Origin of the sequence: Methanosarcina sp. MSH10X1, assembly GCF_004099695.1 — an archaeon.
Classification (GTDB): Archaea; Halobacteriota; Methanosarcinia; order Methanosarcinales; family Methanosarcinaceae; genus Methanosarcina.
Genome location: NZ_SCHL01000006.1, coordinates 1 through 115,343 on the forward strand (window position 1 = coordinate 1; position 115,343 = coordinate 115,343).

General features: G+C 42.7%; 88 protein-coding genes, 1 tRNA gene and 1 pseudogene (1 of these 90 running past the window's edge). 45 read left to right on the plus strand and 45 right to left on the minus strand.

Annotated elements, in window-relative coordinates; genetic code table 11:
• Nucleotides 1–62: 62 nt before the first annotated feature.
• The 9 genes from rrp4 to EQO05_RS06750 form a co-directional block, all read right to left on the minus strand.
• Nucleotides 63–767 carry an exosome complex RNA-binding protein Rrp4 gene (gene rrp4 / locus EQO05_RS06710; RefSeq protein ID WP_128504970.1) on the minus strand — a complete coding sequence of 235 codons (705 nt, stop codon included), beginning with the start codon at nucleotides 765–767 and terminating at the stop codon, nucleotides 63–65.
• 11 nt (nucleotides 768–778) lie between these two features.
• On the minus strand, nucleotides 779–1,471 hold the full coding sequence (locus EQO05_RS06715; protein ID WP_128504972.1) for a ribosome assembly factor SBDS: 693 nt from the start codon (nucleotides 1,469–1,471) through the stop codon (nucleotides 779–781).
• Nucleotides 1,472–1,549: 78 nt separating this feature from the next.
• Nucleotides 1,550–2,299, minus strand: coding sequence for an archaeal proteasome endopeptidase complex subunit alpha (gene psmA, locus EQO05_RS06720; RefSeq protein WP_128504974.1), 750 nt, complete (start codon nucleotides 2,297–2,299; stop codon nucleotides 1,550–1,552).
• Between the two features lie 882 nt (nucleotides 2,300–3,181).
• Nucleotides 3,182–3,565: an Rpp14/Pop5 family protein gene (locus tag EQO05_RS06725; RefSeq protein WP_128504976.1), complete on the minus strand. Its 384-nt coding sequence runs from the start codon at nucleotides 3,563–3,565 to the stop codon at nucleotides 3,182–3,184.
• On the minus strand, nucleotides 3,562–4,281 hold the full coding sequence (rnp3, locus tag EQO05_RS06730) for a ribonuclease P protein component 3 (protein WP_128504978.1): 720 nt from the start codon (nucleotides 4,279–4,281) through the stop codon (nucleotides 3,562–3,564). Before rnp3 ends, EQO05_RS06725 begins: the two co-directional genes overlap by 4 nt.
• Entirely contained in the window at nucleotides 4,274–4,717 is a 444-nt protein-coding gene (locus EQO05_RS06735) for an RNA-binding protein (protein ID WP_128504980.1), read from the minus strand. Before EQO05_RS06735 ends, rnp3 begins: the two co-directional genes overlap by 8 nt.
• Nucleotides 4,714–5,304, minus strand: a complete 591-nt coding sequence (locus EQO05_RS06740; RefSeq protein WP_128504982.1) for a 50S ribosomal protein L15e — start codon at nucleotides 5,302–5,304, stop codon at nucleotides 4,714–4,716. The genes EQO05_RS06735 and EQO05_RS06740 overlap by 4 nt, the downstream gene beginning before the upstream one ends.
• Nucleotides 5,305–5,521: 217 nt before the next feature.
• Nucleotides 5,522–6,115 (minus strand): UPF0228 family protein, encoded by a 594-nt coding sequence (locus EQO05_RS06745; RefSeq protein WP_128504984.1) that lies wholly within the window; start codon nucleotides 6,113–6,115, stop codon nucleotides 5,522–5,524.
• A 117-nt stretch (nucleotides 6,116–6,232) separates the two neighbouring features.
• Nucleotides 6,233–7,603, minus strand: coding sequence for a YncE family protein (locus EQO05_RS06750; protein WP_128504986.1), 1,371 nt, complete (start codon nucleotides 7,601–7,603; stop codon nucleotides 6,233–6,235).
• A gap of 378 nt (nucleotides 7,604–7,981) precedes the next feature.
• Here EQO05_RS06750 and EQO05_RS06755 point away from each other — a divergent pair, with 378 nt between their 5' ends.
• Entirely contained in the window at nucleotides 7,982–9,148 is a 1,167-nt protein-coding gene (locus EQO05_RS06755) for an acyltransferase family protein (protein ID WP_128504987.1), read from the plus strand.
• 128 nt (nucleotides 9,149–9,276) lie between these two features.
• On the opposite strand, the gene EQO05_RS06760 is transcribed toward EQO05_RS06755, so the two are convergent.
• The 3 genes from EQO05_RS06760 to EQO05_RS06770 all read right to left on the minus strand — a co-directional run bounded on the left by EQO05_RS06760 (nucleotide 9,277) and on the right by EQO05_RS06770 (nucleotide 19,267).
• Complete coding sequence (locus EQO05_RS06760) at nucleotides 9,277–13,326, minus strand: PAS domain S-box protein (RefSeq protein ID WP_128504989.1); 4,050 nt, start codon at nucleotides 13,324–13,326, stop codon at nucleotides 9,277–9,279.
• A 764-nt stretch (nucleotides 13,327–14,090) separates the two neighbouring features.
• On the minus strand, nucleotides 14,091–17,000 hold the full coding sequence (locus EQO05_RS06765) for a PAS domain S-box protein (protein WP_128504991.1): 2,910 nt from the start codon (nucleotides 16,998–17,000) through the stop codon (nucleotides 14,091–14,093).
• 1,571 nt (nucleotides 17,001–18,571) lie between these two features.
• Nucleotides 18,572–19,267: a class I SAM-dependent methyltransferase gene (locus EQO05_RS06770; protein ID WP_128504992.1), complete on the minus strand. Its 696-nt coding sequence runs from the start codon at nucleotides 19,265–19,267 to the stop codon at nucleotides 18,572–18,574.
• A gap of 273 nt (nucleotides 19,268–19,540) precedes the next feature.
• On the opposite strand from EQO05_RS06770, the gene EQO05_RS06775 reads away from it, so the two are divergent.
• Nucleotides 19,541–21,382 carry a DUF2207 domain-containing protein gene (locus EQO05_RS06775; protein ID WP_240664415.1) on the plus strand — a complete coding sequence of 614 codons (1,842 nt, stop codon included), beginning with the start codon at nucleotides 19,541–19,543 and terminating at the stop codon, nucleotides 21,380–21,382.
• Between the two features lie 198 nt (nucleotides 21,383–21,580).
• On the opposite strand, the gene EQO05_RS06780 is transcribed toward EQO05_RS06775, so the two are convergent.
• A complete protein-coding gene (locus EQO05_RS06780; RefSeq protein ID WP_128504994.1) occupies nucleotides 21,581–21,850 on the minus strand; it encodes a hypothetical protein in 270 nt (89 codons plus the stop codon).
• A 234-nt stretch (nucleotides 21,851–22,084) separates the two neighbouring features.
• On the opposite strand from EQO05_RS06780, the gene EQO05_RS06785 reads away from it, so the two are divergent.
• Nucleotides 22,085–23,236, plus strand: a complete 1,152-nt coding sequence (locus EQO05_RS06785; RefSeq protein WP_128504996.1) for an acyltransferase family protein — start codon at nucleotides 22,085–22,087, stop codon at nucleotides 23,234–23,236.
• 195 nt (nucleotides 23,237–23,431) lie between these two features.
• Nucleotides 23,432–26,182 (plus strand): DEAD/DEAH box helicase, encoded by a 2,751-nt coding sequence (locus EQO05_RS06790; protein WP_240664416.1) that lies wholly within the window; start codon nucleotides 23,432–23,434, stop codon nucleotides 26,180–26,182.
• Between the two features lie 159 nt (nucleotides 26,183–26,341).
• On the opposite strand, the gene EQO05_RS06795 is transcribed toward EQO05_RS06790, so the two are convergent.
• Nucleotides 26,342–29,236 (minus strand): NosD domain-containing protein, encoded by a 2,895-nt coding sequence (locus EQO05_RS06795; protein ID WP_240664417.1) that lies wholly within the window; start codon nucleotides 29,234–29,236, stop codon nucleotides 26,342–26,344.
• A gap of 755 nt (nucleotides 29,237–29,991) precedes the next feature.
• Between EQO05_RS06795 and EQO05_RS06800 the strand changes: the two genes are divergently transcribed.
• The 4 genes from EQO05_RS06800 (at nucleotide 29,992) to EQO05_RS06810 (ending at nucleotide 33,796) form a co-directional block, all read left to right on the plus strand.
• A complete protein-coding gene (locus tag EQO05_RS06800) occupies nucleotides 29,992–31,449 on the plus strand; it encodes an NAD(P)/FAD-dependent oxidoreductase (protein WP_128504998.1) in 1,458 nt (485 codons plus the stop codon).
• A 1,234-nt stretch (nucleotides 31,450–32,683) separates the two neighbouring features.
• Nucleotides 32,684–32,755: transfer RNA gene (locus EQO05_RS06805), tRNA-Cys, on the plus strand.
• A 99-nt stretch (nucleotides 32,756–32,854) separates the two neighbouring features.
• Nucleotides 32,855–32,977 carry a hypothetical protein gene (locus EQO05_RS16090; RefSeq protein WP_255420837.1) on the plus strand — a complete coding sequence of 41 codons (123 nt, stop codon included), beginning with the start codon at nucleotides 32,855–32,857 and terminating at the stop codon, nucleotides 32,975–32,977.
• 81 nt (nucleotides 32,978–33,058) lie between these two features.
• Entirely contained in the window at nucleotides 33,059–33,796 is a 738-nt protein-coding gene (locus EQO05_RS06810) for a hypothetical protein (protein ID WP_128505000.1), read from the plus strand.
• 141 nt (nucleotides 33,797–33,937) lie between these two features.
• Here the strand turns inward: EQO05_RS06810 and hcp are convergent, their stop codons facing one another.
• Complete coding sequence (gene hcp / locus EQO05_RS06815) at nucleotides 33,938–35,566, minus strand: hydroxylamine reductase (RefSeq protein ID WP_128505002.1); 1,629 nt, start codon at nucleotides 35,564–35,566, stop codon at nucleotides 33,938–33,940.
• Between the two features lie 488 nt (nucleotides 35,567–36,054).
• On the opposite strand from hcp, the pseudogene ppcA reads away from it, so the two are divergent.
• Nucleotides 36,055–37,605 (plus strand): annotated as a pseudogene (ppcA, locus tag EQO05_RS06820) (phosphoenolpyruvate carboxylase).
• 79 nt (nucleotides 37,606–37,684) lie between these two features.
• On the opposite strand, the gene EQO05_RS06825 reads toward ppcA, so the two are convergent.
• Complete coding sequence (locus EQO05_RS06825; RefSeq protein ID WP_128505004.1) at nucleotides 37,685–40,219, minus strand: DUF3656 domain-containing protein; 2,535 nt, start codon at nucleotides 40,217–40,219, stop codon at nucleotides 37,685–37,687.
• A 731-nt stretch (nucleotides 40,220–40,950) separates the two neighbouring features.
• On the opposite strand from EQO05_RS06825, the gene EQO05_RS06830 reads away from it, so the two are divergent.
• Together EQO05_RS06830 and EQO05_RS06835 are read left to right on the plus strand one after the other, a co-directional pair.
• Nucleotides 40,951–41,190 (plus strand): hypothetical protein, encoded by a 240-nt coding sequence (locus EQO05_RS06830; protein WP_128505006.1) that lies wholly within the window; start codon nucleotides 40,951–40,953, stop codon nucleotides 41,188–41,190.
• A complete protein-coding gene (locus EQO05_RS06835) occupies nucleotides 41,184–42,656 on the plus strand; it encodes an MATE family efflux transporter (RefSeq protein WP_128505007.1) in 1,473 nt (490 codons plus the stop codon). Before EQO05_RS06830 ends, EQO05_RS06835 begins: the two co-directional genes overlap by 7 nt.
• A gap of 312 nt (nucleotides 42,657–42,968) precedes the next feature.
• Here EQO05_RS06835 and EQO05_RS06840 read toward each other — a convergent pair whose 3' ends face one another.
• Nucleotides 42,969–43,589, minus strand: a complete 621-nt coding sequence (locus EQO05_RS06840; RefSeq protein WP_128505009.1) for a sarcinarray family MAST domain-containing protein — start codon at nucleotides 43,587–43,589, stop codon at nucleotides 42,969–42,971.
• 1 nt (nucleotide 43,590) lies between these two features.
• Entirely contained in the window at nucleotides 43,591–43,893 is a 303-nt protein-coding gene (locus EQO05_RS06845; RefSeq protein WP_205793724.1) for a hypothetical protein, read from the minus strand.
• Nucleotides 43,894–44,391: 498 nt separating this feature from the next.
• On the opposite strand from EQO05_RS06845, the gene mprF reads away from it, so the two are divergent.
• Entirely contained in the window at nucleotides 44,392–47,028 is a 2,637-nt protein-coding gene (mprF, locus tag EQO05_RS06850) for a bifunctional lysylphosphatidylglycerol flippase/synthetase MprF (protein ID WP_128505011.1), read from the plus strand.
• Nucleotides 47,029–47,031: 3 nt separating this feature from the next.
• Here the strand turns inward: mprF and EQO05_RS06855 are convergent, their stop codons facing one another.
• Complete coding sequence (locus tag EQO05_RS06855) at nucleotides 47,032–47,727, minus strand: type 1 glutamine amidotransferase (RefSeq protein ID WP_128505013.1); 696 nt, start codon at nucleotides 47,725–47,727, stop codon at nucleotides 47,032–47,034.
• 276 nt (nucleotides 47,728–48,003) lie between these two features.
• Between EQO05_RS06855 and EQO05_RS06860 the strand changes: the two genes are divergently transcribed.
• Nucleotides 48,004–48,303: a hypothetical protein gene (locus EQO05_RS06860; protein ID WP_240664418.1), complete on the plus strand. Its 300-nt coding sequence runs from the start codon at nucleotides 48,004–48,006 to the stop codon at nucleotides 48,301–48,303.
• Between the two features lie 367 nt (nucleotides 48,304–48,670).
• On the opposite strand, the gene EQO05_RS06865 is transcribed toward EQO05_RS06860, so the two are convergent.
• The 5 genes from EQO05_RS06865 to nifS all read right to left on the minus strand — a co-directional run bounded on the left by EQO05_RS06865 (nucleotide 48,671) and on the right by nifS (nucleotide 54,607).
• A complete protein-coding gene (locus EQO05_RS06865; protein ID WP_128505014.1) occupies nucleotides 48,671–50,218 on the minus strand; it encodes a homoserine O-acetyltransferase in 1,548 nt (515 codons plus the stop codon).
• A gap of 2 nt (nucleotides 50,219–50,220) precedes the next feature.
• On the minus strand, nucleotides 50,221–51,531 hold the full coding sequence (locus tag EQO05_RS06870; protein WP_164888499.1) for an O-acetylhomoserine aminocarboxypropyltransferase/cysteine synthase family protein: 1,311 nt from the start codon (nucleotides 51,529–51,531) through the stop codon (nucleotides 50,221–50,223).
• A gap of 397 nt (nucleotides 51,532–51,928) precedes the next feature.
• Nucleotides 51,929–52,843 (minus strand): quinolinate synthase NadA, encoded by a 915-nt coding sequence (nadA, locus tag EQO05_RS06875; protein WP_128505018.1) that lies wholly within the window; start codon nucleotides 52,841–52,843, stop codon nucleotides 51,929–51,931.
• 89 nt (nucleotides 52,844–52,932) lie between these two features.
• Nucleotides 52,933–53,328 carry a Fe-S cluster assembly scaffold protein NifU gene (gene nifU, locus EQO05_RS06880; protein WP_128505020.1) on the minus strand — a complete coding sequence of 132 codons (396 nt, stop codon included), beginning with the start codon at nucleotides 53,326–53,328 and terminating at the stop codon, nucleotides 52,933–52,935.
• Between the two features lie 121 nt (nucleotides 53,329–53,449).
• Nucleotides 53,450–54,607 (minus strand): cysteine desulfurase NifS, encoded by a 1,158-nt coding sequence (gene nifS, locus EQO05_RS06885; RefSeq protein ID WP_128505244.1) that lies wholly within the window; start codon nucleotides 54,605–54,607, stop codon nucleotides 53,450–53,452.
• A 297-nt stretch (nucleotides 54,608–54,904) separates the two neighbouring features.
• On the opposite strand from nifS, the gene EQO05_RS06890 reads away from it, so the two are divergent.
• The 4 genes from EQO05_RS06890 to EQO05_RS06905 all read left to right on the plus strand — a co-directional run bounded on the left by EQO05_RS06890 (nucleotide 54,905) and on the right by EQO05_RS06905 (nucleotide 58,639).
• On the plus strand, nucleotides 54,905–55,309 hold the full coding sequence (locus tag EQO05_RS06890; RefSeq protein WP_128505022.1) for a transcriptional regulator: 405 nt from the start codon (nucleotides 54,905–54,907) through the stop codon (nucleotides 55,307–55,309).
• Between the two features lie 367 nt (nucleotides 55,310–55,676).
• A complete protein-coding gene (gene cysK / locus EQO05_RS06895; RefSeq protein ID WP_128505023.1) occupies nucleotides 55,677–56,603 on the plus strand; it encodes a cysteine synthase A in 927 nt (308 codons plus the stop codon).
• A 90-nt stretch (nucleotides 56,604–56,693) separates the two neighbouring features.
• Nucleotides 56,694–57,653: a serine O-acetyltransferase gene (cysE, locus tag EQO05_RS06900; protein WP_240664419.1), complete on the plus strand. Its 960-nt coding sequence runs from the start codon at nucleotides 56,694–56,696 to the stop codon at nucleotides 57,651–57,653.
• Nucleotides 57,654–57,967: 314 nt separating this feature from the next.
• The gene (locus EQO05_RS06905) at nucleotides 57,968–58,639 is read left to right on the plus strand and encodes a hypothetical protein (protein WP_128505025.1); all 672 of its coding nucleotides are present in this window, start codon (nucleotides 57,968–57,970) and stop codon (nucleotides 58,637–58,639) included.
• A 407-nt stretch (nucleotides 58,640–59,046) separates the two neighbouring features.
• Here EQO05_RS06905 and EQO05_RS06910 read toward each other — a convergent pair whose 3' ends face one another.
• Complete coding sequence (locus EQO05_RS06910; RefSeq protein WP_128505027.1) at nucleotides 59,047–60,519, minus strand: right-handed parallel beta-helix repeat-containing protein; 1,473 nt, start codon at nucleotides 60,517–60,519, stop codon at nucleotides 59,047–59,049.
• A gap of 614 nt (nucleotides 60,520–61,133) precedes the next feature.
• Between EQO05_RS06910 and EQO05_RS06915 the strand changes: the two genes are divergently transcribed.
• Complete coding sequence (locus EQO05_RS06915; protein ID WP_128505029.1) at nucleotides 61,134–62,003, plus strand: cation diffusion facilitator family transporter; 870 nt, start codon at nucleotides 61,134–61,136, stop codon at nucleotides 62,001–62,003.
• 272 nt (nucleotides 62,004–62,275) lie between these two features.
• Here EQO05_RS06915 and EQO05_RS06920 read toward each other — a convergent pair whose 3' ends face one another.
• The 5 genes from EQO05_RS06920 to EQO05_RS06940 all read right to left on the minus strand — a co-directional run bounded on the left by EQO05_RS06920 (nucleotide 62,276) and on the right by EQO05_RS06940 (nucleotide 67,007).
• Nucleotides 62,276–62,911: a DUF2284 domain-containing protein gene (locus tag EQO05_RS06920; protein WP_128505031.1), complete on the minus strand. Its 636-nt coding sequence runs from the start codon at nucleotides 62,909–62,911 to the stop codon at nucleotides 62,276–62,278.
• Nucleotides 62,912–63,263: 352 nt separating this feature from the next.
• A complete protein-coding gene (gene thiE, locus EQO05_RS06925; RefSeq protein ID WP_128505033.1) occupies nucleotides 63,264–63,926 on the minus strand; it encodes a thiamine phosphate synthase in 663 nt (220 codons plus the stop codon).
• A 144-nt stretch (nucleotides 63,927–64,070) separates the two neighbouring features.
• Complete coding sequence (gene thiM, locus EQO05_RS06930) at nucleotides 64,071–64,856, minus strand: hydroxyethylthiazole kinase (RefSeq protein ID WP_128505035.1); 786 nt, start codon at nucleotides 64,854–64,856, stop codon at nucleotides 64,071–64,073.
• A 51-nt stretch (nucleotides 64,857–64,907) separates the two neighbouring features.
• Nucleotides 64,908–65,822: a formate dehydrogenase accessory sulfurtransferase FdhD gene (fdhD, locus tag EQO05_RS06935; protein WP_240664422.1), complete on the minus strand. Its 915-nt coding sequence runs from the start codon at nucleotides 65,820–65,822 to the stop codon at nucleotides 64,908–64,910.
• 3 nt (nucleotides 65,823–65,825) lie between these two features.
• Nucleotides 65,826–67,007 carry a cysteine desulfurase gene (locus tag EQO05_RS06940; protein ID WP_128505037.1) on the minus strand — a complete coding sequence of 394 codons (1,182 nt, stop codon included), beginning with the start codon at nucleotides 67,005–67,007 and terminating at the stop codon, nucleotides 65,826–65,828.
• A gap of 321 nt (nucleotides 67,008–67,328) precedes the next feature.
• Here EQO05_RS06940 and EQO05_RS06945 point away from each other — a divergent pair, with 321 nt between their 5' ends.
• The 11 genes from EQO05_RS06945 (at nucleotide 67,329) to EQO05_RS06995 (ending at nucleotide 78,115) form a co-directional block, all read left to right on the plus strand.
• Nucleotides 67,329–67,709 (plus strand): response regulator, encoded by a 381-nt coding sequence (locus EQO05_RS06945; protein WP_128505039.1) that lies wholly within the window; start codon nucleotides 67,329–67,331, stop codon nucleotides 67,707–67,709.
• A 366-nt stretch (nucleotides 67,710–68,075) separates the two neighbouring features.
• The gene (locus EQO05_RS06950) at nucleotides 68,076–69,053 is read left to right on the plus strand and encodes an NADH:flavin oxidoreductase (protein ID WP_128505041.1); all 978 of its coding nucleotides are present in this window, start codon (nucleotides 68,076–68,078) and stop codon (nucleotides 69,051–69,053) included.
• A 261-nt stretch (nucleotides 69,054–69,314) separates the two neighbouring features.
• A complete protein-coding gene (locus EQO05_RS06955; RefSeq protein WP_128505043.1) occupies nucleotides 69,315–69,881 on the plus strand; it encodes an HdeD family acid-resistance protein in 567 nt (188 codons plus the stop codon).
• A gap of 379 nt (nucleotides 69,882–70,260) precedes the next feature.
• Complete coding sequence (locus tag EQO05_RS06960; RefSeq protein ID WP_128505045.1) at nucleotides 70,261–70,623, plus strand: hypothetical protein; 363 nt, start codon at nucleotides 70,261–70,263, stop codon at nucleotides 70,621–70,623.
• Nucleotides 70,620–71,984 carry a radical SAM/SPASM domain-containing protein gene (locus EQO05_RS06965; RefSeq protein ID WP_128505047.1) on the plus strand — a complete coding sequence of 455 codons (1,365 nt, stop codon included), beginning with the start codon at nucleotides 70,620–70,622 and terminating at the stop codon, nucleotides 71,982–71,984. The genes EQO05_RS06960 and EQO05_RS06965 overlap by 4 nt, the downstream gene beginning before the upstream one ends.
• A 45-nt stretch (nucleotides 71,985–72,029) precedes the next feature.
• A complete protein-coding gene (locus EQO05_RS06970) occupies nucleotides 72,030–72,764 on the plus strand; it encodes a phospholipase D family protein (protein WP_128505049.1) in 735 nt (244 codons plus the stop codon).
• Between the two features lie 405 nt (nucleotides 72,765–73,169).
• Nucleotides 73,170–75,017 carry a tetratricopeptide repeat protein gene (locus EQO05_RS06975; protein ID WP_128505051.1) on the plus strand — a complete coding sequence of 616 codons (1,848 nt, stop codon included), beginning with the start codon at nucleotides 73,170–73,172 and terminating at the stop codon, nucleotides 75,015–75,017.
• Nucleotides 75,018–75,071: 54 nt separating this feature from the next.
• Nucleotides 75,072–75,821 (plus strand): restriction endonuclease, encoded by a 750-nt coding sequence (locus tag EQO05_RS06980; RefSeq protein WP_128505052.1) that lies wholly within the window; start codon nucleotides 75,072–75,074, stop codon nucleotides 75,819–75,821.
• 741 nt (nucleotides 75,822–76,562) lie between these two features.
• Nucleotides 76,563–77,309, plus strand: coding sequence for a TIGR04255 family protein (locus tag EQO05_RS06985; RefSeq protein WP_164888492.1), 747 nt, complete (start codon nucleotides 76,563–76,565; stop codon nucleotides 77,307–77,309).
• A complete protein-coding gene (locus EQO05_RS06990) occupies nucleotides 77,302–77,502 on the plus strand; it encodes a hypothetical protein (protein WP_128505056.1) in 201 nt (66 codons plus the stop codon). Before EQO05_RS06985 ends, EQO05_RS06990 begins: the two co-directional genes overlap by 8 nt.
• Nucleotides 77,495–78,115, plus strand: a complete 621-nt coding sequence (locus tag EQO05_RS06995) for a hypothetical protein (RefSeq protein WP_128505058.1) — start codon at nucleotides 77,495–77,497, stop codon at nucleotides 78,113–78,115. The genes EQO05_RS06990 and EQO05_RS06995 overlap by 8 nt, the downstream gene beginning before the upstream one ends.
• 57 nt (nucleotides 78,116–78,172) lie before the next feature.
• On the opposite strand, the gene EQO05_RS07000 is transcribed toward EQO05_RS06995, so the two are convergent.
• The 3 genes from EQO05_RS07000 to splB all read right to left on the minus strand — a co-directional run bounded on the left by EQO05_RS07000 (nucleotide 78,173) and on the right by splB (nucleotide 85,794).
• Nucleotides 78,173–79,933 carry a hypothetical protein gene (locus tag EQO05_RS07000; protein ID WP_128505060.1) on the minus strand — a complete coding sequence of 587 codons (1,761 nt, stop codon included), beginning with the start codon at nucleotides 79,931–79,933 and terminating at the stop codon, nucleotides 78,173–78,175.
• Between the two features lie 514 nt (nucleotides 79,934–80,447).
• Nucleotides 80,448–84,149 carry a PGF-pre-PGF domain-containing protein gene (locus EQO05_RS15765; protein ID WP_205793726.1) on the minus strand — a complete coding sequence of 1,234 codons (3,702 nt, stop codon included), beginning with the start codon at nucleotides 84,147–84,149 and terminating at the stop codon, nucleotides 80,448–80,450.
• A gap of 616 nt (nucleotides 84,150–84,765) precedes the next feature.
• Nucleotides 84,766–85,794, minus strand: a complete 1,029-nt coding sequence (splB, locus tag EQO05_RS07020) for a spore photoproduct lyase (protein ID WP_128505062.1) — start codon at nucleotides 85,792–85,794, stop codon at nucleotides 84,766–84,768.
• Between the two features lie 330 nt (nucleotides 85,795–86,124).
• Here splB and EQO05_RS07025 point away from each other — a divergent pair, with 330 nt between their 5' ends.
• The 3 genes from EQO05_RS07025 to EQO05_RS07035 all read left to right on the plus strand — a co-directional run bounded on the left by EQO05_RS07025 (nucleotide 86,125) and on the right by EQO05_RS07035 (nucleotide 89,371).
• Nucleotides 86,125–87,348, plus strand: coding sequence for a hypothetical protein (locus tag EQO05_RS07025; RefSeq protein WP_128505064.1), 1,224 nt, complete (start codon nucleotides 86,125–86,127; stop codon nucleotides 87,346–87,348).
• A gap of 160 nt (nucleotides 87,349–87,508) precedes the next feature.
• Nucleotides 87,509–88,108, plus strand: coding sequence for a thiamine-phosphate synthase family protein (locus tag EQO05_RS07030; protein ID WP_128505066.1), 600 nt, complete (start codon nucleotides 87,509–87,511; stop codon nucleotides 88,106–88,108).
• A gap of 822 nt (nucleotides 88,109–88,930) precedes the next feature.
• Nucleotides 88,931–89,371, plus strand: a complete 441-nt coding sequence (locus EQO05_RS07035) for a universal stress protein (RefSeq protein WP_205793728.1) — start codon at nucleotides 88,931–88,933, stop codon at nucleotides 89,369–89,371.
• A 64-nt stretch (nucleotides 89,372–89,435) separates the two neighbouring features.
• Here EQO05_RS07035 and EQO05_RS07040 read toward each other — a convergent pair whose 3' ends face one another.
• Together EQO05_RS07040 and EQO05_RS07045 are read right to left on the minus strand one after the other, a co-directional pair.
• Nucleotides 89,436–89,714 carry a hypothetical protein gene (locus tag EQO05_RS07040; RefSeq protein ID WP_128505070.1) on the minus strand — a complete coding sequence of 93 codons (279 nt, stop codon included), beginning with the start codon at nucleotides 89,712–89,714 and terminating at the stop codon, nucleotides 89,436–89,438.
• Between the two features lie 3 nt (nucleotides 89,715–89,717).
• Entirely contained in the window at nucleotides 89,718–90,470 is a 753-nt protein-coding gene (locus tag EQO05_RS07045) for a PspA/IM30 family protein (protein ID WP_128505072.1), read from the minus strand.
• Nucleotides 90,471–90,828: 358 nt separating this feature from the next.
• Here EQO05_RS07045 and EQO05_RS07050 point away from each other — a divergent pair, with 358 nt between their 5' ends.
• Complete coding sequence (locus EQO05_RS07050) at nucleotides 90,829–91,566, plus strand: V4R domain-containing protein (protein ID WP_128505074.1); 738 nt, start codon at nucleotides 90,829–90,831, stop codon at nucleotides 91,564–91,566.
• Between the two features lie 157 nt (nucleotides 91,567–91,723).
• Here EQO05_RS07050 and EQO05_RS07055 read toward each other — a convergent pair whose 3' ends face one another.
• The 7 genes from EQO05_RS07055 to EQO05_RS07085 all read right to left on the minus strand — a co-directional run bounded on the left by EQO05_RS07055 (nucleotide 91,724) and on the right by EQO05_RS07085 (nucleotide 99,092).
• Entirely contained in the window at nucleotides 91,724–92,419 is a 696-nt protein-coding gene (locus tag EQO05_RS07055) for a DUF2110 family protein (RefSeq protein ID WP_128505076.1), read from the minus strand.
• A 51-nt stretch (nucleotides 92,420–92,470) separates the two neighbouring features.
• Entirely contained in the window at nucleotides 92,471–93,091 is a 621-nt protein-coding gene (locus EQO05_RS07060) for a MarR family winged helix-turn-helix transcriptional regulator (RefSeq protein WP_128505078.1), read from the minus strand.
• 134 nt (nucleotides 93,092–93,225) lie between these two features.
• Nucleotides 93,226–94,392, minus strand: a complete 1,167-nt coding sequence (locus EQO05_RS07065) for a tRNA (guanine(10)-N(2))-dimethyltransferase (protein ID WP_128505080.1) — start codon at nucleotides 94,390–94,392, stop codon at nucleotides 93,226–93,228.
• A gap of 24 nt (nucleotides 94,393–94,416) precedes the next feature.
• Entirely contained in the window at nucleotides 94,417–95,124 is a 708-nt protein-coding gene (locus EQO05_RS07070) for a cupredoxin domain-containing protein (RefSeq protein WP_128505082.1), read from the minus strand.
• Nucleotides 95,125–95,571: 447 nt separating this feature from the next.
• On the minus strand, nucleotides 95,572–96,147 hold the full coding sequence (locus tag EQO05_RS07075) for a hypothetical protein (RefSeq protein WP_128505084.1): 576 nt from the start codon (nucleotides 96,145–96,147) through the stop codon (nucleotides 95,572–95,574).
• Between the two features lie 539 nt (nucleotides 96,148–96,686).
• On the minus strand, nucleotides 96,687–97,919 hold the full coding sequence (locus EQO05_RS07080) for an MgtC/SapB family protein (protein WP_240664423.1): 1,233 nt from the start codon (nucleotides 97,917–97,919) through the stop codon (nucleotides 96,687–96,689).
• Nucleotides 97,920–98,435: 516 nt separating this feature from the next.
• Complete coding sequence (locus tag EQO05_RS07085; protein WP_128505087.1) at nucleotides 98,436–99,092, minus strand: metallophosphoesterase; 657 nt, start codon at nucleotides 99,090–99,092, stop codon at nucleotides 98,436–98,438.
• A 391-nt stretch (nucleotides 99,093–99,483) separates the two neighbouring features.
• Between EQO05_RS07085 and trmY the strand changes: the two genes are divergently transcribed.
• From trmY to nudC, 11 genes are all read left to right on the plus strand, one after another.
• The gene (trmY, locus tag EQO05_RS07090) at nucleotides 99,484–100,119 is read left to right on the plus strand and encodes a tRNA (pseudouridine(54)-N(1))-methyltransferase TrmY (RefSeq protein ID WP_128505089.1); all 636 of its coding nucleotides are present in this window, start codon (nucleotides 99,484–99,486) and stop codon (nucleotides 100,117–100,119) included.
• A gap of 324 nt (nucleotides 100,120–100,443) precedes the next feature.
• A complete protein-coding gene (locus EQO05_RS07095; RefSeq protein ID WP_128505091.1) occupies nucleotides 100,444–101,739 on the plus strand; it encodes a tRNA pseudouridine(54/55) synthase Pus10 in 1,296 nt (431 codons plus the stop codon).
• 147 nt (nucleotides 101,740–101,886) lie between these two features.
• A complete protein-coding gene (locus EQO05_RS07100) occupies nucleotides 101,887–102,180 on the plus strand; it encodes a 50S ribosomal protein L21e (protein ID WP_128505093.1) in 294 nt (97 codons plus the stop codon).
• A 251-nt stretch (nucleotides 102,181–102,431) separates the two neighbouring features.
• A complete protein-coding gene (locus EQO05_RS07105) occupies nucleotides 102,432–102,719 on the plus strand; it encodes a hypothetical protein (protein WP_128505095.1) in 288 nt (95 codons plus the stop codon).
• Nucleotides 102,709–103,062, plus strand: coding sequence for an RNA polymerase Rpb4 family protein (locus EQO05_RS07110; protein WP_128505097.1), 354 nt, complete (start codon nucleotides 102,709–102,711; stop codon nucleotides 103,060–103,062). Before EQO05_RS07105 ends, EQO05_RS07110 begins: the two co-directional genes overlap by 11 nt.
• Before the next feature lie 338 nt (nucleotides 103,063–103,400).
• Entirely contained in the window at nucleotides 103,401–104,132 is a 732-nt protein-coding gene (locus EQO05_RS07115) for a DUF655 domain-containing protein (RefSeq protein WP_128505098.1), read from the plus strand.
• Nucleotides 104,133–104,267: 135 nt separating this feature from the next.
• Nucleotides 104,268–105,104, plus strand: a complete 837-nt coding sequence (rsmA, locus tag EQO05_RS07120) for a 16S rRNA (adenine(1518)-N(6)/adenine(1519)-N(6))-dimethyltransferase RsmA (RefSeq protein ID WP_205793732.1) — start codon at nucleotides 104,268–104,270, stop codon at nucleotides 105,102–105,104.
• A 13-nt stretch (nucleotides 105,105–105,117) separates the two neighbouring features.
• Complete coding sequence (locus tag EQO05_RS07125; protein ID WP_128505102.1) at nucleotides 105,118–105,726, plus strand: HemK2/MTQ2 family protein methyltransferase; 609 nt, start codon at nucleotides 105,118–105,120, stop codon at nucleotides 105,724–105,726.
• Nucleotides 105,727–106,382: 656 nt separating this feature from the next.
• Nucleotides 106,383–107,447, plus strand: a complete 1,065-nt coding sequence (locus EQO05_RS07130) for a DUF4352 domain-containing protein (RefSeq protein ID WP_128505104.1) — start codon at nucleotides 106,383–106,385, stop codon at nucleotides 107,445–107,447.
• A gap of 506 nt (nucleotides 107,448–107,953) precedes the next feature.
• Entirely contained in the window at nucleotides 107,954–110,611 is a 2,658-nt protein-coding gene (locus tag EQO05_RS07135) for a calcium-transporting P-type ATPase, PMR1-type (RefSeq protein ID WP_128505106.1), read from the plus strand.
• A 278-nt stretch (nucleotides 110,612–110,889) separates the two neighbouring features.
• Complete coding sequence (nudC, locus tag EQO05_RS07140) at nucleotides 110,890–111,759, plus strand: NAD(+) diphosphatase (RefSeq protein WP_128505107.1); 870 nt, start codon at nucleotides 110,890–110,892, stop codon at nucleotides 111,757–111,759.
• Nucleotides 111,760–112,130: 371 nt separating this feature from the next.
• Here nudC and EQO05_RS07150 read toward each other — a convergent pair whose 3' ends face one another.
• From EQO05_RS07150 to EQO05_RS07160, 3 genes are all read right to left on the minus strand, one after another.
• Nucleotides 112,131–112,370: a DUF2683 family protein gene (locus EQO05_RS07150; RefSeq protein WP_128505109.1), complete on the minus strand. Its 240-nt coding sequence runs from the start codon at nucleotides 112,368–112,370 to the stop codon at nucleotides 112,131–112,133.
• A 172-nt stretch (nucleotides 112,371–112,542) separates the two neighbouring features.
• Complete coding sequence (locus tag EQO05_RS07155) at nucleotides 112,543–113,268, minus strand: TetR/AcrR family transcriptional regulator (protein WP_128505111.1); 726 nt, start codon at nucleotides 113,266–113,268, stop codon at nucleotides 112,543–112,545.
• 150 nt (nucleotides 113,269–113,418) lie between these two features.
• A complete protein-coding gene (locus tag EQO05_RS07160) occupies nucleotides 113,419–114,219 on the minus strand; it encodes an EFR1 family ferrodoxin (protein ID WP_128505113.1) in 801 nt (266 codons plus the stop codon).
• Nucleotides 114,220–114,646: 427 nt separating this feature from the next.
• On the opposite strand from EQO05_RS07160, the gene EQO05_RS07165 reads away from it, so the two are divergent.
• Nucleotides 114,647–115,343 carry the 5' portion of a PEGA domain-containing protein gene (locus EQO05_RS07165; protein ID WP_128505115.1) on the plus strand. 392 nt of this gene lie beyond the right edge of the window, so 697 of the gene's 1,089 nt are visible here — the first part of the coding sequence; the start codon lies at nucleotides 114,647–114,649; its stop codon lies off the right edge, out of view.

Genomic DNA, 115,343 nt, shown 5'->3' on the forward strand with positions numbered 1-115,343 from the left:
ATACTTGTTGTGTTTGCGCACCATAAATTGCCGGTAGCGCTCGATACTTACATTTTTTCCTTTCATATGCCGCTTTTAAAAAACTTGGCGGGCTTTGGTTCTTTCTGCCTGCTCCGCTCATTTTTCAAAAAGTTATAGATCCTGTCTGTCAATCCGGAACGCTGGGCTTCGGCTTCGATCTTACGGAGAGCCTTGCTTAAAAGCTCCACATCATCGTCCTTTCCGTCGATCCATATTCTGCCATTCTGGCCAACAAAAATGCTGCAGTTTGTTTCTTTCTTCAGCATTGAGATCATGGAACCGCCGTGTCCTATCACACGTGGGACTTTAACAGGCTCAATTTCGACAATATGGCCTGTTTTAAGTTTATGGAAGTTCGAATCCCTGAGGGCAAGCTCGACTTTCATGGAACTGTCTACATCCTTTACTCTAAGAATTATAGAGTCGCCTATGTCCATAACTTCGGACATCTCACGGGATTCTATTCTTCTGGGATATTCGGATACATGGAACAGGCCGTCATAAGGAGAGGCAATGTCCATTATCCAGTTGGATGGCGTAACCACAATAACGACCCCGATCACCACATCATTTACGGAAGGAATATAGGCTCCCGCAAGAGGGATCACTCCAACTTTATCCTCTTTGAGATTTTCAATACCACAAAACAAAGAATAGATCTTGTCGTTCTTGACATAAGTCCCGTATCCGGCTTTTCTCGAATTCTCGGATAGCAGGTCACCAGGGATCACTATTTTTTTATCCATCCAACATCCTCTTATAAAAGTTTAGTTTGAGCCTCTCCCTTTGTAAGATGATTTATAAGAGCGTAAAAATCAGTCTGGACTCCTGCAGGAATTCTTACCACCGCAATCCAGGAGCCGTCACGCTGCCATTCTTCTTTCGTAATGCTTCCGATCTTGGAAATATCTCCGTATGCTTTGGGAGCATACTCGGGAGGGATTTTTACAGCAATACTGATCTCTTCAAAGCGTATAGGTATAAGCGGGCGAATGGCTTTCATTGTAATATTGACCAGCTGATCCACGCTTTTTAAGGGGTCTATATGCACCTTTGCCTCTTCCATAGCCTTCTCGATCCTTGCGGGAGGATGCGGTGCTTTTGTCTGGGGGTTTATTGCATTTCTGGAAATGGTATAGATAACTTTTCTCTTTTTTTCCTCAAGCATGCGTTTTCTCTGTTCAGCAGTGAGCTGGAGCTCTCCGCTTTTCAGAATCACGGCAGCAATCTTGAAGGGATCCGTTGTCTCAAAAGCATTGACAATATCGGACTCTGCTGCTCGGTCCCCTCGGTTTGCATCCTCGAAGATAGTTTCAACCGCCAGAACATCTTCAAGGCTTATGTCTTCTCCTCGCTTGTAGGCCAGAGCCCCTTCGGGCTCGACCAGGACTTCGAAGTGTTTGCTGCCTCTCTTGAGCCGTGCAGTCACTGCCTCGTCCAGGGACACCATTTTCGAATACCTTCTCCAAAACGTTATTTGAGAATCCGAAGATTCTCTGAGTACTCACTCTCAAATCTTATATAGATTTTATTCTTTGTTCTCAGTTCCCCTGTGTTTCGCGAGGATCTGCTGAACATAATTCTCAACTTCTTCAGGAACTAATTTCCTGAATTTCTTATCCTGAAGCGACACAACACCGACTTCAAGGGTAGACGAATCAAACTTGCCTTCGGCAGCTCTGTAGAGGGCATCCATTCCGAGAAGGATAGCCGCATTAATATTCATGTCTTCCCTGTATTCCGCTTCAAAAACCTCAACGACCGCATTTCTGCCTGCTCCGATAGCCGTCGCCTTGTATTCAAGGAGAGCGCCGCTCGGGTCAGTCTCAAAGAGCCTGGGCAGGTTGTCGTCCACGCCTGCGATCAGAAGTGCAGTCCCGTATGGGCGAACTCCGCCGTACTGAGTGTAAGTTTGCTTGTGGTCGCAGATCTTCTTGGAGATAACCTCCACACCTATGAGTTCGTCATAAGAAACCCTGTTAACCTGCGCTTCCACACGGGCCCTGTCAACAAGGGAGCGGGCATCCGCCACAAGCCCTGAAGTTGCGGCTCCTATATGGTCGTCAATCTGGAATATTTTCTCGATCGACTCGGCTTCCACAAGCCTGCTTGTTATTCGCTTGTCAACCAGCAGCACTACCCCGTCAGCTGCCTTGATTCCCACGGCTGTTGTTCCCCTTTTGACCGCTTCGCGGGCATACTCTACCTGAAAAAGTCTTCCATCAGGGCTGAAAACCGTGATTGCCCTGTCATAGCCCATTTGTGGTGCCATCTGCATATTCCGTATCTCCCTTAATTTCGATTATATATTGTTTCCATCTTCCCGGCAGAAAACCGGTCTTTCTTCCTTTAAGGATCTCTGTCCGCAGGCTCGTCAGCTAAATCACCGCCTTCCCCAAAAAGGCTTTGGTCAGTGATCATAAACTGCTGCGCGGATATCCCGAAAATTCAGGACTGAAAGTCCCCGACCCAGCATTCAGGTAAGGAAACCGACTTTTGATTTCCTATAACGTATTTCTTCCTTATTAGAGTTTTTAACCTTTTATTCGAAACTTTCAGTCCTGACAGATTTTTTCGGGCGAAACTCGCGGAAAATACCCCGATAACAGGAGTTCAAAGGCACTTTTACCCTGCAAAGTACGTTTCCAGGATCTGGATTCGCGCACTTGAAGAACCTTTTTAACAGTTTTTAAGGTCCCATTCCAATGTTAACTAAGTCCGCTAATAAAGTGTATTTACTCAGTTATAATGCTTGTGAAACCCGGAGGTTTTCGGCGCTTAAAGCCGTTTTTTTGAGATCTTTAAAGAAAGATTCGAATTTCCGCAGTTTCACCCTATCCGGGTTTCAATCTGCTTTCCGATTATACCTTCAATCATCCGGATTTAATTTCCGGACCGCCTGTTATTCTGTCAATCAATCCTGCCAATCGATATTATACCTGTTAAACTAATATACCTGTTAATATAGTCATTCATAATAGTATATATTAGACAGCATCCTGACAGTTTGTTAAATAGCTTCCTGACGATCTCAGGGCTGGAACTTTTCAAGCCTAGCACAAAAGTCAGTAACTCCCAAAAAGCTGCTTAATCCGGCTTTCCTGAGCCCTGAGAATCTGACTTTCCAGGAAGTAAGTATTCCTGAACCCTGCCCTGCCTGTTATTCCTCAGCTGTTTCGGATTTCATGCTGATTTCGGGCTCAAAGACCGTCTGATTCTGAAGAAACTTCTCGGTTGCCCTTTTAACCGTACCCGAAGTTCCAAGTACGTGCAAAGTCGCCCTTTTTCCGCTGACCCGGGTGAGAGTAGCAAGGGAAGCCCTTGTTTCCTTTACTTTCGTGTGAGAGCACTGGATAATACCTTTCCAGTCTTCGAACCCGAGTACCTTGATATCACATTCACTTGCGGTGACATCTCCAAGCAGGGAAGAAGCCGCGTACATAACTTCTTTAACCAGGTCACTCCTGCCGACCGGTCCCTCGGAAATCAGTTCAAAAGCCAGATAGCGTTTTTTCGCCCGAAGCGAAGGAAGCAAGCGTTTCAAAAATAATCCCCCTCCTCAAGCACTTCGATGCCTTCCCTGACACGCCCCGGACCGGGACGGTTCCTCGAAATAATATTCTCGGGTGTCGTAGTCATGGCTTCAAGCGCTTCCTCTTCTTCAAGCCCGCAGACTTCAGCCAGAGCAAGCGCCTCCATAGGAGAGCGAAGGTCAAAACAGGACATCGCACCGCTTGAAAGGACAAGGGAAACATCGTATTTTCTGGCAAGGTCGAGATTTGCCCTGAGATCCGACAACAGGCGAACGCGTCTGGGACCTCTTGTATGGAGAAGGGGCCTTAATGTCAGGCCGATTGCAACGTTATTTTCAGCTGCAGCTTTTGCAAGCACCTGGTTTAACCCGCTACTCTTATCAAAAGCCGGATGGTTCAGGATATCCACTCTCGGATTTTCCAGTGCAGCCCTGTTGACGTTTTCGGAACCTCCGTGCACTATAAGGACATCCACTGATTTCCGGAATTTTCCAATAAGTCCCTGAAGTTTCGAGGGGTTTTCCTCTACAAGCTCGATTCCCCTGAAAACCTCGAATTCATTACAGGAAGGTAGTACAGGCCGCGATTGAGGAAGTTTATCCGAATGGTTTGCAAGCGCAATCCCGCTATAGCCGAAATATCTGGCAAGGGCGGCAAGTTGCTCCGCAGTATCTTCCCCATCGGGAACCGCATGAACGCAAAAATCGTAAAATTTCGGTTTACCCAAACAACTCCTCCACTATAGCTCCGGCTTTTTCCCGGTTCTTCGGATAGGTCTCGATCTTGAATTTTGCAGTGATCGCATCCGAGGAATCGGTGAGCTTAACCTGCTGCAGGTATGCAGCCTGCTTGTCAAAGCGGAGATGGAAGACCTGATTATCGTCTAGCCTCTCAGGCATCTCTTCCCTGAGCTTTGCTACGTCTTCTTCGGAAAACTTTTCCCGGACAAAGCGGGCAAAATTCAGGCAGTCTGCTTTTCTTTTAAGCTGTACGCTCAGGATGGTAATAGGATTTCCATGGTGCCCTTCAGCCTGGAGCTCTTCAACAAGTTTGCTCCCTTCCCGGACGCCGGCACCGGATAAAAAAAAGTCCAGAGCCTCATGGACTCTGGATAAGTCTTCGGTTGCGTGGGCGATCACACGCAGTATTATGTGATGAATCACTTGCCTCGACTCTTGTGTGCACGGATACTCGGTCTGGTCTTTTCAGCACCTTTTCCGCGTGTAGACATGCCTCTGCCCTTGCGGCCGGCACTTGTCTTGCCCCTTGCGGCTCTGTCCCTGGTAGACGGGTCGCAGACCCAGTTCAGGTTCTTGTCGCTCTTTATTACGGGGTGGTGGGGGTCTACAAGAATGACTTCAAACCACTTGTGCTTTCCATCCTCCCCTACCCAGTAGGAGTTCAGGACTTCGAGGTTCGGGTATTTGCGGTCTGCACGGGATTCGGCAATCCTCTGAATGCTCATACCGCCTGAGATTTTATTCTTCCCCATTCTCTGGGTTCTTCTTCCACGTTTAGGCCTTACTTGACCGAGCCCTCCGCGGCGTACCTTTACCCTGGCGACTACAATGCCCTGCTTGGCTTTGTATCCAAGGGAGCGTGCCCTGTCAATTCTGGTCGGTCTTTCAATTCTGGTCACGGACCCCTGCTTTCTCCAGACCTGCATACGCTCCCAGCGGAGGTCGTTCACGTAAGTCTCATCAGGGTTTTTCCATGCATCACGTACGTATGTGTAAAAAGATTTTACCAATTTAAACACCAAGTTTCACTTATGTTTCACGGTTCAGCCCTGCTTTGCAGGACCACATTCCAACGGGACCTAATCCCGAAATGAAACATGCGATAAACTGAATCATTTGATTTAAAGCTTTGCCCTTAGGTTATTTGAGCGCAAAGAATTTGCAAAAAAGAAAGAATAGAAAAGACTGGAAAAAGAGAAAAAGAAGGGCTATAAATTTATTAGGATTTTAGTTACTATAAATGTAACTAAGCTGTACAGTAAAGATATCTTCATTTTTTTCAAGCTCATTTTTTATCCTTATGGCGTCTTCCTCTGGAATCCAATGCGTCAGAGGTCCATTATCATAAAGAAAACGAATTTCGCACCAGGTAAACTTTTTCACCCCAATATCATATTTATTCAGTATTGAAAGAAATTTTTTGTCCCAGGCTGCTTGTTCAGAGACCGTAAAAACATAATAATCTCCTTCTCTGATAACGTGAGCAGGAGAAGATACAATCCAATCTTTTTTCTCTTCCTTCATTGCTTTATTAATCTCGTCTCTTATATCCCAATTATCTTTGTCTACCATTATGTAATATATTTCTCCCGTAGTATTAGTATCATATTCCATTCTGTAGTTTCTAGTCATGTTATAGTTTTGAAGAATGGCTTTTACTTCTGACTCAGAAACTCCATCTTTAAATTGAATAAGCAGACCACCTACTTGTGAATCAGGGTATGGAGTTTGTGTATTAACTGCAGTTTCTGTAAATAGTCCAGCAGTTATTACGAGAATAGAAAGTAGCAAAAAAATGATTTCCTTGTTGATTTTGCTCATAACAACACCTTAAGAAAGTGAAGATTTTTAGTCACTCACAATATGTGTAGAGCTTCGATACATCAAATTTCTATACTTCAGTGCCAGACTCAACAAGCAGCAGGTTATCAGTAGCTATCAGGTTGTTTGGTCCAAGCCTGCATTACTTTTCTTGAGCTTCCATCCTCCATATAGGCAGGTCAAGCTCCCCAATAATCCAAAACCAGGAGTAGAGTTAGTTTTACTCGATTCGTTTTCACTTGAGCTATTACCATCATCAGATTCATAATTACTATTACTTGAATTACTGAGTTCGACAGAGTTATTTTCTTCAGATGATAAGTTAGTTTCTTCAACTTCCATACTTTCAGTTAAATTGGAGGCTGCCCTTATGCTTTGATCAGCCTTGTTAAAATCTGTAAGAGGCCCAATGGCGACTCCAGCAGGACAGCTCATTGTATATTTTCCTGTATTTACAGTCGCTGTAACAGTATTTGTGGCTGTGTCAATTACAGAGACATTACCTTCGTTATCGGAGTAAACGGCAGAGTTTGCCACATATACTTTTTCTCCGTCAGGGGTGACTGCAACTCCAAAAGGAGTATATCCTACAGGCACTGTAGCTATAACAGTATTTGCTGCGGCGTTAATTACAGAAACATTGTCACTTCGCCAATTTGTCACATATACTTTTGTACCATCAGGACTGACTGCAGTATCACTGGGTCCGTCTCCTACGGGTATGGTAGCTGTAACAATGTCAGTTGCTGAGTTAATTACAGAAATATCGTTGCTGCCTGTATTAGTCACATATACCTTATTTCCATCAAGACTAACTGCAATATCATCAGGATGGTCTCCTACAGTCACAATAGCTGTAACTTTTTTTGTAGCCGCGTCAATTACAGAAGTGGTGTTGTTTCGATTATTCGTAACATAGATCTTTTTTCCATCTGGTGTGAATGCAACTTTAGAAGAACTTATTCCCACATTAACAGGATCCATTACAGTGTTTGTGGATGTGCCAATTACCGTGTTAATTACAGAGATAGTGGGACTGTCGCGAACAGTCACATAAACCCTTGATCCTTTAGGGTTAACTGCAACTCCCAAAGGATAACCTCCTACATCCACTACAGCATCAACCGTATTTGTCGCTGTGTCAATTATAGAGACCGTGGTGCTGAATCCCGATATATCCGGCACATACACCTTTGTTCCTGCAGGGTTGACTGCAGCTTCTCCAGCCCAGCCTTCTATAGGCACCACAGCCGTAAGATTGTTAGTTGCCGTGTCAATTACAAAGACGTCTCCATCAATTCCTATAGTCGTCACATATGCAAATGGAGCTGCACCTGCGACGCCTGCCAGTGTTAAAATCGCAAGTGCCGTTATTCCCAAGACTTTTGTAAGAATATTTCCACTGCGTGCTTTTTTAAGTTTTGCTACAGATGAGAGTGGAATTGAAAAGGTGGCATTAAGTATTGATGATATAATTTTAGATTTCATCTTTTATCCCCGAACAGCTCTCTCCTTTCGTGCCAGTCCCGTTATTAAGAATGTCCTCTAAAACCAGAGTGTAACGAGATCATCTGATAAGTCTAAACCAATAGTAACCATCTTAGACTACATCAGATATAAATTTAAATTGTATTACATAATATTTTATTGTTTGCATGAACACTTTTGCCTGTTTTTCAATTTTTTGGAGTTAATTTAGAGAGGCTTTCTATAAAACTCAAGCAAACATTTCTCATGGCAGTAAGGAAAGTAGCAAGGAGAATGATAAACTCTGGCGGAAGTTAAGATAATATCACACTTGCATAAACTCGAAGAATAAGAACAACCATTTATATACTGTTAACACGGTTTCCATTTCGGGTTAATATGAGGCTTCACTGGATTGACGCTTTAAAAGGAATGGGGATCATGCTTGTGGTATTTGCACACCACAGCCTGCCTGTCGCGCTTGATACCTATATTTTCTCGTTTCACATGCCGCTTTTCTTTTTTATTTCCGGGTTTCTCTTCGATTTTGGAAAATATGCCGAATCAGGTGCAAACTTTTTAAAAGAAAGATTCAGGTCACTTATCGTGCCTTATTTCAGTTTCGCACTGCTTACCTGCCTGTTTTACTTCTTGCTTGACACGGGATTCCAGCCGGGAGTTACTAATATTGATTTCTTTGCAAATAGTGCATTTTACGGCGTTTATTCCATTCTCTATGCTCTTGGCCCGCTTGTTTCTTACAATCCGCCCCTCTGGTTCCTGACCTGCCTTTTCGTAACCGAACTTCTCTTTTACGGATTTGCAAAAAAATATTACCCGGAACCGGGAAAACTTGTATTCGGGCTTATCGCAGCCGGAGTGATAGGATACCTTTATTCCATATATGTGCCTTTCAGGCTGCCCTGGAACGCGGATGTGGCTCTTTCGGCTGTGGTCTTCTACGGAGCCGGAAACCTGTTTAGAAAATTCGTGCAGCTCGAGGACACGGAATCGGGAGAGAAATTCATAATCGGTTCCGGCTCACGGGCAGATTCGATTGAGTTGCATTCAAAATTAAAAAGAGTTTTCTTCCGGGCCGATAAGTTTCTTCCGTGGATCTTTATCCTCCTGAACTTATTATATTTAGGTTACTTTCTGAAATTTCCTACTACTGAGAAGGTCAATATGAATGTGCTGAAGTACGGGGATTTTTATTCATATTATCTCCTGGCTTTCTCAGGAATCTTCGCCTTTGTTTATCTGTTCAGAAAAATAGGAAGCTCGAAAATCCTGGAATACTATGGGAGAAATAGCCTGATTGTGCTTGCGCTCCATTTCCCGCTGAAGGATATCCTGACAAAACTGGCACTCCTGGGTTTCGGGGTAGAGCTTGAATATTTCTATAATAATATAACTTTTGCCCTGAGCTTAACTGTGCTGAATCTGCTCTGCCTGATACCTGTAATCTTCCTTATCAATAACCATTTTCCTTTCCTTGTGGGGAAAAAACGTTCTTCTGCCGGGTTTGAAGGTGCCAAAGTATATTTCAGGAAATTTGCAAATTAAGAGAGTTTATTTTCGGGTCAATCAAGAAAATAATGATTTTTTTGTTGGAAATACGCTGGATTACTCGAAGTTCAAACATAACCAGAAATAATGACCACTTTTTAAGAAATAACTGTGTTGAAGCCAGTTTATGTTTTTATATCGTTAAACCATATAGTGAATTCTGTTCCCTGATCGCTTTTAAGTTCAATACGGCTTTCTATCTGTTCAACAAGAAGACTTACAAGCTGGAGCCCGAGAGAATCGGTATTTTCAAGGTCAATTCCCTCAGGGACGCCTTTCCCGTTGTCTACCACTGTAAGCATGTAATCGAAACCATTTCTCTCCCTGCAGGATTTAACTTGACCGGAAACGTCCCTTTGAGAAATGATTCCAGTTCTGCGAAGGTTTATCCGGATCTCGCCTTCCCTTCCAGCAGGAAAAGCATGCTTAAAAGCATTTGAAACAAGCTCGTTTACAATGATTCCAAGGGGGATTGCAGTGTCTAGGCCAAGATCTACCAGTTCAAGGTCAAGCTTTAAGCCAATATTCTTATTTCGAAGGCTGTATGAGCTAAACAGTTCTGCGGTCAGCTTCCGAAGGTAAGCTGAAAAATCAAGGGTATCAATTTTATCCCCTTTATACAGCTCTTCGTGAATAAGAGCCATTGAAATTACGCGGCTCTGGCTCTCCATGAAAGCCTGGACAACTTCAGGAGTTTTGCAGGTCTCAAGCTGGGAGAAGGTTTCTGCCTGAAGGTCAAGCAGGGACGAAATCACCTGTAAATTATTCTTAATCCTGTGATGGATTTCCTTTATGCGGATTCTATCTATCTTTACCAGGGTCTCTTCGGCTTCTTTCCTCTCAGTAATATCGTATATAGCGCCCTGGTACTTATCCGGAATTCCGTTCTTTCCGGGGATCTTCTGGTAAATCTCATGCACCCACTTTATCTTCCCATCTTTGTGAGTTATCCGGAAATCAACTTCTCCAGAGGCTTTATATTGAGAATTCCTGACTCTCTCCTCTTCTTCATAAATACGGGGCAGGTCATCGGGATGAATTATATCCTTCCAGCGTCGTTTTGAGATAAACTCTTCTTCGTCATACCCTGTAATTTCTTTAACAGTCCCGTGCATAAAGACTGGAATGAAATTCTCATCTGCCTGAAAAGCAATTCCCTTAAAATTTTCTATAAATGAGCGATATCTTTCTTCACTTGATCTAAGGTTATCTTCAGCCCTTTTACGCTCAGTAATATCCTGAACTGTTCCCTTCATCAGGACAGGAGTATTTTTCTCATCAAAAACAGCTTCACCCTGCGCATGGACTATGCGCTCTTCTCCCTCAGCTAAGATAATTCTGAAATCAATGTTATAGGACTCTCCACTTAACGCTCTTTTAATGGCGTTATTCACATAACCTCGATCATCCGGATGCACATAGTTTAAAAATGTACTGAAGGTTATTTCAAACTCCTGTGGCTCAAGTCCAAAGATACGATAAGCCTCATCAGACCAGTACACCTTATCAGTTGCCGTATCCCATTCCCAGTTTCCGAGATGTGCCATTCTCTGGGCTTCAGCAAGACGTTTTTCACTCTCTTCCAGCGATTTATAAGCCTTCTCAAGCTGCATTGTCCGTTGTTTAACTTTTTCTTCCAGATTGTCCAGAGTCTCCTTCAGTTTGGCTTCTGCCTCTTTCCGCCCTGTAATATCGGTCAGCATGCTCATAGAGCCTGTAAATTTGCCAGCTTTATCAAAGAGGGCTTTGGAACTTACAATTGCCCATAGGGGTGAGCCATCTTTACGTATGAATTTAAACTCGTATCTCTCATCGATACCCTGCCATCTTCTTTCAATATATCCTTTTATTAGTGGCCTGCCTGCCTCATCGGCAAAGTCCCAGGCAAATTTGCCAATCATTTCATCCTGAGTATATCCAAGCATCTCAGCCATTCTTTTATTGACATAAATCGTCCTGGCTTCAGGATCACCAATCCATATACCTTCGGTAGCTGTTTCTACGATATTCCGGTATTTTTCCTCGCTTTCCTGAAGCTTTTTCTCCACGTTTTTGCGCTCGGTAATATCCTGGAGTAACGCGATAGCCCCCCAGGGTTTGCCATGATTCTCTTGCAGAGGGGTGGCACTGGCTAAAATAACAATCTGAGTGCCGTCATCGCGTGTAATAATAAGCTCGGTATCAGTGACCGTTTGTCCCTCAAGTGCAAGTGACAGTGGTAGCTCACCGGCTGGAACCGGAGTTCCATCGGGCAGTGTGACCTTATAACCTCCCGCTGGTCTGTGAGCATCACCCGTCATAGGACCGCCGAGAATACGTTGAGTATTGGCATTAGCCAGGAGGATTTTACCATTAGCCTGCGCTACAATAATGCCTGCTGGAGCTGCGTCGATAACAGCCTGCAAGGTATTGCGTGACTGTTGCAGCGCCTCTTCAGCCTGCTTGCGTTCTGTGACATCACGAGTGTAAGAGAGTACACCGGTAATCTGTCCCGCAGCGTTGTAACGCGGCTCATAAATAGATTCGAACCAGCGTGTCTCACCGCCAGGGGATAGCTGCAAGAAAGCTTGCTCATGAGATCCGGTTTCGAGCACCCGCCGCTTTATCGACTCAAGCTGCTGTGCCTGGTCCGGTGGTAAAAGGTCGGCATCGGTCTTGCCTATTACATCCGATGCGGATAATGGGGGCGCAGGGTTGTATATCCAGGTATAATGCAGATCACGGTCCTGCTCAAAAATGATATCCGGGGAGTTTGCAACTATAACCCGCAGCCGTGCCTCGTTCTCCCGGAGAGCCTCCTCAGCCTGCTTTCTTGCTGTTATATCCCTGAAGGTTGCTGCAATTTTCCCTCTTTCAGGATTGAATACATAGGTATCAAAATACTTTCCAGTTATCTGGCTAAAGATTTCAAAATGTGCTGGCCTGCCTGAGAGTGCCACTTCGCCGAGCTTTTTAATCATTGTAGGGCTAACATTGGGTACTACCTTAAGGATAGACTTGCCCAGCACCTCTTCTCTTTTAAAACCTGTACTGCGCTCATAAACAGGATTTACCTCGAGGTAACGGTAGTCGTAGGGCTTACCGTCCTCATCAAAGATTACTTCTGCCAGTACGAAACCCTCGGTCATGTTTGTGAAGAGAGTACGGTAGCGTTCTTCACTTTTCCGCAAAGCATCTTCGGCTTTTCTGCGCTCGGAGATATCCCTGAAAATAAAAGCGAGCTTCCCCTTCTCAGGACTGAAAGCATAAATATCAATATATTTATTCACTACCGGGCTAAAGATTTCAAAATGCATTGACCTGCCTGAGGACATCACTTCGCCGAATTTTTCAATTGTCGTGCGGGTGGTATTGGGGAATACTTCCAGCAGAGTCCGACCTAACAGATCTTCCTTCTTCATGCCTAAACTGAGTTCATAAGCAGGATTTATCTCAAGGTACCGGTAATCATACGGCTTACCGTATTCATCAAAAATGACCTCTGTAAGGGCAAAACTCTCGGTCATGTTTGTGAAGAGTATACGGTAGTGTTCCTCAGTTTTCCGAAGAGCTTCCTCTGCCCGCCTGAGCTTCGTGAGATTTTTCCGCCAGGAGCTCTCTATTTGCTCCCACTTTCCTTCTTTTTTGATCAAAGTAAACTGATGGCTTGAAACAATCTCGACAATATTAGCAGCATTACAGGCTTGGGGAGAATAGGTGCACAGAGCTATGACTGGATACTTCTCCAGAACAGAGTCCATTTTTCTCTCGTAGTCAACGAGATTATTCAGGCTTTCTTTTTCCGGCAGGCAAATATCCTCAATCAATCTCAAGCCAGTATAACCACTGGCAAGGATCCTGTCAATTCGTTCGATAAGGTCATTTAATGTTTTCTGCGAATCGAAAATGTTCTCTCTTAAATACCACTCAGCACAGGAAAGAATTTCAATTTGCCCTTTCTTAAGATAAATGTCAATATCAGGAAAAGCTATTTTCAAGAGCTGTTCTGCCTTTTCGGCTTCTATGAACTTTGGCATAACCCAGATGCAGAGTTCGTTATTCTCAAGCCCTGTCTTTAAATAAGGAACCAGTATATCCATCAAATCTTCTTCTGTCTGGTAGAACTGACAGAAATGTGTTCCCCATGTCACATTTCCGATAATGTCAATTCCGGAATTTCCAGTATCATTTTTCATCTACTTCTCTCCGACTCAAAGAATAAATTCAAAAATTTGTCAACCGAGTTTAGCTCTATTTATTGCCGTACTTTCTCGGATTGTGATACCGATCCGAACACTCCCACAGGTTTCCAGGAATCTTACAGCAACATTCACTCACCGTGATGAAAGCACTCCCAGTGTTTCTTCTTCCTTCAGACCAGTGATACGCAACATAAATCAGGTTAATTCCAGTAAGCAGTCATTTGTTTAAAGCGATAAATTCGTTTAAAGCAGTCATTTGTTTAAAGCGATAAATTCGTTTAAAGCAGTAATTTGATTAAAGCAGTAATTTGTTTAAAGCAGTAATTTGTTTAAAGCAGTAATTTGTTTAAAGCAGTAATTTGTTTAAGATTGATTCATTAGTTTAAGAGCAATTGATTCATTCGTTAAGAGCCGTTAATTTATTTATTTGCGGATCTGTTAACCTGTTATGAAAACAGAAAACCTGTATTAATAAAAAGTCCTGGCTTTTTAATTTAGCTAAAATTGTGAACTTATTTAACTGGTATTTCTTGTTACCGGGCTTATCACAGGTGTTTTTACGAGTATTTATTATATTTAAGTTCTATATAATAAGCTCTTTGACAAAGAGATGGATATATTTTCAAATAGACGGTATTTTTTAAGAAAAAACATAAACGCGGAAAGGATAGATAAACACCCTATAATGTAAACGGTATTAAGTTATCGATTTATTAAAAACTCGACCGGGTTGACACTCTGAAAGTAAAGTGGCTGGATCATACTTCGATATCGTTGAACCATATAGTGAATTTTGTTCCGTGATCCCTTTTAAGCTTTATACAGCCATCGATCTGTTCAACAAGAATGTTTACGAGCTGAAGTCCGAGAGAGTCCGTATTTTTGAAGTTTATTTCTTCGGGGATTCCTTTTCCGTTATCCGAGACTTCAAGTATGTAATCGAAGTTATCTTTTTCCGTACACTCTCTATTCCGGTCCGGAATCTCCTTTCCAGCAGCCAAAGCCTTGGTTCTGCTCAGGTTTATCCTTATCCCGTCATTCCTGCTGTCAGGAAAAGCATGCTTGAAAGAGTTTGAAACCAGCTCGTTTATAATAATTCCAAGAGGTATTGCGGTATCCATGCCAAGATAAACCTGTTCGAGATCAAGCTTCAAACTGATATCCTTATTTCGAGGTTTATACGAGCTGAAGAGGTCTTCGGTTAGCTTTCGAAGGTAAGCTGCAAAGCCAAGGGTATCGATTTTATCGCCTTTATACAGCTCTTCGTGAATAAGAGCCATAGAAATTACGCGGTTCTGGCTTTCCATAAAAGCCTCAACAACTTCGGGGGTCTTGCAGGTCTCAAGCTGAGAGAAGGTTTCTGCCTGAAGGTCAAGCAGGGACGAAATTACCTGCAGATTATTCTTAATCCTGTGATGAATTTCCTTTATGCGGATTTTTTCCAGCTTTGCCAGGGCTTCTTCAGTTTGCTTGCGATCCGTAATATCCTGGACTATTCCCTTTATCCGAACAGGAGTATTATTCTCGTCAAAAATAACCTGGGACTGCATATGTACGGTACGTTCCTCCCCATCACTCGAGATAATTCTGTAATCAATGCTGTAAGGCTCTCCATTCATAGCTCTGTTAGCAGCACTCTTAACATAATCCCGATCATCCGGATGTATGTAGTTTAAAAACTCCTGATAAGTCGGATACGGTTCCTTACGGTCACGTCCGAAAATGCGGTACAGCTCATCAGACCAGTATGAGTCTTCAGTTGCAATACCCCATTCCCAGTGTCCTATATGAGCCATTTTTTGAGCTTCAGCAAGACGTTTTTCACTCTCTTTTAAGGATGTATAGGCTTTCTCAAGTTCTGCTGTACGCGCTTCAACTAATTTTTCCAGATTGTCACATGCCTTTTCTAACCTGGATTCCGCTTCTTTTCTTCCTGTGATGTCGGTGAGCATGCCCATAGAGCCTGTGAATTTGCCGGCTTTATCGAAAAGGGACTTGGAACTTATAATTGTCCAAAAGGGTGAACCATCCTTACGTATGAATTTGAACTCATAGCTCTCATCAATACCCTGCCGCTTCTTTTCAAAATATTTCCTGACAACTGGCTTATCTTCATCATCAGCGAAATCCCACGCAAATTTTCCAATTATCTCATCCTGAGTATATCCAAGCATCTCAGCCAGGCTCTTATTGACGTAAACCGCCCTGGCTTCAGCATCAGCCATCCAGATGCCTTCACTGGCGGTTTCCACGAGATTCCTGTATTTCTCCTCGCTCTCCTGCAACTCATTCTCCATCCGTTTGCGCTCAGTGATGTCTCTAAGAATCAGAGCTAATTTTCCTTTCTCAGGGCTGAACACATAAATATCCAGATACTTATGCGCTATCTGGCTAAAGATTTCAAAATGAGCTGACCTGCCTGAAAGTGACACTTCGCGGTATTTCTCCATCGCTATCGGGCTCACATCGGGGAACACTTCCAGTATAGTCCTGCCTAGCAGTTGTTCGTTCTTTATACCTAAATTGAGCTCAAAAGAAGGATTTATTTCAAGATAACGATAATCATATGGTTCACCATCTCTGTCATAAATTACTTCCAAAAAGCCGAAGCCATCGGTCATGTTTGTAAAAAGCATGCGGTAACGTTCCTCACTCTTCAGGAGGGCTTCTTCGGCTTGCTTTCGACCGGTAATATTCAGGAAGATAGCAGCAAACCTGCCTGGTCGGACCTGGTATGCCGATACTTCGTAATGGCGCCCCTGCACATCGGCATAATATGTAAAGTGAGCAGGCTTGCCAGTAAGGGCTACGGCGCCGTAGGTTTGAACCCAGAACGGATCCAGTCCGGGATACATTCCAAGCGCAGTACTGCCGATGAACTTTTCCAGCGGGACCCCTGTCTGGGCTTCAATAGCCTGGTTTGCCTCGACAATAAGGTAATCGACAGGCTTACCCGTCTCGTCAGTGATGATATCGGCTATGAAAAAAGCTTCCTGCATGGCTTCAAAGAGCCTGCGGTCTTTCTCCCTGGTTTCCTGAAGTGATTGCTCAGTTCTCCCACAATCGGTAAGATTTTCCTGCCCTGTACTTTCGATCTGCTCCCATTTTCCTTCCCTCTTGATCAAGGCAAACCTGTGGCTTGCAACGATATCCAGCACCTCGGCTGCACTATATATTGCAAGGGAATAAGTGCACAGGGCTGTCGCCGGAGACCTGCGTATAGCAGTGTCCACTTTTTTCTCATAGTCAATGAAGTCACTCCAGCTCCCTTTTCCCGGCAGGCAAATGTCCTCAAGCAGTCTCAACCCATTATAACCACTTGCAAGGGACCGGTCAATTCTCTCAGCCAGATCTTTCAGGGCTCTCTGCGAATCAAAGACGCCGTCTTTCACGTACCAGCTGGCGCAGGAAATAAGCTCGAGCTGTCCTTTCCGCAGAAGAGTGTCAATATCGGGAAAATCGACTCTAAGGGCTTCCTGTGCATCTGCGGCTTCAAGAGACCACGGAGTGATCCAGATGCAAATCTCGTTATTCTCCAGACCTGCTCTCAAATACGGAATAACTATGTCCATGAGATCTTCTTTTGCCAGGTAGAACTGGCAAAAATGGGCTCTTCCTGGCACATTTCCGATAATGTAGATCCCCGAATTTCCAGCATCGCTTTTCATCGATTTCTCTCCACTTTAAGAGATAAAGTCAAAAATGCGTGATCCAGAATGCAAAGTCTATGTATTGCACTGTTATAACTGCAATCCGTTCCGGCTCACTCCTTACAGATCCTACAGATCCCTCCAAAATTTTTCAGCAATACTGAATCGCCTTGAGGAAAACATATCCCGAACCCCTCTTCCGCCATCCGGTAATCTTCGGCAGAGCAATGGTTCACCCGAGGGAATTAGTTTGTTGTTTTATAGAGCAGATTTATAGAGCGTCACTTTATTACTTAACTGAAACATTAAAAACCTGATTTTCTGCATTAGTGAAAATTAAAGGTTTAATTTGGTCAATAAGATTTTGTAATGCCAGCCAATACAATGAAAACGCTTTAGGAACGCTTATGAATGATATTATACACTTACACTTATTTATAATAATTTGCTCTGATAAAAAAAACTGTGAATTAAATTTTTCGCATACTGAGAGACTCTCTTTATCATATCCGGGATGGAATATCAGGCTGCTTCACTCATACGGAATGATAAAAACCTTAAATAAACTTAAAAAATCTTATACATGGCTAAAAATATTAAACAGTTTTTTAAAAGCTTACGTCTTTTAATTCAACGCCTGTATGCCAAAAATTGGGAATTTTGATCCAGAAGAATCGGAGAGAGTGTAAAAGCCGGATAATTGCCAGAACTGGAAAATGCAAGCTCGAACAAATTAAAAGTAGATTTAAATCTAGTTGGAAAAAGTATTAAAAAGTAAATCAAGAGAATAGAATTTGTTACCAGTCAGTTAAAATCAGTTAGTTAAAATCAGTCAGTTAAAATCAGTCAGTTAAAATCAGTCAGTTAAAATCAGTCAGTTAAAATCAGTCAGTTAAAATCAGTCAGTTAAAATCAGTCAGTTAAGAAGAACCCGGAGGCGTTGAATCCGATTACTGCATCCCCCAATACAGTTCTCCGAAGTTATGCTCCCCCAAGCATTCAGTTCGAAGAAAGTTCGGCAGCCTCCAGAAGGTTCTTCTATATGGTAGATCTCGTTTACCCCTTCTCCTGTTTCCCACTCCAGAGTATACTAATGAACTAAATTATTTTAAATTAATTATATCAAAAATTGTATGCGAAGAAAAAAAATATTAACATGAAAATTTTCAATACAAACATAAAATTCAATTATATACACACTATTCTATACTGTTTACTTATGCTGTTGTATACATTTATCCAGAACTCACAACTTCCTTTATAATGTTTAATTTACTTTAGATTTAATTTACTTTAGATTTAATTTACTTTAGATTTAATTTCCATTATAATTTGTAGTTTACAACGTGTAGTTTACTTCATAAAAGCAGATATTTTATGACATATAATTTGTTTAAAAGAGATAATAATGTTTTTTACTTATTGTTATATGATTTTAAAGTGAAAAGTCCATAGTCAGGAAAAGCATGAAAGAATGAAACACAGGAATTACATGCATGGTTTTTCCCGATTTTCCGGATTGCAGGCAATGGCGATTTTTTTGATTGAGAAGTTCCCTGTTATCAGCACTTATCAAAGGTTGCTCATCCTTATTTCCGCATGGTTACCAGATAAAGCTTCCTCGGAAGTTCGCCTTCTTCAAACTCTTCTACTTCGAGACTTTCGTATTCATCTGCTAGGTGCCTGACAATTTCTTCGCTGAAGAAATGTACTATAAAACCGCCTACAATCTCATACATATCCTCTCCCCTGTGCGTACCTGTCCCGCACTGGGCATCCCTGGTGCTTCTCGCAGTATAAATATTAAGCCCGCCCGGCTTGAGCACCCTTTTAACCTCATGGCTGAGAAATTCGAGTTCGTCTGTTGTTAGTGCCATGCAGTAGAGCATATGAGAGTAGCAGGCATCAAAAGTGTCGTTCTCGAAGGGAAGAGGTTTGCGGACATCATGCTTCAGAGGAACTATAGAATCCGAGAGACCTGTACTTTGAAGTTTTTCTTTCAGGGCTTTTAGCCCGCTTTCGGTGTAATCAAGTGCATGTACATGAAAGCCTTTACTGGCAAAAAAGCAGGTATCTCTTCCCTGGCCGCTCCCAAGTTCAAGGATTTTCCTTTTTCCTTCTTTTTCAAAAATAGCAGCTGCCTTTCGCGCTGGATAACTTGGCTCATCCCCAAACCTGGAGCAGGCTTTCTCAAATACAACCTCCCAGTGAGGTTGCTGCCTGTTAATAACATCTTTTTCCATACTGGCTTCGGCCGCAGTAACATCAATAGCTTCTCTTTCCATCTGGTTTGCTTCCTTATGAGTATTATTGTTTAATTATTGTTTAATTAATGCTTCTTTTTTATAAAACAGTTAAGCAGGATCTATCGGATTCAAAAATATTCCAAAAATGCTTTTAAAATATTTCAGAATTTTTTTATAAATATCTAAAAAATACCTGCACCAACCTGAACTTTACAAAAAACAGTCATCTGCGGCCCTGTTAATACCCAAGTATTAAGAAGATTCCGGATAATATAATTATCCGGAAGATAATATAGGGTTGGGGGAAATTCATTGGGGCTTTCAGATGCTTCCTGTGGAGCTGCCAGAGAGGCAAAATCCAGGGCCATGCTGTTTAAAACAGTTATTATTTTGCTGCTTGCGCTCTGCATGGTATCTCCAGCCAGTGCAAAATATTCACTGGAAGAAGCTGAGACACATATAACGGTTAATACCAGCGGGATTGTCCACGTTGAAGAGTCGGTATCATATGCATTTGATGGAAAGTATATCGATGTTCACAGAGAGCTGAAAGCACCACCTGGGGAATTTATCGAGAACGTTGAAGCGCATTTTTCCGATAAAGAGTGTGAACTCCTGATTGAACCGATTCCGGATGGGTACAGGTTAACAGGCGAGCTTCCGGATCCTACCCCTGAAAAGTTGACTTTTTATATTTCTTATGATTGCTACGGCGCAGTCAAAGTTCACAGGGATGTTTCTGAATTTAGCTATAAGCTGTGGGGTGGGGAATGGGAGAAACCTTTGAAGGAATTTAAAGGAAGTGTTATGCTTCCGGTGAAAAACGAGAGTGAGATCAGGTACTGGACTCATCCGGTTGGCTATACACAGGAAGTGAATTTAAGAAATGATGTCATTACGGTAAGCGCAGGCGAGATCCCTTCCACCCAGTGGTATGAAATCCGGGCGGTTTTCCCGAGAATTGCATCCCCCAACCCCCGCCTTGTCCAGGTGGATAATGCCGTGGGGCTCGAAGAAATACTGGCTATTGAAAGTGAATATCAAAAGAAAGGTCTGGTTCTGGAAGATATATATAGCGCGACAATTTTATTTGCACTCCTTGTCCTGGCATTTCCTCTGTTTATATACTATCTCTATGGAAGAGAACCAAAAATCGATTACAGAACAATATCTGAAAGGGAGATGCCTGCCTATTCCAAACCCGCCGTTATAAATGCCGTTATGAAAGGGAATATGGGTATTCCTACAATAGATGGATTTACTGCAACCATTATGGATCTTACTAACCGCGGCTACATCTCATTCCGGAACTTAAAACCCGAAGAGAAAGACTCGTTATATAATCAGGAGCCCGGATCCAGAGACTTTATGGTAGAAATTCCTGATAATGAAAAAGACCTTCAAAAAAGAGGAAGCCCCTCCGAACTGGAAGATTTTGAAGAAGATACGCTCTCGCTGTTAAAGGCTCATGCTTCCGAAGGAAAAATCTCCTGGAAAAAACTTGAAAAGGAGCTTCAAAGCGGATCGGATTTCTATAAGTTCTTAATTACCTGGAGCAAAAAAGTTCATGCATACATAATGTTTGATAAATTCTTCCAATCCACGGGGAACGTATACATGTACTGGTTTGCTCGATCAGTTTTAATCGCAGCAATTGTTTATTATATTTTAATCTCCGGGTTTTTCCCGTCAAAAGCTTTTCCCCTGACATCAAAAATTTATGTATTGACGGCTTCGATCGGGATCTATGGATTCGTTATGACAAAATACTCAAACGCCTTCCTAACAGTATTTGGACGATGGACTCCCGAGGGAAGCCTTTACTACAAACGCTGGGACAATTTCAAAAAATATATTACAGACCTTTCTGCTCTCAAAGAACATCCTGCTGAATCAGTAGAGACCTGGGACTCCTATCTTGTATATGCTGTCTCTCTCGGAGTCGCAAAGGAAATGCTTCAAAATATATCTCAGATTGTTCCGCCGGAGCAGCTAGAAAGGAGTCGCTTCCATCCCATAAGTGACAATTATAATCAATCCGGCTGTGATATGGAGAATACCTGCTCATCATCCCGTCCTGAAGATAAGGATCATGCCGATCATAGGGACAGTATAGGCGGCAGCTCAGGGGTAGTCGAAAGCAGTACCGAATGAAAAATAGAATATAGAATAAGGAGACAGAATCCTATCCTGCAGCAATAAAAAAGCCTGAAAAACTGAAAAAAATAACGTTGAACCTGAACTGTTGGCCCGAAACCGTTGACCTGCAAGCGTGGCGTCGCTTGAGCCCGCCCCGGTTACACCGGTTTCGATAAATCAGAGTTTTCGATAAAACTTTTTTTGAAAAAGTTTTCACTCAAGCCTTTTTTGAAAAGGCTTGCGGTCAAGGATTTTTTTGAAAAAGTTTTCGCTCAAGCCTTTTTGTAAAAGGCTTGCGTTGCGCCGGTTTATCACGCCGTTACATTGTTTTCGATAAAGCATGAGTTTTTGATCAAACTTTTTTTGAAAAAGTTTGCGATAAAACCTTTTCTCAAAAGGTTTTCGCTCAAGCCTTTTCTCAAAAGGCTTGCGGTCAAGTAATTTTTCAAAACATTTGCGACGACGCCCCTGATTCTTGCCCATAAATAAGCCCTTTTGAAATCAGCTTAACTTCTTTATTATAATTAGCCCTCTTGAGCGAAGCGAAAAGGGCTCCGTCCTCCCGAGACGGAAATCGGGCGAGACAGAAATCGGGCGAGACAGAAATCGGGCGAGACGGAAATCGGGCGAGACAGAAATCAGGCGAGAAGGAAATCGGGGCGCAATTTTGCCGGTGCAAAAGATTATTATATAACACTGTTTATTTTTTAAGGTGAGATGAGATTTCACTGGATAGATGCTTTAAAAGGAATCGGGATTATACTTGTTGTGTTTGCGCACCATAAATTGCCGGTAGCGCTCGATACTTACATTTTTTCCTTTCATATGCCGCTTTTCTTCTTTATTTCCGGGTTCCTGTTTGACTTCTGGAAACATACAGCATCAGCCGCAAGTTTTGTAAAGAAAAGATTCAGGTCCCTTATCGTACCTTACTTCGGCTTTGCCCTGCTTACCTGTTTATTTTATTTATTACTGGATATCGGGTACCAGCCAGGAGTCACGAACATCGACTTTTTCAAAGCCAGTCCTGCTGAAAACATTCATTCCATAGTCTATGCACTGGGACCCCTGATCTCTTACAATCCGCCCCTCTGGTTTCTGACCTGCCTTTTTGTAACCGAGCTTCTTTTTTACGGGTTTGCGAAGAAATATTACGCTGAGCCGGGAAAGCTTATGTTCTGGCTCACAGCTGTCGGAGTAATAGGATACCTTTATTCGGTTTATGTGCCTTTCAGGCTGCCCTGGAACGCTGACGTGGCTCTCACTGCCGTAGTCTTTTACGGGGCAGGAAATTTATTCAGGAAATTCATAGAACCGGAAGCATGGAAGGCTGGAGAGAAGCCTCGGGATAATCCGGATTACCAGCCTGGCTTGAAGTTCAGGAGAAGTCTCCTCCGGGTCTGGAAGTTTCTTCCCGGAATTCTTACTCTTGTAAACCTGCTATACTTCGGATACCTTCTGCACTTTCCCACGCCAGAAGAGATGAATATGAATGTGCTGAAATATGGAAACTTTTTTTCCTACTACCTTCTGGCATTCTCAGGAATCTTTACCTTTGTTTACCTTTTCAAGAACGTCAGGAGTTCAAAGGTACTGGAATATTATGGAAGAAATAGCCTGATTGTGCTAGCGCTTCACTTCCCTGTAAAAGATATCCTTACAAAACTCATAGTCCTGGTTTTCATGATTGATGTTGAGACTTACTATTATAACGCTGGCTTCGCTCTGGGCTTAACGGTACTGAATTTGTTCTGCATGATACCTGTAATCTTCCTTATCAACACCTATTTCCCTTATTTACTGGGAATAAAGAGACCTTCTGAAAGCTCAGAAAGCCTCAGGACTCGTTTAAAAAAGTTCATAAACTGAAATGGCAGAATTATCCAGGCTATCCCTATCTATACTAAAAATGCACTATCCATTGCGCTTTCGGACTATTTTCCAATACCTTTTCGATTACACTTTCCTAAAAATAAAATACACAGTCGCCGAAAAAGCTGAAAAAATAGGAAGAGAAAAAAGCAAAATACTATAAAAATAACATTCCCCGGATAAAATAAGACGGTGCCGAAAAAAATGGACATTTCCCGCTTTCTAGACCAGATTCAAACCTCCAGCCGCTATGAAAACCAGATCGTTCATAATGAAAGAATCCCTGCGAGGGAGGCTAGGTACGCATCCCTGCAAATAACGCCGAAGGTAAAAGCAGCCCTTTCAGGCATAGGGATTGAGGAGCTGTATACGCATCAGGCCGAAGCCATAGAAAAAATCCGGGAAGGGAAAGACTTAGTACTCTGTACGACCACAGCAAGCGGAAAGTCCCTTACTTACATGATTCCTGTTTTTGAAACTATTCTCAACGAGCCTGAAACAACTACCCTTTATATCTCTCCTTTAAATGCGCTAGTAAACGACCAGTTAAAGTCCTTTCTGGAATTCGAGGGGGCGCTGAAGTCCGGGGCAGGCATAGCCCGTTATACAGGTGCCCTCTCAGAAGCCCAGAAAAGGAAGGTGAGAGAAGGGCAGACAAATGTGGTTTTAACCAACCCTGAAATGATTCACATGAGTTTTCTTTCCTGGCATCATCTATGGAGGCGCTTTTTCTCAAACCTCAGGTTCATAGTGGTTGATGAAAGCCATTACTATCGGGGGGTTATAGGCAGCAATATGGCGAACCTGCTCAGGCGGCTTTTACGCGTAGCTGAGCATTATGGGGCATCCCCGCAGTTTATCTGCTGTTCTGCAACCATAGGAAACCCTGATGACCATACGGAAACCCTTATCGGAAGGAAAGCCGCAGTGGTTGAGAATAATGGCTCTGTCCAGGGAAGCCAGCAATTCGTTTTCTGGAACCCGCCGCTTTATCTGAATAATAAAGGTAGCACACTCAGGAGAAGCAGTTTTTCCGAGGCTTCTTCACTTTTTACAAAGGCTGTGCAGGCAGGATTTCAGACTCTGGCCTTTACCCGGTCAAGACAGGGAGTTGAGAGGATGTATAAAAACTGTCGGGAGCTTTTAAGGAACCGCGATCTCTCCCCTGCGATTTGTTCGTACAGGAGTGGTTACTTTGACAGGGAAAGGGAAGAAATCGAAAAAAAAATGAATTCAGGGGAACTTCGGGGGGTTATCTCCACAAATGCACTCGAACTGGGGATTGATATAGGAGGACTTGACGCCTGTATTCTGGACGGCTACCCCGGAACCGTAATGAGCGCAAGGCAGCAGGCAGGCAGGGCGGGCAGGAGCGGAAATGAAAGCCTTGTTGTACTTGTAGCAGGCACAAATGCCCTTGACCAGTATTATATGAGAAACCCTGCTGACTTTTTTGCAAGAAGCAGTGAAAACGCCGTGCTAAACCCCAGAAACCCGTATATCCTTGCAGGGCATCTGCTCTGTGCAGCAAAAGAATTTCCCCTGCGTGCATCGGATGAGAGATATTTCGGGAAAGGATATCCAAGAGTTGTGGAACTTCTGGAAGCCGAGGGACTGCTTGCAGGCGACGACCTGAAGTATTCGACGGATCCGTTCCCGTACAAACACGTTTCTCTCCGGGGAATCGATAATAATACTTATTCCTTACTTGCTTTTGAGGGGGAAAAACGCTTCCCCATAGAAAAAGACATTGAAGAAACCCTTGCCTTCAGGGAGTGCCACCCCGGAGCGGTTTATATGCACAGGGGAGAACCCTATTACATAAACAGGATCGACCATGAGAAGAAGGAGATACATGCCGTAAAGACGCATGATACCTATCATACGAAACCCATGATCGACTCCTCGGTATTTGTGCAGGAAACCTATGCAGTAAAGCCGCTGCTGCACGCACCGGAGGTAGAAGTCGGGCTTGGGGAAGTCGAGGTAACGGACAGGGTTATTGGGTACAGGAAGATACAGACCCAGAGCAATGATATAATGAGCGCCCATTCCCTTGAAATGCCTCCTGTCAGCCTTCAGACAATGGCTCTCTGGCTCAAGCTTCCGGACAGGCTGCAGGAGCTGGTAGGGGAGCATAAACTGGATTTCGCAGGCGGGATACATGCTGTTGAGCACGCGATGATTTCCATGTACCCTCTTCACCTGCTTGTGGACAGGAGCGACGTAGGCGGGGTTTCCACGCCGTCCCATCCTGACCTGGGAGGCAAAAGCGGAATCTTCATCTATGACGGGCACAGAGGCGGAGTGGGGTATGCCGAAAAAGGTTACGACCTTATAGAAGATGTGCTTGAAGGCACCTTAAAAGCAATCGAGAGCTGCCCCTGTGAGAGCGGCTGCCCGAGCTGTATCCAGTCCCCGAAGTGCGGGAATAATAACGAGCCTCTGGACAAACATGCTGCGATCATGCTCCTTCATGAAATTCTCGGAAAAGCTCCCTATATTCCCCCTGAGAGAAAAGAGAAACACCTTTCCGAAGTCCGGGCTTCCGGACCGGCTCCCGAAAAAAGGAGTACAGACGATGCCCTGAGCCGGGTAAGGCGCCAGCTCAGGCGGGAAACCATAAAACAGGAATCGCCTGCAGGGCAGGATAAGAAAGAAAAAACCTTCATTGCTACGGATGAGAAGGGAGGAATGATAGGAGTAATTTCTGCCCCTGCCCCCGAAAAGGCTGCTGCAAAGACCTTTCACCAGAAATTCAGGGGAAAGAAGGAACCCACAAGGGAAAAACCCCTTGAGATCCATATAAAAGACCTTGGTGCAGGCAATAATTATAACTTCCGGCTCTGGATTGAGATTTCAGAAAATAAAGAGAATGAAGCCGTTAACGGAGAAAATGGAAACAGGGTTGTGAAGAAACTGGTTATCAGGAAAGTTATCTGAAAAATATGCGCCTAGTAACGTTCTCAGATTGTCAGAAAGGCTAAGGATGCGTTTTACCAGAGAGATCCGTTTTTCAGGCTTGGTCAACTGATTTCCATTTGCCCTGTGGCTCTGGCTCTTGACTACTTTTTTAATTTTCACTGATTTTTCATAAGATATTCATTTACCTTCATAGACCGTGACATACCCGGACATAATCCTGGTATTGCTACCGTTTTCATTTGTCACTGTAAGGCTTACATCGTAATTTCCCGGCTCAGTAAATGTATGCGTCGCATTTAAAGCGTGTTTTGAATTGATGCCGTCTCCAAAGTCCCAGTGCCAGAAATTCGGTGCACCTGTACTGCTGTCAGTAAATAATACTATTAAGGGTGCATTTCCCGAGGTTACATTCGCAGAGAAGTCAGCTACAGGTGTTTTTAGTGAAGGGTCTATTACCGAAACCGTACACATGTAAATATCCTCGTTTGTCTGGAAAAGACCATTGACTGTGTATCCATTACGTGAATCCACCCAAACCACCCTGTCACTATAAATTACAGGATCTGACTGCCCTGATTTATTTGAGGTGATCGGAGTTTCCGCGTGAGTGGAGAGGTCGTACATATAAATGTCAGGGTTACCCCATCCATTTCTGTTGCGGTCATCCGTCCATACTATTCTGTCCCCATAGATAGAAGGACTTGATTTAATTGATTCACAGGTGGTGATTCTGGTCTCCTTAGCTGTAGAGAGATTGTACATATAAATATGGCTGCCATTCAAGTAAACCAGCCTGTCACCGTGAATTTTTGGATTCGATGCGAATCCGCTGGTGGTAATTTGAGTTTCTGTAGAGGTAGAGAGATTATACATGTAGATGTCATTTTTACTCGAAGTTTTATTTCCGTTGCGCCAATCATGCCATACTATCTTATCATCATAGATAACTGGATCATCCTGATTGGATTCGTTTGTGGTTATCCGCGTTTCCCTGCCTGTGGAGAGATTGTACATATAAATATCTCCGTTTTCATTGCGAGTATCCGTCCAGACTATCCTGTCCCCGTAAATATCAGGATCGTACACATTTATACTGTTTATGATCGGGGTTTCTTTAGAGGTAGAAAGATTATATACGTGTATACCGGAACTTTCCACTCTTCCGTTGTTATTACGATATTCCTTCCAGACGATTCTATCACCATAGATTGCAGGCCATGTTTCATAATCATAGTATGAAATATTGGCAGGGATTTGAGTCTCCCTGGAAGTAGAGAGATCGTAAATGTAAATATTGTAATGCCCCCATCCACTGCGATCATCAAAAAATACTATTTTATCCCCATAAATAACAGGTTTCGTCTGATTTGACTTGTTTGTGGTAATCTGAGCCTCCGTGAGAGTGTACTGAGGCCTATCGGATGCTGTTACAGGATATAACTTCGAGGAAGTGCCGTTTGCATTGTTTACTGTCAGATTGACAGTATAGGTACCGGATACAGGGTATACGTGAACCGGTGTTTTATCGGTAGAGTCAATGATTCCATCATTCTCGAAGTCCCATACCGTAGATATTGCATTCCGGGAAAGGTCTGTAAACAGGATAGAAAGAGGTACATAACCATTACTTACATTAGTACTGAAGTCAGCAACAGGAAATACTGGCTGCCGGTCTCCGGGCATAGAAACGAGAGGAAGATAATCAATATCATATGCACTGGCTGTATGGATCAGGTCCCCGATTCCATCCGTATTCCAGTCGTTGCAGTTTTGGGAAAATCCGGTCCCGTCAGGTTTTGCCCAGAAATTTCCTCCCAGGTAAGAACCGCCTGCAATGTTAATGCCTGAGGTTTTTGCGGTGTTCAAAGAAACTGAATTTTTTCCGGCGCTGATGTTTATTGCCTTTGCAATACAATAATCGCCCGTATAGTTGCCTGTATCGTTGAAGAAGTTGACTGTATTATTGAACATGTTATTGTAGAAGTGATTAGTTCCATGATATGGCATCTCACCGATATTATCCTTAAACTGGTTTATATATAATCCAAATTGCGCATTTAGCTCCACTCTGTTATTAGCTACCAGATTTTCGTAAGAATCACCTTTGAGTGATATTCCTATATTGTTGTTTGAAATCGTATTATTTAAGATTGAATTCTCTCCCGCCTGGTCCATTGTAGAGCCGTCCACCAGTATCCCAATATTGTTCTTTGAAATTGTATTATTTGAAAATAAGTTGCCTCCTGAGTTCCAAACAGAAATTCCTTTATCGTTATGTATCAGGGTATTATTGTAAACTATGTTATTCCCCGTTAACCGGGTTAGACAGATGCCCTCACTACAATTTACAATTGTGTTATTTTTTATCTCGGAAGAAGCTTCAAAGAGGACAATTCCATAACCATCATCTATCCCATTTGAAATATAGTTGCCGAGAATTTTGCAATCACCACTGGAGCTAGCTGACGATATGCCTCCCTTCAGAAGAGTATTATTAAGCAAAACACAGTTATATGGTCCGTGAGAAACACCAATACCTCCGCTAACAATTAGATTATCGGAAACTGTAAAACTAGAATCTTCCTCAGGCCCTGAAATGTAGATACCTGAATTTAAGATTACGTTTTTCTCAATAGTGGAATTGTAACACTCTTCAGCCCCAATGCCCGATTCCATAATATTACTTTTAACAGTGCAGTTCTCAATTTTATCATGCCAGATGCCATTTTCAGGGCCCTGTAAATTTAAATATTCCAGTACTTTAAACCCTCTTAAGGTAATATTATTCGCGCTTACGTTAAAATCCCGAACAGCAGTATCCTCAGGATTTTCAGATTCAGAAAGGATGCTTATGTTCTCTTTTATTATATCCACACTTTCATTATAGAAGCCCGGATAAACGAGAATGAGATCACCTGAAGAGGAATTGTTTACTGCCTCCTGAATCAATGTGAAGTCTGTACCTGAACCATTGCCACCTACAGTAATCTCCCTGGCGGATGCAGGACTATAAACCGAAAACATAAGAAAAACAGCAACCTCTAGAAGAATAGTCAATTTATTTATGCACAACTGTACTTCCCCCTTTGACCAGAAATACCGAACGAATAATACCGAACGAATAATACCGAACGAATAATACCGAACGAATAATACCGAACGAATAAGATTTTAGAAGATCTCAGACCCTTACAAAGATGCATAATTTAAGGGCTAACAGAATTTCTTTTCGGCGCTATATAATTATGATCACTTCCTCAGTAAAAATGAAGCATGTAAGAGGATTATCTGCAATTTAAAAATCATTAATTCATGGATTCCCTTTTTAATGTGTTTTCGGCCTTAAACTCTTTAGCAGAGTATTCGATCCAGATAACAGGTGTTTCAAGTCATATTTCAAGTAAAATGGAAGTTTTTTATACTGACAGTTTCATACCTGATTATGTTATGGGGAATTGTTAGATGGGAATAACATTTGCAAAAATTGACTCTATCAAAGGCTTCTGTTAATCTTTTATAGCTTGCATCTTTCTGTTTCCTTTGATTTGACGCATCTATACAGATAGAGAAAGAATTTAAAGCGAGGTTGACAATCTGAGCGGATTTGCAGCATTGAAATAGCGCAAAAAACATTTTAGAAGCGAATTATTATTTTTCTGGAATTCGGGGATTTATAGAGGGGATTTTGAACAGATTTTATTTTAAAAATTATTCACTGCTTTCAGGAGTTCCAACTCCTGAAACTGGAAATTTCTGTTTTCGAAGATTTACGAAAATGGAAATCTCAGGTTGTTTGAATGATACAGGAATTATAAAGGGTGCTACGCATGGATAATGGAAATAAAATTTCGGGGAGAGGGGAGAAAGATCAGGATTATGATGTAATAATCATAGGGGCAGGGCCTGCCGGAATGTTTGCAGCTTACGAGCTTGCGGAATTCGAGCCTTTGAGAATTCTTATTGTGGATATGGGCAGGGACATAGATGAACGCTTTTGCCCAATGAAAACCCAGACCTACTGTATGCACTGCACGCCCTGCGATATTATGTGCGGTGTAGGGGGTTGCGGGACTTTTTCAGACGGGACCTTAAACCTGCGGCCTGATGTAGGAGGAGACCTGGCAGCCCTTACAGGAGACCAGACCGAAGCCTGGCAGCTTGTAGATCGAGTGGATAAGGTTTTTTTGGAGTTTGGGGCACCGCAGGGAGCTCTGATGACCGAAGGCCCGGAAATTGAGGAACTAAAACGCAGGGCTGCCTCGGTGGGAGCCCGTTTTATCGAGATAAAGCAGCGGCATATCGGTTCGGATAATGCCCCTGCAGTAATAGCGCGCTTCAAACAGAACCTTGTTAACAGAGGAGTGGACTTCCTGCTTGAAACCGAGGTAAAGGACCTGCTGATCGAGAATGGAGCCTGCAAAGGGATTATACTTTCCGACGGACAGGAAATGCGGGCAAGCTACGTGCTCTTATCACCCGGAAGGCGGGGCTGCAACTGGGTCTCAGACATGATTGACAAACACGGAATTGAAGCCCGGTACGGCGGGATCGATATCGGGGTGAGGGTAGAAGTCCCTGCAATCGTTATGGACCCTGTAACGAGGATTAACCGCGACCCGAAATTCCACATCCAGAGCCGCCGTTATGATGATTTTGTCAGGACATTCTGCACAAATATGCGTGGGTTTGTCGTAAAAGAGGAATATGATGGTTTTATCGCCACCAACGGGCATTCCCTGGCAAATACGGAGTCAGATAACACCAATTTCGCCTTCCTTGTCCGGATAGAGCTTACCGAACCCATTGAAAATACCACAAAATATGCCCGTTCGATCGCAAAACTCGCAACCACTATCGGGGGGGGAAAACCGGTCCTCCAGCGCATGGGCGACCTTAGAAGAGGCAGGCGCACAACAAAAGAACGCCTTGCAAAAAACCTTGTTGTAAATACGCTCAAGGATGTAACCCCCGGAGATATCTCAATGGCTCTTCCGCACAGGATAGTCATGGACATAATCGAAGGCCTTGAAACCTTAAATGAGATCATTCCGGGCGTCACCTCGGACTCGACCCTGCTCTATGCCCCTGAAGTCAAGTTTTATGCAATGCACCTGAATGTCGACAGGCAGATGGAAACCAGCATCAAGAACCTCTTTGCAGCCGGGGACGGCGCCGGGCTTTCAAGGGACATAGTCAATGCGGCTGCTACGGGAATTCTGGCAGCCGAAGGAATAATGAAAATGGTCAAAGGAGAGGGAAGAACAGAAAAAGGGTCAAAAGGATGAACAAAAACGGAAAAAGGGTCAAAACGGAAACAAAAACAAAAATGGTCAAGAGATAATCAAAAACGGAAAAAATAGAGAAAAGTGGAGAGAGAATTTTTAATGGAAGATTGCGTTCCCACCTTAATCCTGGATTTGCTGAAAGACATTTAAAATGCCCAGTTTCTTAGTCTGAAAAGAGGTTTGGAATAGAATTCAGGAATGAATTGGTTTTCAATCCTATTTTGCTTGTATGCCGCAGATCTTTGTGGAGTAGATGCTGTTTGTGGAGTTATGTTTCAATAGATGGGAACGCAGGTTATACAATACACTCATTGTATTTAATATTTTTAAGATATAATGTTACTTTATTGGTATAATTGTTAGTGAACGTAACAAGTTTTAGTTCATTGGTTTAACGGTTATACTACCGGTATAATGGGATTTATGGGCTGGTCAAATGAAAGGGATCGTTGAAAATCTTGAATCGGCGCTGGAGCAGTTCAGCGGCATCTATCAGGAGCTGGAAAGAGAGGTGTAAATACCCCTCCAGCTCATGAGTTTGTGTAATGAACTCGAATCAAAACTCAGAAAAGAGCGGGAAGATAGTCAGAAACTTATGGAAGCGGTTGTTAAGGGTTTGTTAGAAGGTGCAGTTGCCGAAAAAACAGAATTGGAGAAGCCGATTCCATTGCAGGCGGCGGTTGTTAAAATGAAATAAACTAACTTTTCTTTCAATTTTCAGCCAAATATCAAGAGCTGAGTCAAAGAGCTGCCGTCTAAAAATAAAAGTACTGTAGTAAAAGACCCCAAGAGCTCTATTCGCCGTCTATAACCTGTTTTTCACCGAGCGCAAGCTCGGGCCAGTCTGAAATGAATAAAAGCAAAATAGAGGATTTTTGGTAAAAAGCTCAGTAAATACTCCTTCTTTTAGTAGGATAAATAACCAGTCTTTTTCTTTGTTTTCTATTATGGTAAAGCCACATGTCCAAAAACATAAAGCTACGATTCTTTACCAAAATTAGCCCTCTTGAGCGAAGCGAAAAGGGCACCGTCCTCCCGAGACGGGACTCGGGCCGCACTGCGTGCGTACAAGCTCCGTTTAAGATGCTTAATGACGTTGCTCCGGCTCAAACAAATTCCTGATCTATAGAAACTACCGCCCAAAAAATAAAAATAAAATTATTAATCTGCGCCAAAAATAACTGTCAATCTAAAATTTTATATACCTCATACACTGTATTAGAATATACAGACTGCCAAGGTGGCGGAGCGGTCACGCAATCGCCAGCAGAGCGATTCAGTCCTGGTTCAAATCCGGACCTTGGCTTCTTATAATTTTTAAGAAATTCACCTTCCTTCAGAGTAACCTTTAATTTTTTACTTTTTCAGTTTATTGTACAACTGTTTTATCTTTTAGTCCTCTTGAGTGAGCGAAGCGAGCGAAAAGGACCTCGTGCTCCCGAAGCGAAACTCGGGAAGCGAAACTCGGGAAGCGAAACTCGGGAAGCGAAACTCGGGAAGCGAAACTCGGGAAGCGAAACTCGGGTAGAAAAACATTTATTATGCCCTGAGATATATAAAAAGTAGTAATAAATAACAGTTAATCCAACAAGAACAGGCCGCTGATCTATTGGCAAAAGATAAACGCATAAAGTTTCCATCAGGCTCGTATCAGGCTGTTTATGATGGCATCAGTTACAGAATAGATCCTGAAAACGACATCGTGGAGATGAGCCAGAGGCTAAATCCCAGATATAGTCCTGAGAGCAGGGAGGAAGCCGTTAGTCTGGCAAATAAGCTTGGACCGGAAAGGATTCGAAAGAGAGCCAGGCTATTCTCAAAACTCCTCATTCTTTCAATCTTATTATTCCTGTTTTTGATGGCTTTCCCTGTACTTTTCTCTGCACAATTCGAAGGTTTTCTATCATGGGGGAAGTTTTTAACAATTGTGTCAGAAGTCGTTTTCCTTTATATGTTTGGTTATTACAGAGGCGTAGTGAGCTATTTTACGGATTCATACTGTGAGAAATGCGGGAAGCATTTCGTTTTTGAGGAATATCAGGCTCCCCTCGTAAAAGAAGAGAGCAAAATCGATGCTTACACAAAAACCTTAACACAGTACTGGCATTGCAAAAACTGTGGTCATAAAGACATAAAAATAGAATTTCAACCTGTAGATCACCATCGTGAGAAAAAACAGGACAATTTGAAAGACACCTGCGAAGAATGCGGGAAAGAGCATTCAATAGAAGAATACAGGAACATTGACGTCATTAATCGCGCTCTCAGAAAGAAGATCAGGTATTTCAAATGCCGAAACTGCGGTTACCATGAGATCAGACTAAACAAAAGCTTTAAAATCGTTTAATTTCGAGCTCTTTAAAGCCCGTTCAGTGCTTTGGGACAGTAACAGAAAAACAATACGTCGTTCTAAAAGTTATTATCGGCAAGGGCTGCTGCAAAAAAATAAAACGCGAGCCGCAAAGCCCCTGCCTGAGGCTGTCTGATTTCAAGCCTGCTTCAGAAGAACTTTCATATCCTCTTCGACGGTTGTACTGGGCCTGAGATTGAAGTTTTCAACCAGCACTTTAACCACATTAGGTGAAAGGAAAGCCGGAAGTGTCGGACCGAGGGTAATATTCTTTACGCCGAGACTCAGAAGGGCGAGCAGAACAAGCACGGCTTTTTGCTCATACCAGGCTATATTATAAGAGATAGGCAGGTCGTTTATGTCCTTAACCCCGAAAGCCTCCGCAAGCTTCTGGGCAATTACCACAAGCGAGTAAGAGTCGTTGCACTGCCCGGCATCGATTACTCTCGGAATTCCTCCGATATCGCCAAGATCAAGTTTATTATAGCGGTACTTGGCGCAACCTGCAGTAAGAATGACGGTATCTTCAGGCAGGGCTTTTGCGAAATCCGTATAATAAGCTCTTTCCTTATGCCTGCCGTCGCAGCCTGCCATAACCATGAACCTGCTTATTTTCCCGGCTTTTACGGCATCAACAATTTTATCCGCAACCGAGAGAGCTGCCTCATGTGCAAAGCCTGCGGTTATAGTCCCGCTTTCGATGGGTTCGGGAGGCTTGCTCATTCTTGCTTGCTCTATGAGAGGGGCAAAATCCTTCGTGCCGTCATCTTTTTCGTAGATGTGGGTAAGTCCTTCAAACCCAACAATGCCTGTGGTATAAATCCGGTTTTTATACGACTCCCTTGGAGGAATTATGCAGTTTGTAGTCATGAGGATAGGACCATTAAATTTCTCGAATTCCTCATTCTGTTTCCACCAGGCATTCCCGTAATTGCCTGCGAAGTTATCACATTTTTTGAAGGCAGGATAGGTGTTTGCGGGCAGCATCTCCCCATGCGTATAAACGTCAATTCCCGTGCCCTTGGTCTGCTCAAGAAGCTGTTCCAGATCCTGCAGATCGTGCCCACTGATCAGGATTCCGGGCCTATCCCTTACCCCGATGTTAATATCAGTCGGTTCGGGGTTTCCGTAGGTTTCGGTATTTGCTTTATCGAGAAGGGCGAGCACGGATACGCCTTTTTGCCCGCATTCGAGTACCAGGCCGAGCAGAGCTTCCAGACCCAGGCTGTCGTCAGTGGTAGAAACCAGCCCTTTTTCTATAAATTTATAGATTCCCTCATCCCTGTATCCGAGGATGTAGGCATGGTGAGCATAAGCTGCCATTCCTTTCAAGCCGTAGGTAAGAAGTTCCCGGAGAGACCTGATATCCTCGTCCTGAGTGGAATGAACCGCAACGTCAAGACTTTCTATATTTTCCGGAGTAACTGTAGCCACGGCAGGCAGGTCCTTTTCAGCAGCGAGACTTTCGGCTGGCAGTTTTTCCTTGATCTCGTCTCTAAGCTTAAAGCCTTTGTTTAGAAGAGACTCAATTTCCTGCCTGTCAAAATTGGTATTTGTAAGGGTTGCAAAGAAGCTGTCAAGTACAAACCTGTCGGTTGCTTCTTCATTAAGGCCTGCAGCCCTTGCTTTCAGGTTATAGAATGAAATACTCTTGAGTACATAGAGCAGCCTGTCCTGAAGGTCCGCAACTTCCCCTTTCTTGCCGCAAACCCCATTTTTCGTACAGCCTTTTACATTAAGCGCTTCCTGGCATTGGTTACAGAACATTTATACACCTCAGAACTGTTTATAACGAGATTCCTGCAATTTTTCCATAAGTTAAAACTGTTTTCAAACTTTTTAGATATCTAATATATAGTATCATTTTGATATCGATATATTTAGTATACCCTATATTAGACAACACCAACTAATATATAGGAAACAGTTTCGAAGAGGGTACCGGAGAATACTGCTCCCATTTACGAAAACATTCACTGGTTGCTAATTTCAGAATAAGTATCTTTATGTCAACCTATTGTAAACGGAAATCTTTATCTTTGAGTAAACGTTATTCTCCGATGTCAGTTTGCATATATTTAATGGTTAACAATAAAGAGATTTACCCGCTATCTGTTAGAAAATAACATTAGTAATAATTCTCAATCAAATTAACTAATTAATTCAATATTGGGTTCAGCAGCAAATTTTCAGGACTAAGCTGTAAACAGTGAGGATTCAATTTCATGAGCAGAAAAATCGTTTTTCCAAAGGTAATGTGCACCCAGCACCCGGATTCGGCGTCGAAATATATCTCGACGCAGGAAGAACCGGCAGAAGCAATAGAGGCTGCAACGGTTTTCGGCTGTGACGAATATATGCCGGATTACGAGGGGAAAGCCACACCTTACCACCAGAACGTCCAGATCGTATCAAAATTCGTAGAAGAAACGGACCTTGTTCCCGGAAAAGATTTTTTCATCACTCCCAGGGCTCCGAGTGCAGTTCAGGAAAACCGGTTCAGGCAGCTCATGGTTATGATGTCGATTGCCGAGGCTAATTACAATGCCCTTGAATATTCGGATGTCCAGGCAATCAATGAGTTCGTGCATCCCATGACAGGCAGCGTCAGGGAAATTATTGAAGCCCAGCAGCATATGGTAGATGTGAGTGAACTTGCAAAAAAGGAATTCAGGTTCTCGATGGAAGTCCCGCGCATAATTCCGCTTATCGAAGACGCTCCTGCGCTGCTGCATGCAAAGGAACTTGCCGAAAGCACGATCCAGGCCTAGAAAGAACGTTTTGGGGCAATTCCGGACAGGCTCAGGATATTTCTGGGCAAATCCGATTCTGCTCTCTCATTCGGGCATGTTGCGAGTACACTTTCCTGCAAATACGCAATAAACGAACTTTCCGAGCTGAACCTCGAACTTGACACCAAAACCGGAATTATCTTCGGAGCAGGGACTCTGCCTTTCAGGGGACACCTTGACCTGAAAAACGCAGAGAATTTTTTCAGAGAATACCGGGGAGTCGGAACCATTACTCTCCAGTCCGCGCTCAGGTACAGCCATGAAAAAGGGGACGCTGAAGCCCTGGTAAAGCTTGCAAAGGATAGGTTGCCGGAGACCCCTGAGCTCCTTTCCGCCGAAGAAAAAGAAGAGATCGTAAACTTCATCGGGATCTTCGGGGCGGAGTACAGCCGGACGCTCAGGCAACTGGCTCCGATGATAAAACGGGTAGCTGACCTTCTCCCCCAGCAGCGGGACCGTCTTATGCATAAAGGGACAGGAGGCTATTCAAGAAACGCTCCTGACATTTCGGGCCTGGTCAAACTCTGCCGTACCGATATCGGAAAGGATCTGGAGGACTGCATGCCTGCCGAAAACCTGAACCTGCCCAGGGCGATAAAGTTCACGGGCGCACTTTACTCCATTGGCCTGCCTCCGGAATTCATAGGTACAGGCCGCGCCCTTAAAGAAGCGAGGGAAAAACTTGGAGAAGCCGCCTGCGAAAATCTGCTCACCAAATACTTCCCTTCCCTTGCAGGTGACCTGAGTTTTGCATCCGGATACCTGGACCTCAATGTAGCTTCCCGTTTCCTGTCCGAAGCATGCCTGAAAGAAATCCGCAGAGATCTTGAGATCGTGCGTGAGACCTTTGACCTTGAAAACAGGCCCGAACCCTCGTACCGCATCCTGCTGGAGATGATGCAGCCTGACCTCCTTCAGGCAGGAGGTGCAGGGACTTGCATGGATGAAGAAGTATCCCAGCTTGTATGTTCGACCCTCACCAAAATGGGAAAAATAAGAAAGGCGCTGGGTTAAGTTATTCCACTCTACGGTCGTTTTCGGTCGGCTGGTACCTTTCCCCTAAACCGGAAAGAAAGAGGGGCTGAACTCCTGATTAAACCCCCTTAAAATAGTGCCCTGTCGTATATTCAACTCCTCTTGCAGGTTTTAGCCTTGTTTCTTTTCCTGCAAGAGCTTCTTTGTATGCCTTTATAATATCCTTGATCTCGGTTTCTGTGTTGAAAGAAAGGTCGAGCCGGAGCACATCTACGCCGTACCCTTTCAGGTTTCCCGCATACTTCAGCATATCAAGCACTTTTGAGTTATAAATAAGGGTGCGGGTTCCCAGGCGCTTTACCGGAAATTCCGAGCCTCCCTGGTCAACAAGAAGTACTTCGCTGTTCTTTCTTACCATCCTTCGGTCAATAAGGGGCTTCAAAAGGTCATTTTCCGTAATAAGCATAAGTTCTCTGCCGTAAACGGAAATTTCGGTCTGTCCTGAGCCTTTACAGGTTTGAAGTGCCTCAGAGATATTTTTTATCTCGCTAAGGTTGAGTTCGCTCGAAAGAGTTACCCGGTACGCCCCTGCCTGGTAGAGCGTACTGGCTGTGAAAGCGTTGAAAATATTGAACTCCTTTCCTGCGGCAAAGGGTATGGAAAGCTCTTTTGCAAGTTGTGCAGCCCCGAGTTCGGAACAGGTTATCCCGAAGCCTGCGGCTTTTATTTTTTCCAGCAGGGGCCCGAGTTCATCCAGTTCACGGTCATGGTTTATCAGGGGAACCCGGAAGACGAGCTCGACTCTTTCGGCTTTCAAATCCTCAAGTTTTTCCGCATTCTCAGGCGCGCTCAACACTTCAAATTGTGAAATCGGGACGTATACTATATCCGCACCGGCAAATGCGGCTGCACAGACGGAAGAGCTTTCATTTACATCAACGCTCAGGAGAGGATGCTTTGAAAGGGTATTTCTTTCCCGGGTCAAATTCCTGTTGTTCTCAGAATCACACAGGTAATTCAAATCTGCCAGGTTCGGGTGCTTTTGCCCCTTCTTATTTGCACTGAGGATTTTCTCCAGCAAAAGGTCTGCGGCTTTTCTCCTTGTATTCTTCAGTACGCCGACCGGGATGAAGATATTTTCATCAGCTTCAATCTTGATGGATGCGGCTTCAAAAGGAGTGTCCCCAAGGCTTTCCATTGCCTTTCTTATCTGCTCGGCCGTTGTTGGGGCTTTTTCGGCTTCCTGAATAACGTAATCGTCCGCGAATTCCGCGATGGGAGCCTTCTCTCCGGCCTCCCTGAACTTTCCGTTCTCTCCCGCAATCTCAACCGTAAACCGCTCCCCCTTCTTGGCCCTTGCTTCCAGGCTCACAGGAAGGGTTTTCAATTTTACTTTCTGGAGGGTATCGAGTAGCTGCGTATCTGTTGTGAGATAGAGTTCGTCGCCTTTCTGCACTGCTCTTCCGGTTTTGGAGCTGATCTCAAGCCCTGCTTTTTCACCCTTTTTTGCACTTTTTACGTGCTCGCCTGAAATCGTGATTATGCCTGTAACTGCCGAGCCAAGCATCCTTTCCCGCGTGAAAATGCTTATGCCGTCTTTTACCCGGATATCTTCGTTCAGGCGGACTGTAAGTTTTGTGTTCCCTTTCGAACGGGAAATATCAAGGACTTTTCCAAGGAATGCCCCGTAGTTCGAACTATACCTGGGATGGGATACGCCCTTCTCTCCAAGTACGAAACCTCGCGTAAAGCCCCTGTAAAAGAGTTTTGCTAGCTCGGCTTCCCTTGATACGAGTTCCTCTTTTGTCGGATTCTCGCCTGGCTTGCAGATGCCTTCGACTGCGGCTTTATAGGCGGCAGCACTCGCGGTAACATACTCGGGCTTTTTCATCCGCCCTTCGATTTTAAGGCTTACTACCCCTGTTTTTACGATTTCCTCAAGCCCTGTGAGTGTGGAAAGTTCGGCACAGCTTATGGGATAACTGCCTCCTGTATGCTTTTCGTCAATATCCTTGCCGTCTACCACAAACCTGTACCTGCGCCGGCAGGGCTGGGCACAGGCTCCCCGGTTTGCACTCCTGTCGTGGAGAAAACTGCTGAAAAGGCATTTGCCCGAATAGGAGTAGCAAAGGGCTCCGTGGACGAAAACCTCAATTTCCGCCTTCGAGTGGTCCACAATATCCTTTACCTCGGCTGTAGTAAGTTCCCTTGAGACTATAACCCTTTTTGCTCCAAGCCCTGCTACAAAAAAGACTCCTCCTTTATTGTGGACCGTCAGCTGGGTGCTTCCGTGAAGTTCCAGATCCGGATAGGTTTCCTTTAAAAGCTTGAGAAGCCCCAGATCCTGCAGGATAATTGCATCGATTCCGGCTGCATATGCACGATCTACGATCTCAAGCGCGTGCTGCAGCTCTTTTTGCTTGATGGGAATGTTGAGAGCCAGGTAAACAAGCACCCCATGTGAATGGGCAAGTTTCACGGCTTCATCAAGGTCTTCGAGAGTGAAATTCTTTGCACCCTGGCGGGCATTGAATTCCCCTACCCCGAGATAGACAGCATCAGCTCCTCCTCGAATTGCGGCAAGCAAGGCATCTTCATCACCAGCGGGAGCCAGGATTTCCGGAGAAGTACAGGTAAAATTTTTGGCAGGCATTTTGATCAGGCTGTTCTTTTCGATAACTGCAAGTTTCTGTAAATATAAAGAGGGGGTTTTGCAAATGCTTTAAATTAAAAGCTTGGCAGTATGCAGGTGAGATTTACATAATAAATATACGTATTAGATTAAATAATAACTATAAGTAATAACACAGGTGGTAAGTTCAAGTAATAACACATGTGGTAAGTTCAGTTTAAAACGTAAAGGTGCTTCTCGCATAAAAAATGGGTGGTAAGCGGGATCTTTTCCGATCTCTAAGAGCTTTTTATTCAGGAGATTTTGATTACGGTTGAATCTCTATTTTTGAATTACGGGATTCCTGGATATCGAGTGGAGATGTTGTGGAAATAAGAACCAGTCAGGTTATTTAAACGATTTCTGAAATCTCAGATTAAATAACCCGCTAAAACAAAAAAGAGTGACAATGTATATATACATATAAATAATTCTTACTACATAAAATTAGCTGTCAACATAGAACTATCTGAGCACGGACTTTGCCCTCTTTGTTGCAGAGCTGTACAGGATTCTTGATTTCGTTTGAATCCTTTTCTACGCTCTAATAAACGATGAAGCTTCTTAAAACGAATAAGTGCTGCAGAGATGCAGCATAAAGCAATCCTAGATTATATGCAGGTACCGGTCCGGCACAGGCAGGCTGATTAATTCTGCAACAGGGCAACAATAATTGAATTTGCATATTTCTGAAGCTTCGTCCAGGACGAGACATGACCTCATTTAAGTTGCTTGAGAGGTTTGAGTTTTATTACCTCGTTCCCTCAAGGATATACAAAGTTATAAGAAGAAAATACCAATCTCCAAACAGGAATAACACCACTTACCCCTATAATACCTGCCTCTACTTAAACAGGTTTTTCCACCTGGCAAGGGCAAAAAGAGTTCCGGAGCTTCAAAACCAGGCTTCCGAAAAAACGGCTTTGCAGCTTATGGAGGGTCTGGAATGGTAAGTGACGAAGAAATGAGGTCCGGGAATATAGTAAATCTCTTCTTGAAATTTGCCTTCCCGACCGTTGTGGGAGTTATCATTGCCGGAATCCAGGGGGTAATTGACGGATTCTTTATAGGAAATGCTATCGGGAGCCAGGGGCTTGCAGCAGTCACGCTTGCCTATCCGGCTTATATGGCTATAATCGCCATTGGTGTAATTATCGGGATAGGGGCATCCAGTCTTACGGCTCTGCAACTAGGGAAGGGGAATCTCAGCGGAGCCCTGGATATAGTGCATAATGCTTTTTCCCTGTGCCTTCTTACAGGAGCAGTCCTTACCCTGGTGGGGCTGATCTTTTGTGAAACCTCGATAAGTATCCTCGGAGCCAGCGGGACTGCCCTGGATTTTGCCCGCGAGTATCTCAGAATTATCTTCGCTGGCTCAATCTTCGTGATTCTTACCATTGCGCTTGATCCACTGGTCAGGAATGACGGAAAGCCCAGGCTCTGTATGAATATTATGATTGCAGGAGTACTTGTAAATCTTGTGCTTGACTACCTTTTTATCATGCGTATGGGTATGGGAATGGCAGGTGCCGCCTCTGCGACAATTATCTCATTTGCTCTCCCGGCAGTGCTGCTAATGCATTACCTTTTTGGAAGCCAGGCAAAGCTGAAACTCCGGCTTAAAGCCATGAGATTTAAACTCGGAACCCTGATCCGGATTCTCAGAGCCGGGCTTCCTTCCTTCGTGATGCAGATCTCACTGGCTTTTGTGCTCTTTGTGCACAATTATATGCTGCTCAGGTACGGCTCCGAGCTTGCGGTCTCAGCTTACGGCATTATAGGATATGTTTTCTCAATTTTTTACATGCTTTTCGAAGGAATAGCCCTCGGAGTGCAGCCGATAATAGGCTTCAATTACGGTGCTGGTTACTACGAAAGGGTTTCAAAAACCCTGAAACTGACAATGCTTTCATGCATTCTCACAGGAATTTTCGGATTTGCGCTGGTCTATTTCTTTCCGGAGAGGGTGGTGCAAATCTTCAGCCAGGACGATACCGAACTCATGAAAGTTACGCTGCGGGGAATGGAGTTTTTCATGTTCTCATTGCTCGTTGAAGGCACCGTACTTCTTACAGCCATCTACTACCAGTCAATAAACAGGGTAAGGGCAGCACTCTTCATATATCTGGGAAAGATTTTTGTTTTCCTCCTTCCCCTGCTCTTTATCCTGCCGGTTTTCTTCGGCCTGGACGGAGTCTGGTCTGCCTCTCCGGCTACGGAATACATAATGATAGTTGTGGCTCTGATTATGCTTTCGAAGGAATTCAGGTTTCTCAGGCAGAATGCAAAAGCTGAAAATAAACCTCCGGCAGGTGCGAAAAAGGCACTGCCAGGAGTCAGACAGAGCGAAAAAGCCGAGGTTGAGGAAAACTCCAGGTTTGTTACCTTCAGGCCTGCTGAAAAAAGGGAAATCTTGTGAGACTACCTCTTAAAAGCCCAGGCTTAAAGCTTTAAGAATTGCTTTATCGCCCGTTCATTCTTGTTTTTTAAACAAAATTTTCAAATTTACAGAGAGATGCTAGCTCATGTGCTGTTATTTACTTTTTTTCCAGATTCCTGGTTTTGAATGTGAACGCTCACAATTGATTGAGTCCAGCAGCCACCTATCCGCTTACAGAATTAATTACTATGGAAAGCACCGCCAGCTGAAGCATATTCTCTAGAGCATATATAGCGTGGAAAGAGCTGGAAACTCATATCTGCTCAGTAAATATTTTTTAGATCCAATAATTTAGTGACGATAGAATCTGAAGAATACAAGCGCAAGCGCAACAATAGCAGTTACCAAACTGAAAGCTGGCGCAGATGCCGTCGGAGAAGATGAACTTTCTGAGGTTGACTGTTCTGGGGTGGGCTGATCTTCGGAGGCTGAAGCTTCGCCTTCATAGTATTCGTTAGAAATGTAGGGATATGCTATGGTAAACCCACTGTTAACTAAAATATCTCCTGTTTCAAAATCATTAATTTGATAAACTAAATTAACAGGTATAGAACCGCCAGCCCAACTATCTGTTGGTTTAACTGTCCATTCGAAAGATTCAGAAGAATTTTTCTCCATTACTTTTGATCCATATCTATTCATTTTTTTAGTGTATCCTTCCAAAATTACAAAATCTCCATCACCAATTTCGCTTAACATCACTGATACCTCTGACTTTTGGTAAACGGTAAGATTTATGCTCACCTTGAACGGCTCTCCTATTTTTAGTGTCGGCTTTGCAGTTTCCGAACCGGGCAACAATTTCTCGTTATAATATACTTCCATTTCTCCATATGGGCTGCTTGCAAGTGATACGTTTGAGAATATTATCACAAATGCAAAAGCACCTAAAAAAATACTTTTTGCTTTCATATTATTCACCTAGCCTTGCTGATAATTCGTCAAATCCAACTGATTTCTCCGAATATCCTCCTTCTTTATCACCTACCCCTTTAGGCCCACTGCCGACAATGCTACTTGCGTATCCATTTATTTGAAAGCGAATTCTTGAATTTTCACCCAACCAAATGCTGCTTCCATTCGGATTCTTTTTACAGGGGTGGCTTATATGCTCGTACATTCTAATATATTTCTGGCCTTTATGACCAAAATAAGGTTTAGGAATTACTTCATTATCGTTATCGATAATCGCAAAAATCTCATATTCTCCTTTCACTTCATAAGTCCATAGATTCACTGTGAAAATCCAGTGTGGAGGCAACAACGGCAGTCCAGATGGCACAGGTATCCTCAAAGAAAATAGAAAATTCGCCAAATTTCCCGGCCATCAGAATTTCCCCAAAACAAGATAAGTAAAAATCAACTGAAACCAAAAATTATTAGAGTTCCCACGATAAATACTTTACTTTGGAAAAGAAAAAATCGATTAATATCAAGAATTCAAAAAGTAATCAAAAAAAGAATAAGCGTATTAAAGGAAAGTAGAAAGTAAAAAATAGTCAAAAATGAGTTAAAAATTTCATGTGCGGCTGATGACCTATATCTATTTCTTATATGCAGTAAGACTCAACTCAATAGAGCGCCTAACTCAAAATATACATATTCCTTAAGTTGTTGTTTGGTTCAGGTAACAAGAGGTATATATCTTAAGAAAATAATTTTGTCTGTCAGAATAAGAAATAAAAGATATAAAAATTAAAAAGACGTAAATTTCATGACAAACAAAGGAAGTATGCGGGAAAAAGCCCTTAAAATAGAGAATCTTGCAGGCTGTCTTCTGCCAGTAGTTATATTTTCCCTGGCTTTGTGGACTCTGGATAAACAGGTACGTCATTTGCACTCGATGTATATTGTCAAAAGTATTGCCAGCACTCCACTGAGCCATATAGAGCTCGCTTTTTTTCTAACTTGTTTGAGTTACATCGCTTTAACAGGTTACGATTACCTGGCATTTCGCCATATCAACTATCCCATGCCTTATAAGCAGACTGCCCGGGCTTCTTTTATCAGCACGTCCATAAGTTATACTATTGGTTTCAATATCCTGACAGGAAGTTCCCTGCGATACAGGTTATATTCGAGAAACGGGCTGGGCTTACATGAGATATGGGAAATTATAATCTTTTGCATACTCACTTTCTGGATCGGCTTCTGCTTTGTCGGAGGACTGCTCTTTACATTCTATCCTGTCAAGCTGTCAGATTATGCGCCCGAAATCCCTGTCCCGCTAAACATTATTGGAATCTTGTTCTTGCTGTTTTTTGCGGTTTACTTCGTTTTATCGTTCAAAAAATGGAGTTTCAGGATAAAGGAGTACTCTATCAGGATCCCCGAACCCAAAATAGCTTTCTTGCAGCTTGCCTTATCCTCAGCAGATTACCTGCTTTCGGGAAGCATTGTCTATTTCCTTTTGCCTTCAAACCCGCAGCTTACTCTGCTTCATATACTTGTGTTCTTTGCGCTGGCGCAGGTTATAGGTTTGATAAGCACTGTACCGGGAGGGCTCGGAGTTTTTGAGACTCTGATGCTGTTTATGCTGGAACCGTATTTCAGCACAGTCGATATAATAAAACCGCTTCTTCTTTTCAGGACAATTTACTATTTCGTACCATTCCTGTTTGGGTTCCTGGCTCTTATATTACATGAGTATGAGGAGAGAGATGAATTCCTGGAAAAGGTCGGAAAAGCTACGTATTCCAGCCTGTCACAGGTAGTACCTCAGATCTTTTCTATTCTGGTCTTTCTTGGAGGCGTTTCCCTCCTTTTTTCCGGAGCCCTCCCTTCAAATCCCAGGTATATCCATGACCTTACTTATATCGTTCCTCTTCCCCTTATCGAATTTTCCAGGTTTCTCGGAAGCATTATGGGAGTGCTGCTTCTACTCCTTGCAAATGGGCTCTGGAAAAGGATTGACGGGGCCTACATTCTCTCCCTTGTTGTGCTTTTGATGGGTGGGATTTTTGCCCTCCTGAAAGATTTTGATTATCATGAAGCTGCGGTGCTTTTTACCCTGTTCTTCTTTTTGCTTCCCTGCAGGAAGTATTTTTACAGAAAGTCCTCGCTTATGCACCAGTCATTCAGCAGGAAGAATATAATTGCTATAGCCCTGGTTATTGTAAGCTTCGTCTGGCTTGGATTTTTCTCATATCGGAATGTAGAATACTCAAACGATCTCTGGTGGCAGTTCGGGATTAATTCCCAGGCATCAAGCTTTTTAAGGGCAACGGTTGGAGCTTTCTTCCTGCTGCTGGTTTTCGGGATGGCTAAAATGCTGAGCCCCTTTTCCAGGGATGTTCATATGCCAGGCAAAGAGGAAATGGAGCTTGCAAAAACAATTATTAACCAGAGCCAGGAAACCGCTGGAAACCTGGTATTTGCCGGAGACAAATATCTGCTTTTCGACGACGAAAAGCAGGCATTTTTGATGTATGGAGTCTCCGGAAAGACCTGGGTTGCAATGGGAGACATTGTTGGAACCAGCAGTCAGGCAAAAGAATTGATATGGGACTTTTATGAGATAAGTAAACTGCAACAGGGCAGGGCCGCTTTTTATGAGGTTAGCGAAAAGTATATTCCTGTATATCTTGACCTTGGCCTGACCCTGATAAAAATCGGGGAGGAAGCAAAAGTTCCCATTGAGGCTTTTACCCTCGAAGGAAGTGCAAGCAAAGATTTCCGCTATACAGTGCGGAACGTGGAAAAAAAGGGATACAGGTTTGAAATTGTTTCCGGAGAAGCGGTTCTCGACCTTATGCCTGAACTCCGGCGGATTTCGGATGCCTGGCTGGAAATGAAAGCAGGAAAAGAAAAGCGATTCTCAGTTGGGTTTTTTGACGAGAAATACCTGAGCAACTTCCCGATTGCCCTTGTAAGGAACGAGTCCGAAATCGTTGCCTTTGCAAACGTATGGCCAGGCGCGGATAAAGAAGAAATCAGCGTTGACCTGATGCGCTACAGTCCCAATGCCCCGGACAGGACAATGGAATATCTTTTTGTCAAGCTTATGCTCTGGGGAAAAGAAATGGGATACAGACGCTTTTCTCTGGGAATGGCTCCCCTCTCAGGGCTTGAAAACCGGCAGTTTGCCCCAATCTGGCATAAAATCGGATCTCTGATTTTTGTACACGGCGAACACTTTTATAATTACAAAGGCTTGAGGGACTTTAAAGAGAAGTTTAATCCGGTCTGGAGCCCGAGATATATCGCTCTCCCGAAGGGGCTCAAACAGGGCCTTGTCCTGAAAGATATAGCAGCCCTGATCTCAGGAGGAATGAAAGGGATTTTCGCAAAGGAAAATAAAAGAGTTACAGGGCGTAGAGAGCATCAGACTCCGGAAAAAGTGCCGGAATAATTTTTAAACCATTTTCTCAAACTTATCCAGCACCAGAAACATGAATTCTTTTGTCCCTGCCAGATATTCTCGCTTCCCGAGCATTTCCTGTGTTTTCTGTACAAACGGCCCTTCCACAATCCCTTCTCCGAACCGCTCGATCAGAGACTGAATTCTTTCTTCATTCACCTCGGGGTGGAATTGAAGCGCTACAACCCTGCCGTTATAAGTAAACCCCTGGTTCTTGCAGCCCTCGCTTTCAAAAAGGAGAACAGCCCCTGGCGGCAGGTCAAAAGTCCGAGAATGCCAGTGAAAAACCATAATCTCATCCGGCAGCCCTTCAAGAAATTCCGGCTTATTCTCGCCGCCGGATGCCCTTACAGGAAACCAGCCCATCTCAATGTAACGGTTCTCATAAATCCGCGCCCCAAGGATGTCAGCAAGCAGTTGTGCGCCAAGACAGATTCCAAGTATCGGTTTTCCTGCTTCAATTGCCTGCTTGATAAACACTTTCTCATCTCTCAGCCATGGGTTTTCTTCATAATCGTAGATTCCCATAGGACCGCCCATGATGATAAGCAGGTCAAAAGAGTCAGGAACCGGCGGGCTTTTAGGTTCGTAAAAACGGGTTGACTCAAGCCTGTGGTCTTTAATTTTTGCATATTCTTCGATGGTGCCGAGGGTATTTATGGCTGAGTGCTGGAGAACCTGGATTTTCATGAGAGATAAGTTTGCAGTTTCGAAATTAAATATTTACATTTAAATTCCTCAGGTTCTAGATTTACTGCCAGACAAAGAAGTATTTCCTGTGTTTTCGTTATTACAGTGTATCCGATCTTTACTCTTTTCTTCTAACCGAAGGCGACAATTCCACCAGCAGGATACGGAACAAAATTTGTTTAATTTCTAACGCTGGTGGAGAGTTCCTATCCTCTTAGAAAAATCGGCAGGGTACCTGGCTGAAATAAACTTATATTTCAGGATGAAGTTATAAAGATGATCATGATGAGATTTGATACTTTAATACGCAGTTTTACAATAGCCTGTTTAATATCACTTATAACAGTAATTATAGAGGCAGCTTATTACGGATTGCAACCCGAGAACGCCTATTCCGTCAGCAACGCAGGATATTCTGTTACCAGTCCTTTTGTGAATAATCTCTCAGACTTAACCAGCCCTGTAAACCTGATACTACTCGCTATAATATTCTTCTCGGCTTTTGTGGTAGCTTTAAGCAAGATATCCAAAAATGAGAAATTATCTAAAAGAAACCCCATGAGAAGATATGGATAATCCGGCAAGGACAGGGTCTGGGAACGCAGGCGAATCCGTCTTGCAAAATCGGATCTGAAAATCACTTTTTTCCGATTCTGGTTTTAAGTAATTATTAAAAAATCTTCTAAATGTAAAATAACTGATATTTTTATCTCATTTTTACAGATCCCTGAAGATGCATCTTTATTCAATTGAAGATAGCCGGTTCAAGTTGGATATTTGTGCGGAACGATAACAACAGAGCTGTTATTGAGGACGCTGTGGGACAGTAAATGATTAAAAAATAGCTTATCCTCAATTAAAGCGAACTTAAAAAAAGTATAGGGCTGAAGAGAAGAACTTTGCCATCAGCCCGGTTTCTGAAAGTTAAAGGAATTTTCCCGAATTAACCGAACCTTCCGATAAGTGCACTTATGCTTTCACTCGTAACCATACCTATGATCCGGCTTTCTGAATCAATGACCGGAAGCGCGGAAATTGAGTAATCTTCCATTATTGAGGAGGCAGCCTCGATTTTTTCGCCCGAATATACGTATTTCACGTCACGGGTAATTATCTCTTCCAGTTCCGTGATTTTGCAGGCGACAGCTTTTGTAATATCCCAGGAGGTAACTATGCCTTCAAGCTTTCCGTCTTCGGATACGACAGGCAGATGGTTTACTTTCTTTTTTACCATGAGCATTGAGGCGTTTTCCAGGGTTTCATCCCTTGAAACGGAATAGAAATTAGGATTCATGATATCGCTTACAAGGATCTGTGAGAGAAAGCCCCTTATAAGGTAGTTGAGCTGCCCTTCCTCAAGCAGGAAAGCATCATGCCCGTACTGGGATCGGATTTCCTCGTATTTGGCATCAACTCCATTTGCAGTAAGCGCAGAAACAATTTCCTGGGACTGGTAGGGAGGATAGAGCCAGTCTGAGGTTATGGAAATCACGAGATATTTCGCCGTAACTCCGGAAAGCCCTTCTATAAGAGATCCGTTCTTTGAAAGATCGAAGAAATCCACGGCTTTTGTAATATAAAGATAGGAATTGGCATCAAAGCGCTTTGTAAAGGTATCCCCCTGGTAATTCAGGTAGCTCTCCACCTGAAAATTCGAGAAGCTGTCAGGAAAGGGGTCTGAAGAAATATCTGACAGATCCGGGCCTGCTTCGTCCTGCTGGGCTCTTCCGAACTTCTTCTGCATAGAGGCATCACTCAGGTATGTGATATGGCCTATCATTCGGGCAAGTGCAAGGCCCTGTGCAGGGATTTCCTTTCCGTAGTAATTTCCCCCGTTCCATTTCGGGTCATCGGTTATGGCTTTTCGGCCTATTGCCCCGAATGCGATCTGCTGAGGGGTTGTGGATGCGGTTGTTGCTATTGCAATTGCCTTTTTTACCATTTCAGGGTAGCTGACTGTCCACTGGAGCACCTGCATTCCGCCCATCGAGCCACCTGCAACTGCAAAAAGCTGTTTTACCCCAAGCTGCTCGACAAGCTTTTTCTGGGCATTTACCATGTCTGCTATGGTGAGTACGGGAAAGGAAATTCCATAAGGCTTTCCGGTTTCAGGGTTAACGGAAGAAGGGCCTGTAGAGCCCTTGCAGCCCCCGATTATGTTTGAACAGATAATGCAGTATCTTTCCGTATCAAAAGCCTTATTCGGGCCGATTACAATATTCCACCAGCCAGGCTTTCTATCGCCTGCATGAAACCCGGCAGCATGGGCGTCTCCGGTAAGGGCGTGACAGACCAGGATAACGTTGCTTTTATCGGCATTCATTTTCCCATACATCTCGTACTCTATCCTTACAGGAGAGAGGGTCTTTCCATTCTCGAACCTGAAAATTCCGGGAATTTCGTAGTTCATTGAACGAACTATCCCCAGGTTCTGGCCTTTTTTTCCCGAAAAAAAGTTTTTAAAAGAAGCAATCCGGGTAGAGATCTCCATGCTCAGACCCCGGAGAGTGCCTGCTCGATATCGAAAATCAGGTCTTTTTCATCCTCGATTCCTATCGAAAGCCTGATAAAGTCCTCAGTTACACCGCAGGCAAGCTGTTCTTCCTTTGACAGCTGTTCGTGGGTGGTTGAAGCCGGATGGATTACAAGGCTTTTTGCATCCCCGATATTTGCAAGATGGGAAAAAATTTCAAGATCCTCAATAAACTTTTTGCACGCACTGGCTCCGCCTTTAATCCCAAACCCTATCAGTGCCCCGTAGCCTGATTTAAGGTACTTCTTTGCAGACTCATGGCTGCTATGCGATTCGAGTCCTGGATAGTAGACCCGGGAAACTTTCGGATGTGTTTCCAGAAATTTTGCAACCTCAAGGGCGTTGTCACAGTGTTTTTTCATCCTGAGAGGCAGGGTCTCAAGCCCCAGGCTTAGCAGGAACGAGTTAAAGGGAGATATGCATGCCCCGGTATCCCTCATGAACTGTACTCTGGCTTTTGCAATAAAGGCTGCCTTTCCAAAAGCTTCCCTGTACCGCAGGCCATGGTATCCGGGATCGGGTTCACAGATCTCAGGGAATTTCTCAGGACTCCAGTCAAAGTTTCCGGAGTCAACAATTAACCCTCCTATGGAAGTCCCGTGCCCGCCTATGAATTTTGTCGCAGAGAGTACAACTATATCGGCTCCGTGCTCTATCGGTTTCAAAATCAGGGGAGAAACCGTATTGTCCACAACAAGCGGAATTCCAGCGGCATGGGCAATTTCTGCGAGTTTTTCAAAATCAGGAATATCAAGCCCTGGATTTCCTATTGATTCCACATACAGGGCTTTTGTTTTTTCGGAGATTGCGTTTTTGAATTCTTCAGGCTTATTTGAGTTTACGAATTTTACGATTCTTCCGAGTTTGGGGAAAGTATAATTGAAAAGCTCGTAGGTTCCTCCGTAAAGCTTATCGCCCGAAACAATTTCATCTCCGGGTCTCGTAAAAGTAAGAAGTGCGGTTGTAATTGCTGCCATTCCTGAGGAGGTTGCAAGCGCCCCTATGCCTCCTTCAAGTGCAGTGATTCTTTTTTCAAAGACATCGGTTGTGGGGTTCATCAGCCGGGTATAAATATTGCCTTCCTTCCTGAGCCCGAAAAGGTCTGCTGCATGTTCGGTGTCGTTGAAAACGTATGCTGCGGTCTGGTAAATCGGAACTGACCTTGCTCCTGTGGCAGGGTCCGGTTTCGCGCCTGCATGCACGGCAAGGGTAGAGACTCCCAGGTTCTCGAACCTCTTTTTTGTCCGACTTTCCTTATTATTCCTGTTCATTTCTTCATTCCGGTTTCCGTTTTCATCCGTCATTTTACTTACCTCCAGGTTATATTTCTCCTCTATCCCGCGAGGCTCCTCTCAGGCGTCTCTGGATTCGACTTCGTTTCAACCTTTTTGAAAGTCAGGAGTGAGAATCGAACTCACATAATTCCGGGTTGCAGCCGGAAGCATAACCACTCTGCCATCCTGACGATGAGTATCTTTTTGTATATGTTCACAATTGTGATTACAACATCAAAATCGTGATGTTAATATATAAAATTATCTGTAACAAAAAAGAAAAAGGGAAAACACGAATTTGAGAATTGAAAGAAACCTTTCGTGAAGAAAGGTTTCTTGAAAAAGGAAAGTAGAATTGAAATGCAGGGAAAAAACCATAACCCGTTCCTTCAGTTCAATTTCCGTTAATCTCAAGCATCCGGTCCAGAGTTTTTCTGGCTTTAACCCTTATCTGCTCCGGAACATGGATTTCAAATTCGTTATTTCGGAGGCTGTTCAGGACAGCTTCGAGGGTGATTTTCTTCATGTTATAACAGAAAGCCTTCCCGGATGCAGGATAGAATTTTTTATCAGGGTATTTTCTTTTCAGGCTTCGAATAATTTCTTTCTCGGTTCCGATGATGAACTCCGTGGAACCTGAACTTCCCGCCTCTTTTATAATTCCTGACGTACTGAGAATCCGGTCCGCAAAGCCCAGGACTTCAGGCCTGCATTCGGGATGCGCGAGAAATTCGGCATCAGGATGCAGTTCTTTCAATTCCTGTATATCTTCGCCGCTGATGTTCTCGTGAACATGGCAAAATCCGGGCCAGAGATGGATCTTCTTATCGGTATGAAGAGATACAAAAGCTCCCAGGTTTTTATCCGGAATAAAAAGAATCTCCCGGCTTTCAATTGAGTTCACCACGTTTATCGCATTTGCCGATGTGCAGCAGATATCGGATTCGGCTTTTACGGCTGCCGAGCTGTTTACATAGCACACGACTGCAGCATCGGGATGTTTCTTTTTTGCATCCCTCAGAGACTCCGCAGTGACCATATCCGCCATAGGGCAGCCTGCATCGGGTACGGGTAATAGCACTGTTTTTTCAGGGGAAATTATCGATGCCGATTCTGCCATAAAGTGAACGCCTGCAAAAACTATGACATCGGCTTTTGAATTAACTGCGGCTTTGCATAGGGAAAGGGAGTCTCCTACAAAGTCCGCAACTTCCTGAACTTCGCTCCTGGTATAAAAGTGGGAAAGGATTACGGCATTTCTTTCGGCTTTAAGTTTCTTTATTTCTTCTATAATTAACTGGTTTTCCATAATAATCTCGTTTTGAAAGATAGTGTTATTTTGATCTCATTTGGCAAATAAACTCTTTTCAAGCCCATTTTAGCCGGAATAACGCGGAATTATTCATCCTCTGTCCACGGTTCAAGCCCTTTTCTTCTGAGATAATCATTAATTGCCTCATGGATTGCCTCTTCAGCAAGCATTGAACAGTGCATTTTTATCGGGGGAAGACCGTCAAGTGCTTCTGTAACGGCTTTGTTTGAAAGCTTCCAGGCTTCTTCCAGAGTTTTTCCCTTAATAAGTTCGGTTGCCATACTGCTTGATGCGATTGCGGCTCCGCATCCGAAAGTCTGGAACTTGACATCCGCAATCCGGTTATCCTCAACTTTAAGGTAAATTTTCATTATATCTCCGCATTTTGCGTTTCCGACCTCTCCTACGCCGTCACTGTTCTTAATACTGCCCAGATTTCTCGGGTTCGAAAAATGATCCATTACTTTAGGGCTGTACTCCATAAACTGTCCTCCAATGCTATTTTTCAATTCAATTTAATTCTTTCAATTATCGGATTTTCCAGGGATATTGAAACTTCTTAAAACGAGCTAAGCTCTTTTTTGAATCGCAAACTACTGCCTCTTAAGTAGTCCTGTACTCCTCTGGGGTCAGTGGGGACATGTTTCGGAGCTTCTGCACGATCTCAGGCACTACCTCAAGTACCCTGTCCACATCTTTTTCGGAATTCATTCTTCCGAGGCTGAGCCTGAGTGAACCGTGAATGATCTCGTGCGGGACTCCGCAGGCTGTAAGCACATGCGAGGGTTCGAGAGAAGTTGAATTACATGCACTTCCGGTCGAGGCGAAAATTCCTTTTGCATTCAGTAGCAGCAGCAGCGATTCGCCCTCTATATACTCCAACGTGATATTTACGTTGTTTGCAAGCCTCTGTTTGGGATGCCCGTTAAGATGGGTTTTAGGGATTCTCAGGAGACCTTTGATAAGGCGCTCTCTCAGTTCCAGAAGGGTTCTATTCAATTCCCCAATTTCGGCTGTTGCAAGCTCTATAGCTTTTCCAAGGCCCACAATGCCAGGGACATTCTCGGTGCCTGCCCTGCGCCTGCCTTCCTGAGCTCCTCCGTGCAGGAGAGGCTCTATTTTTACACCTTTTCGTACGTAGAGGGCTCCGCAACCTTTTGGGCCTTCAAACTTGTGCCCTGAAAGGGAGAGAAGGTCAATATTCATTTTTTTGACATCGATTGGGACATGACCTATCGCCTGTACTGCATCCGTATGGAAATATATCCGGTTCTCTTTCGCAATTTTTCCAATTTCCTCTACAGGCTGGATCGTCCCGATTTCGTTGTTCGCAAGCATTATGGAAATAAGGATGGTATCATCCCGAATAGCTTTCCGGACTTCTTCAGGAGACACCATTCCGTATTTATCTACAGGCAGGTATGTTACCTCAAAACCCTGCCCTTCCAGCCAGGCACAGGTATGCAGGACTGCGTGATGTTCGATAGAAGAGGTGATTATGTGTTTTCCTTTGTTCCGGTTTGCAAAGGCTATCCCCTTAATTGCCCAGTTATCGGATTCCGTGCCTCCGGATGTGAAATAGATTTCATTCTCTTCAGCCCCGAGTGCATAGGCAACCTTTCTCCTTGCCTCGTCTATTGAGTGTTTTGAGATTTTTCCTATTTCATAAATTGAGGAAGGGTTTCCGAAATTTCCAGTCATAAACGGGAGCATTTCTTCGACAACTTCCTTTCTTAAAGGAGTTGTAGCCGAGTTATCCATGTAAATAGCCCTGTCATTAACGGTCACATATTCACCTTCACAATTGTGAATAATGATAACAATTGTGACTATTTAAGTTTTATCATTAGATTCGGGGAAAAAAATTAATCTACAGGAGAGATCCCGGTTGTCTTCTGAGATTCCGGAAGGTATTACAAATCGAGCCGATTCTCAAAATTTTCATCTCTTTTGCTGCCCTTCCGGACAATCATATTATTATTTTTTATACTGATAATAAATATATGTGCATAAGATGTATCTGTTCTCAATTGTAAACATTAAAAAGTGATGGTAACTATGGAAACTCCGTGTCAGAAGATTGTGTGGGATCTGGTCCCCGCAATAAGGGCCAGTCTTGCAATCGAACTCGTAAAAAAAGGACAGTCACAGGCAACATCGGCAAAGCTGCTTGGGATTGCCCCGTCGGCAGTTTCCCAGTATATTTCGGGAAAAAGAGGATACAGAATCGAGTTTCAGGGTGAGACGAAGGAATTGATCGAAAAACTTGCTCAGGACCTGATCGAAAATAAGGTTTCAGACTTTGTCGTAAGGATCTGTGAGATCTGCGTAAGCGCCCGGGGAATTGAAAAGAAATGCAATAGCGGCTGCGGTTCGGAAGAGCAGGCCGATAATAAAAAAGTAGACGAATCTGAGAGCAAAGCGGAACGGATAGCGGCAGACAAAAAAGAATCTGAAGCTTGAAGCTTTCTTTTCTTGCTTTTATCGGTTTCCCTATTGTTTTTCCATATCCGGACATTAATCCTGTTCAGTTTTAAGTTCAGTTTTTCAATGAAGCAATTTTTCGACAACTATATTTAACATAAGATAAATTCACAATTGTGAATTTTCTGTAAATTGCCTGCATACTGCATTATATTTACAGCTCGAATTGCTGGATTTCAGGCAGATTGAGACCTCATATGATAGACTGTAATAAGGCCTGAAAAAGGTTTGAGTGAAAAAACATACATCACTGGCAGTTTATAATATAACCAGAGGGAAATGAAAACGGTATGGAACCTGGCAGAAATAAGCTGCAGGATAAGGCAGGTAAGGAGACGGTAGAAGTATGGGGCGAATATTTTCCGACATAACCTGGACAATTGGCAATACGCCTCTTGTCAGGCTAAACCACATGACAGAGGGCTTGCATGCGGATGTGCTGGCTAAAATCGAATCTTTTAACCCTATGGGCAGTGTAAAAGACAGAATCGGGCTGGCAATGGTCGAGGAAGCCGAGCGTGAGGGAAAGATCAAAAAGGGCACGACCATTATTGAAGCAACCAGCGGCAACACCGGTATTGCACTTGCAGGCGTCTGTGCTGCCCGCGGCTATAAGCTTATACTGGTTATGCCTGAGACAATGACCGTAGAACGGAGAAAACTGCTCAAAGCTCTGGGAGCAGAACTCGTCCTGACCCCTGGGGCAGAAGGCATGAAAGGGGCAGTCAATAAAGCCGCACAGATGGCAGGTGACGACCCTGCGCTTTACTTCATACCCCAGCAATTCCAGAACCCTGCAAACCCGGAGATTCACAGGCGGACAACCGCTGAAGAAATCTGGAGAGATACGGACGGTAAAGCCGATATCGTTGTAGCGGGCGTGGGGACAGGCGGAACTATCACAGGCATTGCCAGCGCAATCAAAAAACGGAAACCTGCTTTTAAGGCTATTGCAGTCGAACCTGCCGAGTCTCCCGTGCTAAGCGGCGGAAGCCCCGGCCCGCACAGGATTCAGGGGATCGGCGCAGGTTTTGTTCCTGATGTACTCCGGCTTGAACTGGTCGATGAGATTATCAAAGTAACAGGAGAGGAGGCTGCTGCCACAGCCCGGCGCCTGGCAAAGGAAGAAGGCATCCTTGCAGGAATATCTTCAGGCGCTGCCATTTACGCTGCGTTGCAGGTTGCATCCAGAGAAGAGATGAGCGGAAAGACAATTGTTGTGATTTTGCCGGATACTGGAGAGCGTTATCTGAGCACGGACCTGTTTGACTGATTTATCGGCAAGTGTATGAATGAATACAGGCAGTTGCCTGGCGCTTGACTTATCCATCTACAATGGCTGACCGATCGATTGAGAATTAACATGGGAAGATTGCTAATGGGAATAAGGGAAGATATAAGGACCGTTTTTAAAAAAGACCCTGCAGCTAGGTCTACGCTTGAGGTAATCTGCTGTTATCCGGGCCTGCATGCCATCTGGATACATCGGGTATCTCATTCCCTCTGGAACAAACACTTTTATTTTCTTGCCCGTTTACTCTCTCATGTCTCCAGAGCGTTAACAGGTATTGAAATCCATCCCGGAGCAAAGCTTGGAAGGCGAGTTTTTATAGACCACGGGTCCGGGGTTGTAATCGGAGAAACCGCTGAAGTCGGGGACGATGTCCTGATATATATGGGGGTTGTGCTGGGCGGAACAGCCCTTGAAAGGACAAAGCGTCATCCTACTATTGAAAACGATGTGGTTATCGGTTCAGGTGCCGCCGTACTCGGCCCGATTACAGTTGGAAGAGGAGCTAAAATAGGCGCTGGTTCGGTCGTGATCCGGCCAGTCCCCGCCGGAGCTACGGTCGTGGGAGTGCCTGCGAGAATTGCGGAGCCGCGTCCCCCTGTCTCTACAGGGCAACTGGACCATGATAAGCTGCCTGATCCCGGACTTATTGTGATAAGCCAGGTACTTGACCGGCTGAGCAGGTTAGAAGACCAGTTCAAGGCACATGAAGAGTCAATTTCCGGACAGGGGAAAACTATGGAGGAAGCAGCACTTAAGGACGAGCAAATTTATTCCCTGCTAAAAGACGTGATCGACCCCGGAGTAGGGATGGATATCGTAAAACTGGGACTGGTCAAGGAAGTAATAGTGGACGGGCCAAACGTCGATGTAAACCTTGTATTGACAACGAGCTCCTGCCCTATGATCGAGTACTTTAAGGAACAGGTCCGGCGAAAAGTCCTGAGTGCAGGCGGGATAGAAAAAGTTAATGTTAATATCCTTGACGAGCCCTGGAGCTGGGATAGGCACAAAAAACAGGCAGTCCGTTAAGATAAGCACATTTGAGATAAGCACATAATACTCTGGCAACTTAGTTAAAAGTTCAGAGTGTTTATTCAGCTCATTTTCTGAAAGTATCGGTAGATGTAAACAGCTGAACAGCCAGGTATAGACATTCTTACTTATATATAGAACGTTTTAAAGTTGATTTAGACAGGCTTTTTTCTACAAAATTTTTAAATTGCACCCTGATTTTGTAACTCCGGTTTAACAGATGCAATTAATGTTATAAACTTTTATATAATGCAATGTATATATTACATCAGATTTAAGTTTAACAAACTAAACAGATAGTGGGGAATAAAATGATCAAATCTCGGATAGTAAAGTCAGCGTTGCTGCTGGTTTTCATAGGAATAATAGTAATTGCACTAATAGAACCTATCGCAGGACAGGCTGATCATGAAGAGAGTATGATGGACGATGATCATGACGAGGACATGATGGACGATCATGATGAGGATCTAATGGACGAGCATCATGAAGACATTATGGGAAATCAAACTATGATGCAACATATGATGCACCATATGATGGGAAATCAAACAATGATACCCTATATAACGGGGAATCAAACAGTAACCCCGTGCATGATGGCAAATCAGACAATGATGATGCCTGTTATGATGGGAAACCAAACAATGATGATGCCATTTATGATGATGCCTGTTACAATGGATAACCAAACAATGATGATGCCATTCATGATGATGCCTGTCATGAGGGGAAATCAAACTATGATGCCCATGATGGGGAATCAAACAATGGCTATGCCTTTCATGATGGAAAACCAGACAATGGCTATGCCTTTCATGACGGCGAATCAAACCATGATGCCTGTTATGATAGGAAATCAGACAATGATGATGCCCCATATGGTGGGAAATCAAACCTTCAGATGGGACGGACAGCACTGGTGGGATGACCAGAACCACCGGCGCTGGGATGGCAACAGATGGTTGAATAATAGCCAGTGATAGGATGGAAACACATGGAGAACCTGAAATGGTAATCTAATTGTTCTCTCGAACGTAATTATTTGCGTATTGAGCATAAAAAATAATTTTCAAATCTTATAATCCCGGAGAATTTTAAAGAGCCTCAAGTTTTGAGGCTTTTTATCGTTTTTTCTGAGAATCTTAAAAAGAGAACTACTTTTTAGAAGCTTATTTTTCCTGCACTCATTAATTCTTGAGCAAATTTTAAGCTGATTATAAAAATAAGAGTTCGATTCTCTCAATCTTGTCTTTAGTTACCATTTTTTGAGTGTCAATCGAACTTCTGACTGCTAAGAACTCCTGAAGTGCTCCTGAAGAACCCTGATTGACTAATAATAAGATGGATTTATGTCAACTTTGCAACATTAGCCTTATCTTCTATATTGTCAGTATCTTCCTATGTTAGTACCGTTTTTATTATTACCGTTTTCGGCAGGGTACCCTGAAGAGTCTGATGAAGAATATCCTGCACCAATGCAGGGAGAGTTCGATTTCAGGTGGTAATCGTGTTTACTCCGGTTTACAAAGAGAGGGGCTGTATAGATGTCTGCAGTTGAAACTGCATTTTTATAAGTTCCGCCCGAATTGTTGTATAAACAGTTATTCTCCAGCACAATTGTATGCGTTTCAGGGAGATAATTAATTACTGCATATCCTGTCCCATCAGGATCCTTCGTGCGCTTCTGGGTGGCAATGATTATGTTATTGCGGACAATGGTTTTATATCCTGTCCCCTGAGGCGAAAGATCAACTGAATGGTCTAAGTCTCCGGAAGAAGGATACATATTAATAATGGCTCCGTGATATATCCCATCGAATACATTATTTTCAACGAGGGTATCAAAAAACCCACTTGTCACTATCCCTCCTACCCAATTAATGCTGGGGTTCGTACCGGTGTTGTAGAAGGTATTGTGGTGTATGCGGACATTCTGTGCCTCTTCCTTAGAATAAGAATCTCCGTAACCTATCAGCCACATTCCTGGCCCATAGGTATTATTGATAGTATTATTATACACCTCTATATCATTAACGATACCTGTCGTTTTTTCAACCAGAATTGCAGAGCCGCCTGCACTCCAGTGATAAAAAGAATCAATCGCATTATCATGGAATTTTACGTGGTTTGAGTTCATTACTCTAAGCCCGCCATTAGTTCTGCAGGTTATTTTGTTATTCCACGCTTTTATGTTCTGACTGTCGATGGCAAAAAGACCATCATGTCCTAATTTATACACTTTGTTATTGTAAAATATGATATTGGAGCTTCTCTCTACTTTTAGCCCATCTCCGTGCCCATCATGCATATACATCCCATGAACGTCTATATTTTCAGAATCAAGGAAATGGATCATATTGTAATATCCCTGCCCTCTCTTTTTATCTTTATTTCTGTCATGGTTTCCGTCAATTTGAAACCCTTTTACAGTGACTCTATTGACTCCGTCACTGTCCGTCTGTGTTATCATGGGCTTGCCTACTGTCCAGTCTGCATTGTCATCGAGTTTAATTACAGCTGTTCGGTCCCCCTCAAGGACCGTATTGCTTCCGATAAAAATACTGTCAGAGATAACGTATGTAGTATTTCCTTTCAAATGAACAGTTGAAAACTCGGGATTTTTTGCAACATATGCAAGAGCTTTATTTATCTCTACCTGATCATCACTCCCGTCACAGGTGAAGTTTCCACTTCCATCAGCAGCTACATACACAGTTTTATTTGACGGCTTGGGAAAAAAACTGGACTCTATAGTATGAAAAATGAGTATTCCCAGTGCAATTGAGAAAAAGAGAATTACAACGAAAATCCCTATTTTTTTCCTGTTCTGCTGTATGTATCTCAGATGTTTTTCGTTCATTTTTATCCCCTGTTCAATTATAAACTTCCAATATTGAGGAAATCAGGAGGCGAGTAACTGAAAGTGTTCGGAAATGAGCAGTCTTCTGTGTTCTGAGGAAAATATAGAAGAGTTACTTTACTCATGATTTTCAACAATTTATCCCGACAACTGGTTAATAGCTGTCTTAGCAAACTGTACATAGCAAAACTCCAGGATTACAACGAAAACACATGTTAATCTCAAGCATTTGAAATTTTTTAAAGACAATTGGGTTTTCTATTCATGCACCTGAGGGACTTTTATCAATAACCAGAATATAATGTTTAATTAATTTTATTAGTTTCTGTTGTTGCAGTCATAAAGCCTTTTAAATTTATGTTCACATATGTGACAGGTTTTTGACATATGGATAACTTTGTATTTATAATAAACTGATATAATTTATGTTTCATGTGCATTTTTAGAAAACTTATATACTGGGTCTGTAGTTTTCAGACAGCCTGTTAAACATTACAGGATGAGCATTCAGATTTCTGTGAATTAACTGCTCAATTGAAATGAATAGACGTTCTTTATTTAAAATGAAACAAAACGCAGAAAATTTAATAACGACATGAGTTGATGTACTGTTTATGGGGGATCGGGAAAAAAATGTGGGATTCGCTGCAGCTTTGAACATACTCTTCACAGTTATAGAATTAATTGGAGGGCTCTTAACAAACAGCCTGGCTTTGCTGGCTGATGCTCTGCATGATTTCGCTGACAGTTTTGCATTGATAATAGCCTGGCTTGCAGAAAAGAAAGCAAAAAAGCCTTCAACGAGTAAAATGACTTTCGGGTATCGAAGGTTATCTCTTTTATCTGCGTTATTTGCTACTATTGTGCTTATAGCCGGATCATTGTTCATACTATCGCAGGCTATACCGCGCCTGTTCAATCCGGAGCCCGTAAATGCTGAAGGAATGGTTTTAATTGCAATTCTCGGAATTCTCATAAACGGACTTGGATATTTCAGATTGAAGAAAGGGCTGAGCCAGAACGAAAGAATATTATCCTGGCATCTTCTGGAAGACATTCTGGGCTGGATATTCCTGCTCGTCGGGGCAGTAATTATAAAGTTCTGGAATGAGCCTGTTATTGACCCCATAATGACGATAGGATTCACTAGTTTTGTATTATGGGGGGTTTCCAGAAATGCAAAGGAGACATTTAATCTTCTTCTACAGGGTGTTCCGGCGTACATCGACATTGATAAGGTTAAGGAAGCTATCGTATCGGTTGAAGGAGTGAGAATGGTCCATGATGTCCATATATGGTCTCTGGAAGGAGAAACCGATATTTTAACAGCTCATGTTGTTGTCGAAGATAAATATTTACAGAGACCGGATGATATAAAGCATTATATCAAGAGCGAATTAGAAAAACATCATATCGAACACTCAACGCTTGAACTTGAAGGTGAAGGAGCCTGTTCTGGAACGGTATGTGTTCTGGATAAATAAAAATGAAAGCGTAAAGCCAGAATCTCACCTTTATAAACATAACTCCGAAGAGACACCAGTGTCTGGCTCCGCTTCCTTCTTAATAACACGAATCCTCCTTTTAATCGACCTTTAAAGAAATTAAATTCCCTTGATTTCCAGCAACTATTATCTTCACCTACCCATCCCTTTATGGATAGGTTTTAACTGCCTTTTTGAATTCCATAATGCTTTTCGTTAAGATTTTTCCTGGCGTACAGTTTCCCTGACATCATCTCTCACAATTGATAGCCTTAGTCAATCAATAGGATAGACATTGGTTCAGGCTGTCCTTTAATGGGGAATTCCAGGGGCATACCTGATTCTGCGGCTGTCTTCTTCATATTGATTCCGACTGCATGCTCCGGAATTCTTGCCATGTTTGAGTGGAGGCAGATTCCCTTCTCCACATTGCATTTTTCACACAGCCTGCATGAACCGTTCACAAATGCGACTGCGAAGGTAAAACCTTCATTAAAGGCTGCCTTTTCAAGCTCCAGCATTGCGGACGCCATCTTCTTGCTGTAGTCAAAATAATCTGACCAGAATTTAGCAGCTTTTTCCCTTGTTTCTTCAGGCTCCGTCGGGTCAAGCCAGGTTTTGTACGGGGCTTTTGCGATTTCTTCATCTGCGACTGCAGGAGACCTGAACTTAACAAGCATTGCGTAACTATATTCTTTGAGGATCTCCCGAAACTCGTCAACCGTGGGAACGTGCGGAGGGCATGTCAGCTTTTTTCCGTACCCTATGCAACCCCTGCATTTTAAAACAACTCTTCTTTCTACAAAGACTTTGTAAGTAGGAATTATCTTTGCATCAATTGCTTCCAGTTCCAGGGCTTTTTTTGTAAGAAAGTCAAACTCTTGATGTTGTATGTCTCTTGATGACAAATTCATCCCTTCTAAAAACATTATTTTGAGTAAAAACTATTAATTAGCCGTTATTGAATTAAAAGTAGGCACTGCGAGCACAGGTTACTATTTAATAATACGTAAAGACACTATCAGTTTAATTTTTATTTGTTGAAGTGGAAGAATTAAACTTACCTTAGATAAAATTTTCCATTTTTTTGTAAAATATGGACTTAGCGTCTGGCCAGAAAATATAATACTGCAATATATGATAATAACAGCTTTCAGGAATGGTGAAAAGTACATTGTTTGAGGAAATCGGGAAAACCAGGCTACTGGAGCATTATAATAAAAAAGAGTTAGAGTGAGAGAGGCAAGCAACTGGTGGAGCTTATTCCCTTCTGGTTTTTCGGATCATATCAATGAAGTATCTGGTTTCCTTTCTTACATCGTCACTGCACACAACTGCAGAAATTGCAACCAGGCTGTCAGCTCCGTTTTGGATAACGCTCTGACAATTCTCTTTGTTTATTCCGCCAATTGCAACTACAGGAAGCTGAATTGCGGCTTTAAGTTCTCTTATTTTAAGCGGACCTATTCCTTCTCCAGCGTCTTTTTTTGTAGCCGTATCGAAGATAGGACCAAGCCCTATATAGTCAGCTCCGGCTTTCTCCGCCCGGATTGCCTCTTCCCTGTTGTGGACGCTAAGGCCGATGATCTTGTTTTCTCCAAGAAGTCGCCTTGCCATTTCAATGGGCATGTCGTCCTGCCCGATATGGATTCCATCCGCATCAACAGCCAGAGCGACATCGATCCTGTCGTTTACCAGAAATATCGCTCTGCCGCTGCAGATCCTCTTGATTTCGGAGGCTTCTTCGACCATCGCTTTCGTGCTTCTGGCTTTTTCCCGGTACTGAACAATCCTGCAGCCTGACTCAACTGCCTCCCTGACATCGGATAAAGTCCCTTTCTTCGAGAGTCCGGAATCCGTTACGAGATAAAAATCGATTTCTTTTAAAAGGGACTTTATCCGGTTGAAGTTTTTCTGGTTCATAATGCTTAAATCCACCCAGCTTATAGTTTTTCAAAAAATGCTTTCTCAGAAATCCGTTTTCCTGGAACTTACAGTCCTTTTTCTTCAGGGGCTTACAGATCTCTATATTTCTGAATTAATGTTCTCATCTTTTTTATTCTGAACTTATTTTTCTTCAAAGTTCATCATATTTTTTGCTTTCTCATCCGACAGGTTGAATACTTCGTCATACAGGTTAACCTTAAAACTTCCGGGCCCGCTTGATTTTTCGGCTGCAAGTTCCCCTGCAACTCCGAAGTAACATAAAGCGTCCCTGGAGGCTTCGCAGTAATCAGGATTTACAGCAGCAAACAAACCTATTACCGATGCAGCCATGCATCCGGTTCCGACAATCGACCCCATCTGCTCATGCCCGTTTTTTACAATAAATACCCTCTCTCCATCACTTATAATATCTTCTTTTCCTGTCATCACGACAATGGAGGAACTTGACTTTGCGAATTTCTTTGCAATTTTTTCGGGGTCCGCATTAATTGAAGTTGCTTCAACCCCTTTTGTCTCAGCATTTTCGCCTGCCAGTTTTGCAATTTCCGAGTAATTGCCTTTGATAATATCGATACGGACCGAACCAAGAATTTTTGCAGCCATCTCGTCCCTGAACCTCGTTGCCCCTACCCCGACGGCATCAAGCACGACCGGGATTTTCTTTTTATTTGCAGCATCAGCCGAGAGAAGCATGGAACCAATTATCCCGGGTGTCAGGGTTCCGATATTAAGCACAAGAGCCGAGGAAATCCCTGTCATCTCAGTACATTCCTCAGGGGCATGCGCCATTACAGGCAGTGCACCAAAAGCCCTTGTTATGTTTGCGCTGTCATAAATCGTTACCCAGTTTGTTATATGATGTATAAGGGGTTTTTTTTCTCTTATTGTTTTTAACGGAGTGTTCATAAGATTCCTCAATAGACGTTTTAGGAGCTTATCCGTACAGGGCCGGTTGCATCAGGGGTCGCAATCAGAAACGTTATGATCAGAGCCATGCTCAGCAGAATCCTTATTCCTGATCCTTTCTGCGCCTGTATAAACATTCATCTTCTGCCCCCGGACAAAACCGAGAATAGTAAGACCTGACTGTTCCCCAAGCCTTATGGCAAGCGTGGTGGTTGCACCTCTGGATGCAATAATAGGAATATTGGCTATAAGACATTTTCTTATCATTTCCGAGGAGAGCCTCCCCGAAGAGACTGCAATTGTCCTGGAAAAATCCACCCCATGCTTCAGCCCGTAACCTATTGCCTTGTCAAGAGCATTATGCCGGCCTATATCCTCCATTATGCAGAGCTTGCCCTCGGGTCCGAAAAGCCCTACGATATGGATCCCTCCTGTCCTTTCATGAAGCTCGGAAGCCAGGGTGACTCTCATCATATTTTTTACCGTGGAAAGTTCCAGGATCAGGTCGGACCGGATAGCAGGAAGCCTGTCAGCGTCAAGATAGGAAGTATCGCCGCCGCAGCCCGAAAGCACGGTTTTGCCTGAGAACATGATCGAAAAAGGATCTTTAGTAAGGACACTTGCACTCATGCCGGTGACACTTTTCTCTTCTCCCTGCTCTTCTATACGCAGGGATTCGAGATCTTCAAGTTTGCTTATTATTCTTTCCGTGTATAGAAATCCTGTAACGAACTCCTCAAGCTCTGTCGGGCTTATCATGGCTGTTAGAGCATGGCGCCCGTTGACGAAGACCGCAAGAGGCACTTCCATTACGACCTCATGTGAGGATGGAACCATTGATTCGCCATCAATTTTTATATAAGGAACCGTGCTGTACATTCTTACACCAAATTCCTGACGGATTTTTGTTTCTTTAGACTTCATTCCGGAATATTCCCGGATTGTGCTTTCACATTTTTCAGGCACCCGTTACACCATACGAGCGATTTCTTCAACGGTTTCAATAAGCAGGTCAATCTCTTCCAGATTATTATACAGGTAAAGGCTTGCCCTGACAGTACCATTTTCAAGCCCTAGATACCTCATCAGCGGAATACAGCAGTGGTCTCCCGAACGGACAAGAATTGCGGCTCTCTCATCAAGCAGATATGCGATCTCATGCGGGTGGATTCCGTCTATGGTAAAAGAGACGACCCCTATCCTGTTTTTTAAGTTTTCAGGCCCGTAGACTGTGACGTTTTCAATCCCGGTAAGCCCTGAAAGCAGGCGGTCAGTAAGTTTCTGTTCGTGCCTGAATACGGCATCCATCTCCAGATTCTCTAGATATTTCACAGCCTGAGCAAGCCCGATCGCGCCTGAAATGTTCGGGGTGCCCCCTTCAAATCGCCGGTATCCGTCGGTTAAGGTATATCCTCCGGTTGTGACGTCCTCGACTGTGCCTCCGCCCAGTATGAGGGGAGAAATAACCTCATCACGCATCCAGAGAACGCCTGTGCCGGTCGGTCCGAGCATCTTATGTCCCGAAAAGCAGAAAAAATCACAGCCCATGCGCCGGACATCCACAGGAAAATGGGGAACGGATTGTGCCCCGTCAACCAGAAGATAGGCTCCCCTCGCTTTGCAAATTTCAGCAATTTCCCGGACAGGCTGCATGGTGCCGAGTACGTTTGAGGCATGGCTGACCGCAACCAGTTTTGTGCTTTCCGTAATTGCCTCCTTAAATGCTTCGAGACCAAAGACTCCGGCTTCGCCGGGCTGGATAATTCCCACTTTAATGCCCTGCTGGCGCAACCGAAGCCAGGGAAGCAGGTTGGAGTGGTGCTCTGCTCCTGTTGTGACCACCCGATCTCCGGGGTGCCAGTCAAGGCCGGCTGCAACCATATTGATAGCTTCGGTCGTATTCTTTGTGAAGACTGTCGTGCCTTCTTTCCCGCCAATGAAACTGCTGACCCTATCATGTGCGTCCTGATACCTCTGGGTTGCGACCCTTGCAAGCCTGTGCATCCCCCGCCCAACACTGGCCCGGTACTGCCGGTCGTATTCGTTCATTGAGGCGATTACAGGCTCAGGAATAAGACTGGTTGCCGCACTATCCATATAGTGGAGGAACCTGGGTATCTGGAAGTCAGCCAGGCAGTCTTCAATTCTCATAAAACTTCATCCATACTACCGCTTTTCATTCCTATCAAAGAAAGGCACTGTACTGTAACACAGAACGAATTTACATTTATCTTCTCCTGCATAAATAATAGTCCTTCACAAGACAGCAGGCGTATAAAGCGTATATGTTTGATCCTGTTATGAAGCACGCTTTCTCAATACTGACCAAAAAGAATAAGACAGTTGAGTTCCGTAGATTAACTGGAAGTTTCTCGTTAACAGGGAACCAGGGGAGTATTCGGCTTAATGAATCATGCATGAAACCGCAGAATATTATAGTTATCTTAATAAAAATAAAAAGAAGGAAAACAAATGGCAAGGGTTATGATCGTAGACGAGGCCGAGTTTATGCGGATGGCAATCCGTGACACTCTTTTCAGGCACGGGCACGAAGTGGTCGCTGAGGTGGCTGATGAAGACGAAGCCGTTCAAAAGTATCTGGAGGTAAAGCCTGACCTCGTGTTAATGGATATAATGGTGCCGGATAATGTGCCGGACAATATGAAATGGAAAAGTTTACTGGATAAATTACTTGTTGTAGACAACAAAGCAAAAATGGCAATGTTCTCTTCCTTTGGCCAGCAGGTTCTTATAACGGAATCCATGGAAATAGGTGCTATGGGTTTTGTAGTAAGGCCCTTTGAATCGGATGGAATCCTGGATATGCTTAAAAAAATTGCCGAGCCAAATTAGGTTTTTGAGCTAACAGGAACTAAACAAAGCTTCCATTCCGAAATTAAACATATTTCCGGCTAAAAGTCCCAGTATGTAATACTTCACTTACATTCGGGTTTTTGTATAGAAAACACAATACAGCACGGTTTTTCTATTTTGAATCTCTTAATTTGGTTACCTGCAGTAAGTTCCGCTCCTGATATCACCACCCAGCCATATTGTAGAATATAAATCAGGAATTTAGCAAAATATAATCCGGTTTTTCATTATCCAGATTTTGTGGCGAAAACCAATATAGGAAGAAATAAAGAAAACTTACCGGGATTCAAGAAAATTCACTAAAATCCACCAATCATAAAAGAAAAGAGTTTGCGGGGAAATATGATGACCGAGATAACAGACGAACTGGTGATTCGCGGAAACCACATTAAAAATCGAATTGTAATGCCTCCTATGGTTACTTTTTCTTTTCGTGGGGATAATGGATCATATTATGGAAAGCAGCACATCGAACATTATACAAAACGTGCAATAGGTGGAGCAGGTCTTATTATTGTGCAGGCAACCAGCGTTTTTGGGGCTGTGGATTCCACAGGCATGTGGTCAACAGGTGATATTGCGGCTTTGAAGCAAATTGTGAGCAATTGCCATGCGTATGGTGCAACAATAATGCTGCAACTTCATTGCGGGAATATGAATATTAATGAATTCTCAACTGAAGAAATTCATTCCATGCAGAGAAATATGAAGCAAGCAGCCCTACGCGCCTGTGAAAAAGGTTTTGATGGCGTTGAGTATCATTTCGCCCACGGGTTTACCTTATGCAAGTTTCTTGATGCTTCTTACAATCGTCGGACAGACCAGTACGGCGGCGACGCTTTAAACAGGGCAAGGGTTTTAACACAGATTCTACCGGATATTCGGAACAATACTCACAAAAACTTTATTGTCGGCGTGCGCATGGGTGAATATCTGCCAGAGAGCAAAGACGGCATCGAAGCAGCCAGAGCCTTTGAAAAAGCCGGTATTGATTTACTGCATATATCATTTGGCATGGAACCTCCTGCAAACCCTGTTCCCGAAGGTTTCATATGCAGTCCCATGACCTATAGTGGCTGTAAGATCAAAAAGGAAGTAAATATTCCCGTTATCGCAGTTAATGAAATCCGCAAGGAAGAACAGGTACGATTTTTGATTGAGAATGACTATGTGGATCTTGTTGCTGTCGGCAGGGGAATGTTAGCTGACCCTGAGTTTGCCAATCATGTAATTAACAGCGAGCCTGTGAACACGTGTGCAGGGTGTAAGAGGTGTTTCTGGTTTACTGACCATACCTTATGTCCGGCAAGAAGTGAAGAATGAATTTATGGGGATTTAAAGCAGGACTTTTATAAGGTTTTTAATTCATTAAATCATACATGCACGTGTGAGTTTTTAATTCACCTCTATCCTTCTTTTAACACTGACCCCTCATTTATATTTCTCATAATATTATATTCTCTGAATAATATTATATAATGACAAATTGAACTCTTTTTGTGGCACATAATATGGGGGTAAATATGGATCAAAAGAAAGAAGACAAAGCGTTTTTACAAAGTTCAGAGAAGGGAGGTGGGATATATGGAACAACCGGTTGATACTGGTCCCAGAATAGAGTTAAAAGTACCGCAGGGACCAAAAGTACCTCAGGAACTGTGGTGGTCGGTTCTTCTGGAAGGAATTATTGCTACTATTATAGGTATATTCCTTTTATACGAGCCTATAGCAACCACTATTCTGCTAATACAAATTCTAGGCATTTTCTGGCTGGTAGAAGGAATTTTTTCTGTTATACGTGCACTGATATTTACAAAAAACGGGAAATGGAAATTGCTTTCAGGTATCCTGAGCATAATTGTGGGAGTTGTTATACTGATGTATCCTATCATCAGTCCCTTCATAGTTCTTAGATTACTCCTGGTCTTCATCGGAATTTTAGCTCTTGTCAACGGTGCTGTGATAGTTACTTCGGCAATTAAAGGAGGAGGGTGGGGCACGGGAATTCTCGGTGCGCTTACCATAGTCCTGGGTTTACTTCTGTTATCCAATTCTCTGACCGGAGTCATTGTTCTGCCATGGGTATTCGGGGTCTTCTTTGTTATCGGGGGAATTGGAGCAATAATCTGGGGAATAAAAATGAGAACCTGAAAACAGGATTGCTGTAATATATTTTTGTGTTCCGTATTTAAGTTAAGGCTCGATTAACCTCAGAACTTGATGTATATAATTTCTAGAAGTAAGGTTGCGCGGAAAATCATTAGCTTGTCCATTAGTCTATTTTTAATGTTGACTGGAAAACCAGAAGACCACGAAGGATAAAAGAGCTTAATAAAAGAGCTTAATTCTAGTATGAGTCTTTTAGGTTTAACAAACACAAATATTATATTTGTGGAGTTATAAATAGTAATTATATCTGTAGTTAAATGTTTATACTATCAATCAGTATTAATTATTAACTTAAGTTAGGACATATTTAAAGTCAGAAAAAATAAAAGTGTTTTTTAATAATTTATAGGGGGTCAAAATAATGAGAAAAACTGATAAGGGAATTAAATCGACAGCCACGCTGTCCCGCGAGGAGCTCAAGCAACAGGTCATCTCTAAAGCAGAGACGAATCCGGCTGCGAAAATTAAAGTTATTGAGGAATCTGCTGATATTGTTCACCTGGTGTTACCCCAGAAGCTGAAAGCAGCCAGTGGAGGATGTGTCGGATGCGATGGTGTAGGAGGTTGCGGATTCTGCGAGTGTAACAGCAATATCGGTGACCAGATACAAATCAGGGATCAGGTACAAATAAAGAGTCAAGCACAAATAAAGAATCAGGCACAAATTAAAAATCAAGCACAGATTAAGAATCAAGCGCAAATTAAGAAAAAGTTACAGAAATGAAACCGTCAGTTTATAATTTTGTCTGGTCAACCGATGACCCGGAAAAGGCAATTGTTTTCAACAGTCTTACTACAGCACTGGCTGAAGTGAGAAAGAGCCGTACAGGCTTACTGAACGTTTCTCAGTTTGATTACGCCCTCCTGCCAGAAAATGAAAAGCAGTTTGTTGATGAGCTGCAAAAGGGAGGATTCGTTGTTGAAGACGCTGCGGATGAGCTGAAAACGGTAAAATTTGCCTACAACAGCGACAAGTATGACAGCTCGTTGACCAGACTAATTATCGCTCCCACTTTAGCCTGCAACTTTGCCTGCTCTTATTGCTTCGAACAATCGGAGAAAAACCAGAGCAGGAAGAGCGAGCAAAATGCTTTCATGCCAGACAGTGTAAAGCAGGACTTACTTAGCTACGTTGAAAAAATTGTAAAGACGGGAAAAGATATATTCGTGACCTGGTACGGCGGAGAGCCGCTCCTGGCAAAAGATATTATTTTTGATCTTTCACAGAAAATAATTGCACTTACGGAAGAGAATAGCGTTGAATATTCGGCTGGCATGGTTACCAACGGCTACCTGCTTTCGGAAAATCCCGACATCGTGCAGAACCTTAAAGGAAGCCGAATTAAGTTTATCCATGTTACCCTGGACGGACCCCGCGAAGTGCATGACAGCCGCCGAATGCTCAAAGGAAGCAACGGCCCGACCTTCGACCGGATTCTTGACGGGGTCAGGCTTTTGAAAACGAATGGCATTGAGACATATATTCGCGTAAACATCGACCGCTCCAATATTGAAAACATTAGCAGACTCCTGGACGTGTTAAAGGAGAACAACCTGAGTGACGTATTCATCTACCTGGGCCATGTCATACCCTATACGGCGGGATGCAAGTCGTATGAGAGTTCCTGCATGTTGACCGAAGAATTCTCGGCAATAAACCAGGAATTTTATAAAAACCTGAACCTCATGGGATTTCAGGCAGGCAGAAAATCCTATTATCCGAGGTTTGCCCGCGCCTGCGATGCCAACCGGACAAATGCTTTTGTCCTTGACCCGGACGGGGACATGTACAAGTGCTGGACCGAAATAGGCAACAAGACCTCAAGCATCGGAAAAATCGGCGACCTGGTACGACAGGACAACGAGAAAGTAAATCGCGAAATTCAATGGTTGACCTGGGAACCTTTCGAGTATTCGGACTGCTTAAAATGCAAAATGCTGCCCATCTGCATGGGAGGCTGCGCCCATCAGGCAATGTTCATTAACAGCGGTCGACCTGAATGTAAGGAATGGAAGTATGGTCTGGAGAATTATGTTCGGAATATGTTTTCAAGTTTGAAGAATTTGAGGGCAGACAGCAAGTAAGATTTGCTGACACAGTTTAATGAAGATATTTAGATCGTGATCAAAATGGTTGAGTTTCTTGATACGAATGCAACATCTTCAGAACTAAGTAAAATGATTTCAAGGTCTGAAGAAAAGCTATACCTGGTAAGCCCGTATCTTCAAATGTCTGATAAGATAAAAATACTGATTCAACAAACGGAGAAAGAATCTCCTGAGATTGATATTAAGGTATTGTATCGTTCTGACAAAAACAACGAAATCAATGACAAGGACATGGATTTTCTTTTAAAACAACTAAATAATGCTAGCATTTATTCACTAGACAATTTGCATGCTAAATGTTACTTAAATGAGGATACTGCTGTCATTACATCGATGAACCTGTATCAACACTCCCAGGAAAATAATTGGGAAATGGGAATTAAAATTGATAAATCAAAAGATCCCGTTCTTTATGCGGATACTACACAGCACATTTCTTTATTATTTGGTGCCAGTAAAAAGCATGAAAAGAAATTAATCGATTTTGGCGATATTGCCAATCAAACCATCCGCGCCCGCAAGAAATTAAAAAAGGCTGGCAAAATAGCAATACCAAATAGCTGTTTTTGTATAAGGTGTGGTAAGGGCGTTAATTATGATATGGACAAGCCTCTCTGCCCTGCCTGTTTTAAATCATGGCAAAGGTACAAGGATAAAAAATATCAAGAAAAGTATTGTCACTACTGCGGAAAGGCAAATAAAACATCTTTTGGTAAGCCTTTGTGCACGGATTGTTATAAAGAGGTAAATCAATAATTAATATGCTATATTCTTTTAAATAATGCCAGAGAGTGATAAACTTTTATTCTCAACAGCCACGTTTTGGAGAGGGTTAAGGCTTGGGAACAACTTGGTTTTGGGCGGTAAGATTAAGGCTTAAGGAAGTTTTAGGTTTTAAGATTAGGGCTAAGTTTTAAGATTTGGGGGCAGATTTTAAAGTTTGGGATTAAATTTTAAGGTAAAGGAGTTAAATAAAAAACACGAGTTTCGTTACAAAAATATTTTTAAATCTTTAAAAATTTAACCCTTTTGTAACAACTCCTTTTAAACTATTTTTTCACAAGAGTTTTTAAAATTTTTCAGAAAATTTTTTCGTTATATTTATCGCAAACATCGCAAAAAAACGCAATATTTAAGCTATTGTGAACCAAACATTTCACTATGTCCACTTATTTGCGAGATTCAATTAGAAGATGTTTTCAAAAAAGTGTACAACTTATACAAAATGGAAAGTACAAGGAAGCTTTAAATGAGATCGAAAAAGCTGAAAAACCAGTAAAAGAATTGAATGAACCTGGGGATACATCCATCTTAAGGAGCACAAAGGGACATCTGTTATACTGTGTAGATAAATATGAAGAAGCCTTGGAAAATCATATTCTTGCTTTAAAAATTAGTGAAAATTTATTATCAAAAGAACCTGAAAATAAGACTTATCAGTCAACCTTTACGGTGAGTTTCACTGAGATTTTCGTTCTTGGAAACATATTCCACAAGATGGGACGTTTTCTTCAGGCAGAACAATGCTATGAAATGCATCTAGCAATATCTCAAAGACTCCTCAAAACCAATCCCGGAGAGATATCATATCAAGCAGTTTTAGCAACGACACAAAACGATTTAGGAGTCTTGCTTATAAATATGGGACGTTTCAAAGAAGCGAAACAAAGGTTTGAAGAAGCGCTAGATGTAAGGCAAAAAATACTTGAAGTTACCCCTGAGAAAGCCATATACCTGTCAGATGTAGCAATTACACTCAACAATTTAGGCGGCTTGCTTACTAAGATGGGGCACATTGAAGAAGCAAAGAAAAAGCTCGAAAAAGCACTAGAGGTGAGGCAACGGCTTCTCAAAAAATACCCAGAAAATTCATTATACCAATCATATGTAGGAGGCACACTCGTTAATCTTGGCGTTTTGCTTAAAGATATGGGACGTCTTGAAGAAGCGAGAGACAGATATGAAGAGGCACTAGAAATTTATGAGAAATTAGCTAAAGGAGATTCAGAAGACCCAATATACAGAGCAAATTATGCAGGTTTACTCGATAATCTTGGAAAATTACTCTCAGATATGGGAAGAGTCGAGCAAGCAAGACAATGGCATGAGAAAGCACTAAAGATCAGACAAGATTTCACCAAAGAGGAATCTGAAAACGTAGCATACCAATCCTATTTAGGGCAAATAAATAATAGTCTTGGAAATATGCCTAAACAAATGTATAAGTGGGAAGAGAATGGGCAAGAACTAGAGGATTACATTGAAAGCTTTCTCAGAGTTTCGCTAAAAAACGAGTTTTTAAAAAATTTCAAAGTTGAAAAGAACCATATTGAAGTGGGACGTGAGGGAACCGCGTATGAATTTGATATTTTTTATGAATTTACAATAGCTGGAATACCTCATAAAGCTGCAATAGAATGCCAGTATTATGATAAAAGAATAACAGAAGAAATAGTCAGACATTTTAAGTCAAAAATTGATGAATGCAATAATATTACTGGTTTTATTCTAGCTACTAAAAGCTATAATGCAGACGCTAAAAGATACGCGGATCGTTATGGTATAAAGCTGATAACTGATGATGAGTTACCAAATATACCAGGAATGTTGCTTGCACATACTGAATCTCTTGTGCCAAACAAAGATGTTCATGGTGATCCTTTTTGGACTATTATGACAGCAAATGAAGACGGAAACAGTTCGGGGGCGTTCTATTCATTTAGAGGCAATATAGTAAATATTCTTATGCCTCGCTTTCTCTGGCGTGATAACAGAATATATTTATTCATTTCTAAAAAGTCTGCTGAGAGGGTATTAGAAGTCGATGGGGGGAAAGGTTATGGGGTATTCGGAGTTAGCCGAGAACTTTTGAGAGGTATCTGTCTTATGGCAAAATTGGCTGACTGTCGGATCGAAATAGTACCTAAATTGCGATTCGAAGACAATGGAGGACTACTCGTTTTTGAACATTCGTATGATGAAATATTAGCTGAATATGATTTGGAATGATTTTCTTTGTATATTTTTGGAAGATTGTAGGCTCAATACTAATAAGGAGGAAATATGTCTAAATCACAAGAAGCAGGTAAAGAGTTAGAGAATACTGTTGAAAACGTTTACTCAATATTGTTGCAAAATGAGCATTTGAAGAATTCAAAAATTGAAAAGAATCATATTGAAATTGGACGTTCAGGAGCCAAACATGAGTTTGATGTGTTTTATCAAGTTGAAATTGCAGGAATAACTTATAAAGTCGCAATCGAATGTAAAAATCATAATAGGAATATAACAAAAGGAACATTCGGAGAATTTAAGCAAAAACTCGATGACTGCAATAATATTCGTGGTTTTATGGTATCTGCTAAAGGGTATCAAGAAGGAGCTAAACTAGAAGGAAAATACTATGGGATAGAGTTAATCACCACTGAAGATTTACCATATGTATATTCATTGTCTCTTACCCATGATAAATGGCTTTTACCAGAAGAAAATACATATGGTGATCCATTTTGGACTATTATGGCAGTAACTGAAGATGGGAAAAACATGGGAGTATTTTATGCACCTAAAGGTAATATACCACTATTTCTATCGAAGAAGTCTGCTGAACGGGCATTAAAAAGGACTGAGGTACAAGGTTTTGCTGTTTTCGGAGTTACACGAGAACATTTGATAGGCATTTGTCATATGGCAGAAGAATATAATTGGCCCTTTGCAATTGCTGGAAAATTGGGATTTAGTGGGCCAGATGACGGAATCCTTATGTTTGAACATTCATATGATGAAATATTATATCATTTTGACACAAAATAATTTTAACAGGCTCATAAAAGTTCCATTTTCACTGTCTTTGGACTCTTTTATTTTTTGCCTTTTCCCACACTATATTTTTCTAAACTCAATTACTCTGTATTTTATAGGAATACAGAATATATAGTTGATTATTGTTGATTTTAGAGCAAAATTATTTTGAGAAATGCGCGATAAGCAGAAAATAAACTTTTTAATAGCTGTTTTACTGCTTATATTTGTTCCCACCTGCTCTAAATATTTGGAAATTGTATCCAAGCTGACGGTCTGGGTTACATTAGAAAGGAAGCAAATATAGTCATACCTGTAATTGATGCAATCAAAATCACTCTATATCGCATTGATAATTGCATTACTTAGCGCTGTGACTATAATATTGAATATCAGTCTTTGGATGTAACTAAGTCACAGATATTCGTTAATATGGGGAAGAGACTAAGAAGGAGATTACAGTATTAACTCCTGACGAAGCTATAAAAAAAGGAATTAAGAACAGGAGTGAATTAAAGTATCTAACGGAAAAAGAGAGGGCGGGAAATTTAAATATTAATACACCCATTTGGAGAAAAGTGATAAGATATTATATTTATTTAGTATGTAAGCGCGAAACTGTAGATTATGAATGCTATTTAAGAATAATCAAGTGTAAAAGCTTATTAGATACTTAAAACTTAATCAATTGTTTAAAATTAATTAAAAATTCTTCTAAAAAACTAATTATAGTTTTATTCATGGAGATTTATGATGAGTGCCAGATATAATAAAAATTACTTATCTTTTGTAATTGCTCGTGTAGATTTCTCAAGTCCATTAAAAACAGATGAACTACCAGCAAATTTGAGAAAGACAATATTAGAGGAATTTCCAATACCAGAACCCAAAACGATAATGGAGCAGGAAGTTATAATTAAACCACAGGAAAAAGTGGAGTTAAAGGGTAATGTAGCTGGGACTGAATGGAATTTTCATGGAAAAATGAGAGAAAAGCGCCTTGTAATGAGTCCAACTTTCTTATCTATTACATATGAGAAAAGCTATGGGTCCTTTGAGGCACTTCAGTCGGAATTCTTATCCATTGTTGAAAAATTATTTGAAGTATACGAAAACATTGATGTTGTTCGTCTGGGACTTAGATATATAAATGAGATTTCTTTACCCGAAAAAAATCCATTATCTTGGGAGGAGTACTTAAATCCAAACTTATTAACTATGTTTGACATTCCAGAGAAAAAGGAAGATATTTTAAGAGGGTTTAGTGAGCTTATTTTTAAGGTTGAGGATATGAATTTGATTTTTAAATACGGGATACATAATCCAGATTTCCCTGCTCCAATTAGGAGAAAAACGTTTATACTTGATTTTGATGCACAAAACGCTTCCTTGCAGGAATATACAGATATAAAATACAATTTAGTCAAAGCTCACACTGAGATTGGAAATCTATTTGAAAAGTGTATTAAAGATCGTTTCAGAGTGATTATGAATGAGTGATGAATATTACAGATCCCATAAGGACCACTCGACAGAAACAAAAAACATAGAATTAGAATATTCTAGCGGAAAAGATGAAATTCCTATAATTGATGAGACAATTCCTTCAACAAGTACAAAAGGTGAAGAGAATAAATATAGCACAGGTAAGCCAAGGAGAGTTATAATCAGGGCACGGATTAACAATGACTGAAGCTCACGTTACTATAATTGAAATAGATAAGACCTATCCTCATCTATCTCAAGGAGATATTTTCAAGGATGTTGAGTATATAGAAAGCGTTAAAGTATGCGGTAATGATGTAGAGATCTCTAAAATTATCTTCCCTTATGTAGTGGTTCTTACTCAAGATTGTGATTTGCTTCAAGATTATAAAACAAGACTTGATAAAAAAATCGTTGGCGGGCTTGTACCTAGTAATAATGTGATTGTATCAGTATTAGTAACCCCCTTATACAATGCTGCGCATTTTTTAGAAGGGGCACATTTAAGTGAGTTAAAAAAATCTATGGTAAAGATTAATAGGTACAAAAAAAAAGGAGAAGAAACTACTGATTATAAAAGATTAGTACAGAACGAGACACCTCGATATCACTATTTAAATTTTGGCACTGAATTTGAGATAGCCCCCTCTATTGTAGATTTTAAACATTACTTCTCATTAGATGCCGAATACTTATACGCCATTAAAAAAGAAAACTTTGTTTGTAAGATTTCTGAAATATATACAGTAGATATTTCTCAGAGATTTGCTAGTTATCTTTCGAGAGTAGGTTTGCCTGATATAGCTGATGAAAGGTGTTAATTTTCACACAGTAATTTTTTTCTCTAAAAGAAAAAGAACTGAGCATCACATACTCAGTTAAACAGCGGTCACAGTTATTTTATGAGTTCCCGGACTGACTGTATGGTACACATAATAAACGCCGTCTGCATTGATCACATTACACTTATCGGTTCCATCATACTGAGCCTTAAAACCTTTTTTGATATTTGTCAGCTTAATTGTAAAGTTATTAATCGGTTTTGAGGTGGTAATGTCAATGGTAACCCCTTTTGGAGTGTTATATGCCTGTATTTTTGCGGATTTCAGGGAGTTATATTTTGCAATCTGGTCCAGCGTTGAGAATACGGTGTAGCCGGAGTTCTTACTTACATAATCCAGAGTTTTTGACATATTTGAGAACAGGTCCGGTTTTGTCATCATTCCCTGAATGTGACCGGCTATAATATAGTTCGCCGGGAAATTGATTCCTTTGAAATACTTCAGACCTGCGGTATTTTTCTTGTAGAATTCATTTGCATTGGGTGCGCAGATATCGAAATATCCGGGGACTTCCATCTCTATGGTATTTGTCTTTTTTCCGTACAGCAGCTTCTGCTTCGGGAAAAATACGTTATTTGACTGCGTATCTCCAAGGGCAGTCATGCTGGTGTAGTACCCGTAGCTGCTATCGATTGCGAATCCTGCATTCGATGCTGCCTGATAAGCGGGTATGGCTGCGGCTGTATTGGGGAAACGGATTGATGAAAAACCGTAGTTTGACACACCGGCAGCCTTGTTCATTATTGATTCGGCTCTGGTGATATTCTTCTGGAACTGAGAGACTGTATAACCTGCCATCCAATCGGTGATTCTGTGGGGATGGATTGTGTGCGTATCCCCATACCTGGAAAAATGCTCAAGCCCGGATTTTGAGGTTTGTGCTTCCGATACGATGAAAAAAGTGTTCATGTCCTGCACGTTTGCAAGTTTCTTGCTTTTTTCCATGTCGAAGAAATTACGGGTTTTTGGGATTTCCTTATCGGCTCCCATAACATCGTCTATTGTCACAGTTATCTGCTTATCGCCTTTAGGATAAGTGATGCTTATACCATATGTGTTTTTGTCAAGCCCTAGAATCCAGCTTTTACTGTTCTGGAACAGGCGGGTTGCTGTATCTTTAGAGAAATAGTTGCACGAGCCGCCCGAAATGAACATATTCTCGTTCGAGTAGATGGCTTTAGCTCCTGTTTTAGTATTCTCGAACCTGATTAGCATATCCCCGTCTTTACGTACCGATGCCAGGACTCTGTATTTGAATCCTGATATATTGCCGCTGTCAGGATTGAATGCCCTTGTGTATGTGGATTTATTGGTTGTGCTCAGGGACCTGTATGATCCGGATAAACCAGTTGTTATCGGGTCGGTATTGTCTACAGTAAAATTGCTTTTACGGCTAATCCCTATTTCACCGGGCTTTCCCAATATACTGATTCTATTGTCCGAGATCGAACCGTCCGGTTTCATCCTCGGATCGGCAAAAAACCAGACTTTTCCCCCACTGTTCAGGTACTTGTTTACAGCTTTAGCAGCTTTATCTGACATATGCTTATCCGGAACAAGAAGCAGTTCGTAGTTCTTTTTAGTGAGATTCGATGTGATAGTAGAGTCTGTAAGATAATCAGGATTGTACTCAAAAAACATTGCAGTACAGATCGGATCATGAGCCACGACATCAGTTGAAGGAAGATACACGGCTATCTTTTTTGTATTGTCCAGGCAATTTGAAGAGCCTGCTGCAGCTATCTGGCAGGCGAGAACAAGGCATAATATTCCTGCAAGGATACAGCAGGTTTTCATTAAATTAAGTCTTATTTTCCTTTCTAAGAAGTTCACCAGGATCAGTCCGGATAATGTGTCTAAATTATATGCATACATGTCTAAATCTTGGCTTTTACTAAACGATGTCCAGGCTTATGAGACAGAGAAAATAAAATTAGCCGAATGAGATATGTGACAATAACTAAATAAATTTTTCTTTACTGTTGGGACTAAAGGCTAAATAAGTAAAGAATTGTCTTTTGGGGATATTGAAAATCTTGTAAACACATTAAAAGAAGTCCAAAATCCTGCATTGCTTAAGAAAACAGAAAGGGAAGTACTGAGTTTGAAAATACTTAAGATCACTTCAATGTTCAGTGTGAAATGTAAATTTCGCATTTATCAGTTTATGTGATAGCCATATGGCCAGTGAAGAAAACCAGTACCAATAACCTGTCTGTCCAGTGGTATATTATAAGCTCTCTGCCCGCGAAATATATTATAAAAATATTAGGTGGATTAACCACCTATTCACAACAGACTTAATTAGTTATTACTTTTTTCTTTGGTATAGAGATACTGCAAATAAGCTGACAACTCCACAAACCGCTTCAAATCCGGGTATGCTTGTACTCTTTCCCGTCTCAGATTTCTGTCCATCCTTACTTCCGGCGGCAATACTCTCTTGGCCAGCATCCTGGACACCGGTTGCAGGTTCAGTTTCGTTTCCGGTTTCTTTCACTACGGCCCTCCCTGTTATTGCAAAGGATGAGAACATCGGAGTTTCTGCCGTGAAGTACAGGTATTTGCTATCTTCTTTCAACAGTTTTGCGGGCAGATATGACCATGTTTTGTCTCTGTAACTGTCGAGAGTGATCGAATTCCGGTCAATCTTCTTATCCTGCAGCCAGGACTTCTCAACCTTGAAACACACTACAGGGTTTTCGATGTTCTTTGAAGTTGCAACTCCTCCACTTCCGACCCAGACATTAAAGGAATTATAAACTTCACCTTCGGGAAGCCCGGAAACCAGAGCTGATTTCCCTTTGAGCTGTTCAGCAATGGTTGTCGTCTTGCCAAGAGTTTTCTTTGCATCAAAGCTCACATACACGACGCAGGTGGCGTTTCTTGCAAAACTAAACTTTACAGGTTTCCCGTTTATAATAGACGCTTGCGAAATTTCCTTAACCTGAACATTTCTTGCTGGCTCGGGAGAACCGCCGCCACCGCCACCACCGCGGCTTCCGCCGCTTTTGTAGCTGCCCCCACTGTTTACACCTGTGCTTCCACCTGTGCTTCCACCGTCTGAATTGCTGTGTTGCATGACAGCTATTGTAGCAAGCTTTGAGGCAGTTCCTTTTTCATTGTTTACTGTCAGGTTAACGGAATAGGTACCTGGTACAGAGTAAATGTGCACTGGATTCTGCTCGGCTGAAACAGCTCCGTCTCCAAAGATCCAGCTCCATTCTATTGCATTTTTCGAGAGGTCTGTAAACCGGACAGAAAGCGGAGCATAGCCCTCGCTCACACTGCTGTTGAAATTTGCAAAAGGAAGTACTGGTTGTTTTATAAACTGCCCGAAGGCAACAGGAAATTCTCCCACACTGATCGTGGTTTTAACCCTGTTTGTAGCAGTGTCAATTACAGAAACAGTGTTGCTGCCACTATTCGTCACATATGCCTCATTTTCACCGGGGTTGAACGAAACGCCGATAGGATTAATTCCTACAGGTACAGTGGCTATAAGAATATTTGTAACCGTGTCAATTACAGAGATGGTATTGCTGTCGTAATTCACCACATATACCTTTTTTCCATCCGGGCTGGCTGCAACCCCCTGAGGAGAACTTCCTGCAGGCACCGCGGCTATTATAGTGTTTTTAACCGTATCAATTACAGAGACAGTGTTGTCCAGACTGTTCGACACGTATATCTTTTTTCCATCCGGGGTGACTGCAATACCTGTAGAAGCGTTTCCTGCGGGCACTGAAGCTGTTACATTATTTGTGGCAGTATCAATTACAGAAACAACATTGTTTGTTGAGTTCTCAAAGTAAGCCGAACTCGCTAAGTATACCTTTGTTCCATCCGGTGTGACTGCAATTCCAGAAGGATAGATTCCTGCAGGTACCGTGGCTATAACTGAGTTTGTTGCAGTATCAATTACAGATGTGGTATTGTCCAGATTATTAGCCACATATACTTTTTTCCCATCCGGGGTTACTGCTACTCCCCAGGGCTCGCTTCCTACAGGTACCGTGGCTATAACTGAGTTTGTTGCAGTATCAATTACAGATACGATATTGCTGTCATTGTTCGCCACATATACCTTTTTACCATCCGAACTGACTCCAATTCCATAAGGACCAGTCCCCGCTTCCACCGTGGCAGTAACACTGTCTGCTGCCGTATCAATTACAGAGATAGTGTTGTTACCCATGTTTGCAACATATGCATAAGGAGGCTGTTTGAGAACAGTTATAGTAGCAGGTTTCGAATCCGTACCATTATCATTGCTTGCTGTCAGGCTGACAGTATAAGGCCCTATTTTGGAATATATATGCACCGGATTCCTCTCGGTTGAAACAGTTCCATCTCCAAAGTCCCAGTGCCACGCGGTTACATTTCTTGAGCTGTCGTTGAACTGTACATTCAATGGGACATAACCTTCGCTTACATTGCTACTGAAGTTTGCAGCAGGAAACAGAATCGGATCGGTGAAGGCCTTGATGCACACATTTGTATTTCGGTCATATAACGCTATATCTTCCCACCGAATTCCATCAGGGCTTATGAAGCTCTCTCCTGCATTTGCTTTTGCCTTACTACTGTAGCCTGACATTGGATATTCATAGGCAACCGGGTAGTTGTATCCTGGAGTTGTAAGCTTCAGGGCTACCGAGAACTTTTGATCTGCTTTGAGCTTAACCCCCGAATTAAGGGGAATCGTGTGATAGCCTGCAAATGGAATTGTACCGCTTTGGGAAAGAATATAAGCTGTTCTATTTATGGGGCCGGACTCTGGATTAGTATATATATACATTTCATAGTTGCAGTTTAAGTCAGTTGTATAGAAACTTACGGCTTTGAGGACTTCATTGGATTTTGCAGTAAAGATGTTTGCACACCAGCAAGTGGGGTTACTATATCCAATACTGTTGACCCATCCGAGCGGGTCATACTGGTATATGGAATCATAATTATCAGGGATTTCAGCTGTGAACACGGCATTTCCATCGTATCCGAGTTTTGTGTCGTAGTAGGAAACATAGAAATACCCGTCCTCCCCCCAGGTCCCACCCCAGCTATTTTTTACAATAAATGCCCCGTTTCCCGAAGGAACGTTGGAAAACCGATTCTTATCAAACGAGTCATCCCAGCCCACAATGGCCACACCATGGTTAGGGTATAAGAAAGTACCGTTATAGTAATAGTAACGTTGATCAGGGGAATAATAGACGGTGCCCACGTACATTGTGGTAAACACCGCTCCGTAGGTCTGGACTGCATATTTTATGTTATCATTGTCCATTGAATTCTTCCTGCCTGGAATGATAAGTACATCCTGTACGTGTTTCTGTACATCCAGAACGGTGGGTGAATAGACTGAGGAATAATTAGAAGGATCGTAAGGATCATCGGTTTCACTCACTGGTCCGCTCCAGCGAGCCAGATAAGCTGTTGACATGAGATTGTTTCCACCTTCATCTGAAGTAAAGTCAAAACCTTCCGGATATGTAGAAGAAAGCAGGTTTTTCATATTATTCTCTGAAAAATCCCGATTTTCCCCCGGCATTAAACATGATTCCATAGATGAATAAGTTGCAAATGCCCAGCAAGTTCCTTCAAAACCCTGATCTTTCACACTTGTTACCCTGTTTAGAGTTCGCAGGTCGTAATAAGCTGGAGCGGACACATATGCTGAGATATTGCTTCTTAGATGACTGAGGTCTACAGGTGATGGTATAAAACCGGTCTGGTACTCATTTTGGGAAGGTGTACCTTGAGTGTAATTTTTGTTGTTAAGATATTTGACAAATTCGGGGTTTTCAGGTGCATGTGCAAGCTTTGGGGAAGCATCAATCTGGCTTATGGCATTTCTCGGAATTTCAGATGCTGTGTTTATTTCTGAAGATCTTGTATCTGCTATCGATATTGACGATCCTATAAACAAAAATAGAAATAGAAGTTCACTCAAGATTACTAATTTTTTTCTAATATTTATATCGCCTTTTATACTGAGTTTTTTCTTCATTTTAATCTCATTTTTTGCTTTCTGGTAATATCTCTTCAACTTTATTTACCTCCCTTTCCATATTTGTAAATGAGATCATCCTGGAAGCGAAGATTTGCTTTTCGAATTTTACACTCCAAGCAATCTATCAAATTTCCGGATTATGAGAGCAACTCTGGAAACTGTTAATTACTAAAAATAAGATGGCCATTGGGATTAGTTTTATAAACGTGCAACATTCCAGATAATTAAGTTTCTACAAATGTATCTTTGCCAAACTATAAGAGTATATTTAGAATGTTTTGCATAATAATTTGAGAAATAGCAGTTATAGAAAAATCTATAGCAATACTCATAGACACTATGCCCTTGAACAGGTAGAGTCCAGAAAATAACCCATTAGAATGTCACAGGATAAACTAAACTCAAACTATCCCCAGAATAATGGTGGAAGATACTGAGAGATATAAGGTTTCTTCACATGGACATAGAAAAGAAACGAAAATAGAAAAACAGTCAGATTAAAGACATATGAACTGAACCCTTTTATTATTCTATCAAGCGTGAATGGCACATGAATCTTTGACAGCTTTCACAGTCACCTTTAAAGTATCCTGCTCCCTATTTTTTGAAACTATCATGTGAAATATTCAATCCTGGCATCCGGAAATTTTTCCTCGATTAGCGAAGTTAGATATTCCCTTATTTCCACCGCGTCCTTCCTGGGATAGACATATTTGTACCTGCCGAATTTTCCCCATTTAAGGGTGCGTTTGTTTTCGTCCATGTCCAGGAGGGTATCAGGGAAACGCTCCATTATAACCTTTTTCGCGGCTGGGGTGAACCTGTGCTGGATGAGCTCGAATGTAACGGGTTCAGCCGATTTGACCGTATCAAGCCTGCGCCGGAGTTCGTCAAACAATTCAAGATATTCCTCTTTCCAGCGGTCGTAAACCATTATTGGAGCAACTATAAAGCCGATAGGGTAACCGGCTGCAGCGAGCTTTGAAGCGGCTTCGATCCTTTCGTCGAAGCTGGCGGTGTTGTGTTCAAAGGTCTCTATGACATACCTGGAGTTGATGCTCACACGGAAGCGGGTCCTGCCGTTATGCTTCAAACCGAGCAGAGGTTCTATGTTGCTAAACTTTGTTACGACCCGCAGCCTGGCATTATCCAGGGCTCCGAAAAACTCGATCGTCCGGGCAAGGCTGCCTGTGATATGTTCAATCGCCAGCGGGTCGCCTGCGCTCGCCACCTCAAAGATGGTCAGCCGGTCGGCGTTCCGGGCGATGTGCTTCTTTATGGAATCGAAGATCTCTTCCAGGTTTACATAGGTCCTGAGATAAGGCTTGCTGCTCTGCGTGGTATACAGGTAGCAGTATTCGCAGCTTGCAGGGCAGCCGGTGACCAGCGAAAACTCGAAATCGGCGGACGGTTTGCATACGTCAAATTTCAGGCTTCTCTTGACTGTAACGACAAGGGTTTTCTTGCCGCCTGCATATTTCTGCCCATCGGTAGTCCCTGGAATAAAGGAAGATACCTTTTGAAGGGGTGCTATTATGATCTCAGTAGAGGTACCCTCAAAATAGTCATGGATTTTCTGTCCAAGGGGATAGTCCAGGGCTCTTGGCTCAAAAATCACCCTGTCGGGCGAAAACAGTTTCATGGTTAACATCTCCTTCGCATAATATCCTGTATAGCGCCTCTTGAAAACCTGTTTCTTTATCGCGTTGTTATAGTGCAAACTTTATAGCCACCGGAGAAACACTGTAAAGTACCGGATTCATTCTGGAAATAATATTAACCGGGTATCATAGAGCTCCCAACTTTTACAACGTGCCATTATTGACTTTTCAAGAAGCTCTATTGACTTTTCGGAAAGCTCGAATCGATACAGTACACGCCTGTAATTATATATATCATCTAAATTTATAATAATCACGAGGTAACTCAAATACGCTTCCAGCAGGGAGATGGAAATGGGGGATGGAAACAGATGAAAAATAAGGATAGTTTATACTTGACATTTTTAACTTCAGCAGTCCTGATTTGTTTTTTGATTCTCAGCTCATCGGCTGCACTGGCATCTAACGGACAAAATACATCGGATAGCAACTCATTGAATAACAGTGAATTTCCGTATCCGCGTGGAACAGCTCCGGCATACGGGATGATGGGATGGGAGACCGGCACTCAGTTTCTAACAGATAATGCTACACTTATTCACCTCGGATGGAGCACCTCCATAACTCCGCAGCAGTTTGTTGATAACATTAATAGAGGTAAACAACTGGGAATCTCGAAATATCTGGTAGCTACCGGCGGTCCCCAGATGGAGACGGAAAGCTTCTGGAGAGACGTCAGGGACCTGGGGGTTACTGATGATGAATTCTATGGGGTTTATTTCCCTGACGAGGAAGATAATCCTTCAACGCTTATCAGTATGTACACAGGTATGAAGAGATACTTCCCCAATGCTGTTGCTGGCGATTATTTAGGTGACATGCAGACCGGGCGTGATGATGAGGAATTTATTCCGGGACTGGATGTCTGTTATTTCACTACCTACACGAAATTTCATCCTGAACGCCCGCACGCCTGGGTATATGGGAATCTTATTGCCAATGCCCCTGACTGGAAAAACGCAGGAAAAACCGTATATGTAACAACCGAAGCCTTTGGTCAGGCTATTGAAGTGAATAATTTAGATCCGGACCTGGATACTGAGCAAAAAGTGGCTGATCGCCACGAAAGCCAGATTGTAATGGGAATCTTAGGTGGAGCGCAGGGGGTTTTCTCATATGCCTACAAATACTCAGCCGATACTCCAAACTATGAAGGATGGGTTGACTTTAAGCCGAAATACGAACAGGTCTGGCCCTGGATTATGAACGACAACCGTACACTTCTGGCAACAAATGTGACAAGCGGCAGGACAAGTATAACTTCAGATCCGGGCGGCACAATAGATGCGGTTACTGCGTATATGTTTACTGATGCCGATGGTGGAAAACTAGTTGCATCATCCAGTATGCTCGATTTTACTGAAGCAAATGGTACGGAAAACGATGCAATAATCACCGGCGTACCAGATGGAACATATGAGGTCTTATGGGAGAACCGAACCGTGACCGTTACTGACGGAACCATTAATGATACCTGGGAACCGTACGAGTATCATTTCTACCAGTTAAAGGAAAATGATACCTGTACCGGATAAGCCCATACGTTACCTCGTTTCCGGTTAAAGTTCTTTCACAGGGGTTGGCAGGTTACTATTCCTGCCAGACTCTCCTTTTCCGGCAAAGCGTTTGACAAATTCGAGACTTGCAGATATGGAAGAGATATCATAGGATAAACTGGATGGGGGCAGTGATATTATGGACCTCAACGAAAAGATAGACATGATAGGGCGTTTATACCTTGGACTTGAACAAATCGAAGAATGTGCGGAATTCTCAGCTTTGATTCCTGAAGTTCGGACGAATTTCGTTTATGCCTCAAAAGACTCAGCTACTCCGGACGATGTGCTTGCAATCGACGGGAGGATTTCCGTAGTTGATGGATTTCCGGCAGCAATCGGAAAAATAAAATTCGGAGCTTCAGGCTATATGGCACACCTTCTTCTGGAAATCCGGAGAAAAGATCCTGAGATAAGGTCTATTATAGATTTTGCGAATAACCCGGAGATTGCCGAGTTCCTAAAAGCTTACTGCAAAAAGAAGGGATGGGATTTTTCAGTTGTCGACCGGAGCCGTGAACCTGAGAATCTGAAAGATGCGGAAGGAGAAGCCATCTCCTGGAAAGTCGAAGAAGCTATCCGGGCTGCAGGGGGAAAAATGCCAGGGGTCTTTTATGAAACCGGAGCTGTTGGGAAAGAGCCGGTGAGTATTCTTGTGGGGAAAGACCCGCTTGAAGTCGCGGAGCAGATGTGTGAACTTGCCAGAAGTTACCGTGAGTCAGGACAGAAGCCGAAATGAAACTAAAAAGCTGTAAGCCGGAAAATAGGAACTGGTAAAAAGGGATGAGGAAAGGATTGTAAAACCCCTTCCCCGGTGGAGTAAAGGAAGCCGATTTTCTGGCTTTTTAATCTTAACCGGCATCAGTAGGGGTTATGATTGCCGGTTTCGGTATCCGTTTTGAGAGGTATGGTTTGTTCGCTTTTATGCGATAATAAATAGCACTTTGTTATATTTAAATCTATGTTGCATGTTAGTAGACTACATACTAGCATAATGCAGTTTACGGCAGGTTCTAAAAAAATATTCTTGCTTTTATTAATGAAGAATAAGATGAGTTACAGAGTTCCTGAGATCCTGCGCATAATAAGATATTTGTATCAAATGCTTCCCGTTTGATACAGGCAGTAATATGATACAAAATAAAGAATAAGTTTACCTGCGTGGAGAATCTTTCCCTGCAGGTTCGTATCTCGTACTCAGGGTAAAAAATGGGACTCTGGTCTATGCCTTAAAGTAACTTTCCTTTGCCTGAGTTCTGTGAAGGATGTGCATACATCCATGGGCTTGAACCTGCTCCTCTGCCTTCGAAGAAAAAAGCTTGCTCGAACAGGAGAATGCACTTTCAGACCTGTACAGAACAGTCAATTTTCTATTCTATGCATCTGAATGAAATCGTCAGGATGAAGTTTTAATATTAATACACATATTTTTTAATTAAAGAATAAAGAGTGGGATGGATAATTAAAATAAGGAAAACGAATGTACGCATCATAAAAATAAAAGGAAGACGCGCCACAAAAAGGATTTACCATTTTCATGTCATGAAAGGGAGTGGATAGAATGGAAGGAAGCCTTTTCAAAAGAATTCTGGTCGCAACCGACGGCTCGGAGAATGCAGAAAGAGCGGCTTCTTATGGAATAAACACGGCAAAGGCAGCAGGTGCTGAAGTACATGCACTTTATGTGATCTCTACTCAGCATGCAGTAACTACACGGACCGTTATGGGCTGGAGTGAAGCCTTTGAAGAATATCTTGCGAATAAAGGCGGGGCTGCAGTTGGCAACGTGGAAAAGCTTGGAAGAGAAGCCGGGGTTAAAGTTAAGCCCGCATTTCTGAAAGGCATTCCGGCGGATAAGATCCTTGAATATGCCGATGAGAACAATATTGACCTCATTATAATGGGCACACACGGCCTTACAGGAATCAAAAAATTCCTGATTGGCAGCGTAGCTGAGAAAGTAGTCAGGCATTCAAAGATTCCCGTAATGGTTATCCGATAAATGCAGGCCTTTTGGCCTGCTAACTCTGATTCTCAGTGCCGGGAAGCTGTTATAAACAGCGATTTTAATCCTTAAAAATCCCTGAGCCTTTAAACACGTCTCTTGCTTCCTCAAGACTCAGATCCTCGGGGGGCACAATGATGTCGGATTCCGTGATCTCTTCCGCTTCAATAGGCTCCCCTTTTTTCTTTATCTCGGAGATCAATTTAGCAAGTTCGCTCTGGAATTCCTCGGCTTTTCCTTCCTCAACCAGATCCACGATCCGGTTATCGATCTGGTTCAGCTCGTCACAGAGAGCCTCAGGTGCTCTGTACTGGCCTTCGCCCATAATCCTGATTATCAATCCTCAGACCCCCTTTCGTTCTTCAGTATTTTCTTCCCCGGCTTTCGTTTTTTCAGATCCTTTTCCGGTTTCGGCCTTGAGCCTGGCAAGTTCGGATTCTACATTTGTCTGGGTGCTGATTTTTGCAAGCTCCCGGTCTATTTCATCCCTGCCGCCTGTAAGGTCTTCAAGTGTGCCGGCTTCCATAAGCTCGTCAATTGCTTCAGCCCGTGCCTTCATCTCTTCGGTCTTGTTTTCAGCCCTTTCGAGGGCAAGACCTACATCTGCCATTTCCTCGCTTATCCCCGTAACGGATTCATTGATTTTTACCTGGGCTTCAGCTGCTGAATACTGGGCCTTAATCGACTCCTTACGGGTTCTGAAAATCTCTACTTTTGTTGAAAGGCGCTTTTCTGACTCCACCAGTTTCTCCTGCTGCTGATCAAGCTCTGCGATTTCCCGGTCAATCCCATCAACCTGCTGCTGAAGGGCAGCCTTTCTTTCAAGAGCGAGCCTTGCAAGATCCTCCCTGCCAGCTTCTATTGCGTCTCTTGCCTGACCTTCAAGTTTTTCCGTGTTCTGAACCAATTTTGCACGCTGGAGCTGGAGGCGTTTTTTAGAAGTTGCCACCTCTGCAACTCCCTTTTTTACGTTCTGGAGCAATTCAAGCTGCCTTTCGTAAGAATAATCCAGCGTCTCCCGCGGGTCATCCATCCTGTTAAGCACCTTATTCATCTTTGATTTGAATACCGTTTCCATTCTTGAAAATAATCCCATATATTTTCCCCTTTGCTTTTTTCAAAATTCTCAAGCCGAGCCGGTCTGAGTTTTCATGATTTTCTTAACATTCCTGCTAAGACCTTTCAGGCACCCTGTCAGGCGGCTTTAGCGTTTTTGCAGCTTATCGGTTTTCGCAGGAATTATATTATTAGCATATCTATATTTCTACCTGTATTTCTTTTCTACCTATATTTCTCCTACCAAATCAAATCTTTTTTCCTGAACGAGGTTCACCTTTCCACACTTACCTTTATAATAAGGAAATTTTATAGTGTCATAATTATATAAATTCTGAAATTATTCGCTGATGTGCGAACGATTTATATAATCTAAATGCAACTTATCTAAAGATATTATGGCAAAACCTGAGAGTAAAACAGAATTTTTTTATAATGAAAAGGGACTGATAACAGTAGGCAGTCCTGTTAAGCTCCAGATCCTCAATTTGCTCAGGAAAGAACCCAGGTCATTTGATGAAATCGTAAAATTTACAGCAAAAGCCAAATCAACCATTTCCGTACACCTCAGCAATCTAAGGTCATGCGAGCTTGTGGAAGAAAACCCTGACCCACAAGATCGCCGCCGCAAGATTTATTCCCTAACATCCCGCTACATGGGCTGCTCTCAGGAACCTTTCATAGAGCATTACAGAAATTTGCTGGAAAAGGCTTCCACAAACGGAAAAGACAGATCCTGCTTTGCGGAAATCCTGTTCCATGCGCTTTGCTTTGGCTTTGAAGCATACGGGATTGATAATGCCCCGGTTGTAAAAACGATCGGAAACGACCTTGGAAGATCGGTTTCCTCCATTTTCGGATCCGAAACCCCTGATGAGCTCCTGAGAGAGATTGCGGATTTTCTGGAGTTCCACGGAGAATGCAGGGTATCCGTACTCACCGAGTTTCCTGCTCTTCAGATTGAAGACAGTTTCAAAGCCAGATCAATGCCTGTCATCGGAAAACCTTTCTGCACCTTAAGAGAAGGAATTATTGAAGGGATTCTTGACGGAAAGCTGGAAAAGGATTATAAAGTCACCGAGACCGAGTGTTACGGAACAGGGCACGAACACTGCCTATTTAAGGTAACAATATAAATTCCTTTTTTATATTCGCCGATTTACATACAAATTATTATTAATAATTCCCGGTTTTAAGTCGCATCTCATCCTCAAAACCTACTGGCTTATAAAATGTTTCTCTGGCCAGCTCTTTTTTTTGGGTTTCAGCCTATTTTCTCACAGGGGCAATCTGTCAGCGAGCCTCTCCGATTATGACTCCCATCTCAGACTTCAGGCGAGGCCCTATTGCTGCAACTATACCGGGACCATCGGTTTTTTCCCGGCACACGATTGCATGTTCCAGCAGCCCCAGACGTTCGATTTCATAAATATCCCTTCCGTGTCCTGTTTTTTTAATTGCGCTTTTAATTTCCGAACGGGTTGCTCCGTTTACAATTACCCTATCGGTGGTTGCTTTTTTCCAGTTCCACCACAGGTCAAGCTGTTTTTTAGTAAAGCGTGCTTTTAAATTCTTATTTGCCTCAATAACCTCGACTTCAACCGGCAAATGGGATATAAGGCCGAATCTGGAGGCAAGTTGTTTTGGTCTTCCAGTGCCCAGAGCTTTAAGCTCTTCGGCTTCAACCCTAACAGGCACACCGATATTTACCAGAAAAGCATCCTCTCCGAAAGCCTGGAGAAACCCAATGTATACCTTTCCGGGTTCAGCTTTTTCTGCAGGCGTCCCATATCTGGAGGTCAGCAGATTCGCAGACACCTCCTCATCCTCGCCTTCAAGAGTATATTCAGCCCAGTTTTCAGGGGTAATGGATATCTCAACCTTTACTTCAAGCTCTTTCAATTCATTCTCAACAAGGGTTTTTAAAAGACCAGCCATCCTTTCCCGGTTCTTTCCGTAAATATGCTGGAGGGTTACAACTTTTATCATATTCTTCCTACCGATTCTCTGCTTTGTTTTTGATGGGGAATGGACAGGTTCTCAGCTTCTGAGGTAAGTTTCCAGAAGCGCTTCACTTTCCTCCAGGGCTAAGATCACAGTTTCATCAATTGGGCTTTCTGCCCTCTCAATCTGATTCTGGAGTTTCTTTATATCCCGGCTATAAGGGCCAAGCTTCCGGGAAATCGTATCCCTGCTATCTCCCTGTTCCACAGCGTCCCTATAAATACTTTCTATTTTATTTCGGAGTTTTTTTACCTTCTCAAGAATCTCGGCACTCAGAGGGTCCAGCTCTTTTGCCTGCTCAGGTTCATTCCCTTCTTCCCCGTCTACAGCCTTCTCCCTCTCAGCACCCGTAATTCGGGTCTCTTCTTGCTGATCCTTCGGAGGCTCCTCTGCGATGATATCTCTGAACTCTTTGAGGGCAGTTTCGACTTCTCTTCCGTACTCCGTAAGTTCGACAAATTTTATCCGCCCCTCGAATGTGAATCTTATAAGTCCGCACTGTTCCATTTTCGCGAGGATTCTTGTAGTATGGGCAAAGGTGGAATCTATCTCTTTAGAAATAACAGATGCATAGGTCTTTCCCATCGAACCAATAAATAGCAGGGCACGAGTGGGTTTTTCCTGCAAAAATAACTTTTCTGCATTTTCATCGGACATAATATCACATTGAAATTTTCTAGCGGATTACTTCTGGATCTGAATCAAAGCGTTTTAAGTATTCGTCAATAATTTATATAACACCGGGGATACTTTCAGGCTGTGTTTTACCTTTGCTCTTTTACCTGAGCAACTCATCCCGAAAGTTTCCTGATTATCTCTTTTATTTCCATTATAGGTGCATCGGTTCGGAATGAGGTTCCGCTGAGGTGAGTCCTCGACGCCTCAAATCCGTTAGCCCTAAGGGCTTCTATCAGGATTTCTATTCCTGTTGCTGAAACTCCGAGTTCTTTACAGATAACGTGCTGGTCATAGAACATTGGAATATCGAGTTCGTCCCTGCAGAAAGTAATTAACTTATTTGCTTTATCCTTTGTGTTCAGAGGATGCACTTCAAGTTCGGAGATTACCTCATTACAGAACGCCTGTTCCCTGAATGGTCCAAGCCATAGAGGACCTGCAATTTGTGTTAAAGACCTGCATACAGGGCATTCCTTTTCGATATGTACGGCAAGCCCGTATACCGACCCCCGAAACCCGCATGTCGGACAGTGAATACTGAAACCCATTGATTCCAGAGTCCGGTCAGTCTGTTTTGTCCCGGGAAGAATTTCGAGATAAGTACGAACATAATGGCGCGTCACATGGGAAAGCAAAGGCGACATTCCTTTTTCATGCTTTGCAAGCTCTCTGGCACAGGCTCCCAGGAGAACTCGAAGCCCCATCTCACTGTGATATTCCGTGTTAAGGGGTACAGCCGCATATTTCCTTATCCCGGCTTTCAGGTGGGCTCCGCATAGAGGAGCCGTATCCGTTGCCGTAACCGACAGCAAATTCCGAACCGAGGCAGACGCCGCGTCCAGGAAAGGCGAAGGGGTACCGAAAGGATCGATATCCACGATATGAAATTTTTGCTCATGAAGTAGCACGTTTGCGCTCTTGCGGGTAGCCAGAGTTCTTTCCTCAAGCCCGTTAATTTTTACATTTTCCTTTATCATTTCAAACGCGTCTGAACTCCAATCATTCATGGTCGCATGGATTCCTACTTCGCCTGCAATCCTGAGTCCCCTTATCCCTGACGCTGAAAAAGCGTCCACATAACGGATCTCTTCCCTGAGAAGCTCTTTTCTCGAAAGGAGCCTTCCCACAAATGCTGCCGTAGCTGCGACATTAATATCGCGATTAAGCTCCATCTCCGGATTGTAAAAAACCGGAGCTGCCGAGGGAGGAAAGGCTGCATCCGGAGGCGGTACCGGAACTGAAACCTTTGTTGTGCCTTCGACTATGGTTTTATATATCATTTGAAACTGCTATACTTTGGGATATTATTTTACAGTGATGGTCATCTGCATCCTGGGGTAACCCTTTACACTGAAATTATAGCTACCGGGCTCATCGAATGTATGCTGCGTGGTATCTCCGTATACAAGCCTTTGATCCTCGAAAAGGTATTCCCTGCTGGTCAGGACAAGCACACTGGATTCCTGATAGTTTTTCCATACAACAGTTTCTCCGGTATTGATTTCCAGCCTTGAAGGAATCATGAGGTAATCCTTAATCCTCACAGAATGCGAGGTCTGGGCGGTTCTTCCGGGCTGTGCAGCCCCGGTTCTTTCTTCTTCAGTCCATGCTTCAGTTTGCCCTGGTTCAGCCTCTTCCCAGGTTCCCGGAATTGCTGTCTCTTCCGGTGTTCCTGATTCTCCCTGTGTTTCCGCTTCAATCGGTGTTTCAAATTCTTCCTGTGTTACCGTCTCTTCCGGTATTCCCATTTCTCCCGGACTCCACGTTTCCCCGTCTATACCTGCCTCTCCCGGTGTCCACATTTCCCCTTCGGTTGCCGTTTCTTCCGAGGTCCACATTTCTTCCTGCATGCCTACGGGTGTCGTCATCTGCCTCGGTCTTTGCGAGCCTCCTGAACTGCTACCTGCACCCCGGTCTTCTTCCTCGTTCTCCTGCTCGTCCTCCGAACTCAGGCAGCCTGATATTAGTACTGACAGAACAATCAGGAGTAAAATTACTTTGTTTGTTCCCAATCGCCTCCCCCTTATTATTAATCTACCTTTTTTACTCCCATTTTAATATAAGCCTTTTATAAATAATAATGCTTTCTTATAACAGTCCTTTAAGCAGGAGTTTTCTTGAAATACACGCGCTGATATTAACTGGTAAATGCTGATCCGGATAATATAATACGGAATCAAATTCAGTGTTATTTGCCTGCTGTTACAAAAGAAATTACGGCTTTAAAGGTCTCAATTTACAGCACTGATCCTCAATATCCAGAAAAGAGCTAATGAGTGCTCGGGAAGATCCCTGCTTAAAAGATATTAAAAATAGATTTGCCAGGAAAATTCCCGGCTTTTCCGCAGAATCCGTATTTCCTGTTTTTAGATACTCTTCGAAATAATGAAACATTTAGAGTGTTCCATTAATCCAATTTTACCTGAGCGTTCTACTTTTTAGTTTTGAAGATTTATTTTTCAGGGCTCAACCACACTGACAGTCACATTCATTCTTGGCTGACCTATAACGCTGAAGTGATATTCTCCGGTCTCATTGAAGGTATAGGCAAAAGGGCGCTTGTACGAAAGGTTTGTTTCATCAAAGAGTTTTTCTTCACTCACCAGGGTAAAGATCCTTTTCGGGTTGTCCTCCCAGTTTAACCAGGCAACGGTCTCTCCTTGCTTAATTTCAAGACTTGACGGGCTTGCCATATTATTGTCTAGTCTTACAGTATATGCAGCCGATCTTATTTCGGGAGTTGCGGCCCCGACTGTCCCTCCGGTTTCGTTTTCTTCCGGTGTTTCAGTTTCTACCTCAGTCACATCTTCTGCCGGTGTTTCAGTTTCTACCTCAGTCACATCTTCTGCCGGTGTTTCAGTTTCTACCTCAGTCACATCTTCTTCCGGTGTTTCTACAGCAGTCGCATTTTCCACAGGAGTAACCGTTTCTTCAGGAGTTATGTCTTCCTCGGGCGAAGGCTGTTCATCCCCTGCGCATCCTGAGAGTAAAACGGAGCTGAATATCAGAAGCAACACAATTATTTTTGTTTTCATTTTATTCCCCACAGCTTACGGTTATGAATTTCGGAAATTAATACCGGACTCAAAGTTTAACACGATTCATAAGCTAATATTTATTTGAAACTTAACTGTTTAATTTATTTTTAGTTATGGTCTTTATAGAGCTCAACATTTGTAGTATTGCAGTCTTTCTTTAAGGGCATTTCGAATCCGATTTTCTTTTCAAGATGATTCATACATATAAATATACTTTTCACTTTCTTGAATTGAGAAAATTATTTTGAGCAAGTATCCCTTTAAAAAACTCCTGAAACTTGCTTCTCCACCCCCCGGCAATTCAGGCTTAACTTAATAATAATTTTATTACCTTACTCGCATATAAAGATATTCGCCGCCGGGCAGTAGTTGCGAGATTGCAAGCGCTGGTTACTATTTATGAAGTACAGGTTACTATTTACGAAATATAGGTTACTATTTATGAAGTACAGATATCAATTATGGTGATAGAAATCCCAATTCCGGAATTGTAAGACCGTTTTTACCGGAGAATAAAAATCCATGTCAGATTCTGCTTATAAGCTATTCCATAAAAGTAAAGCAAGAGTCCCGATAACTGCAATTATTCCGAAAGTGTTTTTTGCAAGAGAGAACAGACTGGAGGAACCGGAAATTCTCGAAATCAGGATTTTATTTAACGTACTGATCAGGCTTGCAAGCACTGCAGTATTCGCTGCGGTTTCGTAGGAGATATTCCCGCTTACGGCAAGTAAGGTTACTGAGACTATTACTCCCGAACTGCTTACAAAAGCCCCGAGGGCAGTGAAGTAAATTCCTGCAGTTCCTGCAATTCTATAGGCAAAGCTTCCTGCTATAAGTATAACGGCAAATGCAACGCCAAATTTAAATGCCTGGCCAAGTGAGAAAGGAGACTCGATTTTAAGCTCTTCCCCGCCTATAGGGCAGAATGCCTTATTGTACCTGAGAGCTACTCCTATTGAAACAAGAATAATTACGGCCTGGGGAGGGAACATACGCAGCGTTGTCTGGCCTGTCGGGTCAACTATCAGAGCTAAGACAAGGTTTCTGATAAGCATGGAAATATTGCAGAGCAGGATCCCGGTAAGCACAGGCTCCGCCATTTCCCTTGCTCGTGTAGAGAAGCCCGCAAGTGCGGCTGCTGTGGCTTCACTATTCACGAAGCCGCCTACAAAGCCTGAATAGCAGATTCCGCGCGTTGTGCCGAATTTTCTCAGGAGCACATAGCTTAAGAAGCTAATAAGTGAAACAAGAATTACAATAAGGATCGCAGACCTGAAATTTATAACCCCGAAAAACACTCTATCCGGCATCACAGGATAAAGTATGAAAGCCACAGCCAGGAACTGTATGGCATTGTAGAGTTCCTCTTTTGTCAGGTTTCCTGCAAACTGATGGAGAGGCTTTTTCTGGATCAAAAGAAAAGCCACGACTATAGAAGAGACAATAGCAAACATGCCATAATCATAGCCCACAAGGATACCCATGACAAAAATAAAAAAAAGACTGATTGGGCTGGTAACCCCTATCCGTTTGAAAAGAAAGATCTTGGCATAAGTGATTATGGAGCAGATTGCCCCGAAAAAAAGCGCGGCTACATAGACAAAACCCGGCCCTGTTGCCTCGCTTACGAAAGCGGTTAACATACCTGTTATGCAGGTTATGCTGTAAGTTCTCACACCGGCAAAGATTTCATGCTCAACTCCTCTATGCTCCCTTTCTATGCCTACCATTATCCCTATCAGAAAGGATATGGCCAGCTTTGTCATGAAATCCAGAAAAACCGGATCGAAACCGAATTCTTCAATGGTACCCGTAGTTCAACCTCTATGATTTTTCGGTCTATGAAGTCCAGAACTTTTCTCTGTGTCAGTAAAATAACAAAGGCAAGTGAGTAATTATGAGTAGTAAAGTGAAGAGAAGTGGGTAATAAAACTAACAGTTTTGAGTAATATTATTTCCTTCAGTGGAATGGAATAAACGGGACAAGCAAAACAAAATATAATTATATAGTAAGGATGTTCCTGGTAATGAATTTAGCCCCTGAAAAGAGAAAAAGGTTTAGAGTGGATTACAGGCGTATGTACCATTCTTTAAAGTATGCTCATTCTTTAAAATACACTCTAAAACCTGAGAAAACTTTTTACAGCAAGCACTTTACAACCAGCACTTAAACCTGAGAAAACCACAGCTTATTCCTTACAGGATGCAGTAACTGAAAAATTTGCTAAACCTGACTGAAGCTGATTACAGACCAAGGTCGGATGTTATCGGCTCTTGCTGGTTTACACGTCTAGAAATTCAATTTCAATGGGTCTGCCTTCCGACTCTTCAAGCTTAATAAGAGCGCAGGAACCCTTCGAGGCTTCGCCCGGATTTACAACCACAGTCTTTCCCACCTGCTCCAGTCCTTTTGCCTCATGGATATGCCCGCAGACGATGAGGTCAACCCTGTCAACGAATTTCTGGATAGCTTTACTACCCACGTGCCCGAAAGGAAGTTCGTCCCTCGTGCCGTGTGGAGGGGCATGAGTCAGAAGTACTATGGTTCCACACTCACCTGTACTTTCGGCAGAGCAGACCATATCTTCAAGAACTTTTTCAATTTCTTCTTCCGGAAGCTCAAACGGAGTATTGAACGGAGTAGGATTTGAGCCGCCCAGCCCAATAAACCTGATGTTTCCGATCTGCTCGGCTTTTCCGTGCAGGTTTATAGCTTTCGAGCCGTCAAGGGCTTTCAGGATACTTCTCTGGTCACAATTTCCCGGAATTGCAAGCACAGGCCTGTCAAAGAGTTCCATCAATTCATCGACCTTCTCATCGGGTCCGAAATGGGTGATATCTCCGACAATAACTACCAGGTCAAAATCCCCTGCCTTTTCCATCATTTTCCTTATCTTCGAATAATCCCCGTGGGGGTCAGAAATAGCCAGTATCTTCATCCTTATCGGTCCTATTATTCCTAATTATCAGTAAGACTGCTCTTAATCATATTTATTCCTGCAAGTCCTATTATTTGTAATTATTCGAAAAACCTCATAATATCAAACTTTTGATAACCCTTTTAAAAAATATCTTCTGATAAACCTTTTTGGAGAAGTTTTTAATAGAACTTTTTTTGTAGAAGTTTTTGATCAAACTTTTTTTGAAAAAGTTTGCGATAAAACCTTGTTTGCAGAAGTTTTTGATCAAACTTTTTTGAAAAAGTTTGCGATAAAACCTTGTTTGCAGAAGTTTTTGATCAAACTTTTTTTGAAAAAGTTTGCGATAAAACCTTGTTTGCAGAAGTTTTCTAAAAAGGCTTTTTATATCCCTTATGTAAATATAGTGCCCATGCGCGACATCGTTATTATAGGGCATAAGGCAAAGACAGACGGCAGTTTTTCTTTAAATGATCTTCCAGGTTCTGCCGGAAGAATGGATATTCTTTGCCGCTGCGTGAGTTCTGCCCTTTTTCTCTCCTTTGGAATGCGCAGGGACGTGAATGTGCACCTGCTGCTACTGGGAGAACCCGACCCCGGAAAAATCATCAGGTTTGAAGGGCTTCACCTTAGATATCTGAACCCTGACGAGCGAAGCAGTGGTTCGCTTATCCAGAAAGCCCTTCAAAAGGATGCAACCGAACAGGATATTCGTTCCACTCCAGGCGTCTGGATTCGCAGGGGAGATCTTGGATTCCTGCTTTCGAAATTTGAGGGCCGTACCCTGCTTTACCTGAGAGAAGACGGGGAAGACTTCAGGGCAATTGCCAGTGAAATCCGGGACCCGGTCTTTATCCTGGGAGACCATACAGGGGTTACCGAAGAAGAGGAAGCGCAGCTCCTCAAGGCAGGAGCGAAAGTTATCTCGGTAGGTCCGATTTCCCTTCACTCCAACCACTGCATAACCCTTGTGCACAACGAACTGGACAGGGTGGAAGCAGAAAGAGGGGAATTGCCCGGAGAAGCCGACCGCAGAAATGAGGATTGAATTACAATCACGATTGAATTAAAGTCACGATTGAATTAAAGTCACGATTGAATTAAAGTCACGATTGAATTATAATCAGGATTCGGCTGCAATTCCTGAATTTGTTCCGACACAAAAAGTTATATCCCATTTCCCTGTATCAGAATAGAAACTTATCCGGATACAGTTTTCCCGGAAATCTGGGTTTCGCGAAGATTTGCCTTTGCGATACTGGCAGTAATATAGTCTTTAAGGCAATCGCTCTTATCCAGTATTTATCCCTCACTTCCTGATTATTCACTCAGGTCTATTCCCAAATGAAGAGCTTAAAGAAAGTGAAAGAAAATGGATGTACTTGAAATTTCAAAAAAGATTCTGCACGAAGGCCCGGTATGTGACAACTGTCTGGGCCGCCAGTTCGCAAAATTGTCCACCGGCCTGAGCAATAGAGAACGCGGGCAGGCCCTGAAACTCGCTCTTGTCCTTGAAGGAGACAGAATTTACAAAACTGAAAATGACGATTCTCTCCTTCAGGAGCTTGCCCCTTGCAGCGCGTTTGCGAGAAAAACGCTTGGAATGGGGGATGAAGACGAGCAGTGCTGGGTTTGCCTTGACCAGTTCAAAAAACTGGAAGAATGGGCCGATAAAGCCGAAAAAGCCCTCGAAGGTCTCGAGTATTCAACGTTTCTGGTGGGCACTAAGGTTAGCGGGCTTCTGAGTGAAAATGAAGAAATTCTCTGGGCTGAGGTTGGGACCGCGTACGCAGAACAGCTTAAGACCGAGCTTAACAGGGAAGTGGGCAAACGGATTGCCGAAAAAGTCCAGAAAGATGTGGATTTTGAAAACCCTGATATTACGATTACCCTTGACCTTGCAAAGCACAAGCTCGAACTCCAGGTCCGTTCGGTATATATTCTGGGCCGCTACCGCAAACTGGTCAGGGGAATTCCCCAGACCCGCTGGCCGTGCAGGAAATGCAAGGGCAGAGGATGCGAAAGGTGTGATTTTACAGGGAAACAGTACCAGGAATCCGTAGATGAACTTATAAAGGGGCCTGTAGTCGAGGCGTTTCAGTCAATAGATACGGCTTTTCACGGTTCGGGCAGGGAAGATATCGACGCCCTGATGCTCGGAAGCGGGAGACCTTTTATAGTGGAAGCAAAATCCCCTAAGAAGCGCAACACAGATCTTGAAGCCCTCATGAGAAGCATTAATGAAAAAGCTGCAGGGAAAGTTGAGGTAAGCGAGCTTACTTTCGCTGGAAAAGATATGATTGAGACCCTGAAAAGCTCAAAGGCGGATAAAACTTATAAGCTTAAAGTTACATTTAAAGAGCCTGTTTCAGAGGAAAAGCTTAAATCCAGCCTTGAGGCTTTGAATGGCGTGGAGATCTCCCAGCAGACTCCAAGGCGTGTAGTTCACAGGCGGGCTGACCTTGTCAGAAAAAGGCATGTGCACAGCATCAAGCTTGAAGAACTGACAGACGAGGGCTACGCCTACATAACAGTAAACTGCGAAGGCGGACTGTATGTAAAAGAGCTTATTTCCGGAGATGAGGGCAGGACAAACCCGAGCCTTAGCGGACTTCTGGGTATTCCGGCGCTTGTGGAAGATCTTGATGTAGTCAACGTTGATATTTAAATTCAATCTGAATCAGGTTTATTTAATACGCAGGTCAGGAGAGCATTCCCTGACTGAACGTTTTATTTAAATAATATCCATCTTATCTAGAGAAAAACTGTATATACTATAGAGAAATTAATCGAGCATTCTAAGGAGGAACATGCGATGACAAACTCCCACGGTGAAAAACGCTGCACAAGGTACAAATTACAGAAGACAGTTCGTGAAAGAGGAATTTCCCCTGTAAGCAAGGCAATTCAGGAATTCGAAGAAGGACAGATGGTTCACATCGATATCGACCCGAGCATTCAGAAGGGTATGCCCAATCCGAAATTCCAGGGTTCTACCGGAAAGGTAATAGGACAGCGCGGTCGCTCATACATTCTTCAGGTCCGCACTGGAAATGCAATGAAGGAAGTTATTTCCCTCCCTCAACACCTCAAACCGCAGAAATATTAACTCCGATTCCGGGCAGTTAGGTTGTAAAACCTAACCCCTTTTATCCTGAATCTACAGATGCAGGCTTCTATAATAGCCCGGGCTCCTGCAGGAATTTTCGGGAACTTGCAAGAGCAATAGCCTGCAGTTAAGTTTAAGAAACTTAATGCCCCCGGAATACCTGCTAAAAGGCTGGAGGGGAATTTGAAGAGACTGCTTTTAAAAATCTTATCTCTTATCCCGACATGGGAATATCTATAATTATATATCGTTTGTCAGACATATACCTGAGCCAGATCAGGATAAGATTATTCGGGACAATTGCAGATTGTATTGAATACGATCGAATTTCGTGCGTAACGGTAATCCGGATAAAGCTTGACAAGTGCAGGAATGCACGAACTGAGCGTGATTCAGATTTCCGGATACTGACAGGCGGAAATTTATTTGAGCCAGGAACTCCTGGGGAATTGAAAAGTGATCCGGACGGATTGCTCATCAGGATATGGCAACCGGTTACAGCTTCTAAGTCAAAAAGAGTGTATTTCAATGATAGTTAAGGAAGTTATCAGTGAAGAATTATTGACCCTGGCCGAAGTCAGAGAACTACTTTCCACGATCGTCGAAGAACGCAGGGAACAGGGGCTTGAAGTAGGATACGGGTTCAGAAAAGCTCTGCGTCATGCTGAACAGTTCTCAAAAATCAGCGGGAAAAGATCAAGAGAACTGGTTAACAGGCTGTTAGAACTCGAAAAAATGAAGCCTGCAATCGCGATAAGGATCGCAGATATTCTTCCTCAGTCCAGGGACGAAATCCGATCAATCTACGCTAAAGAAAAATATACCCTGAGCAATGAGGAACTTGACCAAATTCTTGATTACGTACTCGAAGCTATTGAGTAAAACTGAGACGCAAAGGGAATAAGCTATATAGCAGGTTTCATCTTGTTATTTATCAGGGAAGTATCCGAAACATAGAGTGCTTTAGAGTATCAGGGAGTGTCCTGATATGAATTCAAATATAGAGGACTCTTTGGGTTATAGATGAATTGAGTCCGGGGATGCCGGTTACAGGGTAGTTTGAAGTTTTACAGAACACTGGAAATTTGTGAATTGCCGACAGGTCCGATTAATGGGATAGGTCCCGAACCGGATATAAGTAAGTCGGGCATATCAGGATCAATTATATCCTGTATACAAATTTCGTGGGATTTTATACTTACTTTATAGGATGGGTGCTGATGAGAGTAGAGAAGTCGCAATCAGGTAGACCGTACGCTGGCAGATCAGCTGCTGAAAAACCTTCTTATGGCGGCAGGCGTCCGACAGGCAAACCGCAATCCGATAGACAATCAGAGAGAGCTCCACGCTCATCCGGAAAATCCCTGGAAAGCCCACAGGACAGAGAGGAATATGCATGGGTCCTGGATTACCTCCCCTATGGGAAGGCTGTTGACGGCACTGCCGCATACCAGAAAAAACCTCTCGTACAGGCTGTGGGAGATAAAAAATTCACCCTTATGGAGCTCGTTCCCAAAAGCGGCGTAGTTCCTCAGATCCAGTCAAGGGTTTACATAGGGCCGGGAGACCGGGATGAAATCGATCACGTAAAGCAAAGAATAGGCTATTCCGAGCTTACGACAGGAGCTAATCTCGAATTGCCTTTTATCCTTGAAGCCTGTGTCAGGTATCAGGAAGAACGCTTCGTGAAGTTTTTCAATGAGGCCCATTCCATAACTACCCGCCTGCACATGCTTGAGCTCCTGCCAGGGATAGGCAAAAAACTCATGTGGTCTATAATTGATGAGCGCAAAAAAGGGGACTTCAAGAGTTTTCAGGATATTCGGGAGAGAATTCCAAGCCTGCATGATCCCGCTAAGGTTCTTGCACACAGGATTGAAGAAGAGCTCAAGGATGATTTCATTAAATACAGACTGTTCACAACTCCACCGCGCCGCCAGAAAGCCGAGTGAGACGTGAACCCCTCTATTCTATTTTTTTAAATAATAATCTCACGGTTAAGCATTTTCAGCTTTTGACAATTACTTCAATTTACATTAATCTGGTTTCTTCAGACCAGATACTCGATTCACTCAGGAGGTTTCAATCTGGTTCGTTCTCTTCTTAAAAAATATAATATAAAAGGAGGCATTTTTGATCAGCATTTCCTTATCGATACAGGCTACCTGGACAGGATAGTAGCTGCTGCTGATCTGGGTCCCGAGGATGTCGTGCTTGAAATCGGTGCAGGTATCGGAAACCTTACTGAAAGGCTTGCACGGAAGGCAAAAAAGGTAATTGTAATTGAATTTGACCCTGCCCTTGTCAGGGTTCTGCACGACCGTTTCGATGAGGTTGAAAATATTGAGATAATTGCCGGCGATGCCCTTAAAGTCGATTTCCCGGACTTCGATAAAGTCGTTTCAAACCTTCCCTATTCCATCTCTTCAGAGATTACTTTCAAGCTTCTCCGCCATAAATTCAAGCTTGGTATTCTCATGTACCAGTACGAGTTCGCAGCCCGGATGGTTTCTCCTCCCAACTGCAAGGACTACTCACGCCTTACGGTTGATACGTATTATTTTGCGGATGCCTCGATCCTGATGAAGGTCCCGAAAAGTGTTTTCCATCCGGCACCCGAAGTTGATTCTGCAGTGATCAAACTTGTTCCCCGTCCTGCACCTTTCGAAGTCAGGGACGAAGCTTTTTTCATGGATTTCATAGCTGCCGCTTTCAGCCAGCGCCGGAAAAAACTGAGAAACGCAATCCTCAACAATAATCATGTGCTCAAAATTCCCGATATTAAAGAGGTAGTTGCCAGGCTGCCTGAGGATTTAATGAGCAAACGCGCTGAGAACCTGACTCCAGAAGAACTTGCTCAGGTAGCAAATCAGATAATTGATTTAAAAAAATCAATTCTCACAAAGGAAATAAAAGAACAATAAAGAACCCGAAAGCATGGTTGAAATCGAATACAAAAAAGCCCGGATCAGGTTGGGGAATACGGACCTTGTCTATGAGCCTGCAGAAGATTCTTTTTTACTTGCCGATGCAGCGCTGGGCGAGGCAAAGCCGGGTATGCAAATCCTTGAGATCGGAACCGGTTCCGGCTTTGTATCGGCTGTACTTCTTGCAAACTTCAAAGGTATCCGCCTGGTAGCAACGGAAATTAACCCCCATGCCGCCATCTGTGCGAAAATGAACGGGGTGGAGGTTATCCGTACCGACCTTTTCAAAGGGCTCAGACCGCGGCGCCCGGAAACCTGTTTTGACCTTATCCTCTTCAACCCTCCATATCTGCCTACCTCAAAGGAGGAAAAAGTCCCAGGCTGGCTGAACTACGCTTTTGACGGGGGAATTAGCGGGAGAGAGACTCTTGACCGTTTTCTGGATGAAGTAAGGGATTATCTCAAGCCAGGAGGGGAAATTCTTGTGCTTATCTCTTCCATTACCGGTCTGGATGCGGTGAAGGCGAAAATGAAGGAACTTGGGTTTGCGGTTGAGGTTGTGGCAAGAAAAAAAGTTTCTTTCGAGGAATTGATTGTTGTCCGGGGAAAACTTTTGTGAATGAGTCCATCTCAAAACTAATGTTGTCTTGAAATTATGAATATGATAGTTTGTCATTCCGTGAAATCGCTGATGTTCTCTGGAAAACCAACTATGTCTTCCTCCACAGAAACCACATACAAGAAGGCCACGTGCAAATATGTGAAAGTTAATGAACGGTATTTTGTATATCGTTATTAATGAGCTTATCCCCTCAGAATTATGGGTAGTGTGGAGATTTTTCTGCAAAATTGCATTTGGCTAAACTGAAAAGATACAGAGGTTTTGAGACAAAAACTGTGTATTCGAATTCATTTTATTTGTGCGAAATTAAAAAAGAAAAATTTTCCTTGAAGGAGAATGTAATTTTTTTGTGACCTTATTATAAATCTTTATTATAAGATTAAGTTACTTCATTTAAACACAAGTTCATTTAAAAAAGTAAAAATATTAGTTTTTATAAGTTATTTATTCGTTTTTCTTAAAATTGAAGAGTTTTATAAAAAACTTAGTTACCCAATTAGGGGAAGGTTAATTCTAAAATTAACTCACGACCAGCAAAGGAATGATTTTCGAATGAAGTAATAAAACTAGTCCTGAAATCTGCTTTTTGTTATTTATTGCTTACTTTGTTGGTGTCAGGAAATAAGTAAAACATAAACAATGGAGTGTAGTGCGTGGTATCAAAGACAACTATGAATATAGTGATCGGTATTCTCCTTTTTTGTCTCGGAGCGATTGTGACAATTGGCTTCCTCGCATCTTCTGGTGGTGACAATCAAGCATCGGCTTCAAATGCAGTACAAGCAGGCAACGTAAATGCTAATACACCTGCAGCAACTGTAGCTACACCATATACGGGTGTTTTTCAATATTGTAAAGGCTCTTTTCAGGTGAGCCCATCTGAAAAAAATAGTCTTGTTGTTTTTTTACTTTACATAAACAATAACGGAGATAAAACATATTCAATTGATCAGAACAATTGGGATTTAGAGATCAATGGTAAGACTTATAGTGCTTATATGTCATCAGACTTCAAAAATTCAGACAAAGATACTCTTTCCTATGTCAAACCCGGCAACGAAGCTTCGGCGACTTTTGCGTATAAAGTCGATGGTAATGTTGAAGTTGGATCACCTATAAAATTAATATATAAAGGTATGAATAGCACATCTAACGACGTTGTTTCATGTACAATTCAAAGTCTTGTTGACCAGTCTACAACTATAGGTCGTCTTGCTACTACAGGTATACCAGTTTCCAAGAACAGTGCAAGCAAAACACCAGCAGACAAAGAAGCAGATACAGAATCAGGAGGTATACACCCCAGTGAAGAGACAATTGACAATGCAGATACCAGCGAAAGTACAAAGTCTGCAGACAGTTCGACTCATAACATTTTCGATTACTGCACATGGCAAGCCGAAACCACAAAAAAAATAGGTGAGTATAGCGAAGCACCAGAAAACAAAAACTATGTATTAGTCACTCTAAAAATAAATAATACTGGTGACCAAACATATTCAACCAATCCGGGTTATTGGCACTTGAAAATTGGCGATATGTACTATCAACATGATAGTTCAACATATGACAGTTCTTTGAACCACATGACAACGGACGTTGGACCTGGTGGCAAAATAACAACTAAAATAGCATATCTCGTGGATGTAGAACCGTCAATTAGTGATCTGGATATGTATTATGACGGTCCTGGATCGGATGGAACTATATACTCATAACCTGATACAAAACCTTGAAAAGCTAGGAGGTGTGGATGATCAAATTCCTCCTATTTTCCCTTTATAAAAGGAATTTGAAAATAAAATTTTGCATATAAGTTTTATTATTAAATTGTTAATATCTTGATGGAGTTTCCAGCCTAACAGTTTCTTGTTTTTCATTTACTAAAAAAAGTCTATTCTATCATTACTGAAGTCCGGAATAAAAAACTGAAAACAAAACCAAGTGTGTTGCTGGAAATATTGACCAATTAGAAAGGACGGCTAAAGTATCCTTGCTACTAAATCTAGGATTAATGATATCTTTGAGGACTTTCCAAGGAAAGCAAATTCATTATTAGTTTTTTTACATCCCAAGTTCTATATTCTATTAATGAATTAATAATCCTCCCAAATTAATACTTTCTCGAATTAATCACATTCAAGAAAATATAGTTAAAACTGGCAGATTGTGAACGCTCTCGACATGAAGGCGTTTGCATGGATTAACTGGAGATAAAAACTGGATGTTCTATGATGAAGCCGCTGATGCGGTTCTTAAAACCCTGAACACGTCCGAGACCGGGCTGAGTTCGGGAGAAACGGAGAATCGGCTTGAAAAATACGGAAAAAACGAACTTAAAGAAGAAGAAAAGACTTCGGTTGTAAAACTTTTTCTTTCCCAGTTCAAGAGTTTCCTTATTCTGATTTTGATGGCTGCGGCACTGGTTTCCGCTTTCTTAGGGGAGCTTGTTGACGCTTTTGTGATACTGTTTACTGTAATCCTTGCCGGCGTGCTTGGTTTTGTTCAGGAATACAGGGCAGAAGAGTCAATTAAACTTTTGAAATCATTGACCAGCCCCGAAGCTCTGGTTGTAAGGGACGGGAAAGAGGTAAAAATTCCCTCTTCTCTGCTCGTTCCTGGCGACATTCTGATCTTGCAGGCAGGAGACAGGATTCCTGCGGATGCAAGACTTCTTGAAGCTCTTTCTCTTAAGATAGACGAATCATCCCTTACAGGAGAATCCGTTGCTGTAGAAAAAAGCACTGAGGTTTTCCCTACCGAAACCCCTCAGCCTGACAGGAAAAATATGGTTTACACCGGAACTTCGGTCACTTACGGCAGGGGAAAAGCCGTTATTACGGCAACAGGTATGAGTACGGCTTTCGGGAAACTTGCCGGGCTTCTGGGAGAAATCGAGAGGGAGAGAACCCCCCTTCAGGATAAACTTGACCAGTTCGGGCGCTGGCTCGGAACTGCAACCCTTATAGTTGTCGCTTTTGTGGCTGTACTCGGAATCTTCCAGGGCTTCGATCCCTTTGAGATGTTTCTCTGGGGAGTTGCCCTTGCGGTTGCCGCAATTCCGGAAGCTCTTCCCGCAGTCGTAACAGTCGGGCTTGCGCTTGGTGTCCGGAGAATGGTAAAAAGGCACGCGCTTGTAAGAAAGCTGCCGTCGGTAGAAACGCTTGGTTCTACCAATATCATCTGTACCGACAAGACCGGGACGCTTACCCAGAACAAGATGACAGTTGAGAAAGTATACGTTAACGGAACTCTCTTAAACGTTACAGGCGAGGGATACAAACCGATTGGAGATTTCTTCAGCGGAGATGTACCTGCTTCTGAGGATGTGCACCTTCACAGGCTGCTGGTTGCCGGAACGCTCTGTAACGATGCAGGGCTGGTTGAGGAAAACGGAGTATGGGATATTACAGGCGACCCTACAGAGGGTGCTCTTGTAGTCGCAGCAGCTAAAGAGGGCATCTGGAAAAACGCCCTTGAGGAGAAGCACAGGCGGAAAGGAGAAGTCCCATTCTCTTCCGAGAGGAAGATGATGACTACCCTTAACAGCTCCGAAGATGGGCTGTATGCATATTCCAAAGGAGCTCCTGAGGTTATTCTTGCTTCCTGTACGAAGATTTTCCTTGGAGGGCATGAGGAAGAGTTAACCCCTGAAAGAAAACAGGAAATTCTCGATGTCTTAAACGACCTAGCAAACCAGACGCTTCGAGTCATGGGTTTTGCCTACCGCAAAGTTCCTGAGGATATCATTGCTGAAGAAGCTGAAAAGGAAATGGTTTTTGCAGGGCTTATGGGTATGCGTGACCCCCCGAGAGAGGAGGTAAAGGTTGCGATTGCTACATGTACCAGTGCAGGAATCCAGACCGTAATGATTACGGGCGACCACAAGACCACGGCTTTTGCAATTGCCAGAGAACTCGGAATTTATCGGGAAGGAGATCTTGTTCTTACAGGTATCGAGCTGGATGCCCTTGATAATAAAGAATTTGAAGAGATCGTGGAGAAAGTCTCGGTCTATGCAAGGGTGTATCCCGAGCACAAGCTCAAGGTTGTTGAGGCTCTCAAGAAAAAGGGATACATAGTTGCAATGACCGGAGACGGGGTAAATGATGCTCCTGCCCTCAAAGCCGCAGATATGGGCATTGCAATGGGCATTACAGGCACGGACGTCAGCAAGGAAGCGTCCAGCATGATCCTGACCGACGATAATTTCGCATCCATCGTGTCGGCAGTGGAAGAGGGCCGGAATATATTGAAAAATATCAAAAACTTCATTGCCTACGGCCTCACCTGCCACATAGGAGTGGTTCTTATTGTCCTTGCAGGAGTGCTTGCCTGGCAGATCCTCCCTGTCATTGCAGTCCAGATTCTCTGGATCAACCTTATAACAGACGGCCTGCCGCCAATGGCGCTTTCCCTGGAAGCTCCTGACAGGGGGCTTATGAAGCAGAAACCCATAAGATCAAAAGAAGGGCTCGTTTCAAAAAGAATGCTTATAGCCAGTCTCGGACTTGGACTTTTGATTGCAGTCCAGTCGCTTGGAGTCCTTTACTGGGCTCTCGGTAACGGAGTGCCCCTTCCGAAGATCCAGACTCTGATCTTTACTCTGGTTGTCATTTCCCTGATGTTTAATGCCTTTAACTGGCGCTCGGAGAGATATTCGATCTTTTCCCTGGGGATCTTTACCAACAGATCCCTTATCTATGCCGTATTAAGCACAATAATCCTGCAGCTTGCTGCAATCTATGTGCCTTTCATGCAAATGGCTTTCAGGACTGTTCCCCTCGCGCTTTCCGACTGGGCAATGATAATTCCGCTTGCTTCAACCACCCTTATAGTCATGGAGTTTACGAAATATCTGGAATGGAGAGTACACAGGTAAAATTAGGAAACAGGGTTTGCTTTTAAGCAGCCCTGTTCAATTTTATGTTTTTAATTTTATATTTTTTTAGAAACTGAAGGCTTTTTTATTTAGTTAACCTGATTCTTCTGAACTTCTATAATTATAGTGTCCGGACTGAACTTTTCTGTGCCCTTTATAAGAAGTTTGGAATAAACTTAAACCGCCGCAGTGCAGAAAATACAAAACAGCGATAAAAGAGATAAATAAAAATTCTCCTGTAATCATATATAGAACAAAAACAATAAGTATTGAACATTATGACCCCAGTAGAAAGGGTAAATCCCATCTGCCCGGAATTCTGCCCGGAATTTATCGTAGGTATCGAGCCTCCAGCCGACAGGACGGAAAAAGCGCTCTGGTTTATTTTCCGGGGACGTGAGATTCTCCTCAGGCTTAATAAAAATCCCGGAGCAATTCCCAGGCTGCTAAATTTTGAGGAACTCGGGCTTCCGGGAATAAGGGAACAGTATCTCGGAACGCTTGACGGAACCCACTGCTATTCCGTAGAGCTTCCGGAAGACTCGCAGGCGCCTGAGGGAACGAAATTTGCGGATCTCAGGCAGGCATATTCCGAAATGAATGAGAAGTGCTTTGCGCTTGTTAATAAAGCCGTTCAGGTCATGGAATGGGACAGGACGAATCAATTTTGCAGCCGGTGCGGGACAAAAACCCTGCAAAAGCCCGGAGAAAGGGGAAAAGAGTGTCCTGACTGCGGGGAGCTTTTCTATCCCAGAATCTCGCCTGCCGTGATCGTGCTTATCCGGAAAGAGCATGAAATCTTACTTGCAAGGTCGCCAAGTTTCCCGCAATGCCTGTATGGTTTAATAGCCGGTTTTGTCGAGCCCGGAGAATCCGCCGAAGCTGCTGTTGTCAGGGAAATCAGGGAAGAAGTGGGAATCGAGGTTAAAAATATCAACTATTTCGGGACACAGGCATGGCCATTTCCGAATTCTCTTATGATCGGGTTTACTGCGGAGTACAGTTCAGGGGATATCCAGCCCGATGGGCTTGAGATCGATGACGCAAAATGGTTCCCTGCCGGAGACCTGCCTGTCCTGCCTGGAAAAATAAGCATTGCAAGAAAGCTGATTGACCATTTCCTTAAAGAAGAAGGGATGGAAGTTTAAAACGGATTCATATTTGATTCAGAGTTTTATTCATCCTACTGCAACCTTTTTCTATTTTATATCTTTTTCAGAATATTCATCTGACTTACGGTATGCCCTATCTTCTCAATATACATCGTCATGATGTCCGTAATATTCCAGAATAACAATATTTTCTTTTTCATCCACTGAAACATCAAAACAAAATGAGAATCAATATGCACCCTTTTCCAGTGATTGAGAGGAGACCTCAAATTTTTGTACCTATGAGGATCCTGAAGAATTTCATTTACCTTGCTAAATATGATTTCAACTTGCTTTTTGTCTTTTTTTGCTAGCTTCTCGACAATTTTTTGAACTTCTGGTCTCACTTGTAGTCGATACATGTAAGATCAACAGTCGAGCACTTTTTTCCAATTCTCAACCGTTCCTACATCGATAGGTTCCTGTTTCATGATTTCCTGAGCCTTTTCAATAAACTCAGGCCTGAGTTCAGGCTCCATAATTTCTTTTTCATATTCGACTGCCATATGCATTATAGCAGCACTTTTGTCTTTCAAGCCGTATTTGGCTTTTATGATGTTAAGTATCCTGTTTGTTTTTTCATCAATATTGATCATTGCCTGGACCATGAAGTATACACCATATATGTATGATGTATACATTGAATAAATGTTTAATGGTAATCCTCACTATAAACAAGAAGATTAAAAGAAGGATGTTTGGCTGTTATTGCTCAGATATATTAAAAATGCATTATAAAATGTAACAGAGGAAGAAACTCAACCTCAAATTCTAAAACATTTAAGATTTCTTCCTCATTTTCTTCTCAGGTTCCACAGGCTCGGTTAAAAAGAATCCAGATGATGTGAAATCCTTGATAGCCATTTTGTGAGATTTCTCACTGGAAGAAATAGCAGGAATGATGAACCGGAAAAACTCACTTGTATACTGCTCGTAGCTGAACCCCTCAGCCTCGATCACCAGTTTCCATTTATTTTCCATTGACAGGATACCCATGAAGGAGATCATGAGGTACATCGAGGTAAGGAACGGATCGAGATCGGCGCGGATTGTACCGTCATCAATACCTTCCCGGATCGCATCCCGCAGGATCAAACGGCAGGCACCGTATCCCTTTCCGATCTCAGCAGTACACGGGTTCTCTTTGGAAAAACGCTCGGAACCGTAAAAATGGATCATTCGAAGATAATCCGGGTATTCCTGTGCAAACCGGTAATAAGCCTGACCCATGAGGGCTACCTTGACAATACCAGGTACCTCTTTTTCCATGCATTCCGTGTATTTTTCCTTCAGGATCTCGATGCCACGGAGTACGATAGTAGCGTAAAGTGCCTCTTTATTTTTAAAGTACAGATAAATGGTAGCCTTATTCAGTTCGACCTCGCGGGCGATGTCTTCCATGGAAACATCTTCATAACTTCGAGAGAAAAAGAGACGCTCGGCTGCATCAATAATCTCGGTCTTTCGCTGTTCTTTTTCTCTCTGTCTTCTATCGGCGATTCCCATAGTTCTACTCAACCTGACCCACATTTATAAATTTGTGTTTTATATTATAACTGTCAATTATATGATTTAAGGAATGATGTATTCCAGTTTTCCGCTTTAATCAATTGGGATATATTCAGGATACATTCAGGATATTTTCAGGTATTTTCATTAGATAAAATATTCAGGCTCCTTTCGCTGGCTATAGAGCGTATGGAGACGCACTGATGCATCTTTAACCAGTCCGGGTTTCATGGATCTGGCACTTTGCAGGCAGCTTTTGATACACGCACAGCAGGTAATGCATTTCTCCGTATCAACCAGACGGGAATTTTCTGCATCAACAGCACCGACAGGACACACCTCTGCGCAGGTTCCACACTGCGAACACTCATCACTGACCGCGATAAAATCAACAATCCACAGTTTTGTAACTCCCCCATAAGGATAATTGCCAGGCACATGCACATCTGAAACCTCAGAGATTGACGAAACCGGTTGCAGCTTTTCACGTATTTTCTGTCCGAATGCTTCTGCATGATGCAAATCATCTTCATCCGGACGTCCCTGTGCTGTTGGTGTCTCGGAATTTGAGAATGAGTGCTCCCCGATATATGCTGCCCCGGCAATGGGAACACACCCGCATTTCATTACAGTATTTTTCAGTTCGAGCAGTGCATCGTCATACACCCGGTTGCCGTAAACCACAACACAAACGGTCGGCGTATTATGAGCCTGAATTGCATTCAGCCATTCATTTAATAATGCCGGCACTCTTCCCATATAAACGGGAACTCCAACAACAAGCAATTCATCTTCTGAGATCACTAATGGCTGTTTTCTTGCATCCGGTCTGGTAATATCAATTAACTCCACGGTGCCTGCATTAATACCATGCGCAATGCCCTGAACAACCGCGGCGGTTGTTCCGGTAGGTGAGAAATAGACTAATTTCACAGACTCCATTTCCATTTCATTTCCTCCGTTAACTATGTAACTCCAAGTTATAATATAACGGTTGGTAATTAAATAAATGGCGGTTAGTAAATAACTATCAGTTAGTTTAAAATTATTTCACAAGGAAAAAATATCAGATACCTGACGGGGGGTAAAACTTTTATGATCATTACAAAAACTTTCTCTCGTAAATAAGGGCATTACCGCCTCCTTCATAAAAAACAGTCACAGAAGGATCTTTTTATTTGGCATTTGTCCCTAATATGCGCTCATTTGTAATTTTATTCAGTACCTGAACAAGAATAAGCAAATAGAAGAGTTTAGTGAAAACACACAAAATAAAAACATTAAAAAATGTTTGTACCATCTACTTAAAATGACAAAAGAATCCAAAGTAAGTGGTTAGATTTTTTACTTTTACAAAGTTCTAAAAGGTTTGATAATGAACAATAAAAATGTAATTCTGATAATTGTTCTAATCCTTGGGTTTACTGTATCTCTGGGGTGCAGCGAGTCAGGTGATGATACTGAGACAGCAGTTAAGTCTGAGAATATACAGACAGGTGAAGTGCAGGCAGCGCAAGAAGAAGAACCCGAACCAGCCAGCACAGAGAAAACTGTGACGGAAACACCTGATAATAAAGGAACATTGGACATAGTAACAAGTCCTACAGGTGCTAGTGTTACAGTTGATGGAGTTACACAGGGTTTCTCCCCAGTAAAAGGGTTGTCTGTGGATGAAGGGAATCATGTTGTAGATTTATATCTTTCTGGATACAATCCAAAAACATTAACAGTAGATGTAACGAGTTTAGATACAAAAACAATAAGCTGGACTTTTACTCCATATGCAGAACCTAATCCAACATCGACAGAGACACCAACAACTGAATCAACACCTTCAACTGACTACGATAGTTCATTGGTGAGGAATTACGATATCATACAAGAGGAAGATACAAGCATTAAAGCTTTAACTAAGTCTTTATCTTCATACACAACAGAAGAAATTAATTCTTTACCACTGAATGTGAGAAAAGAATACAGAGTTGTAATTTCTTCTGATATTTCAGAAGAAGAACTAAAATCTACACTAATTCAAGTGGTGATGGATAAAGCATCTGAAAACAATGATATTG

What these genes read in the sequence shown, in the direction of transcription:
- rrp4 (WP_128504970.1), bottom strand. Translation starts at nt 767, where the DNA reads ATGGATAAAAAAATAGTGATCCCTGGTGACCTGCTATCCGAGAATTCG.
- EQO05_RS06715 (WP_128504972.1), bottom strand. Translation starts at nt 1,471, where the DNA reads ATGGTGTCCCTGGACGAGGCAGTGACTGCACGGCTCAAGAGAGGCAGC.
- psmA (WP_128504974.1), bottom strand. Translation starts at nt 2,299, where the DNA reads ATGCAGATGGCACCACAAATGGGCTATGACAGGGCAATCACGGTTTTC.
- EQO05_RS06745 (WP_128504984.1), bottom strand. Translation starts at nt 6,115, where the DNA reads ATGAGCAAAATCAACAAGGAAATCATTTTTTTGCTACTTTCTATTCTC.
- EQO05_RS06750 (WP_128504986.1), bottom strand. Translation starts at nt 7,603, where the DNA reads ATGAAATCTAAAATTATATCATCAATACTTAATGCCACCTTTTCAATT.
- EQO05_RS06755 (WP_128504987.1), top strand. Translation starts at nt 7,982, where the DNA reads ATGAGGCTTCACTGGATTGACGCTTTAAAAGGAATGGGGATCATGCTT.
- EQO05_RS06760 (WP_128504989.1), bottom strand. Translation starts at nt 13,326, where the DNA reads ATGAAAAATGATACTGGAAATTCCGGAATTGACATTATCGGAAATGTG.
- EQO05_RS06765 (WP_128504991.1), bottom strand. Translation starts at nt 17,000, where the DNA reads ATGAAAAGCGATGCTGGAAATTCGGGGATCTACATTATCGGAAATGTG.
- EQO05_RS06770 (WP_128504992.1), bottom strand. Translation starts at nt 19,267, where the DNA reads ATGGAAAGAGAAGCTATTGATGTTACTGCGGCCGAAGCCAGTATGGAA.
- EQO05_RS06780 (WP_128504994.1), bottom strand. Translation starts at nt 21,850, where the DNA reads ATGGGCAAGAATCAGGGGCGTCGTCGCAAATGTTTTGAAAAATTACTT.
- EQO05_RS06785 (WP_128504996.1), top strand. Translation starts at nt 22,085, where the DNA reads ATGAGATTTCACTGGATAGATGCTTTAAAAGGAATCGGGATTATACTT.
- EQO05_RS06800 (WP_128504998.1), top strand. Translation starts at nt 29,992, where the DNA reads ATGGATAATGGAAATAAAATTTCGGGGAGAGGGGAGAAAGATCAGGAT.
- hcp (WP_128505002.1), bottom strand. Translation starts at nt 35,566, where the DNA reads ATGTTCTGTAACCAATGCCAGGAAGCGCTTAATGTAAAAGGCTGTACG.
- EQO05_RS06825 (WP_128505004.1), bottom strand. Translation starts at nt 40,219, where the DNA reads ATGCCTGCCAAAAATTTTACCTGTACTTCTCCGGAAATCCTGGCTCCC.
- EQO05_RS06830 (WP_128505006.1), top strand. Translation starts at nt 40,951, where the DNA reads ATGACCTCATTTAAGTTGCTTGAGAGGTTTGAGTTTTATTACCTCGTT.
- EQO05_RS06835 (WP_128505007.1), top strand. Translation starts at nt 41,184, where the DNA reads ATGGTAAGTGACGAAGAAATGAGGTCCGGGAATATAGTAAATCTCTTC.
- EQO05_RS06840 (WP_128505009.1), bottom strand. Translation starts at nt 43,589, where the DNA reads ATGAAAGCAAAAAGTATTTTTTTAGGTGCTTTTGCATTTGTGATAATA.
- mprF (WP_128505011.1), top strand. Translation starts at nt 44,392, where the DNA reads ATGACAAACAAAGGAAGTATGCGGGAAAAAGCCCTTAAAATAGAGAAT.
- EQO05_RS06855 (WP_128505013.1), bottom strand. Translation starts at nt 47,727, where the DNA reads ATGAAAATCCAGGTTCTCCAGCACTCAGCCATAAATACCCTCGGCACC.
- EQO05_RS06860 (WP_240664418.1), top strand. Translation starts at nt 48,004, where the DNA reads ATGATCATGATGAGATTTGATACTTTAATACGCAGTTTTACAATAGCC.
- EQO05_RS06865 (WP_128505014.1), bottom strand. Translation starts at nt 50,218, where the DNA reads ATGGAGATCTCTACCCGGATTGCTTCTTTTAAAAACTTTTTTTCGGGA.
- EQO05_RS06870 (WP_164888499.1), bottom strand. Translation starts at nt 51,531, where the DNA reads ATGAACAGGAATAATAAGGAAAGTCGGACAAAAAAGAGGTTCGAGAAC.
- nadA (WP_128505018.1), bottom strand. Translation starts at nt 52,843, where the DNA reads ATGGAAAACCAGTTAATTATAGAAGAAATAAAGAAACTTAAAGCCGAA.
- nifU (WP_128505020.1), bottom strand. Translation starts at nt 53,328, where the DNA reads ATGGAGTACAGCCCTAAAGTAATGGATCATTTTTCGAACCCGAGAAAT.
- nifS (WP_128505244.1), bottom strand. Translation starts at nt 54,607, where the DNA reads ATGGATAACTCGGCTACAACTCCTTTAAGAAAGGAAGTTGTCGAAGAA.
- EQO05_RS06890 (WP_128505022.1), top strand. Translation starts at nt 54,905, where the DNA reads ATGGAAACTCCGTGTCAGAAGATTGTGTGGGATCTGGTCCCCGCAATA.
- cysK (WP_128505023.1), top strand. Translation starts at nt 55,677, where the DNA reads ATGGGGCGAATATTTTCCGACATAACCTGGACAATTGGCAATACGCCT.
- cysE (WP_240664419.1), top strand. Translation starts at nt 56,694, where the DNA reads ATGGGAAGATTGCTAATGGGAATAAGGGAAGATATAAGGACCGTTTTT.
- EQO05_RS06905 (WP_128505025.1), top strand. Translation starts at nt 57,968, where the DNA reads ATGATCAAATCTCGGATAGTAAAGTCAGCGTTGCTGCTGGTTTTCATA.
- EQO05_RS06910 (WP_128505027.1), bottom strand. Translation starts at nt 60,519, where the DNA reads ATGAACGAAAAACATCTGAGATACATACAGCAGAACAGGAAAAAAATA.
- EQO05_RS06915 (WP_128505029.1), top strand. Translation starts at nt 61,134, where the DNA reads ATGGGGGATCGGGAAAAAAATGTGGGATTCGCTGCAGCTTTGAACATA.
- thiE (WP_128505033.1), bottom strand. Translation starts at nt 63,926, where the DNA reads ATGAACCAGAAAAACTTCAACCGGATAAAGTCCCTTTTAAAAGAAATC.
- thiM (WP_128505035.1), bottom strand. Translation starts at nt 64,856, where the DNA reads ATGAACACTCCGTTAAAAACAATAAGAGAAAAAAAACCCCTTATACAT.
- EQO05_RS06940 (WP_128505037.1), bottom strand. Translation starts at nt 67,007, where the DNA reads ATGAGAATTGAAGACTGCCTGGCTGACTTCCAGATACCCAGGTTCCTC.
- EQO05_RS06945 (WP_128505039.1), top strand. Translation starts at nt 67,329, where the DNA reads ATGGCAAGGGTTATGATCGTAGACGAGGCCGAGTTTATGCGGATGGCA.
- EQO05_RS06950 (WP_128505041.1), top strand. Translation starts at nt 68,076, where the DNA reads ATGACCGAGATAACAGACGAACTGGTGATTCGCGGAAACCACATTAAA.
- EQO05_RS06955 (WP_128505043.1), top strand. Translation starts at nt 69,315, where the DNA reads ATGGAACAACCGGTTGATACTGGTCCCAGAATAGAGTTAAAAGTACCG.
- EQO05_RS06960 (WP_128505045.1), top strand. Translation starts at nt 70,261, where the DNA reads ATGAGAAAAACTGATAAGGGAATTAAATCGACAGCCACGCTGTCCCGC.
- EQO05_RS06965 (WP_128505047.1), top strand. Translation starts at nt 70,620, where the DNA reads ATGAAACCGTCAGTTTATAATTTTGTCTGGTCAACCGATGACCCGGAA.
- EQO05_RS06970 (WP_128505049.1), top strand. Translation starts at nt 72,030, where the DNA reads ATGGTTGAGTTTCTTGATACGAATGCAACATCTTCAGAACTAAGTAAA.
- EQO05_RS06975 (WP_128505051.1), top strand. Translation starts at nt 73,170, where the DNA reads ATGTCCACTTATTTGCGAGATTCAATTAGAAGATGTTTTCAAAAAAGT.
- EQO05_RS06980 (WP_128505052.1), top strand. Translation starts at nt 75,072, where the DNA reads ATGTCTAAATCACAAGAAGCAGGTAAAGAGTTAGAGAATACTGTTGAA.
- EQO05_RS06985 (WP_164888492.1), top strand. Translation starts at nt 76,563, where the DNA reads ATGAGTGCCAGATATAATAAAAATTACTTATCTTTTGTAATTGCTCGT.
- EQO05_RS06990 (WP_128505056.1), top strand. Translation starts at nt 77,302, where the DNA reads ATGAGTGATGAATATTACAGATCCCATAAGGACCACTCGACAGAAACA.
- EQO05_RS06995 (WP_128505058.1), top strand. Translation starts at nt 77,495, where the DNA reads ATGACTGAAGCTCACGTTACTATAATTGAAATAGATAAGACCTATCCT.
- EQO05_RS07000 (WP_128505060.1), bottom strand. Translation starts at nt 79,933, where the DNA reads ATGAAAACCTGCTGTATCCTTGCAGGAATATTATGCCTTGTTCTCGCC.
- EQO05_RS15765 (WP_205793726.1), bottom strand. Translation starts at nt 84,149, where the DNA reads ATGAAGAAAAAACTCAGTATAAAAGGCGATATAAATATTAGAAAAAAA.
- splB (WP_128505062.1), bottom strand. Translation starts at nt 85,794, where the DNA reads ATGAAACTGTTTTCGCCCGACAGGGTGATTTTTGAGCCAAGAGCCCTG.
- EQO05_RS07025 (WP_128505064.1), top strand. Translation starts at nt 86,125, where the DNA reads ATGAAAAATAAGGATAGTTTATACTTGACATTTTTAACTTCAGCAGTC.
- EQO05_RS07030 (WP_128505066.1), top strand. Translation starts at nt 87,509, where the DNA reads ATGGACCTCAACGAAAAGATAGACATGATAGGGCGTTTATACCTTGGA.
- EQO05_RS07035 (WP_205793728.1), top strand. Translation starts at nt 88,931, where the DNA reads ATGGAAGGAAGCCTTTTCAAAAGAATTCTGGTCGCAACCGACGGCTCG.
- EQO05_RS07045 (WP_128505072.1), bottom strand. Translation starts at nt 90,470, where the DNA reads ATGGGATTATTTTCAAGAATGGAAACGGTATTCAAATCAAAGATGAAT.
- EQO05_RS07050 (WP_128505074.1), top strand. Translation starts at nt 90,829, where the DNA reads ATGGCAAAACCTGAGAGTAAAACAGAATTTTTTTATAATGAAAAGGGA.
- EQO05_RS07055 (WP_128505076.1), bottom strand. Translation starts at nt 92,419, where the DNA reads ATGATAAAAGTTGTAACCCTCCAGCATATTTACGGAAAGAACCGGGAA.
- EQO05_RS07060 (WP_128505078.1), bottom strand. Translation starts at nt 93,091, where the DNA reads ATGTCCGATGAAAATGCAGAAAAGTTATTTTTGCAGGAAAAACCCACT.
- EQO05_RS07065 (WP_128505080.1), bottom strand. Translation starts at nt 94,392, where the DNA reads ATGATATATAAAACCATAGTCGAAGGCACAACAAAGGTTTCAGTTCCG.
- EQO05_RS07075 (WP_128505084.1), bottom strand. Translation starts at nt 96,147, where the DNA reads ATGAAAACAAAAATAATTGTGTTGCTTCTGATATTCAGCTCCGTTTTA.
- EQO05_RS07080 (WP_240664423.1), bottom strand. Translation starts at nt 97,919, where the DNA reads ATGACAAAGCTGGCCATATCCTTTCTGATAGGGATAATGGTAGGCATA.
- EQO05_RS07085 (WP_128505087.1), bottom strand. Translation starts at nt 99,092, where the DNA reads ATGAAGATACTGGCTATTTCTGACCCCCACGGGGATTATTCGAAGATA.
- trmY (WP_128505089.1), top strand. Translation starts at nt 99,484, where the DNA reads ATGCGCGACATCGTTATTATAGGGCATAAGGCAAAGACAGACGGCAGT.
- EQO05_RS07095 (WP_128505091.1), top strand. Translation starts at nt 100,444, where the DNA reads ATGGATGTACTTGAAATTTCAAAAAAGATTCTGCACGAAGGCCCGGTA.
- EQO05_RS07100 (WP_128505093.1), top strand. Translation starts at nt 101,887, where the DNA reads ATGACAAACTCCCACGGTGAAAAACGCTGCACAAGGTACAAATTACAG.
- EQO05_RS07110 (WP_128505097.1), top strand. Translation starts at nt 102,709, where the DNA reads ATGATAGTTAAGGAAGTTATCAGTGAAGAATTATTGACCCTGGCCGAA.
- EQO05_RS07115 (WP_128505098.1), top strand. Translation starts at nt 103,401, where the DNA reads ATGAGAGTAGAGAAGTCGCAATCAGGTAGACCGTACGCTGGCAGATCA.
- EQO05_RS07125 (WP_128505102.1), top strand. Translation starts at nt 105,118, where the DNA reads ATGGTTGAAATCGAATACAAAAAAGCCCGGATCAGGTTGGGGAATACG.
- EQO05_RS07135 (WP_128505106.1), top strand. Translation starts at nt 107,954, where the DNA reads ATGTTCTATGATGAAGCCGCTGATGCGGTTCTTAAAACCCTGAACACG.
- nudC (WP_128505107.1), top strand. Translation starts at nt 110,890, where the DNA reads ATGACCCCAGTAGAAAGGGTAAATCCCATCTGCCCGGAATTCTGCCCG.
- EQO05_RS07150 (WP_128505109.1), bottom strand. Translation starts at nt 112,370, where the DNA reads ATGGTCCAGGCAATGATCAATATTGATGAAAAAACAAACAGGATACTT.
- EQO05_RS07155 (WP_128505111.1), bottom strand. Translation starts at nt 113,268, where the DNA reads ATGGGAATCGCCGATAGAAGACAGAGAGAAAAAGAACAGCGAAAGACC.
- EQO05_RS07160 (WP_128505113.1), bottom strand. Translation starts at nt 114,219, where the DNA reads ATGGAAATGGAGTCTGTGAAATTAGTCTATTTCTCACCTACCGGAACA.